Source organism: Pseudomonas sp. Marseille-Q8238 (genome assembly GCF_965111915.1).
This window is the reverse complement of the sequence record NZ_CBCOPI010000001.1, coordinates 1146126-1257906: the sequence shown is the minus strand read 5'-3', so window position 1 is coordinate 1257906 and position 111781 is coordinate 1146126. Positions and strand designations below refer to the sequence as shown.

General features: G+C 61.3%; 105 protein-coding genes, 3 tRNA genes, 3 rRNA genes, 1 pseudogene and 1 riboswitch (2 of these 113 only partly in view). Of the genes and pseudogenes, 41 read left to right on the top strand and 71 right to left on the bottom strand.

What is annotated here, in order from left to right; translation table 11 throughout:
* The 4 genes in view from ACWPW0_RS05665 to ispF are tightly spaced (at most 35 nt apart) and all read right to left on the bottom strand, a layout consistent with a single transcriptional unit that may run on beyond the window.
* On the bottom strand, positions 1 to 260 hold the beginning of the coding sequence (locus tag ACWPW0_RS05665; RefSeq protein WP_454256695.1) for a protein-L-isoaspartate(D-aspartate) O-methyltransferase. The gene continues 376 nt to the left of window position 1, outside the view; 260 of the gene's 636 nt are visible here — the first part of the coding sequence; the start codon lies at positions 258 to 260; its stop codon lies beyond the left edge, outside the window.
* A gap of 35 nt (positions 261 to 295) precedes the next feature.
* Positions 296 to 1045, bottom strand: coding sequence for a 5'/3'-nucleotidase SurE (gene surE / locus ACWPW0_RS05660; RefSeq protein ID WP_447589799.1), 750 nt, complete (start codon positions 1043 to 1045; stop codon positions 296 to 298).
* On the bottom strand, positions 1033 to 2091 hold the full coding sequence (truD, locus tag ACWPW0_RS05655) for a tRNA pseudouridine(13) synthase TruD (protein ID WP_454254692.1): 1059 nt from the start codon (positions 2089 to 2091) through the stop codon (positions 1033 to 1035). Before truD ends, surE begins: the two co-directional genes overlap by 13 nt.
* Complete coding sequence (ispF, locus tag ACWPW0_RS05650; RefSeq protein WP_447589795.1) at positions 2088 to 2561, bottom strand: 2-C-methyl-D-erythritol 2,4-cyclodiphosphate synthase; 474 nt, start codon at positions 2559 to 2561, stop codon at positions 2088 to 2090. Before ispF ends, truD begins: the two co-directional genes overlap by 4 nt.
* 130 nt (positions 2562 to 2691) lie before the next feature.
* Between ispF and ACWPW0_RS05645 the strand changes: the two genes are divergently transcribed.
* The 3 genes from ACWPW0_RS05645 to ACWPW0_RS05635 all read left to right on the top strand — a co-directional run bounded on the left by ACWPW0_RS05645 (position 2692) and on the right by ACWPW0_RS05635 (position 6737).
* Positions 2692 to 3222, top strand: a complete 531-nt coding sequence (locus tag ACWPW0_RS05645) for a sigma-70 family RNA polymerase sigma factor (RefSeq protein ID WP_454254691.1) — start codon at positions 2692 to 2694, stop codon at positions 3220 to 3222.
* Positions 3219 to 4178: a FecR domain-containing protein gene (locus tag ACWPW0_RS05640; RefSeq protein ID WP_454254690.1), complete on the top strand. Its 960-nt coding sequence runs from the start codon at positions 3219 to 3221 to the stop codon at positions 4176 to 4178. The genes ACWPW0_RS05645 and ACWPW0_RS05640 overlap by 4 nt, the downstream gene beginning before the upstream one ends.
* A 135-nt stretch (positions 4179 to 4313) precedes the next feature.
* Complete coding sequence (locus tag ACWPW0_RS05635) at positions 4314 to 6737, top strand: TonB-dependent siderophore receptor (protein ID WP_454254689.1); 2424 nt, start codon at positions 4314 to 4316, stop codon at positions 6735 to 6737.
* A 235-nt stretch (positions 6738 to 6972) separates the two neighbouring features.
* Here ACWPW0_RS05635 and fghA read toward each other — a convergent pair whose 3' ends face one another.
* Both fghA and ACWPW0_RS05625 read right to left on the bottom strand, forming a co-directional pair.
* Positions 6973 to 7818 carry an S-formylglutathione hydrolase gene (fghA, locus tag ACWPW0_RS05630; RefSeq protein ID WP_454254688.1) on the bottom strand — a complete coding sequence of 282 codons (846 nt, stop codon included), beginning with the start codon at positions 7816 to 7818 and terminating at the stop codon, positions 6973 to 6975.
* 112 nt (positions 7819 to 7930) lie between these two features.
* Entirely contained in the window at positions 7931 to 9043 is a 1113-nt protein-coding gene (locus ACWPW0_RS05625) for an S-(hydroxymethyl)glutathione dehydrogenase/class III alcohol dehydrogenase (RefSeq protein WP_454254687.1), read from the bottom strand.
* Between the two features lie 108 nt (positions 9044 to 9151).
* On the opposite strand from ACWPW0_RS05625, the gene ACWPW0_RS05620 reads away from it, so the two are divergent.
* Complete coding sequence (locus ACWPW0_RS05620) at positions 9152 to 10063, top strand: LysR substrate-binding domain-containing protein (RefSeq protein WP_454254686.1); 912 nt, start codon at positions 9152 to 9154, stop codon at positions 10061 to 10063.
* Between the two features lie 239 nt (positions 10064 to 10302).
* Here the strand turns inward: ACWPW0_RS05620 and ACWPW0_RS05615 are convergent, their stop codons facing one another.
* The 3 genes from ACWPW0_RS05615 to ACWPW0_RS05605 are packed head-to-tail and all read right to left on the bottom strand — an operon-like array spanning position 10303 to position 11406.
* Positions 10303 to 10920: an SOS response-associated peptidase gene (locus ACWPW0_RS05615; protein ID WP_454254685.1), complete on the bottom strand. Its 618-nt coding sequence runs from the start codon at positions 10918 to 10920 to the stop codon at positions 10303 to 10305.
* Positions 10921 to 10963: 43 nt separating this feature from the next.
* Positions 10964 to 11224, bottom strand: a complete 261-nt coding sequence (locus ACWPW0_RS05610; protein ID WP_447589780.1) for a putative signal transducing protein — start codon at positions 11222 to 11224, stop codon at positions 10964 to 10966.
* Positions 11224 to 11406, bottom strand: a complete 183-nt coding sequence (locus ACWPW0_RS05605; protein ID WP_447589779.1) for a CPXCG motif-containing cysteine-rich protein — start codon at positions 11404 to 11406, stop codon at positions 11224 to 11226. The genes ACWPW0_RS05610 and ACWPW0_RS05605 overlap by 1 nt, the downstream gene beginning before the upstream one ends.
* A gap of 97 nt (positions 11407 to 11503) precedes the next feature.
* On the opposite strand from ACWPW0_RS05605, the gene ACWPW0_RS05600 reads away from it, so the two are divergent.
* A complete protein-coding gene (locus tag ACWPW0_RS05600) occupies positions 11504 to 12670 on the top strand; it encodes a 1-acyl-sn-glycerol-3-phosphate acyltransferase (protein WP_454256694.1) in 1167 nt (388 codons plus the stop codon).
* 59 nt (positions 12671 to 12729) lie between these two features.
* On the opposite strand, the gene ACWPW0_RS05595 is transcribed toward ACWPW0_RS05600, so the two are convergent.
* The gene (locus tag ACWPW0_RS05595; RefSeq protein ID WP_447589777.1) at positions 12730 to 13020 is read right to left on the bottom strand and encodes a hypothetical protein; all 291 of its coding nucleotides are present in this window, start codon (positions 13018 to 13020) and stop codon (positions 12730 to 12732) included.
* Between the two features lie 213 nt (positions 13021 to 13233).
* Between ACWPW0_RS05595 and ACWPW0_RS05590 the strand changes: the two genes are divergently transcribed.
* Positions 13234 to 13440: a hypothetical protein gene (locus ACWPW0_RS05590; RefSeq protein WP_447589776.1), complete on the top strand. Its 207-nt coding sequence runs from the start codon at positions 13234 to 13236 to the stop codon at positions 13438 to 13440.
* Positions 13441 to 13493: 53 nt separating this feature from the next.
* On the opposite strand, the gene ACWPW0_RS05585 is transcribed toward ACWPW0_RS05590, so the two are convergent.
* The gene (locus tag ACWPW0_RS05585; RefSeq protein ID WP_447589774.1) at positions 13494 to 14078 is read right to left on the bottom strand and encodes a YajG family lipoprotein; all 585 of its coding nucleotides are present in this window, start codon (positions 14076 to 14078) and stop codon (positions 13494 to 13496) included.
* Positions 14079 to 14244: 166 nt separating this feature from the next.
* On the opposite strand from ACWPW0_RS05585, the gene ACWPW0_RS05580 reads away from it, so the two are divergent.
* Positions 14245 to 14478: a hypothetical protein gene (locus ACWPW0_RS05580; protein ID WP_454254684.1), complete on the top strand. Its 234-nt coding sequence runs from the start codon at positions 14245 to 14247 to the stop codon at positions 14476 to 14478.
* Positions 14479 to 14588: 110 nt separating this feature from the next.
* Here the strand turns inward: ACWPW0_RS05580 and mqo are convergent, their stop codons facing one another.
* From mqo to ACWPW0_RS05565, 3 genes are all read right to left on the bottom strand, one after another.
* Positions 14589 to 16079 (bottom strand): malate dehydrogenase (quinone), encoded by a 1491-nt coding sequence (gene mqo, locus ACWPW0_RS05575; protein WP_447589770.1) that lies wholly within the window; start codon positions 16077 to 16079, stop codon positions 14589 to 14591.
* A gap of 387 nt (positions 16080 to 16466) precedes the next feature.
* Positions 16467 to 16754, bottom strand: a complete 288-nt coding sequence (locus ACWPW0_RS05570; RefSeq protein ID WP_447589769.1) for a PA4642 family protein — start codon at positions 16752 to 16754, stop codon at positions 16467 to 16469.
* Between the two features lie 141 nt (positions 16755 to 16895).
* The gene (locus tag ACWPW0_RS05565; protein WP_447589767.1) at positions 16896 to 17453 is read right to left on the bottom strand and encodes a hypoxanthine-guanine phosphoribosyltransferase; all 558 of its coding nucleotides are present in this window, start codon (positions 17451 to 17453) and stop codon (positions 16896 to 16898) included.
* Positions 17454 to 17647: 194 nt separating this feature from the next.
* Between ACWPW0_RS05565 and upp the strand changes: the two genes are divergently transcribed.
* The 3 genes from upp (at position 17648) to ACWPW0_RS05550 (ending at position 21817) form a co-directional block, all read left to right on the top strand.
* Positions 17648 to 18286, top strand: coding sequence for a uracil phosphoribosyltransferase (upp, locus tag ACWPW0_RS05560; protein WP_447589765.1), 639 nt, complete (start codon positions 17648 to 17650; stop codon positions 18284 to 18286).
* 3 nt (positions 18287 to 18289) lie between these two features.
* Positions 18290 to 19555, top strand: a complete 1266-nt coding sequence (locus ACWPW0_RS05555) for a uracil-xanthine permease family protein (RefSeq protein ID WP_447589763.1) — start codon at positions 18290 to 18292, stop codon at positions 19553 to 19555.
* Between the two features lie 336 nt (positions 19556 to 19891).
* On the top strand, positions 19892 to 21817 hold the full coding sequence (locus ACWPW0_RS05550) for a RecQ family ATP-dependent DNA helicase (protein WP_454254683.1): 1926 nt from the start codon (positions 19892 to 19894) through the stop codon (positions 21815 to 21817).
* A 51-nt stretch (positions 21818 to 21868) separates the two neighbouring features.
* On the opposite strand, the gene ACWPW0_RS05545 is transcribed toward ACWPW0_RS05550, so the two are convergent.
* Positions 21869 to 22936 (bottom strand): SMP-30/gluconolactonase/LRE family protein, encoded by a 1068-nt coding sequence (locus ACWPW0_RS05545; protein ID WP_454254682.1) that lies wholly within the window; start codon positions 22934 to 22936, stop codon positions 21869 to 21871.
* Positions 22937 to 23190: 254 nt separating this feature from the next.
* Between ACWPW0_RS05545 and ACWPW0_RS05540 the strand changes: the two genes are divergently transcribed.
* Both ACWPW0_RS05540 and ACWPW0_RS05535 read left to right on the top strand, forming a co-directional pair.
* The gene (locus ACWPW0_RS05540) at positions 23191 to 24114 is read left to right on the top strand and encodes an aldo/keto reductase (protein WP_454254681.1); all 924 of its coding nucleotides are present in this window, start codon (positions 23191 to 23193) and stop codon (positions 24112 to 24114) included.
* Positions 24115 to 24175: 61 nt separating this feature from the next.
* Positions 24176 to 25501 (top strand): NTP/NDP exchange transporter, encoded by a 1326-nt coding sequence (locus tag ACWPW0_RS05535; RefSeq protein ID WP_454254680.1) that lies wholly within the window; start codon positions 24176 to 24178, stop codon positions 25499 to 25501.
* Positions 25502 to 25534: 33 nt separating this feature from the next.
* Here ACWPW0_RS05535 and ACWPW0_RS05530 read toward each other — a convergent pair whose 3' ends face one another.
* The 13 genes from ACWPW0_RS05530 to ACWPW0_RS05470 form a co-directional block, all read right to left on the bottom strand.
* Positions 25535 to 26254 carry a TadE/TadG family type IV pilus assembly protein gene (locus tag ACWPW0_RS05530; RefSeq protein ID WP_447589755.1) on the bottom strand — a complete coding sequence of 240 codons (720 nt, stop codon included), beginning with the start codon at positions 26252 to 26254 and terminating at the stop codon, positions 25535 to 25537.
* Position 26255: 1 nt separating this feature from the next.
* Entirely contained in the window at positions 26256 to 26654 is a 399-nt protein-coding gene (locus ACWPW0_RS05525) for a tetratricopeptide repeat protein (RefSeq protein WP_454254679.1), read from the bottom strand.
* A gap of 41 nt (positions 26655 to 26695) precedes the next feature.
* A complete protein-coding gene (locus ACWPW0_RS05520) occupies positions 26696 to 27046 on the bottom strand; it encodes a DUF192 domain-containing protein (RefSeq protein WP_447589752.1) in 351 nt (116 codons plus the stop codon).
* Positions 27043 to 27921: a type II secretion system F family protein gene (locus ACWPW0_RS05515; RefSeq protein WP_454254678.1), complete on the bottom strand. Its 879-nt coding sequence runs from the start codon at positions 27919 to 27921 to the stop codon at positions 27043 to 27045. Before ACWPW0_RS05515 ends, ACWPW0_RS05520 begins: the two co-directional genes overlap by 4 nt.
* Positions 27922 to 28779, bottom strand: a complete 858-nt coding sequence (locus ACWPW0_RS05510) for a type II secretion system F family protein (RefSeq protein WP_447589749.1) — start codon at positions 28777 to 28779, stop codon at positions 27922 to 27924.
* Complete coding sequence (locus tag ACWPW0_RS05505) at positions 28776 to 30431, bottom strand: ATPase, T2SS/T4P/T4SS family (protein WP_447589747.1); 1656 nt, start codon at positions 30429 to 30431, stop codon at positions 28776 to 28778. Before ACWPW0_RS05505 ends, ACWPW0_RS05510 begins: the two co-directional genes overlap by 4 nt.
* Positions 30432 to 30438: 7 nt before the next feature.
* Positions 30439 to 31929 carry a type II and III secretion system protein family protein gene (locus ACWPW0_RS05500; protein WP_454254677.1) on the bottom strand — a complete coding sequence of 497 codons (1491 nt, stop codon included), beginning with the start codon at positions 31927 to 31929 and terminating at the stop codon, positions 30439 to 30441.
* Positions 31930 to 32062: 133 nt separating this feature from the next.
* A complete protein-coding gene (gene cpaB / locus ACWPW0_RS05495; protein ID WP_454254676.1) occupies positions 32063 to 33961 on the bottom strand; it encodes a Flp pilus assembly protein CpaB in 1899 nt (632 codons plus the stop codon).
* A gap of 223 nt (positions 33962 to 34184) precedes the next feature.
* Entirely contained in the window at positions 34185 to 35213 is a 1029-nt protein-coding gene (locus tag ACWPW0_RS05490; RefSeq protein WP_454254675.1) for a hypothetical protein, read from the bottom strand.
* The gene (locus ACWPW0_RS05485) at positions 35213 to 35881 is read right to left on the bottom strand and encodes a hypothetical protein (protein ID WP_454254674.1); all 669 of its coding nucleotides are present in this window, start codon (positions 35879 to 35881) and stop codon (positions 35213 to 35215) included. Before ACWPW0_RS05485 ends, ACWPW0_RS05490 begins: the two co-directional genes overlap by 1 nt.
* Positions 35878 to 36783 carry a hypothetical protein gene (locus tag ACWPW0_RS05480; RefSeq protein WP_454254673.1) on the bottom strand — a complete coding sequence of 302 codons (906 nt, stop codon included), beginning with the start codon at positions 36781 to 36783 and terminating at the stop codon, positions 35878 to 35880. Before ACWPW0_RS05480 ends, ACWPW0_RS05485 begins: the two co-directional genes overlap by 4 nt.
* Before the next feature lie 2 nt (positions 36784 to 36785).
* Positions 36786 to 38804 carry a hypothetical protein gene (locus ACWPW0_RS05475; RefSeq protein WP_454254672.1) on the bottom strand — a complete coding sequence of 673 codons (2019 nt, stop codon included), beginning with the start codon at positions 38802 to 38804 and terminating at the stop codon, positions 36786 to 36788.
* A gap of 57 nt (positions 38805 to 38861) precedes the next feature.
* A complete protein-coding gene (locus tag ACWPW0_RS05470) occupies positions 38862 to 39119 on the bottom strand; it encodes a Flp family type IVb pilin (protein ID WP_447589733.1) in 258 nt (85 codons plus the stop codon).
* A gap of 873 nt (positions 39120 to 39992) precedes the next feature.
* Between ACWPW0_RS05470 and ACWPW0_RS05465 the strand changes: the two genes are divergently transcribed.
* From ACWPW0_RS05465 to ACWPW0_RS05455, 3 genes are read left to right on the top strand one after another with little or no spacing between them, the layout of a single operon-like run.
* The gene (locus tag ACWPW0_RS05465; RefSeq protein WP_447589731.1) at positions 39993 to 40430 is read left to right on the top strand and encodes a hypothetical protein; all 438 of its coding nucleotides are present in this window, start codon (positions 39993 to 39995) and stop codon (positions 40428 to 40430) included.
* A gap of 19 nt (positions 40431 to 40449) precedes the next feature.
* A complete protein-coding gene (locus ACWPW0_RS05460) occupies positions 40450 to 41487 on the top strand; it encodes a response regulator (protein WP_454254671.1) in 1038 nt (345 codons plus the stop codon).
* A 30-nt stretch (positions 41488 to 41517) separates the two neighbouring features.
* Complete coding sequence (locus tag ACWPW0_RS05455; protein ID WP_454254670.1) at positions 41518 to 42879, top strand: sensor histidine kinase; 1362 nt, start codon at positions 41518 to 41520, stop codon at positions 42877 to 42879.
* Positions 42880 to 42883: 4 nt separating this feature from the next.
* Here the strand turns inward: ACWPW0_RS05455 and ACWPW0_RS05450 are convergent, their stop codons facing one another.
* Genes ACWPW0_RS05450 through ACWPW0_RS05435 form a run of 4 tightly spaced genes read right to left on the bottom strand, consistent with a single transcriptional unit; the run spans position 42884 to position 46349 of the window.
* Entirely contained in the window at positions 42884 to 43504 is a 621-nt protein-coding gene (locus ACWPW0_RS05450) for an ABC-type transport auxiliary lipoprotein family protein (protein WP_454254669.1), read from the bottom strand.
* Positions 43501 to 44418 carry an MlaD family protein gene (locus ACWPW0_RS05445; RefSeq protein WP_454254668.1) on the bottom strand — a complete coding sequence of 306 codons (918 nt, stop codon included), beginning with the start codon at positions 44416 to 44418 and terminating at the stop codon, positions 43501 to 43503. Before ACWPW0_RS05445 ends, ACWPW0_RS05450 begins: the two co-directional genes overlap by 4 nt.
* Entirely contained in the window at positions 44419 to 45207 is a 789-nt protein-coding gene (locus ACWPW0_RS05440) for an ABC transporter ATP-binding protein (RefSeq protein WP_454254667.1), read from the bottom strand.
* Positions 45204 to 46349, bottom strand: a complete 1146-nt coding sequence (locus ACWPW0_RS05435; protein ID WP_447589719.1) for an MlaE family lipid ABC transporter permease subunit — start codon at positions 46347 to 46349, stop codon at positions 45204 to 45206. Before ACWPW0_RS05435 ends, ACWPW0_RS05440 begins: the two co-directional genes overlap by 4 nt.
* A 299-nt stretch (positions 46350 to 46648) precedes the next feature.
* On the opposite strand from ACWPW0_RS05435, the gene ACWPW0_RS05430 reads away from it, so the two are divergent.
* Positions 46649 to 47065, top strand: a complete 417-nt coding sequence (locus ACWPW0_RS05430) for an HPF/RaiA family ribosome-associated protein (RefSeq protein ID WP_447589717.1) — start codon at positions 46649 to 46651, stop codon at positions 47063 to 47065.
* A 178-nt stretch (positions 47066 to 47243) separates the two neighbouring features.
* On the opposite strand, the gene ACWPW0_RS05425 is transcribed toward ACWPW0_RS05430, so the two are convergent.
* A complete protein-coding gene (locus tag ACWPW0_RS05425) occupies positions 47244 to 48152 on the bottom strand; it encodes a LysR family transcriptional regulator (RefSeq protein WP_447589715.1) in 909 nt (302 codons plus the stop codon).
* A gap of 95 nt (positions 48153 to 48247) precedes the next feature.
* Here ACWPW0_RS05425 and ACWPW0_RS05420 point away from each other — a divergent pair, with 95 nt between their 5' ends.
* The 6 genes from ACWPW0_RS05420 to ACWPW0_RS05395 all read left to right on the top strand — a co-directional run bounded on the left by ACWPW0_RS05420 (position 48248) and on the right by ACWPW0_RS05395 (position 55443).
* The gene (locus ACWPW0_RS05420) at positions 48248 to 49516 is read left to right on the top strand and encodes a 3-hydroxyacyl-CoA dehydrogenase NAD-binding domain-containing protein (protein ID WP_454254666.1); all 1269 of its coding nucleotides are present in this window, start codon (positions 48248 to 48250) and stop codon (positions 49514 to 49516) included.
* Positions 49513 to 51288 carry an acyl-CoA dehydrogenase C-terminal domain-containing protein gene (locus tag ACWPW0_RS05415; protein ID WP_454254665.1) on the top strand — a complete coding sequence of 592 codons (1776 nt, stop codon included), beginning with the start codon at positions 49513 to 49515 and terminating at the stop codon, positions 51286 to 51288. The genes ACWPW0_RS05420 and ACWPW0_RS05415 overlap by 4 nt, the downstream gene beginning before the upstream one ends.
* A 107-nt stretch (positions 51289 to 51395) precedes the next feature.
* Positions 51396 to 52388, top strand: coding sequence for an alpha/beta hydrolase family esterase (locus ACWPW0_RS05410; protein WP_454254664.1), 993 nt, complete (start codon positions 51396 to 51398; stop codon positions 52386 to 52388).
* Between the two features lie 17 nt (positions 52389 to 52405).
* A complete protein-coding gene (locus tag ACWPW0_RS05405; RefSeq protein ID WP_454254663.1) occupies positions 52406 to 53569 on the top strand; it encodes an iron-containing alcohol dehydrogenase in 1164 nt (387 codons plus the stop codon).
* A 231-nt stretch (positions 53570 to 53800) separates the two neighbouring features.
* Complete coding sequence (locus ACWPW0_RS05400; RefSeq protein WP_447589705.1) at positions 53801 to 54235, top strand: acyl-CoA thioesterase; 435 nt, start codon at positions 53801 to 53803, stop codon at positions 54233 to 54235.
* Between the two features lie 23 nt (positions 54236 to 54258).
* The gene (locus ACWPW0_RS05395) at positions 54259 to 55443 is read left to right on the top strand and encodes an acetyl-CoA C-acyltransferase (RefSeq protein WP_454254662.1); all 1185 of its coding nucleotides are present in this window, start codon (positions 54259 to 54261) and stop codon (positions 55441 to 55443) included.
* A 100-nt stretch (positions 55444 to 55543) separates the two neighbouring features.
* Here ACWPW0_RS05395 and ACWPW0_RS05390 read toward each other — a convergent pair whose 3' ends face one another.
* From ACWPW0_RS05390 to ACWPW0_RS05380, 3 genes are read right to left on the bottom strand one after another with little or no spacing between them, the layout of a single operon-like run.
* Positions 55544 to 56401: a substrate-binding periplasmic protein gene (locus ACWPW0_RS05390; protein ID WP_454254661.1), complete on the bottom strand. Its 858-nt coding sequence runs from the start codon at positions 56399 to 56401 to the stop codon at positions 55544 to 55546.
* Positions 56398 to 57420 carry a ferrochelatase gene (locus ACWPW0_RS05385; protein ID WP_454254660.1) on the bottom strand — a complete coding sequence of 341 codons (1023 nt, stop codon included), beginning with the start codon at positions 57418 to 57420 and terminating at the stop codon, positions 56398 to 56400. The genes ACWPW0_RS05390 and ACWPW0_RS05385 overlap by 4 nt, the downstream gene beginning before the upstream one ends.
* On the bottom strand, positions 57417 to 58322 hold the full coding sequence (locus tag ACWPW0_RS05380) for a TIGR01777 family oxidoreductase (protein ID WP_454254659.1): 906 nt from the start codon (positions 58320 to 58322) through the stop codon (positions 57417 to 57419). The genes ACWPW0_RS05385 and ACWPW0_RS05380 overlap by 4 nt, the downstream gene beginning before the upstream one ends.
* Before the next feature lie 314 nt (positions 58323 to 58636).
* Here ACWPW0_RS05380 and ACWPW0_RS05375 point away from each other — a divergent pair, with 314 nt between their 5' ends.
* The 6 genes from ACWPW0_RS05375 to ACWPW0_RS05350 all read left to right on the top strand — a co-directional run bounded on the left by ACWPW0_RS05375 (position 58637) and on the right by ACWPW0_RS05350 (position 63776).
* A complete protein-coding gene (locus ACWPW0_RS05375) occupies positions 58637 to 59623 on the top strand; it encodes an NAD(P)/FAD-dependent oxidoreductase (protein WP_454254658.1) in 987 nt (328 codons plus the stop codon).
* Positions 59620 to 59844 carry a TIGR02450 family Trp-rich protein gene (locus ACWPW0_RS05370; protein ID WP_447589695.1) on the top strand — a complete coding sequence of 75 codons (225 nt, stop codon included), beginning with the start codon at positions 59620 to 59622 and terminating at the stop codon, positions 59842 to 59844. The genes ACWPW0_RS05375 and ACWPW0_RS05370 overlap by 4 nt, the downstream gene beginning before the upstream one ends.
* A gap of 45 nt (positions 59845 to 59889) precedes the next feature.
* Positions 59890 to 60882, top strand: a complete 993-nt coding sequence (gene rlmF / locus ACWPW0_RS05365) for a 23S rRNA (adenine(1618)-N(6))-methyltransferase RlmF (RefSeq protein WP_454254657.1) — start codon at positions 59890 to 59892, stop codon at positions 60880 to 60882.
* Between the two features lie 140 nt (positions 60883 to 61022).
* Entirely contained in the window at positions 61023 to 62357 is a 1335-nt protein-coding gene (locus ACWPW0_RS05360; protein WP_454254656.1) for a TAXI family TRAP transporter solute-binding subunit, read from the top strand.
* 79 nt (positions 62358 to 62436) lie between these two features.
* Complete coding sequence (gene yejK, locus ACWPW0_RS05355) at positions 62437 to 63444, top strand: nucleoid-associated protein YejK (RefSeq protein ID WP_447589689.1); 1008 nt, start codon at positions 62437 to 62439, stop codon at positions 63442 to 63444.
* A gap of 2 nt (positions 63445 to 63446) precedes the next feature.
* Positions 63447 to 63776 carry a glutaredoxin family protein gene (locus ACWPW0_RS05350; protein WP_454254655.1) on the top strand — a complete coding sequence of 110 codons (330 nt, stop codon included), beginning with the start codon at positions 63447 to 63449 and terminating at the stop codon, positions 63774 to 63776.
* Between the two features lie 69 nt (positions 63777 to 63845).
* Here ACWPW0_RS05350 and ACWPW0_RS05345 read toward each other — a convergent pair whose 3' ends face one another.
* The 3 genes from ACWPW0_RS05345 to ACWPW0_RS05335 all read right to left on the bottom strand — a co-directional run bounded on the left by ACWPW0_RS05345 (position 63846) and on the right by ACWPW0_RS05335 (position 65681).
* On the bottom strand, positions 63846 to 64781 hold the full coding sequence (locus ACWPW0_RS05345; RefSeq protein WP_454254654.1) for a glutathione S-transferase family protein: 936 nt from the start codon (positions 64779 to 64781) through the stop codon (positions 63846 to 63848).
* A 66-nt stretch (positions 64782 to 64847) separates the two neighbouring features.
* A complete protein-coding gene (locus ACWPW0_RS05340; protein ID WP_454254653.1) occupies positions 64848 to 65171 on the bottom strand; it encodes a GIY-YIG nuclease family protein in 324 nt (107 codons plus the stop codon).
* Positions 65172 to 65210: 39 nt separating this feature from the next.
* Positions 65211 to 65681 (bottom strand): nuclear transport factor 2 family protein, encoded by a 471-nt coding sequence (locus tag ACWPW0_RS05335; RefSeq protein WP_454254652.1) that lies wholly within the window; start codon positions 65679 to 65681, stop codon positions 65211 to 65213.
* Between the two features lie 116 nt (positions 65682 to 65797).
* Here ACWPW0_RS05335 and ACWPW0_RS05330 point away from each other — a divergent pair, with 116 nt between their 5' ends.
* Entirely contained in the window at positions 65798 to 66769 is a 972-nt protein-coding gene (locus tag ACWPW0_RS05330; protein ID WP_454254651.1) for a GlxA family transcriptional regulator, read from the top strand.
* A 132-nt stretch (positions 66770 to 66901) separates the two neighbouring features.
* On the opposite strand, the gene ACWPW0_RS05325 is transcribed toward ACWPW0_RS05330, so the two are convergent.
* From ACWPW0_RS05325 to ACWPW0_RS05310, 4 genes are all read right to left on the bottom strand, one after another.
* Complete coding sequence (locus ACWPW0_RS05325; protein WP_454254650.1) at positions 66902 to 67663, bottom strand: amino acid ABC transporter ATP-binding protein; 762 nt, start codon at positions 67661 to 67663, stop codon at positions 66902 to 66904.
* Positions 67664 to 67673: 10 nt separating this feature from the next.
* Positions 67674 to 68789, bottom strand: coding sequence for an amino acid ABC transporter permease (locus tag ACWPW0_RS05320; protein WP_447589678.1), 1116 nt, complete (start codon positions 68787 to 68789; stop codon positions 67674 to 67676).
* A 9-nt stretch (positions 68790 to 68798) separates the two neighbouring features.
* A complete protein-coding gene (locus ACWPW0_RS05315) occupies positions 68799 to 69983 on the bottom strand; it encodes an amino acid ABC transporter permease (RefSeq protein ID WP_454254649.1) in 1185 nt (394 codons plus the stop codon).
* Between the two features lie 99 nt (positions 69984 to 70082).
* The gene (locus ACWPW0_RS05310) at positions 70083 to 71111 is read right to left on the bottom strand and encodes an amino acid ABC transporter substrate-binding protein (protein WP_447589675.1); all 1029 of its coding nucleotides are present in this window, start codon (positions 71109 to 71111) and stop codon (positions 70083 to 70085) included.
* 417 nt (positions 71112 to 71528) lie between these two features.
* On the opposite strand from ACWPW0_RS05310, the gene ACWPW0_RS05305 reads away from it, so the two are divergent.
* The 4 genes from ACWPW0_RS05305 to rhlB all read left to right on the top strand — a co-directional run bounded on the left by ACWPW0_RS05305 (position 71529) and on the right by rhlB (position 76278).
* Entirely contained in the window at positions 71529 to 72188 is a 660-nt protein-coding gene (locus ACWPW0_RS05305) for an alpha/beta hydrolase (RefSeq protein WP_454254648.1), read from the top strand.
* 289 nt (positions 72189 to 72477) lie between these two features.
* Positions 72478 to 73416, top strand: a complete 939-nt coding sequence (locus ACWPW0_RS05300; protein ID WP_454254647.1) for a GGDEF domain-containing protein — start codon at positions 72478 to 72480, stop codon at positions 73414 to 73416.
* Between the two features lie 121 nt (positions 73417 to 73537).
* Complete coding sequence (locus tag ACWPW0_RS05295; protein ID WP_454254646.1) at positions 73538 to 74731, top strand: dipeptidase; 1194 nt, start codon at positions 73538 to 73540, stop codon at positions 74729 to 74731.
* Positions 74732 to 74823: 92 nt separating this feature from the next.
* Positions 74824 to 76278 carry an ATP-dependent RNA helicase RhlB gene (rhlB, locus tag ACWPW0_RS05290; protein ID WP_454254645.1) on the top strand — a complete coding sequence of 485 codons (1455 nt, stop codon included), beginning with the start codon at positions 74824 to 74826 and terminating at the stop codon, positions 76276 to 76278.
* A gap of 86 nt (positions 76279 to 76364) precedes the next feature.
* Here the strand turns inward: rhlB and ACWPW0_RS05285 are convergent, their stop codons facing one another.
* The 6 genes from ACWPW0_RS05285 to xerD all read right to left on the bottom strand — a co-directional run bounded on the left by ACWPW0_RS05285 (position 76365) and on the right by xerD (position 82138).
* On the bottom strand, positions 76365 to 76667 hold the full coding sequence (locus ACWPW0_RS05285; RefSeq protein WP_447589666.1) for a ribbon-helix-helix domain-containing protein: 303 nt from the start codon (positions 76665 to 76667) through the stop codon (positions 76365 to 76367).
* Between the two features lie 88 nt (positions 76668 to 76755).
* Positions 76756 to 77322, bottom strand: coding sequence for a DJ-1/PfpI family protein (locus ACWPW0_RS05280; RefSeq protein ID WP_454254644.1), 567 nt, complete (start codon positions 77320 to 77322; stop codon positions 76756 to 76758).
* Between the two features lie 212 nt (positions 77323 to 77534).
* On the bottom strand, positions 77535 to 78944 hold the full coding sequence (gene thrC / locus ACWPW0_RS05275; protein ID WP_447589662.1) for a threonine synthase: 1410 nt from the start codon (positions 78942 to 78944) through the stop codon (positions 77535 to 77537).
* Positions 78945 to 79002: 58 nt separating this feature from the next.
* On the bottom strand, positions 79003 to 80307 hold the full coding sequence (locus ACWPW0_RS05270) for a homoserine dehydrogenase (RefSeq protein WP_447589660.1): 1305 nt from the start codon (positions 80305 to 80307) through the stop codon (positions 79003 to 79005).
* Positions 80308 to 80419: 112 nt separating this feature from the next.
* The gene (locus ACWPW0_RS05265; protein ID WP_447589658.1) at positions 80420 to 81145 is read right to left on the bottom strand and encodes a DsbC family protein; all 726 of its coding nucleotides are present in this window, start codon (positions 81143 to 81145) and stop codon (positions 80420 to 80422) included.
* Positions 81146 to 81241: 96 nt separating this feature from the next.
* A complete protein-coding gene (gene xerD / locus ACWPW0_RS05260; protein WP_454254643.1) occupies positions 81242 to 82138 on the bottom strand; it encodes a site-specific tyrosine recombinase XerD in 897 nt (298 codons plus the stop codon).
* A gap of 76 nt (positions 82139 to 82214) precedes the next feature.
* Between xerD and ACWPW0_RS05255 the strand changes: the two genes are divergently transcribed.
* A complete protein-coding gene (locus ACWPW0_RS05255; RefSeq protein WP_454254642.1) occupies positions 82215 to 84035 on the top strand; it encodes a cation:proton antiporter in 1821 nt (606 codons plus the stop codon).
* On the opposite strand, the gene ACWPW0_RS05250 is transcribed toward ACWPW0_RS05255, so the two are convergent.
* The 6 genes from ACWPW0_RS05250 to ffh form a co-directional block, all read right to left on the bottom strand.
* Positions 84030 to 84443 carry an acyl-CoA thioesterase gene (locus tag ACWPW0_RS05250; protein WP_454254641.1) on the bottom strand — a complete coding sequence of 138 codons (414 nt, stop codon included), beginning with the start codon at positions 84441 to 84443 and terminating at the stop codon, positions 84030 to 84032. The two genes, ACWPW0_RS05255 and ACWPW0_RS05250, sit on opposite strands and share 6 nt — an antisense overlap.
* Before the next feature lie 124 nt (positions 84444 to 84567).
* Positions 84568 to 84918, bottom strand: a complete 351-nt coding sequence (rplS, locus tag ACWPW0_RS05245) for a 50S ribosomal protein L19 (protein WP_447589652.1) — start codon at positions 84916 to 84918, stop codon at positions 84568 to 84570.
* 42 nt (positions 84919 to 84960) lie between these two features.
* Positions 84961 to 85704 carry a tRNA (guanosine(37)-N1)-methyltransferase TrmD gene (gene trmD / locus ACWPW0_RS05240; RefSeq protein WP_447589650.1) on the bottom strand — a complete coding sequence of 248 codons (744 nt, stop codon included), beginning with the start codon at positions 85702 to 85704 and terminating at the stop codon, positions 84961 to 84963.
* 29 nt (positions 85705 to 85733) lie between these two features.
* Positions 85734 to 86267 carry a ribosome maturation factor RimM gene (gene rimM, locus ACWPW0_RS05235; protein ID WP_454254640.1) on the bottom strand — a complete coding sequence of 178 codons (534 nt, stop codon included), beginning with the start codon at positions 86265 to 86267 and terminating at the stop codon, positions 85734 to 85736.
* A 5-nt stretch (positions 86268 to 86272) separates the two neighbouring features.
* On the bottom strand, positions 86273 to 86524 hold the full coding sequence (gene rpsP, locus ACWPW0_RS05230; RefSeq protein ID WP_447589648.1) for a 30S ribosomal protein S16: 252 nt from the start codon (positions 86522 to 86524) through the stop codon (positions 86273 to 86275).
* Positions 86525 to 86726: 202 nt separating this feature from the next.
* Positions 86727 to 88103, bottom strand: a complete 1377-nt coding sequence (ffh, locus tag ACWPW0_RS05225; RefSeq protein ID WP_454254639.1) for a signal recognition particle protein — start codon at positions 88101 to 88103, stop codon at positions 86727 to 86729.
* Positions 88104 to 88245: 142 nt separating this feature from the next.
* Here ffh and ACWPW0_RS05220 point away from each other — a divergent pair, with 142 nt between their 5' ends.
* The 3 genes and pseudogenes from ACWPW0_RS05220 (at position 88246) to ACWPW0_RS05210 (ending at position 90405) form a co-directional block, all read left to right on the top strand.
* Positions 88246 to 89046: a cytochrome C assembly family protein gene (locus ACWPW0_RS05220; protein WP_447589645.1), complete on the top strand. Its 801-nt coding sequence runs from the start codon at positions 88246 to 88248 to the stop codon at positions 89044 to 89046.
* Between the two features lie 198 nt (positions 89047 to 89244).
* A pseudogene (locus ACWPW0_RS05215) lies at positions 89245 to 89955 on the top strand (transporter associated domain-containing protein); the annotation flags it as partial.
* A 180-nt stretch (positions 89956 to 90135) separates the two neighbouring features.
* Positions 90136 to 90405: a hypothetical protein gene (locus ACWPW0_RS05210; RefSeq protein WP_454254638.1), complete on the top strand. Its 270-nt coding sequence runs from the start codon at positions 90136 to 90138 to the stop codon at positions 90403 to 90405.
* A gap of 182 nt (positions 90406 to 90587) precedes the next feature.
* On the opposite strand, the gene ACWPW0_RS05205 is transcribed toward ACWPW0_RS05210, so the two are convergent.
* From ACWPW0_RS05205 to ACWPW0_RS05195, 3 genes are all read right to left on the bottom strand, one after another.
* Entirely contained in the window at positions 90588 to 91514 is a 927-nt protein-coding gene (locus ACWPW0_RS05205; RefSeq protein ID WP_447595550.1) for a hypothetical protein, read from the bottom strand.
* A 21-nt stretch (positions 91515 to 91535) separates the two neighbouring features.
* On the bottom strand, positions 91536 to 92102 hold the full coding sequence (gene mntP / locus ACWPW0_RS05200; protein ID WP_454254637.1) for a manganese efflux pump MntP: 567 nt from the start codon (positions 92100 to 92102) through the stop codon (positions 91536 to 91538).
* Positions 92103 to 92107: 5 nt separating this feature from the next.
* A riboswitch (yybP-ykoY riboswitch) is annotated at positions 92108 to 92276 on the bottom strand.
* Positions 92277 to 93580: 1304 nt separating this feature from the next.
* A tRNA-Leu gene (locus tag ACWPW0_RS05195) sits at positions 93581 to 93667 on the bottom strand.
* A gap of 164 nt (positions 93668 to 93831) precedes the next feature.
* Here ACWPW0_RS05195 and ACWPW0_RS05190 point away from each other — a divergent pair.
* Positions 93832 to 94038 (top strand): hypothetical protein, encoded by a 207-nt coding sequence (locus tag ACWPW0_RS05190; protein ID WP_454254636.1) that lies wholly within the window; start codon positions 93832 to 93834, stop codon positions 94036 to 94038.
* Positions 94039 to 94064: 26 nt separating this feature from the next.
* Here the strand turns inward: ACWPW0_RS05190 and can are convergent, their stop codons facing one another.
* The 6 genes from can to ACWPW0_RS05160 form a co-directional block, all read right to left on the bottom strand.
* Positions 94065 to 94709 (bottom strand): carbonate dehydratase, encoded by a 645-nt coding sequence (can, locus tag ACWPW0_RS05185; protein ID WP_447589637.1) that lies wholly within the window; start codon positions 94707 to 94709, stop codon positions 94065 to 94067.
* A gap of 63 nt (positions 94710 to 94772) precedes the next feature.
* Complete coding sequence (locus ACWPW0_RS05180; protein ID WP_454254635.1) at positions 94773 to 95267, bottom strand: hypothetical protein; 495 nt, start codon at positions 95265 to 95267, stop codon at positions 94773 to 94775.
* Between the two features lie 99 nt (positions 95268 to 95366).
* On the bottom strand, positions 95367 to 95819 hold the full coding sequence (gene rimI, locus ACWPW0_RS05175) for a ribosomal protein S18-alanine N-acetyltransferase (protein WP_454254634.1): 453 nt from the start codon (positions 95817 to 95819) through the stop codon (positions 95367 to 95369).
* Complete coding sequence (locus tag ACWPW0_RS05170; RefSeq protein WP_454254633.1) at positions 95816 to 96625, bottom strand: energy transducer TonB; 810 nt, start codon at positions 96623 to 96625, stop codon at positions 95816 to 95818. The genes rimI and ACWPW0_RS05170 overlap by 4 nt, the downstream gene beginning before the upstream one ends.
* Before the next feature lie 189 nt (positions 96626 to 96814).
* Entirely contained in the window at positions 96815 to 98059 is a 1245-nt protein-coding gene (locus ACWPW0_RS05165) for a saccharopine dehydrogenase family protein (protein ID WP_454254632.1), read from the bottom strand.
* A gap of 27 nt (positions 98060 to 98086) precedes the next feature.
* The gene (locus ACWPW0_RS05160) at positions 98087 to 99184 is read right to left on the bottom strand and encodes a carboxynorspermidine decarboxylase (RefSeq protein ID WP_454254631.1); all 1098 of its coding nucleotides are present in this window, start codon (positions 99182 to 99184) and stop codon (positions 98087 to 98089) included.
* A gap of 277 nt (positions 99185 to 99461) precedes the next feature.
* Here ACWPW0_RS05160 and mksB point away from each other — a divergent pair, with 277 nt between their 5' ends.
* Genes mksB through mksF form a run of 3 tightly spaced genes read left to right on the top strand, consistent with a single transcriptional unit; the run spans position 99462 to position 104241 of the window.
* Positions 99462 to 100712 carry an Mks condensin complex protein MksB gene (gene mksB / locus ACWPW0_RS05155; RefSeq protein ID WP_454254630.1) on the top strand — a complete coding sequence of 417 codons (1251 nt, stop codon included), beginning with the start codon at positions 99462 to 99464 and terminating at the stop codon, positions 100710 to 100712.
* The gene (mksE, locus tag ACWPW0_RS05150) at positions 100709 to 101413 is read left to right on the top strand and encodes an Mks condensin complex protein MksE (protein WP_454254629.1); all 705 of its coding nucleotides are present in this window, start codon (positions 100709 to 100711) and stop codon (positions 101411 to 101413) included. Before mksB ends, mksE begins: the two co-directional genes overlap by 4 nt.
* Positions 101410 to 104241, top strand: coding sequence for an Mks condensin complex protein MksF (mksF, locus tag ACWPW0_RS05145; protein WP_454254628.1), 2832 nt, complete (start codon positions 101410 to 101412; stop codon positions 104239 to 104241). The genes mksE and mksF overlap by 4 nt, the downstream gene beginning before the upstream one ends.
* Positions 104242 to 104284: 43 nt before the next feature.
* On the opposite strand, the gene ACWPW0_RS05140 is transcribed toward mksF, so the two are convergent.
* From ACWPW0_RS05140 to ACWPW0_RS05110, 7 genes are all read right to left on the bottom strand, one after another.
* On the bottom strand, positions 104285 to 104593 hold the full coding sequence (locus ACWPW0_RS05140) for a PepSY domain-containing protein (protein ID WP_447589619.1): 309 nt from the start codon (positions 104591 to 104593) through the stop codon (positions 104285 to 104287).
* Positions 104594 to 104668: 75 nt separating this feature from the next.
* Positions 104669 to 106969, bottom strand: coding sequence for an MlaD family protein (locus ACWPW0_RS05135; protein WP_454254627.1), 2301 nt, complete (start codon positions 106967 to 106969; stop codon positions 104669 to 104671).
* Between the two features lie 254 nt (positions 106970 to 107223).
* Positions 107224 to 107339: ribosomal RNA gene (gene rrf / locus ACWPW0_RS05130) — 5S ribosomal RNA — on the bottom strand.
* A gap of 142 nt (positions 107340 to 107481) precedes the next feature.
* A 23S ribosomal RNA gene (locus ACWPW0_RS05125) occupies positions 107482 to 110373 on the bottom strand.
* Between the two features lie 246 nt (positions 110374 to 110619).
* A tRNA-Ala gene (locus tag ACWPW0_RS05120) sits at positions 110620 to 110695 on the bottom strand.
* Between the two features lie 31 nt (positions 110696 to 110726).
* A tRNA-Ile gene (locus ACWPW0_RS05115) sits at positions 110727 to 110803 on the bottom strand.
* A 93-nt stretch (positions 110804 to 110896) separates the two neighbouring features.
* A 16S ribosomal RNA gene (locus tag ACWPW0_RS05110) occupies positions 110897 to 111781 on the bottom strand; it runs 652 nt beyond the window's last position.
* The 16S, 23S and 5S rRNA genes sit together here with 2 tRNA genes alongside, the layout of an rRNA operon.

The window sequence follows — 111781 nt, the reverse complement described above, 5'->3', positions numbered from 1 at the left end:
CCGGTGCCGATTTCCAATACCTTGTCCAACGGCCCCGCCGCCAACAACAGCTCGGTCATGCGCCCGACCATGTATGGCTGGGAAATGGTCTGGTTATGGCCGATGGGCAGGGCGGTATCTTCATAGGCACGATGCGCCAGTGCTTCATCGACGAACAGGTGACGCGGCGTACGCCGGATCACTTCGAGCACGTGCGGGTTGGACAAGCCTTCTTCGTACAGGCGCTCGATCAATCGCTCGCGGGTGCGTTGCGAGGTCATGCCGATACCGTGGCGCTGATGGTCCTGGCCACGCATCAGAGCAAGCCCTCCAACCAATCCTGCACACCGGCAAAGGCATCGTTGAAGGTGCGATCGAGCTGCAGCGGCGTGATCGACACATAGCCCTGCATGACGGCATGGAAATCGGTGCCCGGCCCACCATCCTCGGCATCGCCGGATACCGAGATCCAGTAGCCTTCCTTGCCGCGCGGGTTGACCGCCTTAACGGGCGCTGCGGCACGTGCGCGGTGCCCGAGTCGGGTCAATTGCACGCCACGAATACGCTCAAGCGGCAGATTGGGCACGTTGACGTTGAGCACCGTGCGCGGCGGCAGATCGAGATCGGCATGCGCCTCGATCAACTTGCGGGCGAAATAGGCCGCCGTCGGCAGGTTGTCCGGCAGTCGCGAAACCAGCGAAAAGGCAAATGCCGGACGCCCGATGAAACGTCCCTCCAGGGCCGCGGCCACGGTGCCGGAATACAGCACGTCATCGCCCAGATTGGCCCCCAGGTTGATGCCCGAGGCAACCATGTCCGGCACCTGTTCGAGCAAACCGTTGAGCCCAAGGTGGACGCAGTCGGTCGGCGTGCCATTGAGGCTGATATAGCCGTTGGGCAGGTACATCGGGTGCAACGGGCGATCGAGGGTCAGCGAGCTGCTCGCGCCACTGCGGTCCTCGGCGGGCGCGACGATCACGCACTCGGCATAATCGGCTAGCGCGCCATGCAGCGCGGCGATACCGGGCGCCAGCACCCCATCGTCGTTGGATATCAGAATTCGCATGGATTTTCCGTCGGTCCCGTCGGCAGCAGTTCAACCAGTTCGCGCACCACGACGGTGGCGAAGCATCCAGCCGGCAGGACGAATTGCAGTTGCAGAATGTCAGGCTCGGGATAATGCCACGTCAAACCGCCAATGGGGAGGCGCAGGATTCGCCGTTCGTGCGCCATGCCCGCTTCGGCCAGCCAGTTCGCGAGATCCGGCTCGCGCAACGCAACGGACTGTTCCAGTTGCCCCGTCTCGCCGGCGGCGGGCGATTCACCTGCCCCCCACAACGGGCCTGTCGGGTGCAGATCGAGAATGGCCAGGCGTGGATCACTGCACTCGGCATCGCCCGCCATGAAAAAACTGCGGCTGTCGGTAAAGGCCAACAGGTCACCCACTCGCGCCTGATTCCAGTTGCCCGCTGCCACACGCTCGGCCAGCAATTGATTGAACAGGTAGCTGCGTGCTGCAGACAACAGCCGCGAACGCACATTGCGTTGCTCTGGCAACTCATGCCGTGCAGCGAACTGACGTGCATCGACCACGTTACCGCCCTGATGGCCAAAGCGCTGCAGGCCGTAGTAGTTCGGCACGCCCTGCGTAACCAGTTGCTGCAAGCGCTGCTCCAGAGCGTTTTTGTCGCCCTCGAACTGAGTCAGGCGCAAGGTGAAACCATTGGCCGAATGCGCGCCGCGTTGCAATTTGCGCGAATGACGAGCGGTCTTGAGGATGCTCAGACTGTGCCCTTCGGCGCCACTCAGCTCGGGATCGGCCTTGCCCGGCAGGTGCAGGCTGAACCACTGGCGGGTCAGGGCCTGGCGATCTTTCAAGCCGGCATAGCTGATATTGCGTTGCGAGACACCAGCCGCACGCGCCAGACGCCGGGCGGCTTCCTCGGTATTCAAGCCGCGCTTTTCCACCCACAGCCAGAGGTGCTCCCCCTGCCCGGAAAGAGGAATATCCAGCACTTCATCGACCTGGAAATCTTCGGCCGTGGCTTTCAGCACCGCGCGCGCGACGATCTCGCCATGGGCGTGCGGACCCAGCAGTTGCAGTTCGTTCATGCCTTGGCCAACAGGGCTACGGCGTGTACCGCGATACCTTCCTCACGCCCGGTAAAGCCGAGCTTTTCGGTCGTGGTGGCCTTGACGTTGACCTGATCCAGTTCGACTTGCAGGTCAGCCGCAATCAACGTGCGCATGCTCTCGATGTGTGGAGCCATCTTGGGCGCCTGGGCGATGATGGTGGCGTCGACATTGCCGATCACCCAGCCCCTGGCCTCTACCAGGCCATACACGTGGCGCAGCAACACCCGGCTGTCGGCGCCCTTGAAGGTCGGATCGGTGTCGGGGAAATGCTTGCCGATATCCCCCAGCGCCAAGGCGCCGAGCAAGGCATCGCTCAAGGCATGCAGCAGCACGTCACCATCGGAATGAGCAACCAGACCATATTTATGGGCAATCCGAACGCCGCCCAGGGTGATGAAATCGCCTTCGCCGAAGCGGTGAACGTCGTAGCCGTGGCCAATGCGCATGAGCACGTGTCCTGGAAAAAGTCCGGATTCTAACCGAAAGCATTGCCCCGGTCCCGCTGGCGCAGACTTGCCTCCAGCCTTATCCAATCCGTAGAATGATAAATATTCCCATTTGAAACATAACCTCAGCATGTCTAGCCATCCGCCTGCCCTACACGACCAGGTCAGCAGGATCTATCAGGATCATCACCGCTGGCTGCTCGGCTGGCTGCGGCCGCGCGTCGATTGCCGGGATCTGGCGGCTGATCTGGTCCAGGATGTCTTCGTGCGAGTGCTGAGCGCGGACAATGCGGCCGGAAAGCTGGAAGTCGTGCGTGAGCCACGCGGCTACCTGGCGACCATCGCGCGCCGCCTGATGATCGATCACTTCCGTCGTGCTCGTCTGGAGCGGGCCTGGCTGCAGGCACTGGCCGAACAACCGGAAGCCGAGGACATCTCACCGGAAACCCGTGTCATCCTGCTGGAAACCCTCTGCGAACTGGACGCCATGCTTGCCGGCCTTGGCCCCAAGGTGCGCAAGGCGTTCCTGCTCTCGCAGCTCGAGGGCATCCCTTACAAGGCCATCGCCGAAACGCTCGATGTGTCGCTGATTACCGTCAACCGCTACATCGCCAAGGCCCTGCACCATTGCATGCTGCACAACCTGGAGGCCGGGCTGTGAGCGTCTCGCTCGACGCCCGCCAGCGTGCGGCGCTGGAGCAAGCGGCCCATTGGTATGTCTGCCTGAATGCCGGTACGACAGACCCGGCTGATCGGGACGCCTGGCAAGCCTGGCTCAATACCGAACCCCTCAATCACTGGGCCTGGCAGCAAGCCGAGCGTCTGCAGCAGCGCCTGCAACAGTTGCCCACGCACCTGACAGGCCGCACGCTCGATCTCGCCGACCAGGCGCGCAGCACCAATCGCCGCAGCGTTCTGAAGGGCATCACCCTGCTCATTGGCAGCGGTGCGGTCGGCTGGACGGGTTATCAGCAGGCACGCAGCGAGCATTGGCTGGCGGACTACCGCAGCACCGTGGGTCAGCGATTGCCACTGACCCTGGCCGATGGCAGCCAGGTGCAACTCAACACCAGCAGCGCCATCGACGTGCAGTACGACGCTCGGCAACGGCTGCTCGCATTGCGCCAAGGCGAGATCATGGTCAGCACAGCCACGGACCAAGCCGGTCGACCGTTTCTGGTACGCACGCCACACGGCACGATTCGCGCACTGGGCACGCGCTTCTCCGTGCACCTGAGCGCTGAACACACCCAGGTTGCCGTTTATGAACATCAGGTACAGGTCACGCCGCTACAGGGCGCACCCACCCTGCTCGGCGCCGGCCAGCAAGGCCAGCTCTCGGCAAAGGCGTGCACCCAGCAGACGCTGGACAGCAGCCAGGGCGCCTGGAGCCAGGGCCTGCTGATTGCCAACGAGCAGCGCCTGGGCGACTTCCTCGCAGAACTTGGCCGCTATCGTTCAGGTTGGCTGCGTTGCGACCCTGCCATCGCCGACCTGCGCATCAGTGGCACCTTCCGTCTCGACGATACCGATCAGGCACTGCGTGCCGTAACCAGCGCCCTGCCCGTACGCGTCGAGGAAAGAACGCGCTACTGGATCACCGTGCGCCCGGTCTAGGGCGCAGCCGCAACAAGCCTTTTTCAATAGATCGCCAATTATTTTTCGGCGCAAATGATATTTCTTCTCTTTCTCGTTCGACTTATGGAGAACGGCCCTGCGCCGCCCCTCTGCCAACTCCAAAGAGAACGCGATATGAAGTCCGCCCGCCGCACCTCGGCTTTCACCCCCTCACGACTCAGCACCGGCATTCGCCACGTACTGTTCTGCTCCACCCTGTTGTTACCCCTCGCCGCTCCACTCGCTGCTCACGCTGAATCGGACGTGCGTGAATACCATCTGCAGCAGGATGACCTCGGCAGGGTACTGACCCGCTTCGCCGCCGAATCCGGCGTGGTGCTGTCGTTCGATGCCGGCCTGACACAAGGCAAGGTCAGCCAGGGGCTGAACGGGCACTTCAGTGTCGAGGACGGTCTGCGCCATCTGCTGGTCGGCAGTGGCCTGCAGGTACTGCGCGAGAATGACGGCCGCTACACGCTGGTGGCAGCCCTGGACCAGACAGGCGCTCTCGAACTGGGAGCGACCAGCATCACCAGTAACCAGCTCGGTACCATCACCGAAGGTACGGGTTCCTACACACCAGGCACCATCGCCACGGCGACGCGCCTGGTGCTGACGCCACGCCAGACGCCGCAATCGATTAGCGTGATCACCCGCCAGCATATGGATGACTTCGCCCTGGACTCTATCGACCAGGTCATGCGCCATACCCCCGGCATCAGTGTGTCGACCTACGACAGTGAGCGGACCAACTACTATTCGCGCGGATTTTCCATCGACAACTTCCAGTACGATGGCATCCCCACGCTGCGTAACTCGGCCTACTCGGCAGGCCATACCCTCAGCGACATGGCCATCTACGACCGTGTTGAAATCCTCAAAGGTGCCCCGGGCCTGCTCTCAGGTGCCGGTGCCCCGGGCGGGGTGATCAACCTGATCCGCAAGAAACCGGGCCACGAGTTCAAGGGCCAGCTCGAGCTGGGAGCCGGCAGCTGGGACAAGTACCGCTCGCAGGTCGATGTCACCGGGCCGCTGACCGACAGTGGCAATGTGCGCGGCCGTGCCGTAGCGGCCTACCAGGACGAGCACTCGTTCATGGACCACTACGAGCGTAAAACCAGCGTCTACTACGGCATTCTCGAGTTCGACCTGAGCCCGCAAACGCTGCTCAGCGTCGGTGCCGACTACCAGAACAACGACCCCAAGGGTTCCGGCTGGTCCGGCAGCCGTCCGCTGTTCGACAAGAATGGCGAGCGCATCACACTGCCCCGCTCGTTCAACAACGGCGCCAAATGGAGCAGCTGGCAGCAATACAACTACAGCCTGTTCGCCACGCTGGAGCACAGCTTCGACAACGACTGGGTCGGCAAACTGCAGTACAACTACCAGCGCAACGGTTACGACGCGCCCCTGGGCTCGATGCAGAGCCCGCCCGACCCGGCTACCGGATTGGCCAGCCTGTACGCCAACAAGTACACCGGCGAAACCACCAGCAACTCCCTCGACGGCTATGTCAGCGGCCCCTTCAGCCTGCTGGGCCGCCAGCACGAGCTGGTGCTCGGTGCCTCGACGTCCCGCGCGCACTGGCTGGGCAAGGACTACTGGAACGTCACCTACTTCGACAACGACATCGACTTCTACAACTTCAACGGCAATGTGCCCATGCCCGACTGGGGCCCCCTGGGCCGACGTATCGACGAGGTTACCCGGCAGAGCGCGCTGTATCTGACCAGCCGCTTCAGCCTGAGCGAACCCCTGTCGCTGCTATTGGGTGCACGTTTGGCCGACTACCGCCTTAGCGGCAGCGACAAGAGCGTCGAGACCGGCCGCCTGGTGCCCTATGCCGGCCTGACCTACGACCTCAACGAGAACTACTCGCTGTACGCCAGCTACAGCGACATCTTCATGCCGCAAACCTATTACCGAGACACCCAGAACAAGCTGCTGGAACCGGACGAAGGGCAAAACTACGAGGCCGGCATCAAGGCCGAGTTCTTCCAGGGCCGACTTAACGCCAGCCTGGCTTACTTCGAGGTGCACCAGGACAATCGTCCCGAGTCCGACCTCAATGCCGTGGCATCGGTGAACCCGGACCCTTATCTGGGCATCAAGGCCAAGACCAAGGGCTATGAAGCGGAAATCTCCGGCGAACTGCTCCCAGGCTGGCAACTGCAAGCCGGCTACACCCACAAGATCGTCCGCGACGAACACGGCGCCAAGGTGTCCACCTGGGAACCCCAGGATCAGGTCAAGCTCTACACCAGCTACCGCCTGGGCGGTGTTCTGGACAAACTCACCCTGGGCGGCGGCGCCCGCTGGCAGAGCGAGAGCTGGCAGGTGATCAACAATCCAGGCAAAAAGACCAGGGAGAAATTCACCCAGGACGCCTACTGGCTGGTAGACGCGATGGCCCGCTATCAACTCACCGAACAACTGTCGGCAAGCGTCAATGTGAACAACCTGCTGGACAAGAAGTACTACACCAACATTGGCTTCTACCGCTCCGCCTACTCCGGCGATCCACGTAATGTCATGTTCAGCACCCGCTGGGACTTCTGAGCCAAACCGAATAGAAAGCCCCGCTAATGCGGGGCTTTTCGTTCACGGTCTTCTGAGTGATCGCCTCCCGCACTGAAACGTGAGCCCATAATCCGCTCAGTTTTCACGATGGATGACGCTTTTTCCACCCACCATTTATGGCGGATCGATGAGGCGCGACCCACCCTACAGGCGCACAGCACAATAAAAAATGCCCCGCACAAGCGGGGCATTTTTCTGGTCTGCACCATCACGTTCAGTTGTTGAGTGCCTGGGCATGGTGGCGCAGGTGGTCCTCGATAAAACTGGCGATGAAGTAGTAGCTATGGTCGTAGCCCGGCTGCAGACGCAAGGTCAGTGGATGCCCGGCAGCCTTGGCGGCAGCTTCCAGCACCTGTGGCTTGAGCTGGCCCTCGAGGAAGTCGTCACGATCCCCTTGATCCACCAGGATCGGCAGCTTTTCCGTGGCCTCGGCGATCAGCAAGCTGGCATCCCACTCGCGCCAGCGCGAGCGGTCGTCACCTAGGTAGTTGGCCAACGCCTTCTCGCCCCATGGGCAGCTGAGCGGGTTGGCGATCGGCGCGAAGGCCGACACGGATTGATAGCGTCCCGGATTTTTCAGGGCACAGATCAGCGCGCCATGGCCACCCATGGAGTGGCCGGAAATACCGCGCCTGGTCGAAACCGGGAAATTGGCCTCGACCAGCGCCGGCAGCTCCTGCACCACGTAGTCGTACATCCGATAATGCCGTGCCCAGGGCTCCTGGGTGGCGTTGACATAGAAGCCGGCACCCAGACCGAAGTCATAGGCGCCATTGGCGTCGTCTGGTACGCCTTCACCGCGCGGGCTGGTATCCGGTGCGACGATGATCAGGCCGAGCTCAGCCGCCATGCGCTGGGCACCAGCTTTCTGCATAAAATTCTCGTCGGTGCAGGTCAGGCCGCTGAGCCAGTACAACACTGGCAACTTGGCGCCCTGCTCAGCCTGCGGCGGCAGATACACGGCGAACACCATGTCGCAGTTGAGAGCCGTCGAGCGATGCCGGTAGCGCTTGTGCCAGCCGCCAACGCTCTTGTTGCTGGATACGATTTCGAGGGTCACGTGAAACTCCTATCGCGTAGGGTGGAAGGCCGCCCCGTGGAAAACCGCGAGGCGTTTTCCACCAGACAAGGCGGACAAGCGACCGGGAGGGCCGCCTTGTCCACCCTACGGATCAGTAGTGGATGACAGTGCGGATGCTCTTGCCTTCGTGCATCAGGTCGAAGGCTTCGTTGATCCGCTCCAGGCCCATGGTGTGGGTGATGAAGGTATCCAGCGGGATCTCGCCCTTCTGCGATTTCTCCACGTAACTCGGCAGCTCGGTACGGCCTTTGACGCCGCCAAACGCCGAGCCACGCCAGACGCGACCAGTCACCAGTTGGAACGGGCGGGTGCTGATTTCCTGGCCCGCGCCAGCGACGCCGATGATCACGCTCTCGCCCCAGCCCTTGTGCGCGCATTCCAGCGCCGCGCGCATCAGCTGCACGTTGCCGACGCACTCGAAGCTGTAGTCGACGCCGCCGTCGGTGAGTTCGATGATCACGTCCTGGATCGGCTTGTCATGGTCCTTCGGATTGACGAAGTCGGTCGCGCCCAACTCGCGAGCCACGTCGAACTTGGCCGGGTTGATGTCGATGGCGATGATGCGCGACGCCTTGGCCATCTTCGCCCCGATGATCGCCGCCAGGCCGATGCCGCCGAGACCGAAGATGGCTACCGTGGCACCCTCCTCGACCTTGGCCGTGTTGAGCACCGCACCGATGCCGGTGGTGACGCCGCAGCCGAGCAGGCAGACCTTCTCCAGCGGCGCCTCCTTGGGGATCACCGCCAGCGACACTTCCGGCAGCACGGTGTATTCGGAGAAGGTCGAGCAGCCCATGTAGTGGTAGATCGGCTCGCCGTTGTAGCTGAAGCGGCTGGTGCCGTCGGGCATCAGGCCCTTGCCCTGGGTGGCACGCACCGAGCTGCACAGGTTGGTCTTGCCGGACTTGCAGAATTTGCACTCGCGGCACTCGGCGGTATACAGCGGGATCACGTGGTCGCCAACCTGTACCGAGGTCACACCCTCGCCCACGGCCTCGACGATGCCGCCGCCCTCGTGACCGAGGATCGCCGGGAACACACCCTCGGAATCGGCGCCGGACAGGGTGTAGGCATCGGTGTGGCAAACGCCGGTGGCGACGATGCGTACCAGCACCTCACCGGCTTTCGGCGGGGCCACATCCACTTCGACGATCTTCAGCGGTTCGTTGGGGGCAAAAGCCACGGCTGCACGGGACTTGATCATGAGGTTCTCCAGTGGATGGGATATGGCGCGCAGTGTAGATCACCGCGTTTTGGTGAATAATCCCTGGAAAGGCAAAACATTATTGCCAACTGGGGATAATCAACCGCTATGAACCGATGGGAAGGCCTGGACGAATTCGTCGCCGTCGCCGAATGCGGCCAGTTCACCGCCGCCGCTACTCACCTGGGCCTGTCGTCCTCGCAGGTCAGCCGTCAGGTCGCCAAGCTGGAAGAGCACCTGCAGACCCGGCTGTTCTACCGCAGCACCCGCAAGGTCGTGCTGACCGAAGCCGGGCAGACATTCCTGCAGCATTGCCTGCGCCTGCAGGATGCCCGCGAAGAAGCGCTGCGCGCCGTCGGCGACCTGGCTGACGAGCCCAAGGGCCTGCTGCGCATGACCTGCGCCGTGGCCTATGGCGAGCGCTTCATCGTGCCGCTGGTCAACGACTTCATGCAGCGTCATCCGCAACTGCGTGTGGAGATCGAGTTGAGCAACCAGACCCTCGACCTGCTGCATGGCGGCATGGACCTGGCGATCCGCCTCGGCCGCCTGCAGGACTCGCGTCTGGTAGCTACGCGCCTGGCGCCGCGGGTCATGCACCTGTGTGCGGCACCGCTGTACCTGGAACGCTACGGCAGGCCACACAGCCTGTCGGAACTGGCACGGCACAACTGCCTGGTCGGCAGCAGCGATCACTGGAGCTTCCAGCAGAACGACCGGGAAATCTCCCTGCGGGTGCAGGGCAACTGGCGCTGCAACAGCGGCGAGGCAGTGCTCGACGCGGCGCTGCGGGGCTTTGGCCTGTGCCAGTTACCCGACTACTACGTGCAGACGCACCTGCACAGTGGCGCACTGATCGACCTGCTGCCCCAGCATCGCCCACCCCATACCGCGGTCTGGGCGCTCTACCCGCAACAACGCCACCTCTCGCCCAAGGTGAGGCAGTTGGTCGACCTGCTCAAGGAGGGGTTGGCGCAGCGGCCGGAGTATCAACCTGGGGCTGTTGCCGTTTCGCTTTAGCTCATTGAATCGGATGCCTCCACAGGCACAAACGGACACCGCAATTGGTGGGCTGGAGCCCACCCTACGCGACGGCATAACTCTGTAAGGTGGGCTTCAGCCCACCAACTGGCGCGTCATGAAACGCAAAGGTCGAACGTCCGCAACTGCCTCAATCCGGCCATCCATGTCGAAACAGCAACACCCCCTGGCGCAGGGTTCCTATCATGGCAACGGCTTTACCGCTGGGCGCTTGGAATTCATGCCGGAGTCAAGCACTCCGGGGCATCCAGTGTGGGATCGTTGACCAGATTGGCCAGTACTCGCTCACGCAGTGGCGGGGTTGGGGTCAACAGCAACGTCTGCAAGTGCGCCATGGGCGTATCGTCGGCCAGCCAGGCACGCTGCTGCTCGGCATCGAGCATCACGGGCCGGCGTAGATGAGCCGCCGCCTGGGTGATCATCGCCACACTCAGGTAAACATGGTCGCCAGCCGGATAGGCCTCCCACAAACCAGCGAAGTGCAACAGGCTCTCTTCGCCGGTTAGCCAGAATGGTCGCTTGCGCTGGGTACCGCGCCACTCATAGAAACCGTTGGCGGGCAGCAGGCAGCGTCGCTGACGAAAGGCCTCGCGGAACATCGGCTGTTCGCTGAGGGTTTCCGCGCGGGCGTGCGACGGTGATTTCGACAGGTCATTGAGCCAGGCCGGCGTCAGCCCCCAGCGGCCACTGGCCGCCTGGAGCTCGCCTTCCACCTGTCGCAGAAACAGCACCTGGGCGCCAGGCGCCAGGTTCCAGTGCGGCGCCTGTCCGACCGGAAAACCAGGCAACGCCGACAAGCTGGGCGACCAGCGAAACAGGGCAAAGCGGCCACTCATAGCACACAGACTCGTCAGGAAAGGCAAAAAGACACTGTGCGTATCAGCACAGCAAGGTGCCAGGATGCTCCTCGGGCTCATCTCCCGGCACCGGCGCGGCGGCATTGTACGCGGCGATCAGTTGCCGTGCGCGCTCGGCGTCCTCGTTCTCCACCAGCAGACCGAGCAAACCAAAGGCCGGCAAATCGCCGAGGGCACCGAGCAGATGACTGCCGGTCAGGTGGGCATCGACACCTTCACTGGCAAGCATGGCCAGCAGCAGTTCGCCTTCGATCAGGTCCTGTGGCTCATAGATACGCTGCATCAATCGTCCTCCCGACGTACATCCACCGACCATTCCACGCCATCGGTGCGCAAGTCGAACAGGATCGGCCTACAGCACACCGGGCAATCCTCGACATACGCCTGATCCCCCGCCGACAGGTCGAGCAATGTATCGACCTGTTCACCGCAGTACGGACATTGATACGCCTGTGTCTCCAGCATCGCGACCTCCATTGTGACTTGCGGGTACAATCTCCGGTCTATTGCAGGCCCTATGCGGGCTACCTCCTTTCACCGCGCGCTGCAGAACCACGAGAACATGATGGGCGAATTCGATTCCATCCGACCTTACAACAATCAAGAAGTCCCCACCGTCATCGCTCGCCTGCTGAACGACCCGACGTTTCTCGGCACGCTCACGCGTTTCCGTTTCCCGCGCCTGGCGGGGCCATTCGGCTGGTTGCTCAAACCTCTTATAGCCCATCGGCTACGTCAGCAGGTCGCGGGCATCGAAACAGTCGAAGCCCTGCAGGACAAGATCGAGTTCTATGTCGACCGCACCATCGAGCGTGCAACCGATGGCGTGACCTATTCCGGCCTGGAGCAGCTCATCCCGGGAACCGCCTATCTGTTCATCGCCAACCACCGCGATATCGTCATGGACCCGGCCTTCGTCAACTACGCCGTGTACCACGCCGGTCTGCCGACACCGCGCATCGCGATTGGCGACAACCTGCTACAGCGCCCCTTCGTCAGCGACCTGATGCGCCTGAACAAGAGCTTCATCGTGCATCGCAACCTGGCCGGTCGCCGCGAGAAGCTGGCCGCCTTCCAGTTGCTGTCGGCCTACATCAATCACTCCATCCGCGTGGACGGGCAGTCCATCTGGATCGCCCAGGCCGAAGGGCGTGCCAAGGACGGTGACGACCGCACCGACTCGGCGATCCTCAAGATGTTCCACATGAGCCGCAAGGACGAACCCTTCGCCGAGGTATTGCGCTCGCTCAAGCCAATCCCGGTGTCGATCAGTTACGAATACGATCCCTGCGACCAGGCCAAGGCACGGGAACTGACCATACGCGCCACCACGGGCAGCTACGAGAAGGCGCCTGGCGAAGACGATGCCAGCATCGCGCTCGGCATCACTGGCTACAAAGGTCGCGTGCATATCCACTTCGGCGCGCCGCAGCTCGACGGCTTCGAAGACAGCAAGCAACTGGCGACCCTGCTCGACCAGCAAATCCTCACCGGCTACCGGCTGTTCCCCGTGCACTATCTGGCCTATGCCCAGTGGAGCGAGCGCTGCGTCGAACTGGATGTACCGGCAATCGATCAGTTGTTCCCGGCAGCGGAGCTGACCAAGGCACGTGGCGAATGGCAACGCCGGCTGGACGCCTGCCCCGCCGAGCAGCGCCCCTGGCTGATCCAGCAGTACGCCATGCCGGTACGCAATCAATACCGGATCAAGGCTGGCATACCGCTCTAAGCAACCGATTGGTCAGATAACCGGAGCGTGCGCGACACCGCACGCCTCCGGCACCAGCGTCAGAATCGGGTACTGAACCAGGACAGCAGCACGGCGGCACTCAACGTGGCCGCCGCGAACCGGTAGAAGAATCGGTTGAGGCGCTGGGTGCGCTCATCCTGCAGGCTCGCGGGCTCGTCCATATCCGCCATTACAGGCTGCCCGGCCAGGGTCGCGACAGCACGTTGCTCACGCACTCGGGTCGCAATCAGCAGCCAACTTCCGGCTGCGGCGAAAAACAGTGCCAACGCATTGATAACCTGCGCGGGGTGAAGCTGAAACAAGGACCAGAACGCCTGCAGCGACATCATCAACCTCTGCATGGAAGCCGACCGCAGGCGAAGCCGCAGACGGCAGGGAAACGTTTAGACAGTGCAATTCACCAGGAGCGGGCGAACGCGCGGGCGGAGTCTACCGGAGCGTTTCAGGCGCCGCTGCCGATTCCGACGAATGCCGGTTCGCCGTCATCTGGCTGTAAGAAGGGCCTGCCAGACTGCCGCCTTTTCCAGGTACGGACCCCAGTCATGTTGCACGCCCAGGTTCAGGATCACCTCTATCGAATCGCCCACAACGATGAGCAGCAAGCGCTGGTCGGCGCCTTTGCCATCAATGTCCAGGATACTCACTGGCTGGTCTATTGCGCCCTCGGTGGTCACGACCACCCGGAACTGCCCGAGAACGACCCCGACACGGGGATCAGTCTGCCGCAGTTCTACCAGCAAGCCGCCTGAGCGCGCACAAACAAAAAAGCCCGGCTCAGGCCGGGCTTTTTATTGCGTCACGCTTACTGCGAGAGGATCTGCCCTACGGTCGGATCCTTGAAGGCGCGAGTCAGGGCATCGCTGAGTACGTCAGTGACCAGTTTAGTGTTGGTCTCCTGATTCGGCGCCATGCCAAAACGCTGGTTCAGCGAGGCACCGTAACGGCCGGTGTAGCGACGGCTGCTGTTCTGCACATCTACACGGAAGCTGGCACTGATGTCAGCTTCGGTCACATACATCCCCTCCTTCGGCGACTGATATTTCAGCTCGGCGAGAGTCAGGGTCAGTTGCGGTGCGTTGTAGGCATTCGGGCTCGGAGTGAAGCCCAGCAGTCGCACGGCGGCCTCGGCTTCGGCCTGCAGGCGCGGCAGGATGTCCTGGCCTTGAACGATGATCGAGCTAGTTTCCGGATACAGACCGCCACGGGTGCCCAGGTTAGGCGACTGACGCCCATCGGCTACGCGTACGACCACTGGCTGCCCCTGGCCAACCGCGACCAGTGAAGACGTGAGTTTGGGTTGCGGCTTGAGTTGTTGCGGGCTGTGGGCACAGCCGACCAACGTCAGGCCGAGCAGGGCGATCAGGCCGAGCAGAGCACGGTTCATCATGCTTGATCTCTCCAAAAGGTGGGGTCAGGAAATGGCCGGCAGTATAACCAGCGTCATCCGCACCTGACAGCTGGTTTTTCTGACCGTCAGCCCCCTCGCAGGTTCCTGTCACGCCCTTGTCACCCAAGCCTGCGATAAGGGTTTGGCCGATCCCGAGGACACTCCGATGATGCGTTTGTGGAACCTGCTCACCCTGCGCCCGAAAATGCGTTGCTTCGCCCTGCTCGACAGCAACGGACACTGTCGCGCCCTGCGTGAATGCCGGGAGGTACCCCTCCATGCCGGTTGGGTCGAAGTCTGTGAAATACGCCCACACTGGCTGGGCCAGACGCTGCCATATGGCATGCTGGTTCAGCCCGGCAACCTCGAGCCAGCTCGCCGCCCGCTGCTGGCAGCATAAAGCCCCGGGAAATCTATTACGTCGCACGACAACCGTCCGAAGGGTGGCAGCCGTAAATGGCAGGCCATAAAAAACCGCCCCGAAGGGCGGTTTTCTGTACCACATTCACATCACGCGTCCAGCTGCAGCCTTGCGGTGCTCTGCGTGCTGACTTCGCGATACAGCGCGGCATCTTCTTCCAGAGCATGCTCACGCGCCGGGAAGATTTCCTTCAGTTTGCTGGTCCACTGCTCGCTACGCGCCTGCTCGGCGAAGCAGCGCTCGATCAGGTTGAGCATGATCGACACGGTGACCGACGCCCCCGGCGAAGCGCCGAGCAGGGCGGCAATAGTGCCGTCCTCGGCAGCCACCAGTTCGGTACCGAACTGCAGCACACCGCCCTTCTTGGCGTCCTTCTTGATGATCTGCACACGCTGACCGGCCACTTCCAGGCGCCAGTCTTCGGCTTTCACCTCGGGGTAGAACTTGCGCAGGGCATCCAGACGCTGATCCTGGGACTGCATCACTTCCTTGATCAGGTAGCGAGTCAGGTCCATGTTGTCGCGCGCCACGGCCAGCATCGGGCCGATGTTGCTCGGACGCACCGACAACGGCAGGTCGAGGAACGAACCGTGCTTGAGGAACTTGGTGGTGAAACCGGCGTACGGGCCAAACAGCAGTGACGTCTTGCCATCGACCACACGGGTGTCGAGGTGCGGGACCGACATCGGCGGCGCACCCACTTCGGCCTGGCTGTAAACCTTGGCCTGGTGGCGCTTGACCACCTCGGGGTTGTCGCAGCGCAGCCACTGGCCACTGACCGGGAAACCGCCAAACCCCTTGCCTTCCTCGATACCGGACATCTGCAGCAGCGGCAGTGCACCACCACCTGCGCCGAGGAACACGAAGCGAGCCGAGACATTGCGCAGCGCGCCGCTCTGGGTGTTCTTGACCTGTACACTCCAGCCCGCCTCGGTGCGCGTCAGGCCGGTAACCTTCTGGTTGTAGCTGACGTTGATGCCGCCCTGGCTGGCCAGGTACTGCAGCAACTGATTGGTCAGTGCCCCGAAGTTGACATCGGTACCGTTCAGCGCACGGGTCGCCGCGATGCGCTCATTGGCATCACGTCCCTGCATCATCAGCGGCATCCACTCGGCCATGGTGGCCTGGTCTTCGGTGTACGCCATGTCGGCGAAAGCATGATGCTGGGTCAACGCGGCATGGCGGGTCTTGAGGAACGCGACATCTTTCTCGCCACGCACGAAGCTCAGGTGCGGCACCGAGTTGATGAAGCTCTTCGGCGAACCGAAGGCGCTCTTGCCGCACAGGTAGGACCAGAACTGCTTGGAGACTTCGAACTGGGTATTGATGGTGACGGCTTTCTTGATATCGACCGTGCCATCCGCCGCTTGCGGCGTGTAGTTCAGTTCGCACAAACCGGCATGGCCGGTACCCGCGTTGTTCCACGGGTTGGAGCTTTCGATGGCCCCGGATTCGCGCAGCTCGGCGATTTCCAGTGTGAGGCCGGGATCGAGCTCCTTGAGCAATACCGCCAGGGTGGCACTCATGATGCCGGCCCCGACCAGCAGCACGTCCACCGTTTCGTGATTGTTTTGCGTCATTAACGCTTCTCCAAGATCTGCAGTACCAAATCGATGACAACGACCTTTTGAGCCGCGCATCAACCACTAATCACTGACAGCCAGGCAAATGCCCGGAATATCGGAGGGGCGACCATCAGGGGCCAGAAACCCGGCCTGACCCGATTCTCGCAACCTCAACCAGTACGCGCGCGACCGGTGGGCGGCACGCATCCCCAAATCTCTGAAATCCCGTCGCGGCGCAGTTTGGCCAACTCCTGGCATGAACCTGCAGCTCGTCTGCGTAGCACCCGGACACAGGGCATTCAGCAGACCGGTTTTTCCGGCGCGCACGATACCATTAATGACGCATTTTCAGACGCAAAAAATGCGCGACTGGCATCTGCCCGCCGTAATTCTTTAGTCGAATCAGCCGCGGGCAGCCTTGATCGCCTCGATATAGGGCTCGGCCAGGCGCTGATCCTGAATCAGGGCAACGAAATCACGCCCTTCGGCGTCCGTGGCATTCAGGTCATAACCAGCCTCTTTGAAGAAGCCGAGAAACTGCTCGAAGTCGTCGATGCGCAGGCCACGATAGGCCTTGACCAGCTTGTGCAGGGACGGTGATGTGGCATCGGCCGGCTCGACCGCCAGGAACAGCTTGATCGCGTCCTCGCTGATTTCCTCGCCAATCACCTGTTTCTTGTCTTTACGCATGACGCACTCCAGCTAGCACGGGGGCGCGCAGTTTACCCCTGCCCCGGCCCGCCGCTCAACGCGGCCGTGCACCGGAAATGCGCATGAATAGCTCTCCTAAGAACCTGCTCCGGATCTCGCGAGCAGATCCAGGACAGCGTCTCAGAGGCCTTTCACCGCGTAGATGCCCGCGGCGTTGCGCCAGTAGCCCTTGTAGTCCATGCCGTAGCCGAAGATGTAGCGGTCTTCGCAGGGCAGGCCGACGTAATCGGCCTTGAGGTCGGGGCGAGCCTTGCGGTCATGGGTTTTGTCGATCAGCACTGCGGTGTGCACGGCGCTGGCACCGGCGTGCTTGCAGAACTCCATGATCGCCGCCAGCGTATGCCCCTCGTCGAGGATGTCGTCGATGATCAGCACTTCGCGGTCGATGAAGGAAATTTCCGGCTTGGCCTTCCAGAACAGCTCGCCGCCGGTGGTTTCGCTGCGGTAGCGCGTGGCATGCAGGTAGGACAGTTCCAGCGGGAATGTCAGCTTCGGCAGCAACTTGCCAGCGAAGATCAGCCCGCCATTCATCACGCAGAACACCACCGGATTACGCTCGGCCAACTCGCCGTTGATGGCCTCGGCCACCTGATCGATGGCCGCCTCGACCTGCTCGTTGCTGTACAGGCAGTCCGCCTCGGTCATGACAGTGCGGATATGGTCGAGATCGACGGACATGGCAGTACTCCGGAAACGGCTGGCAGTTAACTGATTAAAAAATAGCCGGCAAAGGTACTCAGACAGAGGAAACAGGGCAAGCCTGCAGCCCGTCTTTCTGACTACCTGCTCAGTTTAAATTGACGGATGCCTTCATCCTGGCATGGCCAGTGCTTTACTCTAGCGACAATTTTTTATCCGCCCGGAGCTCCTGCATGCCCATCCGAGAAATTCGTCACCCGCTGATCCGCCACAAGATCGGCCTGATGCGCCGTGCCGACATCAGCACCAAGAACTTCCGTGAGCTGGCCCAGGAGGTTGGCGCCCTGCTGACGTACGAGGCGACCAACGACCTGCCCCTGGAAAACTACGAGATCCAGGGCTGGGCCGGACCGGTGCAGGTGGAGAAGATCGCCGGCAAGAAAATTACCGTGGTACCGATTCTGCGCGCCGGCATCGGCATGCTCGACGGCGTGCTCAGCCTGATTCCCGGCGCCAAGGTCAGCGCCGTGGGCGTGGCGCGCAACGAGGAAACCCTGCAGGCCCACACCTACCTGGAAAAACTCGCCCCGGAAATCAACGAACGCCTGGCGCTGATCATCGACCCGATGCTCGCCACCGGCAATTCCATGGTCGCCACCATCGACCTGCTGAAAAAAGCCGGCTGCAAGGAAATCCGCGCCATGGTCCTGGTCGCCGCGCCGGAAGGGATCAAGGTGGTGAACGATGCGCACCCCGACGTGACCCTCTTCACCGCGTCCATCGACGAGCGCCTCAACGAACACGGCTACATCATTCCCGGGCTGGGCGATGCCGGCGACAAGATCTTCGGCACCAAGCAGAAGGATGCCTGATCCATGCAGGACGAATTCAATGACCCCCTCTGGCGCCAGGTGATATCCGGCGCGCAGATGCTGTTCGTCGCCTTCGGTGCACTGGTGCTGATGCCGCTGATCACCGGCATGGACCCCAACGTCGCACTGTTCACCGCCGGCGTCGGTACCCTGTTATTCCAGATTGCCACCGGCCGCCAGGTGCCGGTGTTCCTCGCCTCGAGCTTCGCCTTCATCGCCCCGATCATCGCCGCCAAGGGCGAGTTCGGCCTGCCGGCGGTACTCGGTGGCGTCGTCGCGGCGGGCTTCGTCTACACCTTCCTCGGCCTGGCAGTGAAGCTCAAAGGTCCGGGCTTCATCGACCGCATCCTGCCACCGGTGGTGATCGGCCCGGTGATCATCGCCATCGGCCTGGCCCTGTCGCCCGTGGCAGTGAACATGGCCATGGGCAAGAGCGGCGATGCCAGCACACAACTGGTGCCCTACGAGACGGCGATGTTCATTTCCATGCCGGCACTGGTCACCACCCTGCTGGTAGCCGTGCTCGGTCGCGGCCTGTTCCGCCTGGTGCCGATCCTTGCCGGCATCGCCGTGGGGTGCACCCTGGCCGCCTTCTTTGGCGTGATCGACACCAGCGGCATTGCCGCCGCGCCCTGGCTGGCGCTGCCCAACTTCGTCGCCCCGGAGTTCCACCTGGGCGCCATTCTCTACATGGTGCCCGTAGCCCTGGCGCCCGCTATCGAGCACATCGGTGGCGTCATCGCCGTCGGCACCGTCACCGGCAAGAACTTCGTGCGCAAACCCGGCCTGCACCGCACCCTGCTGGGCGACGGCCTGGCCACATCGGCCGCCGGCATGCTCGGTGGTCCGCCGAACACCACCTACGCCGAAGTGACCGGCGCCGTGATGCTGACCAAGAGCTTCAACCCCAAGGTGATGACCTGGGCGGCGGTGTTCGCCATTCTCCTGGCCTTCATCGGCAAGTTCGGCGCAGGCCTGCAGGCGATCCCGGTGCCGGTAATGGGCGGCATTCTCTGCCTGCTGTTCGGCTCCATCGCCGTGGTTGGCCTCAACACCCTGATCCGCCACCAGGTCGACCTGGCCGAGGCGCGCAACCTGATCATCGTCTCGGTCACCCTGGTCTTCGGCATCGGCGGCATGGTTATCGGCGGGCAGAGCTTCGCCCTCTCGGGTATATCCCTGTGCGCGATCAGTGCCCTGGTGCTCAACCTGCTGCTGCCCGGCGGCAGCGCCTGGCACAAGCACCCGCCGCTCGATCCGGAGATTTGAGCAAAAAGCTCGCGCACTGAAGACAGAGCCCCGCTGATGCGGGGCTTTTTATGGGCCATAGACTCTTGAACGCAAGGTGGATCACGCGCTATCGATTCACCAAGCGGGCTAGGTGACGCGACCCTGAACCTGACCGGGTCAACTTGATCGGCTGTGCTGTAGAGGTGGGGGAAAGGCTTCACGCACTTAAATGCCTATCGCCTCACTCTCATCAATGTGGCACCGCAATGGCAGATGAAAAAGCCATCCACCCCACGCCCGCCACCACACCACCCTGGCCTCTCCCGGCAGCACGCGCTATGGTCATCGACCTTTCGCATCACCTGGCCTGATCTCATGCTCGATACCCTCGCCCGCGTCTTCGGTTTCTCCCAGCTGCGCCCCGGCCAGGAGCGCGTGGTCAACGCCGTGCTCGGCGGGCGTTCGGCGGCGGCGATCTTCCCCACGGGCTCGGGCAAGTCGTTGTGCTACCAGTTGCCGGCCCTGCACCTGCCGCACCTGACGCTGGTGGTCTCGCCGCTGCTGGCGCTGATGCAGGACCAACTGGCCTTCCTCCATGCCCACGGCATCAGCGCCGCCAGCATCGACTCGGCGCAGAGCCGCGAGCAGGCGGCCGAGACCATGGCCAAGGCCAAATCCGGCGAGCTGAAGATCCTGATGATTTCGGTCGAACGCCTGAAGAACGAACGCTTTCGCAACTTCATCAGCCAGGTGCCGATCTCCCTGCTGGTGGTCGACGAGGCGCACTGCATCTCCGAGTGGGGGCACAACTTCCGCCCGGACTACCTCAAGCTGCCCGACTACCAGCGCCAGTTCGGCATTCCCCAGGTGCTGCTGCTCACCGCCACGGCGACGCCGCCGGTGATCGCCGACATGCAGAAGAAGTTCGCCATCGCAGCAGACGACGTGGTCACCACAGGGTTCTACCGCGCCAACCTCAACCTGCTGGTCGAGCCGGTGGCCGGGCGCGACAAACAACGCCGCCTGGTCGAGTGGCTGGGTGCCAAGGCCGGCCAGCCGAGCATCGTCTACGTCACCCAGCAGAAGACCGCCGAGCAGGTGGCCGAACAGCTCAGCCAGCGCAGCATCGCCGCCAGCGCCTACCACGCCGGCATGCCATTTGAGGCGCGCGAGGCGATCCAGCGCCAGTTCATGGATGGGCGGATCAACTGCATCGTCGCCACCATCGCCTTCGGCATGGGCATCGACAAGAGTGACATCCGCAACGTGGTGCACTTCGACCTGCCCAAGTCCATCGAGAACTACAGCCAGGAAATCGGCCGCGCCGGGCGTGACGGTCAGCCGTCCGACTGCCTGGTGCTGGCCAACCGCGACAGCCTCAATGTGCTGGAGAACTTCGTCTACGGCGACACCCCGGAGCTGGGCGGCATCCGTCGCGTACTCGACGAATTGCTGGCCAGTGCGCCAGACGGTCAGTGGGAACTGATGCTCAATCAGTTGTCCGAGCAGAGCAATATCCGCCAGTTGCCGCTTAAAACTCTGCTGGTACAACTGGAGCTGCGCGGCATCATCGCGCCGCGTTATGCCTATTTCGCCGAATACCGCTTCAAGTATCAGGTTGAACCCGAGGCGCTGCTGGGCAAATTCGAGGGCGAACGGCGACAATTCGTCGAGGCCATCGTCGCCACCTCGGCACGCGCACGGACCTGGTGCACGGTGGATTTCGACGCCCTGTACAACCAGCACCAGGCCGAGCGCAGCCGGGTGGTCAAGGCCCTGGATTTCTTCCAGGAGCGCGGCTGGATCGAGCTGGAAAGCAAGCAGATGACCGAGGTCTACGCGCTGCTTGACCCGAACTTCGATCCACAACTGCTAAGCGAAGAATTGCACGGCTACTTCAAACAGCAGGAAGCCAGCGAAATCCGTCGCATCCACGCCATGCTCGACCTGTTCGCCACCGACCAGTGCCTAAGCCAACGCCTGGCCGCCTACTTCGGCGACGCCAATGCACCGCAACGCTGCGGCCATTGCTCGGTGTGCCACGGCCAGGTTGCCCATCTGCCGTCGCCACCAGCGCTGCGCCCCCTGGCCGAACAGGATCTGCACGCGCTGTGCGCCACCTTCTCTCAGCGCCATGAGCAATACAGTGGCGAAGCACCGAGCAGCGAGTGCCTGACGCGCTTTCTCTGCGGCATCAGCGTGCCGCTGTTCACCAAGCTCAAGGCGCGGCAGATTGCCGGATTCGCCGCGCTCGAGGACTACCCCTACGCTGAGGTGCGCGACTGGGCTACGCAGGCCTGACACTGCATGGGCCGGTGATGGCACGCCTATCCAGTGAAGGCCTGCCGTCACTCACTTTAACGGCACCCGGTAAGCACGGTCCGAATCGATCTCGCCGACGCCACCGGGCGAACCCAGCAGCAACTGATCACCACGCTGCACCACGCTGCTGAAACTCGGCAGGTCGCTGCCTGGCGAAGCCTGCAAGGTTTCCAGTACGCGACCGTCGCCATCGAAGCGAAAGACATAGGGGTAGACCACCGGCTTGGTCAGCAACGCACGCGGCAGGCGTGCAGCGACCTTGCGCAGTTGTGGCCAGGGCGCCAACGCGTCGAGTACAGCCTTGCGCGGCGAGAAGAACGAACACCAGTAGCTGCCGTCCGGGGCAATGGACAGGTCACCGGGAAAGCCCGGCAGGTTGTCCAGCAGCACCTCGCGCTGGCCGGCGCGTTCACCACTCAGCCACAGGCGGGTGATCCGATAGGCGCCGGTTTCGGCGACCAGCAGGTAGGACTCATCCGGCGCCAGCACCACGCCGTTGGCGAATTCGAGGCCGTCGAGCAGCAACTCGATGCGGCCATCGGGGTGGCGTACGAAGACCCGGCCATCAGCGCTGTGCTCCAGCAACGCCAGCTTGTTGTCTGCCAGGCTCCAGCGGCTCGATGCATCGCTGAAGAACAGCCGTCCGTCACGGGCGATGAACACATCGTTGAGAAAGTTGAAGCGCTGTGTGGCCGTGCTCTGCACCACGACCCCCACCTCGCCCTGTGGCGACACGCGCCAGACCAGCGCCTTTTCCTCGTCGGCAGCGTAAAGGCTGCCGTCGACGGAGAAGTTCATCCCGACCGGGCGCCCCTCGATCTTGACGAAGGTCTCTGCCGCCTCTCCGGCTCGCCAGCGCACGATGCGGCCATCGCCGACACCGCTGTAGCGGCGGCCCTCAAGGTCTACCACCACGGTATCCGGGCCAGGCAAGCCGGATTGTTCCAGCACTGCACGATCCAGTCGCCCATTCGGCGCCCAGACGCCTTCAGCGGCCGGCACCGGTTGTGGTTGCCAGGCCACCGGTTGCAAAGCAGTCGGCCAGAACCACAGGTAGCCGAAGCCTGCGAGTACGATCAGCAACAGCAGCTTGCGCATGGCGATGTCTCTTGTCGTTGTTGTACCAGCAGCCTAATCCAGGCACGCGAACGGCGAACGTGCGCGACGCGCCAAAGCACTGACTTTGCCGCGCGCACCGCATCGACGAAGGCACTCACCTACTCGTTTTCCCGCCACGTCAGACCGGCTCCAAACACAGCCGGTTTGGTTACCGGATATTGCCCTGCCCTCCCCAAGACGGGCTGGACGGTCTATCACTGTCCAGTGCTCATCAACGTGGGAGAACGCTCGCCATGCACACGCGCCGCCGGTTCATTCAACACTCCACTGCCGCCGCCACCCTGGCCGCACTCGCGCCACTGCTGCCTACGCTGTCCTGGGCTGCGGACGGTAGCGGCCTGCTACGCCGCAAGATTCCGTCTACCGGCGAAGAACTCCCGGTAATCGGCCTGGGCACCTCACGCACGTTCGATGTCAGCCTGGACCCGAACGACCTAGCACCGTTACTGGAGGTCGTACGCACCCTGGCCAATGGCGGCGCCACGCTGGTCGACACCGCGCCCAGCTATGGCAATGCCGAACGGGTAACCGGCGCGCTCGCCGCCCAGGACAACCTGCGCGCCCGCCTGTTTCTCGCCAGCAAGGTCTCGTCCACGGGGCGCGAGGCTGGCCTGCGGCAAATCGAAGCCAGCTTCAAGGACCTGAAGACCGACAAGATCGACCTGATCCAGGTGCACAACCTGCAGGACACCAGCACCCAGCTGGCACTGCTGCGCGAACTCAAGGAACAGGGGCGCATCCGCTACATCGGCATCACCCACTACATCGATTCGGCCCATGACGATCTGCTACGTGCGCTGGAAAAGGACAAGGTCGACTTCGTCCAGCTCAACTATTCGGTGGGTGCACGCAATGCCGAGAAACGCCTGCTGCCGTTCTGCGCCGACCACGGCATCGCCACCCTGATCAATCGTCCGTTTCAGCGTGGCGAACTGTTCGCCAAGGTCAAGGACAAGCCGCTCCCCGGCTGGGCACAGGAGCTGGGCGCCACGTCCTGGGCACAAGTGATGCTCAAGTTCATCCTCGCCCATCCGGCGGTAACCGCGGTGATTCCTGCCACCTCGAAACCACGCTACATGACCGACAACCTGCTGGCCGGCCATGGGCAACTGCCCGATGCCCGGCAGCGCGAACGGATCATCGAGGTTTTCGCCTGAACCACGCGCGGGCACGTCGCTCTCCAGTGCCTGCGCGCTCTGCCCCGGATAAAACCGCCCCATGACACCACCGTTTTCGCCCCTCCATATCCTCACCCAGCGCCTGAGTCGAGCGATCGATGCCCGGCCTGGCGAATTGCTGCCTGCCCTTGGCGGCTTCGCCCTGTTCTTCTGCCTGTTCGCCGGGTACTTCATGTTGCGGCCGATCCGCGAGGCGATGGGCATCGCCGGTGGCGTCAACAACCTGCAGTGGCTGTTCACCGCAACGTTCGTGGTCATGCTGATCGCCGTGCCCCTGTTCGCCTGGCTCAATTCACGGGTACCGCGCATTCATTACATCGATTGGATATACGGTTTTTTCTGCCTCAACCTACTGGTCTTCGCTAGCGCGTTCGCCCTGCTCGACGACAACGTCTGGCTGGCACGGGTGTTCTATGTGTGGATCTCGGTCTACAACCTGTTCGTCGTCTCGGTCGCCTGGAGCCTGATGGCCGATGTATTCGACGCCCCGCAAGCCAGGCGCCTGTTCGCCTTTATCGCCGCAGGGGCCAGTGTCGGCGGCCTGAGCGGACCGGCCTTGAGTGCGCTCTTGATGGGGGCACTGGGCGAGGCCGGCCTGATGGTGCTGGCCGCCTTGCTGCTCGCCGCCGCCCTGTTGCTCAAGCATTACCTGATGGCCTGGCGCGAACGTGGCGGTGCTGGAAGGCCGGGCGCCCGGCAAACGGAAACACCACGCCGACCTGTTCCGGGCAACCCCTTCAGTGGCCTCACCCGAGTACTCGGGTCGCCCTACCTGCTCGGGGTTTCTGCATTCGTCGTGCTGCTGGCGACAGTCAGCACCTTTCTCTACTTCGAGCAGGCCCACCTGGTCGCCGAGCTGTTTCCCGAGCGCAGCGAGCAGGTGCGTGTGTTCAGTGCCATCGACTTCTGCGTACAGGCCGGTGCCCTGATCGCCCAGCTGTTCATCACCGGTCGGGTAGCCCAGCGGCTGGGCATACGGGTATTGCTGGCGGGCGTGCCGCTGCTGGTCTGCCTGGGGTTTATCGGGCTGGCGCTGGCGCCGACCTTCGCCATGCTCGCAGCGCTGATGATCGTGCGTCGCATCGGTGAGTACGCCTTCGTCCGCCCAGGACGAGAAATGCTTTTCGCCCCGCTCGATGCCGAGACGAAATACAAGGCCAAGAACTTCATCGACACCGTGGTCTATCGAGCCGGAGACGCCGTCAGCGGCTGGGCGAAAAGCCTGCTCGATCTGCTCGGCCAAGGCACGCTGCTGGTGGCCCTCGTGGGCGCGGCCTGTGCGGCGCTGTGGGGTTTGCTGGGCTGGTACCTGGGCGGCCGCGCTGATCGTAGTGCAGTGGACTCAGCAGGTGAGACGCCGCGCTAGATCAACTGTACTGCGAGCCCTCAGATCACGCGATCAGGGGCAGACCATCCGTCCGCCATTGGAGCACTGCTCCTTGTCGTCCACTGCCGCACTCTGCATCCGCACCGTGGCTTCGGCAGTCAGCACATAGCCACGACGACTGCGACATACATCGTCGTAGTTGGCGCTGGTGGTGCGCGACACATCACGGAAACTGGCTGGAGCCTTGTCAGTGTTGCCGCGATCAACAAACTTCGAGCTCGAGCTGAGCAGGTAATCGACCATCGGCACAATCAATTTCATGCAGTACTGCACACGGACTTTCAGCAGGTTGGCGTCCTGGATCGATACAGGGCTCTGCTGCATGGGCCGGAACATGAGATTGTCGTTGGGGATTGCCTGGCCGCTTTCGCCATCTCCGAGCGGGTCATCATGGGGCTCCGCCCATGCACTGAAAGCGGCGTTGTCCGGACTGACGCGGGTAATCAGCACGTAGTTGTCGATCTCTTCGGCCGTCTTTTCCAGCCGCGTGTCCTCATCCTGGTACTGGGAAAACATCGGATACATGCCGCGTAGCAGGCCACGGCGCATGTCAGCGTACTGGGCGTTGTTCATCGCACCGATGCGCGCGGCCTGGAAGGTGGCGTAGTTCAGGCCATTCTTCGCCGAGTAGATGAGAGCGGCCTGCACCGCACCGAAGATCAGCAGGATCAGTACCGGGATGATGATAAGAAACTCGACCATCGCCTGTGCACGCTGAGCACGCCGTTTCATCTCAAGGCTCCCGTCCGGCATCGCGGCTCGGCTGCTCCATGACATCGAGCAAGCGCTCGCCAAGCCCCAGGGCCCGATCGGCTTGAGGCTGCTGGGGATTCAGGGTCTTCTGCATCTCGGCCGCCGTGAACAGCGCCTCGCGCAGCTGCACCTGCAGCAGGTTATGCCAGGCCCGGGCGTGCTGAGGGTCACGCAAGAGCGCCTCGCGATAACTGCCGATAGCGCCCTGCACATCGCCCTGCCGGGCCAGGCTGTTGCCAAGTTGATAGCGCACGCCCGCATCGCTGGGCATAACCTTGGCCAAGCGACGGTACTGCTCGCTGGCCTGCTCGAAGCGGCCACTGGCGTAGTCCTGGTTGGCCGAATTCTGCAGGGCCACCAGATTGGATGTCGGAACCATGCCGGCGCAACCAGATAGCAGAAGGCTTGCGAGGGCGAGACTCAGGGTACGCATCTAAGACTGTCTCCAGGTTCTATATGCAGGCGCCGACATTCACCGGCAGCCAGTTCGACCACGCTGCGGGCACGCCAGCAGATGCTGAAGCGCCAGGGGCGCAGGTCGTTCCGTATTTGCAGGATGCGCTGCTCTGCATCCAGATAGAGCACGTCGATGGCAAAGCGCATGAAGCAGCAATGCACCGAATTACACGGGCTGATCCACAGGCCCTGGGCGGCAGGCAACCCGCGTCGCCCAAGCAGGCCACGCAGGCGCGTCCAGGGTGTTACCGCACGTTCCAGGTGCAGACGTGTGGGAACGCGCCCGTCAGCCCGATGGATTACCTGGGCATTCATGACTGGCCCATGAACTTGACCACGATGGGGAACAGCAGGATCACGAAGGTCAGCGGGAAGATGAACATGATAAGCGGGATGATCAGCTTCACCGGAGCCTGCATCGCGGTTTTCTCGGCTCGCTGGAAACGCTCTTCGAGGCGCTGTTGGGCCTGGATCTGCAAGGTGTTGCGCAAGCTGCTACCCATCTTCTCGGCCTGGATCACCGAGCGCACGAAGGTGGTCAGGTCCTTGAGGTTGACCCGCTCCTCCATGCGTTGTAGCGCCTCCGAGCGAGGCAGGCCGGAGCGGATATCACGCAGCACGATGCGGAACTCATTTTTCATCGCGCCATCGGGCCCCTTATCCACCGCCTGTTGCAGGGCACCGAGGAAGTTCAGGCCAGCGTCCACGCACATGGTCAGGTATTCGAGGAAGACCGGCAGGTTGCGGATGATGTCACGGTCGCGGCGCTTGTGCGTGTCGCTGATCCACATCATCGGCAACAGCGCGCCCATCGCCAGCATCACCAGCAACACCGACCAGATGATCCCGGACTTACCGGTTGCCATCGGCACCGCGGCGACCAGTGGAAAGAGCAGAGCCAGGGTGATGCAGAGAGCGAGAAAATCCTCGGCAGTGAGCACGTAGAGCGCACCGGTCTTCTGCAGTTTCTGGTCGAGGCGGTCCATGAAACGCGGCGGTACGTTGCTGCAGAAGAAGTGGCTGATCAGGCGTACCAGTGGCCAGATCGGCCTTACCCAGCCAGGCACCGGGTCCATGTAGGCACGGTTCTCTTCTGGCAGCAGCGATAGCAACCAGATGAAGATCAGCAAGGTGCAGGTGACGGCCATGCCAAGGCCGGCGCTGCTGAGAAGTGCGAGCAGTTCGGTCATTTAGGCGTCGATCCGGGTAATTCGTTTGATGGACATGAAGCCGAGGACTTCCATCACCACCATCACCGTCAGCACCATCAGGCCGTTGCGGGTGGTGTAGAGCTGGCTCATGGCTTCCGGCTCGATGGCACTGAGGATGCCGGCGAGAAACACCGGCAGCAGTGCCATGAAGGTGCCCTGGGCGCGGCCCTGGGCGGTCAGGCTGTCGATCTTGCCCTCCATTACTCGCTTGCGTCGCAGCATGGCAGCCATAGTATTGATGGTTTCCACCAGGTTGCCACCGACTTCACGGCTGATACGGATCGCCGAACTGGCCATGATGAACGACGGCATGGGGATGCGCTTCTCCAGTTTGAGCAGCGCATCTTCGAGCGTCACACCGAGGCGGATGTTCTTGATCAGCAGACCGAACTCCTGGGACAGCGGCGCGGGCGACTGCTGCACCACGTTCTCCAGCGCCATGGTCAGACTCGCCCCGGACTGCAGGCTGCTGGAGAGCATCATGAAGGCATCAGGAAGCTGCTCCTCAAACTTCTTCAGGCGCGCCTTGCTCATCTGCTTGAAGATCAGGCGTGGCACGAACAACGCCACCAGCGTCCCCGCGACTGTCACCACCAGTATCTGAAATAGCGCATGCAGGAACAGCGGCACCAGCACCAGCAACATCAGGTTGAGGATGAACAACTGCCGACCGTTGGCGAAGATGAACATGTCGGCCATCTCAAGCTCGGCATTGCGCGTGAACTGCTGGCGATAGAACGAGAAAAAGTCCGTCACCCGATCAGCGAGCAGCACGGCTGCGATCCCCACCGCTGCACCGAGCGCCGCCAGGCAGGCCAGCAGCAGCAGGTCACTCATAACGTCGCCCCCGCGCGGAAGATATCCAGGTTGACCGGGATACCGCGCTTGGCCAGCGCCTCGTAGAACTCGGGAACCTGGCCGGTGGCCTGGAAATGGCCCTTGACCCGGCCGTTCTCGTCAAAGCCGGTCTGCTGGAAGCGGAAGATCTCATTGAGCTGGATGGTGCTCTGCTCCATCCCGGTGATCTCGCTGATGCTGGTGATGCGCCGGGAACCATCGCCGAAACGGGTCTGCTGAACGATCAATTGCACCGCCGAGGCGATCTGCTCGCGAATAGCCTGCACCGGCAGGTCCATGCCGGCCATCAATACCATTACTTCGAGACGGCGCAGCATGTCGCGCGGGCTGTTGGCGTGACCGGTGGTCAACGATCCGTCGTGGCCGGTGTTCATCGCCTGCAGCATGTCCAGTGCCTCGCCGCCGCGGCACTCACCGACCACGATGCGGTCCGGACGCATACGCAGACAGTTGCGCACCAGATCGCGGATGGATACCTGACCCTTACCTTCCATGTTCGCCGGGCGTGCCTCCAGGGAAACCACGTGCGGCTGCACCAGTTTCAGCTCTGCGGCGTCCTCCACCGTGACCACCCGTTCCTCCACCGGAATGAAGTTGGACAAGATGTTGAGCAAGGTCGTCTTGCCCGAGCCGGTGCCGCCAGAAACCACCACGTTGAGCCGCTGCTCGACCGACGTACGCAGGAACTCGACCATCTGTGCGTTGATGGTGCCAAAGCGCATCAGATCATCGGTAGTCAGCTTCTTTTCGGAGAACTTACGAATGGTCAGACAGGGCCCGCGCAGCGCCAGTGGTGGAATGATGGCGTTGACCCGGGAACCGTCCTTCAGGCGCGCATCGACCATCGGCGAGCTTTCGTCGATACGCCGACCCAGCGGTGAGATGATCCGCTCAATGGTCGACAGCACCGCAGCGTTGGAGCTGAAGTTGATCGGCGTTTTCTCCAGCCGACCGGCACGTTCGACATAGATATCGTCGTGGGCGTTGACCATGATTTCACTGACCGAGCTGTCAGCCAGCAGGTCTTCCAGTGGGCCGAGACCAATCGCCTCATCAAGCACGATCTTGCGCAGGGTATCGGTATTCAACGCTGGCAGACGCCCACCGACTTGCTGGAGGATCTCGTCGATCAGCCCGGAGAGCGTGGTACGAACCTGCTCGTGGTCCATGCTGTCGAGATTCATCCGACGCAGGTCGAGGGCGCGGAACAGCTCGCCCTGAATGAACTGCGCCCACTCCATGTAGGCATGATGCAGGTCTGGCGCTACGTCCTCGGCCACGATGCTCTCACCCACAGTGAGCGGAGTGAGACTTTCCGGCTCGTCACTCTGCTGCGGATGCAGCGCACGCACCCGGACCAGGTAGCCGCCAATAGCGATGGCGTCCTCGGGAACCAGCGGACCGTGGCGCGCGACTACGCGCTCATTGACGCGTACCTCATAGCCCCGGCTGACGTCTTCGACGAACAGGCCCGCCATGGAATGTTCAATGCGCGCGTGAACCGGCGCGACCTTCCAGCCGCGCAGGCGGATCAACCCGCTGCGCGCGCGCCCCAGTTCGCAATAGGCGCTGGTGCAGGTCAGTTTTTCCAGCGGTTTGCCGTCGCGGTAAGTGACTTCGATCTCGAACATGGTGGCCTCAGTCGATCAGCTCAATGGCGCCGACATCCCGCCGGTAACGTTCGATCATCTTGTCCTGGCGCTTGAGCTCCTGGGCATTCACCGAGTCCGGCGCGTCGGTCAGCAGACGCGGCGTGATGAAGATCACCAGTTCGGTGCGGCTGCCTTTGAAACTCTTGTTGCGAAACAGCGCCCCAACGACTGGCAGATCCTTCAGCCAGACCAGGCCTTCGTTGGATATCTGGCTGTCCTCGGTTACCAGGCCGGAGAGCACCAGGGTTTCACCGATACGCAATTGCACGTCGTTTTCGGTGCGACGAGTCTTGAAAGCCGGGTATTCGCCCACCTGGTTGGCCTTGTCGAGTTGGCTGATCTCGGCCTGCACCTTGGTGGCGACCTGATCGCTGCCATATAGCTTGGGCTCGATGTTGAGCAAGATGCCGAAGTCCTTGTACTCCACCGAGGGGCCACTGATGCTGCTGGTCACCACGGGCACTTCGCCACCAACGGTCAGTTGCGCCTTGCCGCCACTGCGAGCGGACAGCCGTGGCGATGCCAGGGTCAACGCAGAGCCGTTCTTCTCCAGCAGGTTGATGCGCGATGTCAGCTCGCTGGCAATGCCCCAATAAGCATGGGAGCCAGCGCTACCGACCACCTGATTGAGGCCATCAAAGGTACCGCTTTGGCTGGGGAATTGACCGCGATACAGATTGTTGGTGGCCCCATCGGCGTTGAACGCCAGGGTCGGGCCGTTGATCGATGTGCTCCAGTTGACGCCGAGTTCCTCGACATCGTCCTTGGCAAACTCGGTGATGCGTACATCGAAATAGACCATCGGGGCGTCGTATTCGGACGTCAACTGAGCCAGCACCAACACATCGGGGTAGCTCTTCTTGACCAGTTCGATACGGTTCAGGTCGACCTGGTCCAGGCTGCCATCGATGACGATCTGCCGCCCCACTGCCCGGATAGTGATGCCAGGGATATGCCCGAGCATGGTCTGCACCTCGCTCAGGACCTCAAGCGCATCGGACTTGGCGGCGGCACCTGTCTGCTCCTCGGCAAGCACGATGATGTTGTCACCGTAGGGTTTGACGGCATCCTTGATCTGTACCAGTTGCTCAGCGCTAACCCGGCCATCGACCACGACCTGGCGGCCGACCGTACGCAAGCGCACACCCGGGATGCCAGATAGCATCGCGCGCAACTCCGGCAACTGGCGGTAGCCGTTGCCCTTGGCAACCACCACACTCACCTGCTCGCGGTGACCATCCTCGAACCAGAAATGCACGGTGGTTTCGCCGTCTTGTTGAGCGGTGATCACGACCTCTTCGTTCTTCAGCAAAGTGGCGCTGATCAAATCGATATTACCTACCGCGACCCGCTCGACACCGGGTGCCTTGATCACCCGCACGTCGCCGTCGTAGAGAACCAGCGAGGTTGGAAGTGTATTGGCCTGAACCGAGAGGCTCAGGCACAGGATTGCCAGCATTCCTACTAGAGATCGCATTGTGTTGTGCCCTGGTGTGGTCTTGCCTGTTCTCATCTTTTTCCCCATACCCCTTCACATGCGACTTAACGCAGCTCACCGCGCGAACGCAGCCTTGCCGTTCGCGTCGATGCAGCCGTGAAGAGAGTGAGCGTCATTCAAGTCGCAGTGTTTGTATCGAAATGACGCCCTGTTTCCCGGTACCACCGGGAATGAACTGAACCGTACGGGTGACATCCCGACGGGCAGTGGTCGGAGTAGCATCACGCGGCGTCTCCACACCAAGGCTGACGCCACGGGCAAGCACGTTGCCGTTGGCATCCACAACCTTGCCGTCCACGACCTTGCCGATGACCTTGCCATCGGCGCCGTACACCGTGTCCCCACGCACGTTGCCGAGAACCTTGCCGGATGCATCGCGCACCACTTGCTGGGCATCCTTTTGCAGGACGATTTCCGCCCCCGGGATCAGGTTGCCGGCCAGGTCGTAGACCTTGCCATCACGGATGTAGCCGATCTTGCGGCCCTGGCTGTCGATCACGTCATTGCCGACCACAGTGCCAAGAATCTTGCCGTTGGCGTCGCGAACCACCAGCACGACATCGGCCATCGGCTTGCCGTCGGCACCCAGTACGGCCTGCTCGACCTTGCCGATGACCTTGCCGTCACTGCCGACCACCACACCATCCTTGACCGTTCCGAGCACCTTGCCATCGGCATCTATCAACTTGCCGTCGACAACCCTGCCGAGGACCTTGCCGCTGGCGTCGCGGACAATTTCCCCCGGCTCGCCAAGCACGTTGCCATTGGCATCGACCAGCTTGCCGTCGACCAGCTTGGCACCGGTATCACCGCTTGCTCCTTGTACCTGCGAGGTGCTCATGTCGATCACGCGGCCGCTGGCATCGAGCGCGACATTCTGCTCCACGCGCCCCAGTTCCTTGCCATCCAGGCCGACCGCCTTGCCGTCCGTATAGGCACCGATGACATTGCCCTTGGCGTCGACCACCTTGCCATCGACCACTCGCCCGATCACATTACCGTCGGCATCGCGCACCACGGTGGCGCGGTCACGCATACGCAGCAACGGATCATCGGCGGCCAGCCCACGTACGATGCGCCCCATGACCTTGCCGTCGAGACCGATGGCCTGGCCATCGACGATACGACCGATGATGCGGCCACTCAGGTCTACCACGTTGTCACCAACGATGCGTCCGAGCACCTTGCCATCGGCATCGAGTACCACGTCGACGGTTTCCGCCGGCAGCGGATCGAGCAGGCTGGAGACAGTGACCTGACCGAGTTCGGCAGAGCTGCTGTCCTTGGGGTGACGCAATACGGCGACCAGCTCGCCGGCCTTCTCGGCCAACTCCACGCGCGCCACCTGCGCCGGCGTAAGCATCAGCGACAGGGTCGAGAAGTTCATGTTGAAGCCATCAGGCGTGCTGCGGTCGTAATGGTTCTCATACTTGCGACCCTTGGCGTCCTGGCGACCGGCAGCGAGCACCTCGACATCCTGCAACACGTTGATGACCACTTCGTTGGAGTAGTTGGTCTGTTCCTGCAGGCCGATGTCGGTGGCGGCGAAGGAACCGAGCAGATCAATACGGTCACCGGGGCGCAGCATGCCGTCAAAGGAGTTGATCTTGCTGATTTTCACCGTCTTGACCCGCTTGCCAAGCTCGACGTTTTCCGAGAAGCGCGACACACCATCCTGCTCCACCGCATCCCAGGTGATCGGCCGGCCCTTCTGCAGGGCATGCACGGTCATGCGGTTTTCCAACTCCGGCCAGTCATCGGCCGTCACAGCGTTGGACGGCAGGTAATCACGCGGCACATCCATTACCGCGACATTCTCTGGCGTAAGCGACTGGGACTTGTCGATCTCGACCTTGGGCACGATCACCGACACCATCACCTGACTGGCCGGTTGATAAGCCGACCGGTACTGGGACTCCTTGGCCTTCAGGTACAGCCAGCCGAGCAGTGCTGCGAGCACCCCGCAGGCGATGGCGATAATCAGCAGTTTTTTTCCCGAAACGGATGACATGTTGCTCCCCATTACTCCCACGACCCGGCGAAGGCCGTGGTCAATTGCTGTTCTATTGCGCCTGGTTCTCGGTCGTGCATGCCGCCAGGTACCGTCGGCTCACTCCGTGCCATGGCATGCCCTGCACGGCGGCGTCTCGTTCTGCCCTCCTTTATGAGAGGAGAGGGTCAGTCATGCGGTGTTACCGGCGCAGCAATGGAAAAACTGCGCCAGTGAATGCTCTCTATTTCTGCAGCGTCCATTTCCCCGTAGCCGGATCGTGGGTCACGGTGGTATTGCCGTTGCAATCGCTGGCAGTGGCGCCGTTGACGAAACCGCCAGCGCCCTTGATGCCTGCGATGCTGAGGCGTTGAGAAGGATCGTTGAACTTGTTTTCCCACATGCCACCTGGAATAACCCCATTGCCAACAAAGTCACTCCAGCCCAGAGGCATCACCAGGCAGGGGGAGTAGCCCTCCCACTTGCTGGTCGGTGCCTGGGTGAACACGACGTTGACCAGCTCTTCCTTCTCGGGGCTGATCTCGTTCTTGAAGGTGGGCAAAAGCTCCAAAGTCGACTTGACCGAATAGAGCTTGCCGCCCAGCTCGTAACCAGCCGTCTGCGGTACACCCTTGCTGTCGAGGTCCACCACCCTGCGCATGGGTTTGGCGTTCATCCCGGTTGGTTGTGGGTCGAGCAATTTCCGATCGGAGGCGGAGTAGTACTTGTTCTTGTACAGGTAGGCGAAACCGTAGACCTTGCCACCTAGTGTCAGCGCCATCATCGGCAATTCTTTGCCGTTCTCATCGATCCATACGCGGTTGCTGGACGCACCGCCGTAGACGATGTTGCCGTTCTCGTCGACGAATACGCAGTCCCCCGTTTCGGTACGCTGACACCAGGCCAGGATGTTGCCGGCAGCGTCCACCAACGTGTCGCCATTCATCTGGCCCAGCGGCTTGCCGTTCTTGTCATAGACAAATTCGATGGAGGGCAGCTGCGCGTCCACACTTGGCAACGGTGTATCGTCCGGCGGCGGCGTGTCGCCATCATCGAAATCCTCGCCCTCACCTTCATTAGCGTTGAAACGCACCTTGTAGTTGTCGTAGTGCTGAACCTTGTTCATCTCACTGGATTGGGTGCGATAGCCACGCTGGATATTGTCGAAAATACCCGTGACATCGGAGGTGGCCGCCAACAAGGCAGCGCCCGTAACGCCGAGCACGACCATGTACTCGGTCATGGACTGTCCCAGTTGGCGGACACGGTTCATCAGCGATCCATCCTGTTGACCAATATCTGGGTTTTGTCCTGCGCGCGCAGCAGGCCGATGGTCATGATTTCCCGCCCCTTGGCGTAGCCCAGCACGATGGCATTGGCCTGATTGCTGCGGGTCTCCAGCGTCCAGCCCTGGTTCTGCAGCTCGGACTCGTACCAGGCCCGGGTGGCATTCATATCGTCATCACCCAGCAGCAGCACCATGCGTCCTTCGCGGATCTCGTCGTCGCTGCGCATGTCGCTGATCACCTGAGCTCCCGGCGGCACCGGCATACCAGCACCCAGTGCCTGTTTACCCGCATCACTGGTCGGTGGATTGGTCAGCAACATGCGCCCGAAGCTGTAGCGATCGTTCTGTGCCTTCACCTGCACCATCATCATGCAGTGCTTGTTGATGTGCAGAATCTGATCCCAGCCGTTGAACTCGGTGAAGTCCACTGCCTCCTCCCACTTGCCGGCATAGAACGACTTGACCTGCTCCAGCGTGGCGGCTACACGAAAACTGCGCCCTGCCAGAGGGTTGTGGTTCCACTGCACATTGCCGCCAATCGAACTGACCAACATGCCATCCATGCGCGGAAAGTCGTCATAGTCACAATCGGCCTGGGCACCCAGGCAGACCAGCAGCAATGTGGCGGGTAGAAGTCGGGAAAGTCTGTTCATTTGAAGTAGCAGAAACCGGTGGTGACGTTGCAATTGACTTCCTTGTCAGGCATCGGCTTGGTGTTGACAGGAGCGAAGTTCACGTCCTTGAAAGACGGCTCGAAGATGCCGATCACACTGCGCACTACTCCCCAGAGCGGGTTCTCTTGAATCAACGTACCCAATACGAAGTCATCGGTCTTCTCGCGGAAATGCTCTTCACTCTGAGCCACCCAACCATCGGCCAGCACCGCCGAGTTCGCCCTGATATTGAGCTGATTGGCGAAGGCATCACCCAGCAGTGGTTTACCGCCGAACTGGCCATTGGTCAGCGGCACCGGGATATCGACGGCGGTCTTGTAGAAGTTGTGAGTGGGATGGGCGATCTGCAGGAAGTCATCGTCCCCCTGGCCAAAACTGATGACCTTGAGCGCCTTGTTCACCGTGCCCATGACATCGTTGTAGACACCAAGAACGTCGTAGGCTAAAGACGGTGTTTTCTCATTCTTCAGGCTGGAATTGGCTGCGGTGCTACCAGCAGCGGTCATTGACTGGCCACTGTGTGTCCAACGCCACAGCTTGTTGCTGGCGGTCGGCTGGTCGATATCGGTGGCGGAAAAACTGCGTGTTGTCGCCTCGAAAGGCATCAAGCGCTGTTCGGCGCTATTGAGAATGTCAGCGTCGGAGCGGATCGCCAGGTAGCCATCCTTCGTATCGATCTGGCTTGGCAAGGTGTCACTGGCGCCAAAGCTGTTGTACCAGACCGTACGCTCCCAAGCAGTGTAGCGAGCCAGCTCCTGAGCCTTGTAAGACATGTCGGACAACTTGGCCACCACCGGTACCAGCACGAATAGCAGCAGCAGGCAGCCAGCAGTCATTACCACGAACTCAGCCATCGCCTGGCCACGGCAATCACGCTCCATGATCATTCCAGTGCCCCAGTGATACCTTCAGTGGCCTTGTCCAGCACCATGTCGGTAATCTTTTCCAGTGCAGGCTTGGCAACCGGTTTGATCAGTGTCGGCAACTTATCCAGCAAGCGGTCGCGGCCAGGTTTGATGACGTAGTCAGTGGCCAGACCCAGCATGAAGCCCGCCACGTTCGATGGGCTGACGTTGAGGATCTGAGTCAGGTCGATCTTGCCGGAAGCAATGAACTGCACCACCTGGCTCGGCTCGCGCAAACGCGCATCCCAGAATGGGCTGTACTGGTTTGGCGACTCCGTGCGCCCCTTGGGCGGAGCAAAATAGGTTTCCGCCGAGGAGATGGTCATCATCCGCTCGCCACCATTCCACAGGAAATCCATCGGGTTATCGTCCACACCTTCCGTCTGCAGCGCGAAACGACCCTTGCGGTTCAGTATGTTGGAGCTATCGGCAACCGGACGCAGATTCAGGCCGTTCGGGTTATCACTGGTGCGGATGGCCGTCAGCGGTTTGGAAACAGCAACCGTGAACTCCTTGCTGCGTCCGGTTTCTGCATGATCCTTACCCAGGACAAAGAATGACGGGGAGCCGCTATAACCCGTGTTGACGTCTTCGGCCGTGTTCATGCCGAACATCATCATCGGGAAATTACCCCAGCCATAGGTCACTCCATGCACCTGGCGCATAGCGTCGCCATAGGGGCGAGGTTTGCTCCTGAGCAAGCCCTGCGCTGGCGTGCCCCATTGAGGGCCGAACCAGAACTGGTCCTCGGGACTGGTGACAAGCTGGTTGGTCGCCCCTCCCAATGGCAAGCCAATGCCGAAGTTGATGCCATCGTCAAAGATGGTGACGCAACCAACCATCGGCAGGCATAGCTGAATTGCCAGGTCGACGTCGAGATTGAAACCCATCGAACTGAAGTCAAGCGATGCCCAACCGAACACCGGCATGGTCTTGCCGGCAGCCGATGTGCTCATCGGGTTATAGACATAAGCGGTGCCGCCGTTATTGAACACCCCAACCTGCAACCCGACCTTGAACTTGATGGTGATGAAACCCAGCGGCAGGGTAATTTCCGGAGTACTCAAGCCAACAGCAGCATCGAAATTGCGGTCCGACAGCCAGGCGTTACGCTGGTCGTTGATGGTGGCGGCGAAATAACGCGTTGCCTCGCTGCCAGCTTTGTCATCCTTGCTCTTGGACGCCTTCTTGCTGTGCATTTCCGGGGCCAGGTTGACCAACATCGAGCCGGGCGTATGCGCCCCGATGAAGTCGGCCAACATATCTTCCTCATCGGGCTCTGGCGCATTGCTGCCTCCACTGGAGCCTCCCGTCCCTCCGGATCCAGCTCCCCCGCCGCCACTATTCGCGCTTCTGAGCTGAGTCAGCAATGCATCGATGGGCAGGTAGTCGGCGAAATACGTGAGGATGAAATTCTGCACCAGCAACAGGCTGGAAAGGGGCGCCACTTCCAGCTTTTCACCGGTCTTGTTTTCCAGCTGGTGCTGTTTGACGATCTGCCCAGGTATTCGTGCCTGCGCCTCGAAGGTGGCGATGGCAAAGGTCTTCTGAAAGAAGCCCATGATCATGTTGAAGCTCGACACTACATCCGGGTAGATCTTCATCACCGGTGTAGCAGCGGCACGCACCCCGTAACCCAATATCTGGTAGGGCAAGGTGACGGTGTTAAGCACATCGGCAATCGATGGCTTAGGCGGGATCAGCAGGATCGGTACCTGGTAGGCCGGAAAGCTGTTGACCCAGCGGGGAATATTGGAATAACGCTTGGACCAGGACATCAGTGCCACAACCTGCCCGATCGACAGCTCGTTGGCGACGATGGCGCGGTTGGTATAGGCGATCAGATTCTGATGGCGGGCGAACAATTTGGCCTGGGAATAGGCAGCGGCATCGGCAGCGTTTTCCAACTGCACACGATCACGAGTCAGAACGCCCTGATTGAACATCAAGATCAGGGCGATCAACGCGATACCCATGAAGAACAGCCCAAAAACCATGGACTGTCCCCGCTGTCGCGTGCGATTCACCGCCAACGCCTCCCTGCCAAGCCGCGCTTACTTACGCTCGTCCTGTTGGAAGTCGCTCAGGTTGGACTTTCTCCCGGCGGCGGTTTGCGCCTCGCCACCTGTTGCTTCAGCTGTCTTCTTGGCCTCACCACCACCCAGTTCGGCCGCCATATCACCGACTTGCTCGCGTACCGTACTGCCGAACAGGTTGTAGACGACGATCGCGGAAATGGCGATCAAGGCCACGATGATGATGTATTCGGTCATGCCCTGACCCAGCTGACGTGCACGCGATTTAAGCGACATGAAACTCCCCTCGGACCCTGCGAGTCCTTTCTTGGCTACGGAAAAAATGGCGAGGCCAGGTACATGTCCGGATAAGCTATCGGACACCCCAAACCAGAGTCGGCGAGTACCTTTCCGACATGGAAAAGTTCCAACCGCCCATCACTTTTTCGACAGTAGCCCAGAGTCCTGCCTTCACGCCCCGTTCGTTTAGATAGGGAAGCTATTTTTGACCTTCCGGACAGTTTTATGAGGGCTGCCTTGTCATGCCAAATCCAATGCAGGCCTTGGGGGCGCACTGGCGCATCGGATCCGAGTCCTTGGCACTGAAAGACTCGCTCTACAGGCTGCGAAAGCCCTACTCATCAAGGAGCGTTCTCTTGATCACCGCCGCGACCAACAGATGAACGGTGATTCCCATTTTTGATATTTACAAATCAAAAACCGGCAAGACATCACCAATTTCAGGTATACAATCCCCCGCCAACAAAAAAGCTGGGCTTAAATACCACCCAGATTTTGGCCGGGAAGCCCCTATCACCGCACTGGGTTCGCCGCAATTTGTGCACGATCGTACCAGTGGGTAAGGGCCTGGCTCGCACCACCAGCTCAGCGCAACGAACGCGATCTGGATCAAGAACATAAAAATTCAGGGCCGCAGGCAGCACCCACCCTGATCGAACAAATAAGAACAACTAAAACTGCCCTACATGCAGCAATTGGAAGTCGAGCGCTTGGCCACGCAGCGTCACGGCAAAGACTCTGAAGTTCGGGGGAATACAGATGACCATCATATCCATGTGGCTGCGTGCACGAACCCTTTCAGCACCTAGCACATCACGTCAAGCCCACAGCCTTTTGGCCAGCGCGCTCAGCCTGCTTCTCCTCTGTCCCATGCTGCACGTCAACGCCGCAAGTGCCGAAACACTACTGACCATTAAAACAGCGCAACAGACCCTGGATATCAGCCGCGAGCAGATAGAGGCACTGCCGCAACGCCATGTGCACACCTCCACCGCCTGGACCGATGGCGTCAAAGACTTCGAAGGGCCATTGATGCGTGATGTGATGGCCTTGCTGGATACACCTGTTGCCGCAAATGCATCGCTCAAGCTGATCGCCCTGAACGAATACGAGGTAGAAGTCAGCATGAAGGACTACCTCCAGTGGGACGCCATCCTCGCCCATCGCATGGATGGCACTGCACTGACCCGGACCGACCATGGTCCCTTGTGGGTCGTCTATCCAAGAGACGAGGTTCCGGCCTTGCAAGAGTCACGCGTGGACTATCGCTGGGCGTGGATGCTGCGCAACATCATCGTCACGCCCTAGATGCCTGCAGGAGCCCGTAATGTCCGCCTGCATTCTATGCATCGAAGATGAAATCACGCTGCTGAACGACGTTCGCGATGAACTGACCACTGCCGGTTACCGGGTGCTCACCGCCACCTCGGCAAACGAAGCGCTGGTCCATTTGCAGACCACGCGACCTGATCTGATTCTGTGTGACGTGATGCTCGGTGGTGACAGCACGCGCGATGGCTATTTCATTCACCAGCATATCCGTGAATCGCGCCCTGACCTGGCCGATACGCCCTTTCTGTTTCTCACTGCACTGGGGCACCGTAGCGCCATCATCGAAGCCAAGCGCGAAGGCATCGACGATTACCTAGTCAAGCCGGTGGATTACGACATGCTGCTAGCCACCATCAAAGCACGCCTGGGCCAGGTAGCACGCCTGCGCGACCATGCCCAGCGCCAACAACCCAATCTGCTTCAACGCTTGCAAGGTATCTTCGAGCAATTGCCCGGCGCGGTGCTGCTCTGTAACCCAGCGGGACAGTTGCTATACGCCACGCCCAAGGCTCTGCGCCTCTCGAAGGAAGAAGGGGTCTGGCAGCGCAATGCACAGGGACATGTCATCTGGCCCGCACTCAGCGCTGCCACCACCCTCAAGATGCAGCAATGCCTCAATGCACTGGTCGCCCCCGGAGAGCGCCAGGTGCTGGTCCTTGAGCGCACCGATGCAGGTTCTCCCGTCGTCGCTACTCTGCTCTGCCTGGAGTCCCCTCTCGATGGTGAAAACCCGGAAAGGCTGCTGGCGATATTCGTGTCATCCACACAAAGCCGGCCACTGCCCGGCCCTGAAATCCTGCGTCAGCTGTTTGCTCTAACGCCGTCGGAAGCCGCTGTAGCACTGCTGCTCGCTCAAGGCCTGCGTTCGGAGGAAGTGGCCAGCGAACTGGGCGTGTCTTCGACCACCATCGCTTTTCACCTGCGCAATCTCTTCTCCAAGACCGGCGTCACCCGCCAGTCTGACCTGGTTGCACTCATACTGAGTACTGGCTGGGCCATGCCTGATGCCACATCCGTCATGGCGAAGAAGTAGATGCCCAGGAGGAACCTCAGAACGGACCGCGTGAGTCTGCTCGCACTGGTCGCGGTCCTGTTTTTCGTACTGATGCTGGGTTACGCCCTGTACAAGCTCTTCGATCTGCAATCGGAAGTCAGTGCCGATGTAGGCGAGAACATGGTCTGGGCACTCAGCCAGGCCGTTTACCAGAGCGGCCGGCTGTACCAGGCCACATCCATCAACCCCGAAACGCCTCAGTCCCGCGCCGACAAAGAGCTGCACCATGACCTGCTCAAGTCTCGCCTCATGATGCTCGAGGAGGGACCCCAACGCCGCTACATGCAGAAGAGCGGTGTCTGGGAGATCATTCAGCAAGTCAGCAAAAGCCTGGACGACCCTGCAGCCGACTATGCAGCCTTGCTGCACACTCTGCGTCAAGCCGGCAACACGGTCATGATCACCGAGCGCGAAGAGGCCGGTGCGCAACGCGATGCTCACCGTAGGCTGATCCTGCAAGTCATGGCGGCAGTCATGGGCATTCTGCTCGCCGGTGCCTTGCTGTGCTGGCAACTGGTAAACAGCCTCAAGCGTGCCAAGGAGGCCAACGAAAAAGTGGTTCGCCAGCACATGCAGACCCGCACGCTATTGGAGGAACTGCAGCAGGAACGCTCTACCCGTCTGCGCTATCGCGACTTCGTTTCGCTCATGTCTCACCAGTTGCGTACCCCGCTGGCGGTCATCGACTCCACCGCACAGCGCCTGAAACGCCAGCTCAGCGAACCGCCCCAGGAACAGAACATTCTCGAGCGTTCACAGCGGATTCGCGCATCGGTCAATCACCTCAACCACCTCATAGGCCGGGTACTTGAAGGCCTGCGCCTGGATGAGGGGGTCAACAGCAGCGAGAACATGCCGACTCTGGAGCATCACCGTTGCGACTGGCTGACCGTGCTGGCAGGCGCCCAGGAACGCTTTGGGGACTTACTGAGCGAACGCACCATCCGCATGAGTTCATCCCAGGGTACGCGGCCCATCTGGGTCGAGTGCGACCGCATCTGGTGCGTGGAAATTCTCTGCAACCTGCTCTCCAATGCACACAAGTACAGCCCGCTCGAAAAACCCATCGAGATTGACCTGCGGATTGAGGAGGGTCACCTGCTCTGTAGCGTGCGCGACTTCGGCCCTGGCATTCCCGAGGAAGATCTGGAGCTGATCTTCGAACGCTTCTATCGCAGTGAAAACACCCAGCACGTGGCAGGTATCGGCCTCGGCCTGTCCATCGCCCAGACCTTGGCACAGTGGCATGACGGTGCTCTGAATGCACATAACGCAGTTGAGGGAGGCGCGATCTTCACCCTGACCCTGCCACTGAAAGCACGCCAGCAGACGCCACCACCGCAGCCCACTGCCGAGCAGCTCGGTTACTGAGCCTTCAGGGGCGCGGCAGACGCTCGCTCTGGCGCAACGACCACTGCACGACCTGCTCGCTTAGCTGATCAGCCGCCTGGCCAAAGGCCCGTACCACCGCAGGCACCGACGCATCTGCCGAGGCTTGGCGCACGTCGAAGCGTTGGCTGACAAGGATACGTTGCGTACCGCCGTTCACCAGTTTGGCATCGAGGACGAGATGCACCTGGGGTTGGCCATCGCGGTACTCGCTCTGGAATGCTCGCAGGTCCGTGACCAGTTCCAGGTCTGACTGCAGGCGGCTGGTATCACTGCTGACCGCGGCCATACGGCCATCCTGCAGGAACGCCTCGATCAGGCGATCACGCAGCAATACCGGCGCCCGGTCGCTCCAACGCACGCCCTTGTAGGCACTGATGCGATCCCCTTCCGGCAGTACGGCAATCCGCGTGCTATCCAGTAGCTGGCTGGCCAGCGGTTTACTTACCCGCAAGCTCCACGGCACACCCGCCTGGCTGGTGTTGGCCACCGCTACCTTTGTAGGCAGCTGATAGATATCCAACGCTTCGCTCTTGGGCAGGATCGAGCAGGCACTGAGCAACGCGCACGACATCACCAAGAGTGAAGGCAAAAGATGGCGGGTCATGGTTGGAACTCCTTGATGGTATCGCTGCGCAACAGGTAACCGGTCGGGTCTTCTTCCAGACGGCGCGAGAATGAGCGCAGGCTGTCCAGTGTGTCGCGCAGCTCGCTGATGGCCGGGCCCAGCTCGCTGACGCCCCGCAGGCCGCCGTCGAGCGCGCTGCGGTTATCGTCGAGCAGGCGCTCGATGTTGCGACTGCTGCGCTCCAGCGAACCGAGCATGCGTTCCGCACTGTCCAGGCTTTGCCGGCCCGGGCCACTGAGCAACTGGTTGGCATTGTTCATCAGCCCTGCCGCTTCGCGACTGGCGCTGCTGATCTGGGCCAGCGCCTCGGCCAGTTGATCGCGTTGGCCGGCCACGCTGGCGGTGGTCTGTTCGAGGTTTTCCAGGGTGCGCGAGACCCGTGCAGCGTTCTCCCGGGAGAACATCTGGTTGGCCCGATTGAGCAGGCGGGTGACGCTGACAATCAGGTCCTCGCCATTGGCCATCAGCCGTGACAGGGGTGATGGATCGGCGATGATCTGCGCGGGGTGGTCGCCACTGCCTTTGAGCACGGGGCTTTCCGGCGTGCCGCCATGCAGCTGGATCACCGACGTGCCCGTGATGCCGGTGATCGTCAGCCGCGCCCGGGTGTCCTGCTTGATCGGTGTATTGCCAGCGACCCGGATGCGCGCATGCACCTTGCGCGGATCACTGGGGTCCAGACCGATGCTGACCACATCACCAATCTTGATCCCGCTGTACTGCACGCCACTGCCCTGCGACAGGCCACTGACCGCCTCGTTGAAGATCACATCGTATTCGCTGAATTCATTGTCCGCGCTGGACTTGACCAGCCACAGGGCGAACAACAGTGCGGCACTGACCGTGAGCACGGTAAACAGGCCGATGATGACGTGATGGGCACGCGGTTCCATTCAGGCACTCCCTGGCGCGCCAGTGGCGGCCTGCTCGGCTGCGCGTCCGCGCGGGCCGTGAAAATAGTCATGAATCCAGGGATCGTCGGTGGCCGCAACCACGGACAGACGATCCGCTACCAGTACGCGCTTGTGCGCCAACACTGCGACCCGGTCGCAGATGGTGTAGAGCGTGTCGAGGTCATGGGTGACCAGAAACACGCTGAGCCCCAGCGCATCACGCAGGGTCAGAATCAATTGATCGAAAGCCGCCGCCCCTACCGGGTCAAGGCCCGCCGTCGGCTCATCGAGAAACAGGATATCCGGCTCCAATGCCAATGCCCGGCCCAACGCGGCACGTTTGATCATGCCACCCGACAACTCCGTGGGGTATTTGTCACCGGCATTGGCCGGCAAGCCGACCAGTGCCAGCTTGACCTGGGCCAGCCGCTCGGCAGCAGGGCGCTTGAGACCAGCATGCTCGATCAGCGGCAAGGCGATGTTCTCGGTCACGGTCAGCGATGAAAACAGGGCGCCGCGCTGGTACAGCACACCAAAGCGCCGCTCCAGCTGCGAACGACGCTCGGGCGGCAGGCTGAGCAGCTCCTCACCGAACACCCGCACCCGCCCTGAGGTTGGCTGACGCAGCCCGACGATGCTGCGCAGCAACACCGACTTGCCGGTCCCGGAGCCACCGACCACACCCAGCACTTCCCCTTTGTACAAATCCAGATCCAGCCCCTGGTGCACGGTTTGTGCGCCGAAGCGGTTGCACAGATCACGGACCTCGATGATCGATTCGCGGCTCACCAGCCCATCTCCATCAGGAACAACGCGGCCAGGGCGTCCAGCAGGATCACCACGAAGATCGACTGCACCACGCTGGAGGTGGTTCGCTCACCCACCGATTGCGCACTGCCGGTGACCTTGAAGCCTTCGAGGCAACCGATCACCGCAATCAGGAACGCGAAGATCGGTGCCTTGCCGATGCCCACCAGAAAGTGCTTCACCTCGACACTGTCCTGCAGGATCGACAGATACATGAGCGGCGAAATATCCAGGGTCAGGGCACAGACCACAGCACCGCCCAGCATGCCGCTGAGCATCGCGATGAAGGTCAGAATCGGCAGCGCGATCAGCAGCGCGAAGACCCGCGGCAGCACCAGCAGCTCCATCGGGCTGAGACCCAGGGTGCGAATCGCATCGATCTCTTCGTTGGCCTTCATCGAGCCGATCTGCGCGGTAAAGGCACTGGCCGTACGCCCGGCCATGAGAATGGCGGTAAGCAGTACACCGAATTCGCGCAGGAAGGAAAACGCCACCAGATTGACCGTGTAGATGCTCGCGCCGAAGTCAGCGAGGATGGTCGCGCCGAGAAACGCCACGACCGCACCGACGAGGAACGTCAGCAAGGCGACGATGGGCACCGCGTTGAGCCCGCTCTGCTCCAACTGCGCCACCAGGGCGGTGATGCGCCAGCGACGTGGGCGAAGAACGATCGCAAACATCGCACTGAGCGTCAGGCCGATGAAACCGAGCAAGGCCACCGTCTGCTGCCAGAGCCCGTCGACTGCTTCACCGATATGCCCGAGCAACTCGCGCCAGGCAGGTGAGTGACGAGCAGGAGGCAACGCAGTCGATTCGCTGAGCGCCGCCCCCACCGTCCGCAGCAAGGCACGGCGCTCGGTCGGCAGGCTTGAATCCGCACCGGTTACACGCGTCAGGCGCTGCTCGCCAAGCAAACGGACCAGCAGCGCGGCACCCGAGGTATCCAATGCGCCCAACTGTTGCAGATCGACCTCCGTCCCGGCGGGCAGGCTGTTGCTCAATGCATCGACCTGCTCTTCCAACCGAGCGTAATGAGCCAGCGTCCAGTCGCCGCCTACCTGCAAGCGCGCAGGTGCATCCGACCGGTCAGGCTGAAGCGATGTGATGAAGGGTGCTGTTGTCATGCCCGACAGCTTACTTGCCGATGCCCATCGATAACAACGCCGTAGACCAGTGCGACAAAAGTACACAAGCAGTTCTGCCGCGGCTGCCGTACAGTGCAATGGCAGGCCTGTGCGGTGCCATCCATCGATGCCCCCGGCAGACTGCTGGCGTGCGTGCCGCGTGCACGCACTCTCCATCACCTCACACCGGCCTGTGCAAGGCCCTGCAATACCCCGTCACGTGCTGAGCAGAAAGCCGAGGAACCTGGACAACAGACCAGGCCTCGAAGGTTACAAGCCCGTCAGAAACGAGGAATACCATGCAGGTTCAAGTGAACAGTAACCACATCGAAGGCAGTGCCCGACTTCAGGAATGGGTAGGTTCGGCGGTCGCGGGTCGACTGGACCGATTCGAGGATTACCTCACCCGCCTGGAGATTCATGTCAGCGACGAGAACGGCGCCAAGTCCGGGGCCGAAGACAAACGCTGCCAGATCGAAGCCCGGCCCAAGGGCCACCAGTCGCTCTCCGTTACGCACAAGGCAGAATCACTGGAGCAGGCCGTGGAAGGCGCTGCGGAAAAAATGCGCCATGCCCTGGAACACCTGGTCGGCCGGCTCGAGGCCAAATCGCCTGGCCAGCTCAAAGCCCCACTTGATGATGACCTGAAAGAAGACACCGACGCGCTGCTGCAGGAAGACTTCCTGGCCAACCAGCAGGCACTCGGTAAAGACTGACCCTTCCTGCCTGTGAGCTGCCACGCCCAGCGTGGCAGCCAATCATCCTGTTCTCCACGATGCGCACGCACCCTAGGTGTTGCAACAGCTCAGCAGAACGCCCTTGCAAGGGCGCCATGCGCACCAGAAAGCACGCCGATTCGCCTGACACCTATCCTTCGCAAGCCACGCTCCGATGTTAAGCAGACACCCCACGCCCCAGCGCGATGATCTGCTCGATCAGCCACTGCAACGCCTTTTCACGCTGGCGCAACTCCAGGCTGACCACATCCAGATGGAACGGCCCCAACTCGAATGGCAACTCGTGCACCTGCAGCGGCAGCAGCGCGGAGTAATAGCGCGCCAGGCGCGTCGGCAGCACCACGACCAGGTCACTGCTGGCAACGATATGGGCGGCCTGCAGGTAGTTCGGCGTGGTGTAGACGATCTCCCGCGCCAGACCACGCTCGCCCAACCACTGCTCGACCATGCCGCGCGTCTGCCCGCCATGCACCCACAGATGCCGCTGGGCCAGGAAACTGTCGAGATCCAGCGTGCCGCGCAGCCCCGGGTGGTCTCGATGGGCGACCAGTTGCAAGGTTTCGCTGAGCCAGCGCTGCGTGATGAAGCGCTCCGGCACATGCTCGAAACGCCCCAGTACCAGGTCCAGTTCACCTTTGGCCAGCGCCTCGCCTGGCAAGGTCGGCGACAGGTGCTGGATGTCGATCTGCACACCGGGCGCCAGGGCAGACAACTGCCGTAACAGCGGTGGCATCAGGATCAGCTCGACATAGTCGGTGATGGCGATACGGAAACGCTGCCGGCTGCGCGCCGGGTCGAACGGCGCATCGCCACTCAGGCTCTGCTCGATGCGCTGCAATGCATCGCGAATCGGCGCCTCCAGTGCCAAAGCCCGCGGCGTTGGCTGCATCACCCGGCCAACACGCACCAGCAAGGGATCGTCGAGCAGGCCACGCAGGCGATTGAGCGCATTGCTCACAGCCGGCTGACTCAGCGACAGGCGTTCCGCCGCACGGGACACGTTGCGCTCGCGCAGCAAGGCGTCTAGGACGCGCAACAGGTTGAGATCGAAGGTCGATATATTCACAAGCCAAATTCAACTTATCACAAGACAAAATTTCTAAAATAGTAGCGGCTTACCTAAGGTGCGTCTCTTTCTGTTCCACGCCGTGAGGAAAACCGATGAGCAACAGCTTCAGCATTCAGCAGGTCGCCGTGATCGGCGCCGGCACCATGGGCCGCGGAATCGTCATGAGCCTGGCCAACGCCGGCATCCCGGTACTGTGGCTGGACAATAATCCGCAGATGCTCGAGCAGGCCCTGGCTGCCATCGCCGACACCTGGGCTCACAGCGTGCGCCAGGGACGCATCGACGAAGGCCAGGCCGGTGCACGCCGCGCCTTGGTCAGCCCGGCAGCCGACTACCCGGCACTGGCCGATGTCGACCTGGTGATTGAAGCGGTTTATGAAAACCTCGAACTCAAGCAGCAGATCTTCCGCACCCTCGACGGTTTGCTGAAGCCCTCGGCCATCCTTGCCAGCAACACCTCGGCCCTGGATATCGACGCCATCGCCGCCGTCACCCAGCGCCCGCAACAGGTACTCGGCCTGCACTTCTTCAGCCCGGCGCACATCATGAAGCTGCTGGAAATCGTCCGCGGCGCCAAGACCGCCCCGGCGGTGCTCGACACAGCCCTGGCCCTTGGCGAGCGTATCGGCAAGGTCAGCGTGGTCGCCGGCAACTGCGACGGTTTCATCGGCAATCGCATGCTCAACACCTATGTGAAGGAAGCCCGCAGCATGCTGCTCGAAGGCGCCTACCCGCATCAGGTCGATGCCGCACTGCAGGGCTTCGGCTTCGCCATGGGTCCGTTCCGCATGTACGACGTGGTCGGTATCGACCTGGAATGGCGCGCTCGCGAACTGGCCGGCAAGGGCCAGGATCAGGACGTGGTGCAGGTCGACAACCGCCTCTGTACCCTTGGCCGCTTCGGCCAGAAGTCGCGCATGGGCTACTACCGCTACGCCGAAGGCAGCCGCCAGGCCGAGCACGACCCGGAGGTCGACGCCCTCGTACAGGACGTGTCCGAATCCCTCGGCTACACACGCCGCGAGATTGGCAGCGAGGAAATCCTCGAGCGTTGCCTGCTGGCCCTGGTCAACGAAGGGGCGAAGATTCTCGAAGAGAACATCGCCGCCAACAGCCATGACATCGACCTGGTCTACCTCAACGGTTACGGTTTCCCGGCCGACAAGGGCGGGCCGATGAACTGGGCTGACGCCCAGGGCGCCGCCGCGCTGTATCAACGCCTGAAAGATCTGCAGGCGCGCTTCGGTGAGCACTGGCAACCCGCACGACTGATCGAAACGCTCGCCACCAATGGCAAGCGCTTTGCCGACATGCGGGTAGCCGACGTGCGGGTAACCGACGTCAAGGAGGGTTCCGTATGAGCTACCAGGCCCCCCTGCGTGATATGCACTTCGTGCTACACGAACTGTTCGACGTCAGCGCCCACTGCGAGCTGCTGGGCAATGGCCTCGATCGCGAACTGATCGACGGCGTGCTGGAAGAGGCCGCCGCCTTTACCGCCCATGAAGTCGCCCCGCTCAACCGCAACAGCGACGAGGAAGGCTGCCAACTCGTTGACGGCAACGTGACCACGCCCAAAGGTTTCCGCGCCGCCTACAAACAGTTCGTGGAAAACGGCTGGGCCAGCATGACCGGCCCGGTCGAGTTCGGCGGCCAGGGTTTCCCGCAACTGGTGGCGTGTAATTTCCACGAAATGCTGATGTCCGCCAGTCTGTCGTTCCGTGTCTATTCCGGCCTTACCGAAGGCGCGGTACTGGCCCTGCACAAGCACGGCAGCGCCGAACTGCAAAGCGCCTACCTGGGCAAGATGGTCAGCGGCGAATGGACCGGCACCATGTGCCTCACCGAACCGCAGGCCGGTACCGATCTTGCCCTGTTGCGCACCAAAGCCGAACCCCAGGCCGACGGCAGCTACCGCATCAGCGGCAGCAAGATTTTCATCAGCGGCGGCGAACAGGACCTGTCCGACAACATCATTCACCTGGTGCTCGCCCGCCTGCCGGATGCACCGGCCGGGGTCAAAGGCATCAGCCTGTTCCTCGTGCCGAAAGTCCTTCCCGATGCCGCGCGCAACGCACTGAGCTGCGGCGCCATCGAGCACAAGATGGGCATCAAGGGCGCATCCACCTGCGTGATGAATTTCGACGGCGCTACCGGCTGGCTGATCGGCGACGCCAATCAGGGCCTGGCATGTATGTTCACCATGATGAACGATGCACGCTTCCAGGTCGGTCTGCAGGGCCTGGGTATCGCCGAGGCCGCCTTCCAGGGCGCCCTGCGCTATGCCCGTGAGCGCCTGCAGTCGCGCAGCCTGACCGGTGCCCAGCAACCGGAGAAAGCCGCCGACCCGATCATCGTCCACCCGGACGTGCGGCGCATGCTGCTGACCCAGAAGACCCTGGTCGAAGGCAGCCGCATGCTCGCTGCCTACACCGCGCGCCAGCTCGATCTGGAGCACGGCCATCCGGATACGGCGACACGCAAGGCCGCAGGCAAGCGCGCCGCGTTGCTGATCCCGATCGTCAAAGCCTTCTTCACCGACATGGGCCAGGAAGTCTCCAGCCATGCCGTGCAGGTCTACGGCGGCCACGGTTTTATCCGCGAGTGGGGCATGGAGCAACTGATGCGCGACAGCCGCATCACCCAGCTCTACGAGGGCACCAACGGTATCCAGGCGCTCGACCTGATCCGCCGCAAGCTGCTTGGCGACGGTGGCGGCGAGCTGACTGCGCTGATCGGCGAATTCAGTGAGCTGGCCAACAGCCTGGCGCAGCGCCCGGCGCTGGCGGAAATGGCCAGTGTGGTTGGCACGCGCCTGGTCGAATGGCGCGTGCTGGCTGGGGAGGTGATCGCCATGAGCCAGCGTGATGCCCAGGAAATCGGCGCCTGCTCGGTAGACTTCCTACAGTATTCGGCCTACGCCCTGCTCGCCGGCCTGTGGCTGCACGCCGCTGCCCGCGCCCAGGATGCGCTGGATGCCGGCACGGGCGAGCAGGCGTTCTACCAGGCCAAGCTGCACAGCGCGGCGTTCTACCTGCGCCGCGTACTGCCACGCGCCAGCAGCCACCGCGAAGCCCTGCTGGGCGGCGCCGAGTGCCTGATGGCCATGCCGGAGGAGAGTTTCGCCTTCTAAAGGCCCAGACCGTAGGGTACGCCGTGCCTGCCATGTGCACTGGCACAGTCGCTGCACACGGCGCACCCTACACTTGACGCTCGACCATCCATGACGGTGAAGCACACATGAAAACGACAAGAAAGGTGCTGATTCCACTCCTGCTGCTGGCTGCCCTGGTGGCCGGTCTGTACGGCTACTTTCTCTATGCCCCCAAGCCTGCCCTGCCGGTCCTGAGCGCCGCCCTGCAGCACGAACGTATCGAGTTCGGTGGCCTGCAACGGGACTACGCCTCTTATATCCCGGCCAAGCTGCCGGCCAACGCGCCACTGGTATTCGTCCTGCACGGTTCTCTGCAGACCATCGACGATATCCGCACCTTCAGTGCCTACGAGTTCGAGCGCCTGGCCGACCAGCACGGGTTCATCGTCGTCTACCCACAAGGCTTCGAGAAGAACTGGAACGACTGCCGCCGCACAGCCGACTACCCGGCGCGCACGCAGAACATCGACGACAAGGGCCTGATCGCCGCGCTGATCCAGCGCTTCGCCAGCCAGCACGGCGCCGATCCGCAACGTGCCTTCCTGGCCGGCTACTCCAACGGCGGCCAGCTTGGCCTGCGCATCGCCCTGGAGAACCCGACCTTGCTGGCCGGCGTCGCCGCCTTTGCCGCCAACCTGCCAAGTGACGACAACCTGGATTGCCAGGCGTCTGGCCAGCCTGTACCGGTGCTGTTGATGAACGGCACGCGCGACCCGATCAACCCGTACAACGGTGGCGTGGTCACCCTACTTGGTGTCGGTAACCGGGGCACGGTGCGTTCGGCCTATGAGTCTGCCCTGTACTTCGCCAACCTCGCCGGCTATCCGAGAGATGCCGTGCACAGCAGCGTCGTCTGGTCCGAACCGACACGCCGCGACCAGCGCGTCAGCCTTGATCAATGGCAAGCCAGCGGCCAGCCCGAAGTCGCCTTGTATTCGGTGATCGGCGGTGGCCACCTGCTACCCCAGGCTGGCTTTCGCGCGCCGCGCCTACTTGGCCCGACCCTCTCCGGCTTCGATGGCCCCCAGGCCATCTGGGACTTCTTCGCTCGCCAGCGTCCCGCGCCGGCCTCACGCTGACCCTTGGAGGTAGAGCCATGCAACCTTTCAGTTTCGCCACCACCGCGCAGATTCTCTGCGAATCCGGCAGCGCCGTACGCCTGGCCGAGCTGTGCCGTGAACGTGGCGCCCACCGCGTCTTGATCGTCACCGACCCCGGCATCACCCGCTTCGGCCTGCTGGATGCGGTACTGCCTGGGTTTGCCGCCGCGAATGTAGCCGTCGAGGTCTTCGACCGGGTGGTCGCCGACCCACCGGAAGCCATCGTGCTCAATGCCGTCGAACGCGCCATCGCACTCGAGGCGGAACTGGTGATCGGCTTCGGCGGAGGCAGCTCGATGGACGTGGCCAAGCTGGTCGCCCTGCTCGCCCATCCAGGCTGCAAGCAGTCGCTCAAGGCTATCTACGGAGTTGGTAACGCCAAAGGCCAGCGTCTGCCGCTGATCCAGGTGCCGACCACCGCCGGGACCGGCTCGGAGGTGACGCAGATCGCCATCATCACCACCGGTGAAACCACCAAGATGGGCGTGGTCTCGCCGCTGCTGCTGCCGGACCTGGCCGTGCTCGACGCCGACCTGACCCTAGGCCTGCCGCCTGCGGTGACCGCCGCCACCGGTATCGACGCCATGGTCCACGCCATCGAGGCCTATACCAGCCGGATCAAGAAAAACCCGCTGTCCGACCTGCTCGCCCGCGAAGCGTTGCGCCTGCTCGCCGCCAATCTCGACGAGGCCGTGCACAACGGCCAGAACCGCGAGGCGCGCCAGGCCATGCTGCTCGGCGCCCTGCTCGCCGGCCAGGCCTTTGCCAACGCGCCCGTGGGTGCCGTGCATGCCCTGGCCTACCCATTGGGTGGGCACTTCCACATTCCCCATGGGCTTTCCAATGCCCTGGTGCTTCCCCATGTCTTGCGCTTCAACGCGCCAGCCGCCACGGCGCTGTACGCCGAACTGGCACCCTTGCTGCTGGGCGAACGCCTGCGCCCGGGCACTGCCGAGCAGCTTTGCGCGCAATTCATCACCGAGCTTGCCGCGCTCAATACACGCTGTGGCCTGCCCGCACGTCTGCGCGATGCTCAGGTCCCGGAAAGCCTGCTCGAACAACTGGCCTGCGACGCCATGCTCCAGCAACGCCTGCTGGTGAATAACCCACGCGAGGTGAGTGAGGCAGACGCCCTGGCCATCTACCGCGCGGCGTATTGAGCAGCCGGCACCGGCAGGTGTGGCTCGGGCGCGTAGCCGTCGCTTTTTACCGACACCGCCCGGTGAGTCGATGGCGCGATCCTCCGGGGGGCGATCCTCCGGGTGGCGGTCCACGGGGTGGCCATCCACCCTGCATGCCGACAAATCCATAAGGGCCAATACAGCCCACGAATCAAACTAGCCCCTGCACACCCCAACCGTTAGGGTGATGCGCGAGCCCAAGGAACGACCATGAGCCAACCCGATTACCTGCGCAGCGACTACGTCCACTTCCAGCCGATCACCACGCGCTGGCACGACAACGACGTCTATGGCCACGTCAACAACGTGGTCTATTACAGCTTCTTCGACAGCGCGGTGAACACCTACCTGATCGAGGCTGGCGGCCTGGATATCCACGATGGCGAGGTGGTCGGCTTCGTGGTCAGTTCCAGCTGCGACTACTTCGCCTCCATCGCCTTCCCGGACCTCATCGAGGTGGGCCTGCGTGTCGGCAAATTGGGCAACAGTTCGGTGCAGTACGAGCTGGCCATCTTCAAGGTCGGCGAGGAGCAAGCCTGCGCCGCCGGACGTTTCGTCCACGTTTTCGTCGACCGGCAGAGCAACCGCCCGGTCGCCATTCCAGAAGCACTGCGTGCGGCCTTGGCCCGCCTGGTGCGTGACTGACAACAAGCAAGAGGAGCACTGCCATGCAAGACGCCGTCATCGTTTCCACCGCTCGCACGCCCATCGCCAAAGCCTTCCGCGGCGCCTTCAACGACCTCAAGTCACCGTCCATGGCCGCCGTTGCCATTCGTGCCGCTGTCGAGCGCTCCGGTATCGAGGCGAGTGAAATCGACGACCTGGTGATGGGCACCGCCATGCAGGGCGGCACCGCCTCCACCAACCTGGCGCGCCTGTCGGCGATCGCCGCGGGCCTGCCACTGTCCGTCAGCGGCCAGACCATCGACCGCCAGTGCGCCTCCGGCCTGATGGCCATTTCCATCGCCGCCAAGCAGATCATGGTCGACGGCATGCAAGTCACCGTCGGCGCTGGCCAGGAACAAATCAGCCTGGTGCAGAACACCCACATGAAGTGGACCGTCGCCGACTACGATCCGGCCGTGGTGAAGATGGCCGAGCATGCCTACATGCCGATGCTGCAGACTGCCGAGCTGGTCGCCAAACGCTACAACATCAGCCGTGAAGCGCAGGATGCCTACTCCCTGCAGTCGCAGCAGCGCACCGCCGCTGCCCAGGCCGCGGGTCTGTTCGCCAACGAAATCGTTCCGGTCGCCGCGCGCAAGAAACTGGTCGACAAGGAAACCGGTGCGGTCAGTTTCGAAGAGGTCACCCTCAGCCTGGACGAAGGCAACCGTCCGCAAACCGTGCTGGAAGACCTGACCAAGCTCAAGCCTGTCATCGAAGGCGGCTGCATCACCGCCGGTAACGCCAGCCAGCTGTCCGATGGCGCCAGCGCCTGCGTACTGATGAGCGGCGCCCTGGCCGCCCAGCGTGGCGTGCAGCCGTTGGGCCTGTACCGTGGCATCGCCGTGGCAGGCCTGGCACCGGAAGAAATGGGCATCGGCCCGGTCTTCGCCGTGCCGAAACTACTCAAGCAACATGGTCTGTCCGTCGACGACATCGGGCTGTGGGAGCTCAACGAAGCCTTCGCCTGCCAGGTGCTGTACAGCGCGCAGACCCTGGGCATCGACCCGGCCAAGCTGAACGTCAACGGTGGCGCCATCTCCATTGGCCACCCGTACGGCATGAGCGGCGCGCGCATGGTCGGTCACGCCCTGCTGGAAGGTAAGCGTCGCGGCGTGAAGTACGTGGTCGTGACCATGTGCGTCGGTGGCGGCATGGGTGCCGCAGGCCTGTTCGAAGTCCTGTAAGCCACAACCCTGCGGCCGGCGTCATGCGCCGCCGCGGGAAGCCCTGAAAGAAACGCTCCATGCCTTGCCGACCAGCAGGCTGGGGCGTCTCGTCAGCGACTCAGTGCGCGACCCAGAAACGCCTGCCGGCATCAGGCAAGCCAGCTGGCAGGTCACTCTCGAGAATCAGCACACGCCGCTCGTGCAGCCGGCTCCGGTAGATCTGCTCACCGAAATGACGGAGAACCAGTGCCTGGAAACTGCCATCGTCCTGCACCAGACGCAGCCCTCGCTCGAAACGCTCGCGCAGCGCCTGCCCATTCTGCCGATTGAAGGTGAAGTACACCGGCAACGGGTAGACCAGCGCCAGGCTGGGCTCGACCATCAAGTCCGGGTGCCTGGCCGCCTCGCTGTCCAATTCCGACCAGGCTTCGTGCAAGGCGCGGTGGTAATAATCGAAACGCCGACTCTCCAGCATCGCCAGCAGGTTCTCCGAGCGCGAGGCTCCCACCACCGGTAAACGGTTGGCCGCGAACTGCGAGAAATCACTCCACTGGGTAACGAACCCGGCGCGCATCTGCCGCAAGTCGTCCAGGGTACGCACCTGGGCAAAACGCGGCGCATCTTCCCGACGAATCAGCAGCAGGCGATACCCGAGCATGCCGGCATGGATGTCCTGACGCAGCATGTCGAAGTCGTCCAGGCGCTGCTGGTTCGGCGGCACGTAGGCCAGGTCGACCTCTCCGGTGCGCAGTTGCATCAGGCAGCGCTCCTGTGGCGGGTCCTCATCGCTCGCGGGGGCTATCGTCAACTCACCGTCGGATGCTGCCGTGCGCGCCAGGATCAGGTTCGCCAGCTCGATACGGTAGGCATAGCGACCCGGGTCATGCTGGCACACACGCAACTCGCCGGCCTGCAGGTCGAGCACCAGGCAGGCCGCAAGCAGCGTCCACCAGGGCCTGCGGCGAGGCGTGTTCAACGCGCCTGCGTGACCTGTTCGCACAGCGTAGTGAGCGCGCTCACCCACTGCGGGTGATCATTCACACAGGGCACCAGCACGAGCGTTTCGCCGCCGGCTTCCTGGAACTGCTCCTGGCCGCGCATGCCGATTTCCTCCAGCGTCTCGATGCAATCGGCAACGAACGCCGGGCACATCACCAGCAGTTTCTTCACCCCTTGCTTGCCCAGCTCATCGAGGCGCGCCTCGGTATAAGGCTCGATCCACTTGTTGCGGCCCAGGCGCGACTGGAACGACACCGACCATTGCCCAGGCTGCAGGCCGGCGCGCTCGGCGAAGGCTTCGGCGGTACGCAGGCACTGGCTGCGATAGCACAGCGCCAACGTCGCGTCGCTGACCTGCCGACTGTCGCTGGCCAGCAGGTCATGTGCAGGGTCCTTCACCAGCTTGCGAATATGGCTTTCCGGCAGACCGTGAAAGCTCAACAGCAGATGATCGAAGCCCTGCTGCAGATGCGGCTGGGCACTGGCGACCAGAGCATCCAGGTATTCCGGCTCGGCGAAGAACGGCGGCAGGATCGCCAGTTCCAACGGCAGTTTGCGCTCGCGCAAGACGCGGCGGGTTTCCTCGATCACCGTGGTGGTGGTGCTGTCAGCGAACTGCGGATACAAGGGCGCCAGGGTCACACGTTTGACGCCCTGATCAACCAGGCGCAGCAACGCCTTTTCGATGGACAGTTCGCCATAACGCATCGCCAGGTCGACGGGGCCGTGCGTCCACTGTGCCTTCATCGCCTGCTGCAGGCGGCGGCTGAGCACCACCAATGGCGAGCCCTCCTCCCACCAGATCGAGGCATAGGCGTGTGCCGACTGCTCAGGTCGCTTGATCAGGATCAGCGACACCAACAGCCGCCGGATCGGCCACGGCAGGTCGATGACGTAGGGGTCCATGAGGAACTGGTTGAGGTAACGCCGTACATCGGCCACCGACGTAGAGTCCGGGGAACCGAGGTTGACCAACAGCAGGGCATGGTCTGTCATGCAGCATCCTTGAAAAGATCGGCCAGGGCCGAGTCGATATCGGTAAAACGGAACGTGAAGCCCGCGGCCAGCGCGCGCGCAGGCAACGCCTTCTGCCCGCCGAGCAGCAGCCCGGACAACTCCCCCAGGCCAACACGCAGCACGGGGGCGGGCAACGGTAGCAGCGCCGGACGATGCAACGCACGCCCCAGGGCCTGGGCAAAGGCCTTGTTACGCACCGGCTGCGGCGCGCAGGCATTATAGGGACCCTGTGTGTCTTCCTGCTGCAAGAGAAAGTCGATCAAGGCGATTTCATCCTGCAGATGAATCCATGGCATCCACTGCCGGCCGCTGCCAATCGGTCCACCCAGCCCCAGCCGAAATGGCAGCAACAGGCGTTTGAGAAACCCGCCATGGCTGGCCAGCACCAAACCGGTACGCAGCAGCACCACGCGAACCCCGAACGCTTCGGCACGTCGCGCAGTCTCTTCCCAGGCACCACAGAGCTGGGCGGCGAAATCCTCGATCACCGGTGCATGATCCTCATGCAGCTCGCGTTCGCCACCGTCGCCGTACCAGCCTACCGCCGAACCCGAGATCAGTAGATGCGGCTTTTGCGCGCGCCCCTGCAGCCAGTCCAGCAACTGCTCGGTCAGGCCGATACGACTGGCCCAGAGCAAGGCTTTGCGTTTATGGGTCCAGGGGCGCTCGGCAATCGGCGCTCCAGCCAGGTTGACCACCGCATCCAGGGGCTCATCACCGTAGTCAGCGAACTCACCGATGCCACGAACCTCGGCACCACACAGTTCCGCAACCCGCTCAGGCGTGCGGCTGTACACCGTGAGGCGGTGCCCCTGCTGCAGCCAATATCGACACAATGGTCGGCCGATCAACCCCGTACCGCCGGTCAGCAAGATATGCATGATTGTCTCCTTGCATGGCGCCAAGTACCCGTCTCACCCTAGCAGCCTGCCAGACTTGATGTCGCCCAGAGCACGTGCAGCTAGCCGCGGGAGCGCGCCATGCGCGCGAATCGCCGGCATGCACCAAGCCCGGACACCCCCGGGACCCTCGCTCGAATAAACAGCATTCGCTTCAACCCGACCTTCCCCCGCGACGAACGATCAAGCTCCGACAGGCTGCTAGTCTGAATCATGCCTTGGCAGCAGGGTCTGTTGTGTAGTCTCAGCGATACAACCTGCTGCAACGGCAATCGCTCCAACCTACGAGGTCCATCATGAGTGCACCCATTGCCATCATCGGCACCGGCCTGGCAGGGCTCTCCGCCGCGCAGGCATTGCATGCTGCCGGTCAGGAGGTCCAGCTCTTCGACAAGAGCCGTGGCAGCGGTGGACGCATGGCCAGCAAACGCAGCGAAGCCGGGTCCCTGGATCTCGGCGCACAGTATTTCACGGCCCGTGACCGCCGCTTCGTCGAGGTGGTGCAACAGTGGCAGGCTCGTGGCTGGGTCGCCGAATGGGCCCCTCATCTGTATAGCAGCAGAGACGGTCGCCTGAGTCCCTCACCGGACGAGCAGGTGCGCTGGGTCGGTACCCCACGCATGAGCGCCATCACCCGCGCCCTGCTCGGCGCCCTGCCTGTGCACTTTGCCTGCCGCATTACCGAAGTCTTTCGCGGTGAGCAGCACTGGACCCTGCAAGATGCAGACGGCCAGAATCATGGCCCGTTCAGCAGCGTGATCATCGCCACACCGGCCCCGCAGGCCAGTGGTTTGCTGAGCGCCGCGCCCAAACTGGCCAGCGCGGCTGCCAGTGTGATCATGGAACCGACGTGGGCCGTGGCCCTGAGTTTCGCCATGGCCCTCGACAGCCCGGTCGAAGGCTGCTTCGTACAGGACAACCCCCTCGCCTGGCTCGCACGCAGCCGCAGCAAGCCGGAGCGAGATACCCTTATCGACACCTGGATTCTGCACGCCAGCAGCACATGGAGCCGCCAGCACCTGGACCTCTCCAAGGAAGCCGTTATTGAACAGCTGCATGGCGCGTTTGCCGAAATGATCGGCTGTGCAGTGCCCGCGCCCTGTTTCAGCCTGGCGCACCGCTGGCTCTATGCGCGCCCGACCAGTGCTCATGAATGGGGCGTTCTGGCCGATGCCGACCTGGGCCTGTATGCCTGCGGCGACTGGTGCCTGTCCGGGCGGGTCGAAGGTGCCTGGCTAAGCGGCCAGGAAGCGGCCAGGCGCCTGCTGGAACATCGCCAATGAATACCGGATTGCGACTTAATCCAAGCAAACTGCTGCTCTCGAAATGGACGGCCCGTCACCCGCAAAACCGAGAGAAACACTTCCTGGTCAGCAAACTGCTTCACGCCGAGGACGGTACGCTGTCAGGCATCGAACTACAGGCCGTGCTCACGGGGCGCAGTCAGATCCTGGACTGGAAAATGCTACGAGACGGCGAACGCTGGCAGATGGGCTGGCACTAGCCATCTTGTGGGACAATACGTCTCCTGCCCCTTGAACCCTCCGTTATGCGCAAGCAACCCGAACGCCCAGCCCCTCGCTCGTCCGTGCCCGAAAACAAACCCTTGCTGCACCCGCGCAACCGCCATCAGGGCCGCTATGATTTCCCCGCACTGATCAAGGCCAGCCCGGAACTGGCCGCGTTCGTCATCCTCAATCCATACGGCAAGGAAAGTATCGACTTCGCCAATCCGCAGGCGGTACGGGCCTTCAACCGTGCGTTGCTGCAACAGTTCTACGGGGTCCAGGGCTGGAACATTCCAGAGAATTACCTGTGCCCACCGATACCGGGGAGAGCCGACTACCTGCACTATCTGGCTGACATGCTCGGCTCCAGTCATGACGGCGCCATTCCGCGCGGCGCTGCCATTCGCGGGCTGGATATCGGCACTGGCGCCAGTTGCATCTATCCACTCATCGGCCATCACGACTACGGCTGGAGCTTCGTCGGCGCCGATATCGATCCCGCCTCACTGGCCTCAGCCACCGCCATCCTTCAGGCCAATCCACCGTTGGGCAATGCCATTGCCTTGCGCCAACAACTCGATCCGCAACAGATATTCCAGGGATTGATCCAGGCCGACGAGCAGTTCGATTTCACACTCTGTAATCCGCCCTTCCATGGCTCGCTCGACGAAGCGCACCGAGGCAGTCAGCGCAAATGGAAGAACCTCGGCAAGCTCGACCCGAAACGCCAGTTGCCAGTACTCAACTTCGGCGGACAGGCGGGAGAACTGTATTGCGAAGGGGGTGAAGCCGGTTTCATCGCGCGCATGGCGCAGCAGAGCGCTTCGTTCGCCCAACAGGTCTTCTGGTTCAGTACCCTGGTTTCCAAGGCCGGCAACCTGCCGCCCCTGCAAGATCGTCTGAAAAGCCTGGGGGCCAGCGACATCCGCGTGGTGCACATGGCCCAAGGCCAGAAACAGAGCCGCTTTGTCGCCTGGACATTCCTCGACAAGAACCAGCGACGCGCCTGGCGCAAACAACGCTGGCAGGCGTGACCACGAGCGCATAAAAATGCGCCCGGCAGTGCGCGCAGCGGCCACTGCCCATGGATTTATCCCATCATGGGGGAACGGCACACGCCTCCAATAATCCAATCGGGCTATTCTTCGCGTCAGGCAATGATAAGGAACAGTCCATGCGCCGCATTCTCCGCGACCTGAAAATCATGCTCATGACCAACCTGTGGATCGTGCCAGTGGTGGCCGCCCTGGTGGGTGCACTTTTCTATTTCGTCGCCCCACCACCGCCGATGCATGCCCGCATGGCCACAGGGGCACCCAGTGGTGGTTATCACGCCTTCGCCGAGCGCCTGCGCGATGAGCTGGAGAAACAGGGCTTTACCCTTGAGCTGGTACAGAGCCGTGGCTCCCAGGACAACCTGACCAAACTGGAAAGCAATGAGGTGCAACTCGCCCTCGTGCAAAGCGGCCAGGAATTGAATGTCAGTGATGAGGAGCGCGAAAAGCTCGCAGGCCTGGGAGTGATGTACCGCGAGCCGCTGTGGTTGTTTACCAGTCGCAAGGTGAAATTCGAGCACCTGTCCGACTTGATGTCCTTGCGCCTGGGCGTCGGGACGGAAAACAGCGGCACCCTGGCCGTAACGTCAGCCCTGTTCGAAGCCAATCGCATCGACTCCACGCAGTACCCTGCATCCTGGCAGAAGGTTGGTGGGTCACGTGCCGCCAACGCATTGATCGCAGGCGAGCTCGATGCGGCGTTCTTCGTCGGCCCGGCAGAAAATGCGCTGATCCAGCGCCTGGCCGCCAGTCCAGACGTGCGCCTGGTGAGCCTTCGCCGCACCTCCGCCTACCTCGCGCGCCTGCCCTACCTGAGCGAACTGCAGGTAGGCGAAGGCATGCTCGACATGGCGCAAAACACCCCCGAATCCGACATCGTCACCCTCGGCCCGGTGGCCACGCTGGTCAGCGGCGAAAGCTTCCACCCTTCGCTCACCCCGCTGATTCTCGAGGCGGCGCGCACCGTGCTGAAGAATGGCAGCCTGCTGGACCCGGCCGGCCAGTATCCGGCACGCCCACCGTTGTCGCTGAAAACACTGTCCGAAGCCGATTACTACTACGACAAGGGCTTGCCGATCCTGCAACGCTACCTGCCCTTCCGCATCGCCTCGCTGGCCGACCGCTACATCATCCTGGCCATCCCGCTGCTTGTGCTGCTGTTCCCCCTGTTCAAGGCCATCGGCCCGATTTACCAGTGGCGAATTCGCGCACGCATCTACCGCTGGTACAAGCACCTGCGCGAGATCGACCAGCGTCTGTACAAAGGCACGCTACCCAACGACCTGAGCGCAGAAATCAGTCGCCTGGAACAACTGGAGGATGAGCTGGCACGTGTCGAAGTACCACTCTCCTATTCGAACGAGTTGTACGAGTTGCACATGCACCTGCGCTACATGATCGAACGCCTGCAGTCCTATCAGCAGCGTGAGCTGAAATCCCAGGAGGCCTCCTGACAGGAGGTCGCTCGACTCGCTAGGTTTTCCAATCGCCTGATACCATACCCACTTTCCGCCTCTGCATTACGAGACTGCCATGCCGATCCGCCACTGCATCGTCCACCTGATCGACAAGAAGCCCGACGGCACACCAGCCGTACTGCACGCCCGTGACAGTGAGCTGGGCACATCCCAGGCCATGGAAAACCTGCTGGCCGATCTCAATGAGAGCTACAACGCCAAGCAGGGCAAGGCCTGGGGACTGTTCCACGAGGAGTCGGGGGCCTATCCGTTCAGTGGCTGGCTCAAGGAATACCTCGACGGTGGGCGCGACTTCACTGCTTTCAGCCGCCAGGCCGTCGAGCAACTGCAGAAGCTGATGGAAGAGTCCAACCTGTCCACCGGCGGCCATGTGCTGTTCGCCCACTACCAGCAGGGCATGACCGACTACCTGGCCATCGCCCTGCTGCACCATAGCGAAGGCGTGGCAGTCACCGAAGCACTGGACGTGGCGCCAGCCAAGCACCTCGACCTAGGCCAGCTGCACCTGGCCGCGCGCATCAACATTTCCGAGTGGCAGAACAACCAGCAGTCCAAGCAGTACATCTCGTTCATCCGTGGCAAGAACGGCAAGAAGGTCTCGGACTACTTCCGCGACTTCATCGGCTGCCAGGAAGGCGTCGATGCGCCAAGCGAAACCCGCACCCTGCTCAAGGCCTTCAGCGACTTCGTCGAGAGCGAGGATCTGCCGGAAGAACAGGCCCGCGCCAAGACCGATACGCTGGTCGACTACGCCAGCAGCCAGGCCAAGATCGGCGAACCGATGACCCTGGAAGATCTCTCCGGGCTGATAGACGAGGACCGCCCACGCGCCTTCTACGAACACATCCGCAACAAGGACTATGGCCTGGCCCCGGAATTCCCGGCGGATAAGCGCACGCTGAACCAGTTCCGCCGTTTCACCGGCCGTGCCGAAGGGTTGTCGATCAGTTTCGAGTCACACCTGCTGGGCTCGGCCATCGAGTACGACGAAGCCCGAGACATGCTGATCATTCGCCAGTTGCCCACGCAGCTGAAAGACCAGCTCAAGCGCCGCAAGGACTGAGCATGAAAAAGATTCTGGTGCTTCTGGTAGCGCTGGTGGTCTGGCAGCAATGGGACCGTATCGAACCATTGCTGAGCACCAGTGACACGCCGGTAGTATCCACACGCCCCGGCGAAGTGGTGCTCTATGCCACGTCCTGGTGCGGGTACTGCGCCAAGACCAGAACGTTTCTCGAGCAGCAGAACATTCCTTACCGCGAACTCGACATCGAGAAGTCGGCCAGTGCACGCCAGGCCTATGACGCCCACGGCGGACGCGGCGTCCCGCTGATCGACGTAAAGGGCCAGCTCATCAGTGGCTACAACCCCCAGGCCATTCTCGCTGCTTACTGAAACGTGATCACCAGTAATAGAAATGCCCGGCGAGCCGGGCATTTTTAGTGGGCAAGAGAATGAAATGACTCACGCCGCCTCGATACGGAACCCCAGCCGCGGGAAGTGCACATGCACGATGCCGGCGCGCTCATCCTCGCGGCGCAGGATCAGCTCCTCACGTCCGGCAAACAGCAACTCACCGGCAACCGGGTCGACCCCATAATCAGTGGCGGCAATTACCACCTGCTGCCCCGCGCTGAAACCATTGGGCTCTTCGAGATCATCCACTGGCAGTGCCGCGGGCGTGGCTTCGCGAGCAATGTCGATGGCCTCGACAGCACTCAATGGGCTCGCCGAGCCATGTCCAAAAGCCAATACTCGCGCAAACCAGGTGCTCACCGCTGGATAGGCATCAACCAGTTGCGCTGTAGCCGGCGAGGCTTTGAGGAACCACAGACCATGAGCCAGGGCAAAATCGGCAATGGAAGGCTCGCCAAACAGGAAATCACCCGATTCGCGCGCCAGTTGCTGTTCGACCCGCCCCATGATGCTCGGCCAGTTATGCCGAGCGATCTCTGCCGGCAGGCGCCCAGCGGTCCCCCCACTGAACAGACCCGCCCGATCCGCGACGAACGCCTTCATCGCTTCCGGAGGGAACTTGGCAAAACGCACCGCTATCGCCTCAGGTTGAAACGCCAGGCTGACCGCATGCTGGAACACCACCGAGTCGACCCACAGGGCGAAGCTGGCACTGATGAACTCCTGGCCTTCGGGGAATAGCGCAGGAACTGCCTTCTCGGCCTCCAGGCGTCGGGCGATCAAGGCCGTGTCGCAGTAGATATCAGCACCGATCTGCAAGACCGGTGTCTTGCGATAACCGCCGGTCAGGGCCACCAGGTCAGGCTTGGGCATCACCGGCGGAATCACCACCGAACGCCACGACAATTGCTTGAAGCCCAGCAGCAACCGTGTTTTTTCGGCGAATGGCGAAGCGGGATAGTGGTGCAGAATAAGCTCGTGCATGACGGGCTCCGTGTCATTGGCAGTGGACCAGCAGCTTACCTGTCACACCCTCCGCAGCCTACCCGCTTAGCCTGATAGCGCATCATCAGCCGATTGCATGGGCTGGTCACTGACCAGGCGCTCCTTGGCCACTTTCGTCAGTGCCTTGACCGCCCGCTCGCGGCGCAATGCATCGCCCTTGCTCGCGCATGCCTCGACGTAAACCAGCGCCTGGGCCGGGCTGGAGTGGAAAAAACGTGCGCCCTTGCCGCGCTGATGCTGAGCGAAACGCCGCTGCGGATCATCACTGATACCGCAATAAAGCGCCCCATTGGCCGCACGCACCAGATAGACAAACCAGGCTTTCTCCGGCGTCGGCTCGATGCCCTCTGCGCCCTTGCACTCACTCATCACTACCCTCGCCTTCAATGCGCGGGCAGCTTACGTCACTCAGCGACCCGCCTGCCAGGCATGCAGCCCCGCCATTGCCTGTTTGCGAATGGCGCCTTGCACCAGCGGCGTCCAGCCCAGCAACAGTCCTTTGTTCCCCAGAGCCTGACGCGACCAGCGCCACAGGTCGAAGTGGTCACGGTGCTCCACGATCTTGCCGTCGGCAAAGCGGAAGCGCGCCTGGATACGGTTGACCACAGTACGACCGGTCTTGCTGAACAGGTAGGTGGCGACCCAACAGGCACTGCCCTGCTGGTCATCGGCCTGGACGCCATCGAAGGTCAGGGAGAAATTCTGTGCACGCGCCGCCAGCATGCGCCACATATCAGCCGCGTCGCTGCCACGCAGGTCCGTGAATACCGGGTCACTGAACTGCACATCCGCGCTGTAGCAGGCCGCCATCGTTTGCGCATCCAGTTCCTGGAAGGCCTGGTAGAAGCGCGTGATCAATTCGGCGTTGGGATGGGCCATGGGTGCTGCTCCAGTGAGTGAACTGCATGCAGTATCGCTGGCATTTCGCCACAGAGCGATTGTCTCGAACGCCATCTTTGTGTCAATAATCGCCAACCTGTCAACCGGGCCGCCTCATGATCCGCATTGCCTTGTATGTGTGCCCACAAACCGTTTGCTCCAGCCTGACCATGGCAGACGATGCCTTTCGCCTGGCCAATCTGCTGGCCGGCGAGGAGTGTTTTCGCATACAGCGCGTCAGCAGCGACGGAAAGGCCGTGGAGCTTGGCTTCGTCGAGGTGCGCGTGGATGGCGACCTGCGTCTGGCAGAAGAGGCCGACCTGCTGCTGATTCCCGCCACCGGCAGTGCGCAACACCGGACCCTCGAAGGCAACCGCACCCTGCTGCAATGGCTGGCAAAACGCCCAGCCGAGCAACAACTGGCCAGCCTCTGCAGCAGTGCCTTTCTCCTGGCCGCGGCCGGCCTACTCGACGGCAGACGTGCAACCACCCATTGGGCTCTTGCGAATCAGTTCCGTCAGCATTTCCCTCGTGTGCAACTGCAGATCGATCAACTGTTCACCGAGGACCGCAATCGCTTCTGCTCGGGCGGCGCCCAGGCCGGGCTCGACCTGTGCCTGCATCTGATCGCCTGGCATGCCGGCGACTGGCTGGCCCAACGGGTTGCCAACACCCTGGTGGTCGACCGCGAACGGGGACAACAATCGCGCTTCGCCCCACTCCTGCCGGACATGGTAATGGACGACGCACTGGTCGCACCGCTGCTGCGCTGGTTGCAACACCATCATGGCGAAGCCATCGACCTGCAACGCCTGGCCGGCCAGGCCAACTGCTCGACACGCACCCTGCTGCGCCGCTTCAAGGCGGCAACCGGACTGACACCCAACGACTACCTGCAACGCCTGCGCATCAGTGCGGCACAGAGTGCATTGCGCAACCCTGCTCGCTCCCTGGAACAGGTGGCGGCGCAGGTGGGTTACGCCGATCGCGCCACTTTCGCCAAGCTGTTCAAGCAGGTATGCGGGGAAACACCGGGAGCATTTCGCAAGCGCCTGAACAATCGCCCATCCAGAACAGATCCTGCTTAGTGGCAGCCAGCGATACGCCGCGCTCTCCCTGTGATGGACGGTTTGGTCGCTCCAACGATCTACGCGGGGACACCTCTACAAAGGCTCTGCCCCTGATGCACGCGGAGCGCCCCCGACTCAGGTCCCGCACGCTCAATGCAGGATCTGGCTGAGAAACAGCTTGGTGCGCTCGTTCTGCGGGTTGGTGAAGAAGGTGTCAGGGTCGTTCTGCTCGACGATCTCCCCCTTGTCCATGAAGATCACCCGGTCCGCCACGGTACGGGCAAAGCCCATCTCGTGGGTCACGCAGAGCATGGTCATGCCGTCGTGGGCGAGGCCGATCATGGTGTCGAGCACTTCCTTGACCATTTCCGGGTCCAGGGCCGAGGTCGGCTCATCGAACAGCATGATCTTCGGCCGCATGCACAGGGCCCGGGCAATCGCCACCCGCTGCTGCTGACCACCGGACAGCTGACCGGGAAACTTGTTGGCCTGTTCCGGAATGCGCACCCGCTGCAGGTATTGCATGGCGACCTCCTCGGCCTCCTTCTTCGGCATCTTGCGCACCCACATCGGTGCCAGCGTGCAGTTCTGCAGCACGGTCAGGTGCGGAAACAGATTGAAGTGCTGGAACACCATGCCGACCTCACTGCGAATGGCCTCGATCTGTTTGAGGTCGCTGGTCAGCTCGGTACCGTCGACGATGATGCGCCCCTGCTGGTGCTCCTCCAGCCGGTTGATACAGCGGATGGTGGTCGACTTGCCAGAGCCCGAAGGCCCACACAGCACAATGCGCTCGCCCTGGCGCACATTCAGATTGATGTCCTTGAGCACATGGAACTGTCCGTACCACTTGTTCACGCCCTGCAACTGGATGATCGGCTCGGCGCTGGGTTGTTTGTTGGCTTCACTCATCTCGACACTCCTAACGCGTGTGGCCGGTATTCAATTTGCGCTCCAGGCGCATGGAATAGCGGGACATGCTGAAACAGAAAATCCAGTAGACCAGGGCCGCGAAGACATAGCCCTCGGTCGACATCCCCAGCCACATCGGGTCGCTGGTGGCGCGCTTGATGCTGTTGAGCAGGTCGAACAGGCCGATGATGATCACCAGGCTGGTGTCCTTGAATAGCGCGATGAAGGTGTTGACGATCCCCGGGATCACCAGCTTCAGCGCCTGCGGCAGGATCACCAGGCCCATGGTCCGCCAGTAACCAAGCCCCATGGCCGCCGCCGCTTCGTACTGCCCCTTGGGAATCGCCTGCATGCCGCCACGTACCACCTCGGCGATGTAGGCCGCCTCGAAGAAGACCACCATCACCATCGCCCGCATCAGCTTGTCGAGGCTGATGCCTTCCGGGAGGAACAACGGCAGCATCACCGACGACATGAACAGCACGGTGATCAACGGCACCCCACGCCAGAACTCGATGAAGGTGACGCAGATGACCTTGATCGCCGGCAGTTCCGAGCGTCGCCCCAGCGCCAGCAGGATGCCCAGCGGCAATGCCCCTGCGATGCCCACCGCGGCAATCACGATAGTCAGCATCAACCCGCCCCACTGCGACGTGGCCACGGTTTCCAGACCGAAGAAGCCGCCGTGCAGCAGCCAGTAGGCCACGACCGGATAGATCACCAGATAGGCCAGCCCATACTTGGCCTTGTACTGGAATCGATCGAGAAAGAGCGGGATGGCCGCGACGACGGCCAATATCCCGGCCAGGTCGACCCGCCAGCGCAACTCTGTCGGATAGAAGCCATACATGAACTGGCCAAAGCGGTCGCCGATGAAAATCCAGCAAGCGCCCTTCGCGGCCCCCTCGCCCTGTGGCACGCAATCCGCCCGGGTACCACTCCCCCAGTACGCATGGATGAATGCCCACTCGATCAAGGGTGGTATCGCCAACCAGAGCACGTACAGACCCAGCAACGTCAGCAGGGTGTTGAACCATCCCGAGAACAGATTGGCCCGCACCCAGGCCAGTGGTCCCACGCTGATCGAAGGCGGCGGCAGGTCGGGCTTGAACGTATGTGTCGTCATGTCAGCCTCCTAGCGCTCGACCAACGCGATGCGTTTGTTGTACCCATTCATCAACAGCGAAATGCTGATGCTGATGGCCAGGTAAACGCTCATGGTGATGGCCATGACCTCGATGGCCTGCCCCGTCTGGTTGAGCACGGTGCCGGCGAACAGCGAGACCATGTCCGGGTAGCCGATGGCCGCAGCCAGGGAAGAGTTCTTCGTCAGATTGAGATACTGGCTGGTCAGCGGCGGAACGATCACGCGCATGGCCTGCGGGATGATCACCAATCGCAGGATGCGTCCGGGGCGCAGCCCCAGCGAGCGCGCTGCTTCCGTCTGGCCATGACTGACCGCCTGGATGCCGGAGCGCACTGTCTCGGCGATAAACGCTGCCGTGTAGATGCTCAGTGCCAACACAATGGACGTCAGCTCAGGCGCCATGACCCAGCCGCCCCGGAAGTTGAAGCCCTGCAGCACCGGCACGTCCCAGTGCACCGGCACGCCAGCGACCAGCATGGTCAGGCCCGGCACTCCAAGCAGCAAGGCAAGCACACACAGCCAGACGGGAAAACCCTGCCCCGTAGCCAGACGCCGCTTGTGTGCCCATCGCCAGAGAACGATGGCAACAATCACACTGACCAGCAATGCGATCAGAAAGGGCACCAGCCCCTCGGCGGCCAGCGGCGCCGGCATCTGCACGCCACGCTTGTTGAAGAAAAAGATATCGCCCAGGCTCAGGCTTTCGCGGGGACCGGGCAGCGGCCCGATCACGGCGAAATACCAGAAGAAGATCTGCAGCAATGGCGGGATATTGCGGAACGTCTCGATATAAATGGTCGCCAGCTTGCGAATCAGCCAATTGGGCGAGAGCCGTGCGACACCGACGGTGAAACCGATCAGCGTGGCGAAGATGATGCCAACCACCGTCACCAGCAGCGTGTTGAGCAACCCGATCAGGAATACCCGGCCATACGAATTGCTTTCGTTGTAATCGATCAGGTGTTGGGAAATACCGAAACCGGCGCTCTGCTCGAGAAAGCCGAAGCCGGAAAGGATGCCGCGCTGCTGCAGGTTGTGCTGGGTGTTGTGAAACAGGTACCAGCCGATCGCCACAACGGCGACGACGGCAATGATCTGGAAGAGCCAGGCGCGGATCTGCGGATCGGTCCAGATGGACGGGCGCGGGCGCGAAAGAGTGGCTTTGTTCGACATGATGGCCCTCATGGAGCAACGCGCCCATCACCGCAGCGCGAGGCTCATGGAATCAGGAACACGCCATCGCCCCGCTAGAGGGCGATGGCACAGGGCAGGTCAGCGCACCGGCGGTGCGTACTGCAGACCACCCTTGTTCCACAGGGCATTGAGGCCACGCTCGATTTTCAGCTCGCTGCCGGCGCCCACGTTACGGTCGAAGATCTCGCCATAGTTGCCCACTTGCTTGACGATCTTCACGGCCCAGTCCTTCGGCAGCTTCAGATCCTTGCCGAAATCACCCTCGGCACCCAACAGACGGGCGATATCCGGGTTCTTGGTCGACTTGGCCATTTCCTCGACATTCGCAGAGGTAACCCCGAGTTCTTCGGCATTCAACTGGGCAAACAGCGTCCAGCGCACGATATCGAACCACTCCTCATCACCCTGACGCACTGCCGGGCCAAGAGGCTCCTTGGAGATCACTTCCGGCAACACCACGTACTCGTCCGGCGCCGCCAGCTTGATGCGCTGGGCGTACAACTGCGACTGGTCGGAAGTGAGCACGTCACAACGACCCGACTCCAGCGACTTGGCGCTTTCATCCGAGGTGTCATAGGTGATCGGGGTGTATTTCAGGCCATTGGCGCGGAAGTAGTCCGCCAGGTTCAGCTCGGTAGTGGTGCCCGCCTGGATACAGACCGTGGCGCCATCGAGTTCCTTGGCGCTGGAAACACCGACCTTCTTGTTAACCAGGAAGCCCTGACCGTCGTAGTACGTCACGCCGGTAAAATTCAGGCCCATGGCCGCATCACGCGAGCTGGTCCAGGTGGTATTGCGCGACAGCATGTCGACTTCACCAGACTGCAGGGCGGTGAAGCGCTCCTTAGCGGTCAGCGGGCTGAATTTGACTTTGGACGCATCGCCAAATACGGCGGCGGCGACGGCACGGCAAACATCCACATCGATCCCCAGGTAATTACCCTTGGCATCGGTATAGGAAAAACCCGGCAAGCCATCACTGATCCCGCACTGCACGAAGCCCTTCTTCTTTACCGCATCCAGGGTGGCACCGGCGTGAGCAAAACCGCTCGCTCCCAGTAGCGTTGCCGTGGTCAATATCGCTAGGGTGGATTTCACCATCTTCATCAAAACCTCCAGATATTCTTGTTGGATCGGAGTCTCGGTCCCGCCGCCGTAACCCTTGTGAGGCACGTTCGATACCGCCACCATTGCGGATCGACCGGAGAGAGAACCAGAAGTGAGTCTAGTTGCCGATCTACCAGCCGGCGAAAAACTCACTCCGCGCTCGCAGGTCATACGAGCTGGAGACGAAATGGATGCCCGCCTTTTACCGTTTCAGAACCTGTTCACGATCTGGCGCGTAGAGGTTCTTTGCGGCACCCACCGGGCCAAGGCGCTGTAGCAAGCGCCGTACCACCTCAGGCGAAAGATACGAATTCGAGAGGGTCAAGAGGCAAACGTTCGGCCTTGCGACATCTTGTTAATGATCCACCTACAGGGCGCGCCCCATGATGATGCGCCCGCACTGCCATGGAGCCGCACATGCCCGAAGCACTGCTTCTCGATCCCACAGACAAGGCCGATGCCTGCGTCATCTGGTTACACGGCCTGGGCGCCGACCGTTATGACTTCCAACCTGTGGCCACAGCCCTGCAGAAACACCTGAGTACGACACGTTTCATCCTGCCGCAGGCGCCAACGCAACCTGTGACCATCAATGGTGGTTGGGCAATGCCCAGTTGGTACGACATTCTCGCCATGAGCCCGGCACGCGCGATCAATCGCGAGCAACTGGAAGCCTCTGCGCAAACCGTGATTGACCTGATCGAAGCGCAACGTGACAGCGGCATCGATCCGGCGCGCATCTTCCTCGCTGGTTTTTCCCAAGGCGGCGCCGTGGTCTATCACACGGCTTTCCTGCGTTGGCATGGGCCTCTGGGCGGAGTGATGGCGCTGTCCACCTACTCACCGACCTTCAACGAAGGGCTGACGCTCAACGACTACCAGCAGCGCCTCCCCGTACTGTGCCTGCACGGTAGCCATGACGACGTCGTGCTGCCGAGCATGGGGCGCGCAGCCTACGACCTGCTGCACGACAAAGGCGTAGACGCGACCTGGCAGGAGTTCCCGATGGCCCATGAAGTCGTGCTGGAAGAGATAGAAACCATCCATGCCTGGCTGGCCCAGAAGCTCAGCCGCTGAGAACAACCCTCCTGCTCGCAATGGGTTCAGGGGCGTGATAAAGGCAGCAGGCTGCCGATAAGGGACGCCCGCGCCGGCGCCCCCCCTGACAACCGCCACTGGTCGAGCAAGTCAAACAACAATAGACCCTGCAACATCCCAGCAATATTGACCGCTGGTCGGCCTGGCATGCCTGGGCCATTGCCTCCCGATAAATGGCGGCATACCGTCGATGCAAGTATCCACACAACAGGGAGGGGTTTGTGATGCCAGCATTCATCAAACATAAGCTCGGCGCTTCACCCTTGCGATGAAAAACGCCAATTGGAAACAGGATCTGCAGCAAATCAGCCGCGTGCGGCTCTTCCACAACGTCGCTGCCAGCAGTCTTGAGCAGTTGCTCAGAGAGTTCCGCGCCTGCGACCTGGAGGCCGGTGAAGTCCTGCTCTCCCCTTTCAACCGCAATCAGTTCCTCTACCTTCTGCTCGAAGGTGAACTGAAGGTCTACCTCGGCTCGCTCGACAATCAACCGGTCAGCACCCTGCAAACGGGTGAGTGTGCCGGTGAAATCAGCTTTATCGACAATGACCACCCGTGCGCCTATGTCGTTGCCACACAACCCTCCAAGGTCTTGCGCCTGCACCGCGAATCGCTGGTCAGCCTGTTCAATCAATCCCCCCAACTGATGCAGAACCTGCTGGAGCTGCTCTGCGAGCGGGTTCGACAGGGCAACCGGATCATTCTGGACAGTGAACAGAACGCCAATGTCGATACGCTCACCGGCTGTTTCAATCGACGCTGGCTGGACTATGTCTATGAGCGCGAAAGCACGCGCTGTGCCTTCAATGAGCAGCCCCTGTGCCTGCTGATGCTCGATGTCGACCACTTCAAGGCCTACAACGATCAGCACGGCCATCTGGCAGGCGACTACGCCCTGTGCCTCGTGGCCCACACCCTGCGCCAACAGCTACGCCCCAAAGACAGCCTGGTACGTTATGGCGGCGAGGAATTCGTCATCCTGCTCCCGGAGATCGCCGCGGACGAGGCTCGCAGCATTGGTGAGCGCCTGCGCCAGAGCCTGGAGCAGATCGGCTCGTTCTACTCTCCAGTCGGCATCCTGCCGGGCGTCACGGTGTCCATCGGGCTGTCCCAGATGCAGCCCAGGGACGTTCTTGAAAAACTCATCGCCCGGGCAGACAGCGCGCTCTACCAGGCCAAACTCCAGGGTCGTAACCGTCTCTGCGGCTGAAAGCTCCCTTCAGGAACAGATTCCGCCTTCTGATCAACCTCCCCCCAGCGCAGTTGTGATGACGCCTCAACAGGCCCTACAGTCGGCACATAACAAAACAACAACGCCCGGATGGCACCTCATGCGCAAGCTCCTGCTCACCCTTCTGATCCTCGTGCTGATCGGCGCCGGGATCTTCTTCAGCCTGCCCAGCCTGCTCGACCGCAAGATGAACAGCGTCGCCCACCCCGCGCCCTACCACGCCAGCGACAGCGCAGAGAAACTGCATGACAGCCTGTTCGTCGCCGACCTGCACAACGATGCCCTGCTCTGGCAACGCGACCTGCTCGACCGGGCCACCTATGGCCACTCCGACCTGCCACGCCTGCTCGACGGCCATGTAGGCCTGGAAGTCTTTTCCACCGTCACCAAGACGCCACGCAACCTGAACTATGAGAGCAACGCCGCCGACACCGACAACATCACCCTGCTGATCATGGCGCAGCGCTGGCCGCGCGCCACCTGGACCAGCCTGCTGGAGCGAGCCCTGTACCAGAGCCAGAAGCTGCAACAGGCCGTGGCTGACAGTGAGGGGCGTATGGTGTTGATTCGCACCCGTGGCGACCTGCAGGCGTTCATGGAAACCTGGCGGCGCGACCCCAAACACTTGGCCGCCCTGCTCGCCACCGAAGGGCTGCAACCGCTGGAAGGCCAACTGGACAATGTCGATCGCCTGTACGACGCCGGCTTCCGCATCGCCGGCCTGACGCATTTCTTCGATAACGAAGTCGGTGGCTCGGCACATGGCCTGAACAAAGGCGGTCTGACTCCGTTTGGCCACGAGGTCATCACCCGTCTTGAGCAAAAAGGCATGCTGGTGGACCTGGCCCATGCTTCCAAAGCCCTGATCGATGACGTACTCAAGGTCAGCAGCCGCCCGCTGCTGGTCTCGCACACTGGGGTCGCCGGCACCTGCCCCGGTCCACGCAACCTCAGCGATGCCCATATCCAGGGCATTGCCGCCACCGGCGGGTTGATTGGCATCGGCTACTGGAAAACCGCCGTGTGTGAAACCTCGGTAGGGGCTATCGTTCGAGCCATTCGCTACACGGCCGACAAGGTCGGGGTCGAACACGTGGCGCTGGGCTCGGACTTCAACGGCACGGTCCACACGCCGTTCGACACCACCGGCCTGGCCCAAATCACCGAAGGACTGCAGCGCGCCGGTTTCAGCAATACGGACATTGCCGCCATCATGGGCGGTAATGTCCAACGCCTGCTGATGCGCACACTGCCCGAGTCATTAGGGTCTGCTGCCGTTTCGGCAAGGCGCTGACAAACCAGCGATAGGCCCTCGCCCCCGCGGCACTTCGCCACGGGGGCATCTTGCTTTACACTGGCGGCCGTTCATTCCTTAACCAATACGAGATGGCCGTGCTCAAAGCACTCAAGAAAATCTTCAGCAAGGGCGATGCCGAGCAGCCCGCGCGCGGCACCCCCTCCAGTCCTGCAGTAGCAACCCCGGCACCCAATAGCGAGAAGCGTGGGCATTCACCTCGCCCCTCCTCTGCCGCCACCCCTGTCAGCACTGCGCGGGACAACGCCACAGATCCGAAGAAACCGCGTAGCGACAAGCCACGTCGCGAGCGCGTAGCCAAGCCGGTCGACATCTGGAAACTGGAAGACTTCGTGGTCGAGCCTGCCGAAGGCAAGACCCGCTTCCATGATTTCCGACTCGCCCCCGAGCTGATGCATGCGATCCACGACCTGGGCTTCCCGTATTGCACGCCCATCCAGGCGCAGGTCCTCGGTCACACCCTGAAGGGCAAGGACGCTATCGGCCGCGCCCAGACCGGTACCGGCAAGACCGCCGCCTTCCTGGTCTCGACCATCACCCAGTTGCTGCAAACCACACCGCCGAAAGAGCGCTACATGGGCGAACCGCGGGCGCTGATCATCGCGCCGACCCGTGAGCTGGTCGTGCAGATCGCCAAGGACGCTGCCGCGCTGACCAAATACACCGGTCTCAACGTGATGACCTTCGTCGGCGGCATGGACTTCGACAAGCAGCTCAAGCAGCTGGAATCACGCTTCTGCGACATCCTCGTGGCCACTCCGGGCCGCCTGCTGGATTTCAACCAGCGCGGCGAAGTGCACCTGGACATGGTCGAAGTCATGGTCCTCGATGAGGCCGACCGCATGCTCGACATGGGCTTCATTCCGCAGGTCCGTCAGATCATCCGCCAGACCCCGATGAAGGGCGACCGCCAGACCCTGCTGTTCTCCGCCACCTTCACCGAAGACGTGATGAACCTGGCCCGGCAATGGACAGTCGACCCGGCTATCGTCGAGATCGAGCCGGAGAACGTCGCCAGCGACACCGTCGAGCAGCACGTCTACGCCGTATCCAGCAAGGACAAGTACCGCCTGCTCTACAACCTGGTCACACAGAATGACTGGGAGCGGGTCATGGTCTTCGCCAACCGCCGCGACGAGGTACGCCGTATCGAGGAAAAACTGATCAAGGACGGCGTCAGCGCCGCGCAGATGTCCGGCGACGTGCCCCAGCACAAGCGGATCAAGACCCTGGAAGGCTTCCGCGAAGGCAAGATCCGCGTGATGGTCGCCACCGACGTCGCCGGTCGCGGCATCCACGTCGATGGCATCAGCCACGTGGTCAACTTCACCCTGCCCGAAGTGCCGGACGACTATGTGCACCGCATTGGCCGTACTGGCCGCGCCGGCGCCAGCGGTGTCTCGATCAGCTTTGCCAGTGAAGACGACGCCTACGCCCTGCCGCCCATCGAAGCACTGCTCGGCCGCAAGATCACGTGCGAAATGCCGCCCGAGGAATTGCTCAAACCGGTGCCGCGCAAGAACTGATCCGCCGCCAACGAAAAAGCCCGCTCACCGCGGGCTTTTTCATGTCCGTAAAACGGGACGGTGTGCATCGCAGCCTCTCCCATCACCTACAGCTGCTTTACCAGGCTCAACACCTCGGCACTGCGCTGCGGCCGCTGGGCCAGGTAACGGGTGCAACTGACGCGCAGGAACGAGGCGAAGTTGACCACTTCCCCGCGGTAATCCATGACCTCGTCATACAGCTTGGCGATCAGTTGATTGGTAGTCATGCCGTCGACCTCGGCGATCTCGTGCAGGATGTCCCAGAACTGGTTCTCCAGGCGCAAGGTGGTTACCACACCGCGAATGCGCAGGGATCGCGAGCGTGACTCGTAGAGGATCGGATCAGCCTTTACATACAACTCACACATCGTGCGTCACTCCCCAGTCGGCGATGTTCCAAGGCTCGCCAGGCCTTGGCCTGGTGTGCAGGTCAGCGCCTGCACACGCTTCTGCAGTTTATCCCAGCACGCGGAGGAGCGCCGCCAGCCAGGCCGGATGTGCCGGCCAGGCTGGAGCGGTGACCAGGTTGCCGTCGACATGCGCGGCATCCACCGGCAGCTCGATATATTCACCGCCTGCCAGGCGCACTTCCGGGGCACAGGCCGGGTAGGCGCTGCACTGGCGGCCCTTGAGCACACCGGCAGCGGCAAGCAATTGCGGGCCATGGCAGACCGCCGCAATCGGCTTGCCGGCAGCGTCGAAGGCCTGCACCAGCGCCACCACGTCGTCATTCAGGCGCAGGTATTCGGGCGAGCGTCCACCGGGCACCACCAGTGCGTCATAGTCTTCGGCACGGACCTGATCGAAAGCGAAGTTGAGCACAAAGTTGTGCCCCGGCTTCTCGCTGTAGGTCTGATCGCCCTCGAAGTCGTGAATGGCGGTGCGCACGCTGTCGCCAGCCTGCTTGCCAGGGCACACCGCATGCACGGTGTGGCCGACCATCTGCAGCGCCTGGAACGGCACCATGATTTCGTAATCTTCGACGTAATCGCCGGCCAGCAGGAGGATCTTCTTGGCAGTCATGAGGTGTCTCCGGGTGGGTGAAGGTGATCGCAGTCTGGAGCAGGACTGCAGCCGTCGGGTAACAACTGGCTACTACAGTTTGATCTGACGCGTTTATGAGTGTGCAGAGTGTGCGCGGCGTGCCCTACGGGCTTGCACCAAGGCTCGAGCTCTAGCGAAAAGCAGCCATAAAAAAGCCCCGCATCAGCGGGGCTCTTTCCTGCAGCATCAGCTTAGAGCGGCTTGCCGCGATTGCCATGCTGGCTGACGAACTGCTGAACGGTCTTCAGATCGTTGGCCAGTACCGTGCAACGCTCTTCGCGCTGGAACAGGTCGGTCAGGTGTGCCGGAAGCTCGATGGCCTTGGCCACACCGGCCTTCTCCACCGCCTCGGGGAACTTGACCGGATGCGCGGTGCCCAGGGTGACCATGGGGATGGCCAGGCTGCGACGGCACTCACGGGCGGCACGCACACCGATGGCGGTGTGCGGATCGAGCAGCTCGCCGCTCTCCTTGTACACCTCGGCGATGGTCTCGCAGGTCTCCTCGTCGCTCACGGCCAGCGAGTCGAACAGCTTGCGCGCCTCGGTCCAGCGGTCGTCCTCGACGCTGAAGCCACCACCTTGCTTGAAGGTTTCCATCAGCCCGGCAATGGCCGCACCGTTGCGACCGTGCAGGTCGAACAGCAGGCGTTCGAAGTTCGACGAGACCATGATGTCCATGGACGGCGACAGGGTCGGGTGCAGGTCACCCTTGACGTACTGATTGCCGCTCATGAAGCGGTGCAGGATGTCGTTGCGGTTGGTGGCGACGATCAGTTGGCTGATCGGCAAGCCCATGTTGCGCGCCAGGTAGCCGGCGAAGATGTCGCCGAAGTTGCCGGTCGGCACCGAGAACGCCACCGAACGCGCCGGCCCGCCCAGCTGCAGGGCTGCGTGGAAGTAGTAGACGATCTGGGCCATGATCCGCGCCCAGTTGATCGAGTTGACCGCGACCAGACGGGTGCCTTTGAGGAAGCCCTGGTCGGCGAAGCTGGCCTTGACCATCTCCTGGCAGTCGTCGAAGTTGCCTTCGATGGCGATGTTGTGGATGTTGTCACCGAAGATGGTGGTCATCTGCCGGCGCTGCACCTCGGACACACGGTTGTGCGGGTGCATGATGAAGATGTCGACGTTATCGCACGCCTTGCAGCCTTCGATGGCCGCCGAGCCGGTGTCACCCGAGGTCGCGCCCATGATCACCACGCGCTCGTTGCGCTTGGCCAGCACGTAGTCGAGCAGGCGACCGAGCAATTGCAGGGCGAAGTCCTTGAAGGCAAGGGTCGGGCCGTGGAACAGCTCCAGCACCCACTCGTTGCCGTTCAACTGGCGCAGCGGCGCCACCGCGTTGTGGGCGAACACGCCATAGGTCTCTTCGAGAATCTTCTTGAAGTCGGCATCCGGAATGCTGCCGGTGACGAACGGGCGCATTACACGGAAGGCCAGCTCGTGGTACGGCAGGCCTGCCCAGGAGGCGATTTCCTCCTGAGTGAAGCGTGGCAGGTTTTCCGGTACGTAAAGCCCGCCGTCACTGGCCAGGCCAGCGAGCAGGACATCTTCGAAATTCAGGGCCGGCGCTTGGCCGCGGGTGCTGATGTAACGCATGGTTCAAACCTTCGGTCTGTGTCTCGCGCGGGCAAAAGCATGCCGCGCGAGACGTCGATTAATTGAGCTGTTCGACGCGCAGGCGGACGACGCTGCCGGCTACATCATCAAGGGCTTCCAGGGCGGCGATGGCTTCGTCGATCTGCGCTTCGCGCACGCGGTGGGTGACCAGAATCATCGGCACCAGACCGTCGTGTTCTTCGACTTCCTTCTGCATGATCGATTCGATATTGATGCCACGCTCCGACAGGATGCTCGCCACCTGGGCCAGCACACCCGGATGATCCTTGGCCTGGATGCGCAGGTAGTAGGCACTCTCGCACTCGGCAATCGGCAGGATCGGGTGGTCGCTCAAAGCGTCTGGCTGGAAGGCCAGGTGCGGCACACGATTTTCCGGGTCGGTGGTCAGCGCACGGACGACATCGACCAGGTCGGCGACCACGGACGAAGCGGTCGGCTCCATGCCGGCGCCTGCGCCGTAGAACAGGGTCGAGCCCGCAGCATCGCCGTTGACCATGACCGCATTCATCACGCCGTTTACATTGGCGATCAGGCGGTCGGCCGGGATCAGCGTCGGGTGTACGCGCAACTCGATGCCAGCCTCGGTACGGCGTGCCACGCCCAGGTGCTTGATGCGGTAGCCCAGGGCTTCGGCGTAGTTGACGTCGGCGCTGGTCAGCGTGCTGATGCCTTCGGTGTAGGCCTTGTCGAACTGCAGCGGAATACCAAAGGCGATGGAGGCCAGGATGGTCAGCTTGTGCGCGGCGTCGATACCTTCGACATCGAAAGTCGGATCGGCTTCGGCATAGCCCAGCGCCTGAGCTTCCTTGAGGACGTCGGCAAAGGCACGGCCCTTCTCGCGCATCTCGGTGAGGATGAAGTTACCAGTGCCGTTGATGATGCCCGCCAGCCAGTTGATGCGGTTGGCCGCCAGGCCCTCACGGATCGCCTTGATCACCGGAATGCCGCCGGCTACCGCGGCTTCGAACGCAACGATCACGCCCTTCTCGCGCGCCTTGGCGAAAATCTCGTTGCCGTGCACGGCAATCAGCGCCTTGTTGGCGGTGACCACATGCTTGCCGTTCTCGATGGCCTTGAGCACCAGCTCATGGGCCAGGGTGTAGCCACCGATGAGTTCGATGACCACATCGATCTCCGGGTTGCTGGCTACGTCGAAAATATCAGCGGTAATGGGGGTCGTACCGGTATCGCATTTCGGATTGGGGCGACGCGCGGCAATCTGCGCGACTTCGATTCCACGCCCGGCACGGCGGGCAATCTCCTCGGCGTTGCGCTTGAGTACGTTGAAGGTGCCGCCACCGACGGTCCCCAGGCCACAGATGCCTACTTTTACCGGCTTCACGCTGAACTCCCCATCTTCACTGCAAAAACGGCCGGGATAGCCCCGGCCGCGGAAAAGAGCCGCACTGTACGAAGCGGCTGTTTATTGGTCAATCTGGCGGTGAGCCAGGCGCTCAGTTGGCGCTCAGGGCGACTTTGGCCAGTTGCGGTGCCGGCTGGTAGCCCGGAATCATCTGACCATTGGCCAGGACGATAGCCGGCGTCCCCTGCACACCAATCATCTGCCCCAGCTCGAACTGCTTGGCGACCGGGTTGGCACAGGTGGCTGGCGGCAGCTCTTCGCGGGATTTGGCCTTGGTCATCGCCGCCTGGCGATCCTTGGCACACCACACGCTGACCAGACCGTTGTAGCCATGGGAGCCTACGCCCTGGCGCGGGAAGGCCACATAACGCACCTCGATACCCAGGCGATTCAGCTCAGGCACTTCGCTGTGCAGCTTCTGGCAATAGCCGCAGTCGGTGTCGGTGAACACGGTGATATGGGTTTTCGGCTGCTTCGGTGCGAATACCACCATCTCGCTGACCGGAATATCGGCGACGACCTTGGCGATACCGACGCTCTCGGCCTTCTCGGTCAGGTTGACCGCATTGCCATCCTTGAACTGGTACAGGTTGCCTTGCAGCAGGTACTGGCCATCGGCGCTGGCATACAACAGGCGACCACCTTTGAGGTGAACCTGGAACAGGCCGCTCATTGGGCTTTCCGCGATGGCCTCGATGGGCAGGTCAGGCTGCAATTTGCCGAGGGTGGAGCGAATGGCCTGATCGGGATCGGCAGCCTGTGCAACAGCAGCGGCGAGGCCGAGAACCGCACCAGCGAGAAGGCGGGAAACACGCATGGAATTCTCCTGTCAACGAGCCGCCAAGCCTACCACAGAAGGCCCGCAGAGCCGACCGCAGACGCCGGATGGATGCCACAGGCAGACAAAAGACACTCAACCGCGCGGATGATGCTGCGCATGTAGCTCCTGCAAGCGGGCTCGGGCGATATGGGTGTAGATCTGCGTGGTGGACAGATCGCTGTGGCCAAGCAGCATCTGCACCACGCGCAAGTCCGCGCCATGGTTGAGCAGATGCGTGGCGAAGGCATGGCGCAGGGTGTGTGGCGACAGCGCCTTGCTGATCCCCGCCACCCGCGCCTGGTGCTTGATCCGATGCCAGAAGGTCTGCCGGGTCATCTGCTCACCACGCAAGCTGGGGAACAACACATCGCTGGGTTTGCCATCGAGCAGGAATGGCCGCGCTTCGCGTACATAGCGCTCGATCCAGGCAATCGCCTCCTCGCCCATCGGCACCAGGCGCTCCTTGCTGCCCTTGCCGAATACCCGCAGCACACCCTGGCGCAGGTTGACCTGCTCCAGAGTCAGGGAAATCAGCTCGGTGACCCGCAAACCGCAGGCATACAGCACCTCCAGCATGGCGCGATCGCGCAGCCCGATGGGGTCATCCAGTTCGGGCGCTTGCAGCAAGGCCTCGACGTCCGCCTCGGACAGCGACTTGGGCAGCGGTCGGCCAATCTGCGGCAAGTCGACCTGCAAGGTCGGGTCCTCGCTGATCAGCCCTTCGCGCAGCAGGTAGCGATAGAAACCACGCACGCCGGATAGAAAGCGCGCCGTCGAGCGCGCCTGATAGCCCTCGGCCAGGCGCCAGGCCAGGTGGTCCAGGATGATCTCGCGCCCGACGCTCGGCAACTCCAGGCCGCGCGCCTGCAGCCAGGCGTGAAAATGGCCAAGATCGCTACGGTAGGCATCACGGGTATGCGCCGACAGCCCTTTCTCCAGCCATAAGGCATCGAGAAAGCGATCGAGTAGCGGATGATCCAGAATCGGCATGGGCACGCACTTCACCGGTAAAAGGCCGTCTAGTCTTCCATAGCACCCACCGCACTGTCAGCGACAAGGAGTCCTGATGAACGAAACGCATATTCTCATTGGCCTGGGCGCGATTGGCGCCGCGTCGCTGGCGTGTCAGTGGCTGGCCTGGCGCCTGCGCTTGCCGGCCATCCTGTTTCTGCTGCTGTGCGGCATCCTCGCCGGCCCTATCCTGGGCTGGCTCGATCCGCAGGCCTTGTTCGGCTCCCTGCTGTTTCCGCTGGTATCCCTCGCGGTGGCACTGATCCTGTTCGAAGGCAGCCTGACGCTGCATCTGTCCGAGTGGAAGGAAATCGGCAGCGTGGTGCAGCGCATGGTCACCATAGGCGCCCTGTCGACCTGGGCAGTAATTGCCATCGCCTGCCACTACCTGCTGGACTTCGCCTGGGACCTGTCCCTGCTGTTCGGCACGCTGACCCTGGTCACCGGGCCGACGGTCATCGCCCCCATGCTGCGGGTGGTCCGCCCACGCGCGTCCATCGCCAACATCCTGCGTTGGGAAGGTATCGTCATCGACCCCATCGGCGCCCTGCTTGCCGTGGTGGTCTTCAGTTTCATCGTCAGCCGCAGCGCAGGAGAAGCCTGGAGCAGCAGCTTGGGCACCTTTGCGGCCGTCATTGCCAGCGGCAGCCTGCTGGGTATCGCCGGCGGCTGGCTGTTCGGCCTGACGCTGCGCCGCCACTGGTTGCCGGAATACCTGCAGAACCTCGGCGCCCTGGCCGCGGTGCTGGGTATTTTCATCGGCGCCAACCTGCTGATGCATGAATCCGGCCTGCTGGCTGTGACCGTCATGGGCATGTGGCTGGCCAACATGCGCGGCGTGGATGTGAAGCCCATCCTGCACTTCAAGGAAAACCTCAGCGTCCTGCTGATTTCCGGCCTGTTTATTCTTCTCGCCGCTCGCCTGGACCTGAATGCCCTGCTGGCGTTGGGCCCGATCACCCTGATACTGCTTGCCATCATCCAGTTGGTTACGCGCCCACTGAACGTCGCCCTGAGCACAGCCGGCTCAAGCCTGAGCTGGCGCGAGCGCGCCCTGCTGGCCTGGATTGCCCCGCGTGGCATTGTCGCCGCCGCGGTATCCGCTATCTTCGCCTTTCGCCTGCAAGAGCAGGGCTATGCGCAGGCTCACCTGCTGGTCCCCCTGACATTTCTGGTGATCATCGGCACCGTCGTGCTGCAAAGCGCCACCGCACGCCCACTGGCCAAGTTGCTCAACGTCGCCGAACCCGCCGCACGCGGTTTCCTCATCATCGGCGCCAATCCAGTAGCCCGCGCAATCGGCAAGGCCCTGCAGCAACATGGCTGGCGCGTCCTGTTGACCGATTCGAGCTGGGAAAACATCAGCGCGGCACGCATGGAAAGCCTGCCGACCTATTTCGGCAACCCGGCATCGCAACACGCTGATGCCAACCTCGACCTGACCGGCATCGGCCAATTGCTCGCCCTGTCCCCTTCCAGTCAGCTGAACGACCTTGCCTGCACCCGCTTCCGACCCGACTTTGGCAAGGCCAACCTCTACACCCTGAGCAATGCCCATGAGCAACGCCTGAGCGAAAAGCATCGACTGAACAGCGAATTACGTGGCCAGCCATTTGGCCACCCGGCACACACCTACGGGCAACTTGCCAGCCTGCTCGCCCATGGCGCGGAAATACGCACCACCACCTTGAGCAGCACCTTTGGCTGGGCCGACTATCAAGCCCTGCATGGCAGCCGGGCAACCCTGTTGCTAGCGTTCGACCCGCGAGGCTGGGTGCATGTCGCGAGCGAACACCTGGCTTTCAGCCCTTCTGTGGACTGGACGCTGGTCGCGCTGATCAAACCGACAGAGGACGACATCCGCCGACCGCTATAGGGGAAACTCGGGCAATACCGGAACCGGCTTCTTGTCCTCACCCACCGCGACGAAGCTGAACACGCCGCTGATGGCCTTCTCTCGGCCATCGCTGTACATGCTCTCGACATAAACACTGACCTCGACCTTGAGGCTGGTGTTGCCAACCTTGATCACCCGGGCGATCAACTCGACGATCGAGCCGGCGGCAATGGCGTGCTTGAAGTCGATACGGTCAGAGGACACCGTCACCAGCGGCAAGCGACAGAAACGCGTGGCGGCGATGAACGACACCTCATCCATCCAGGCCAGTGCCGTACCACCGAACAGCGTGTTGTGGTGGTTGGTGGTCGGTGGAAACACCGCCTTGGCCACGCGGGTCTCGGATAGCTCGGTACGGCGCTGAATCTCTTGTTCTCTGGGGCTCATGTCATGTCCATTCTGTGCAATACGAGGTGGCGATAGCGGGCACTGCCACCTTACAGAAAGAAAAATACAGGCATGAAAAAAGCAGCCCGTGGGCTGCTTTTTTTCCTGCAGGAAAACCGTCCGATCAGGACAGTTTTTCCTTGATGCGTGCTGCCTTGCCGGACAGGTCGCGGAGGTAGTACAGCTTGGCCTTGCGCACGTCACCACGACGTTTGACGCTCAGGCTGTCAACCAGCGGGCTGTAGGTCTGGAAGGTACGCTCTACACCAACACCGTTGGAGATCTTGCGTACGGTGAAAGCGCTGTTCAGGCCGCGGTTACGCTTGGCGATGACAACACCTTCGAAGGCCTGCAGACGCTGACGCTCGCCTTCCTTCACTTTTACTTGCACGATTACGGTGTCGCCTGGGGCGAAAGCCGGAATCTCTTTGCTCATTTGTTCAGCTTCGATCTGCTGAATAATCTTGTTGGTCATCGCAGTGCTCCTAAGACAAGCCCATGGCTTGCCATCGATACGTTAACTATCGTCCCGCTGGCGGATGTATTCCTCCAGCAGCTTTTTTTCTTCTCCAGAAAGCGAGCGGCTATCCAGAAGATCAGCGCGACGTTCCCAGGTCCGACCAAGGGACTGCTGCAAACGCCAGCGCCGGATGTGTTCGTGGTTGCCGCTAAGCAATACGTCAGGAACACATTTACCCGCATACACCTCCGGTCGGGTGTAGTGCGGACAGTCGAGCAGGCCGTCGCTGAACGAGTCCTCCTCGGCCGAATCTGCATGGCCCAATGCTCCGGGCAACAAACGAGTCACTGCATCGATCAGGACCATCGCCGGCAGCTCGCCACCGGAGAGAACGTAGTCACCGATCGACCACTCTTCATCGACATGTTCCTCGATGAAGCGCTCGTCGATACCTTCGTAGCGACCCGCGATAAGGATCAACGCCTCTTCGCTAGCCAACTCACGCACAGCCGGCTGATTAAGCTGGCGGCCTTGTGGCGACAGGTAAATCACCTTCGCCTTCTCTCCAGCAGACGCCTTGGCCGCAGCCAGAGCACCTTCCAGAGGCTTGATCTTCATCACCATCCCGGGACCACCGCCAAAAGGCCGGTCATCCACTGTCTGGTGACGGTCGTCAGTGAAGTCACGCAGGTAGTGGCAGTTCAACTGCAACAGCCCCTGCTTCACTGCACGACTGGTAATGCCGTACTGACTGATGGCGGCAAACATCTCCGGAAAGATGCTGATGACTTCAACGCGCATGGCACTCGCTCGCACAAGAGCCTGACAGCTCAGAAATCGGCGTCCCAGTCGACCTGCATTTCGCCGGCATCCAGATCGACCTTGAGTACGCACTGAGCCGTGTAGGGCAACAGGCGCTCGCGATCGTCCAGGCTACCCGCGCAGGGCTTGACTACCATGACATCGTTGGAGCCGGTCTCTAGCAGATGATCGATCGTACCGAGCAACTGCCCGAGATGATCAATAACCTTGAGACCCACCAGCTGGTACCAGTAGTACTCGTCTTCAGCCAGATCTGGCAGCGACTCACGGGGGATGCAAATGTCAAAACCCGCGAAGGTACGTGCCACTTCGCGGTCATCGAGCCCCTTGAGCTTTGCCACCAGAACCTTGCCTTGCAAGCGCCCGCTGACCAGCTCAACCTGCTTGACTTCGCCGTCGCGCTGAAGCGTCCAACGTTTGTAGTCCAGCAGATTGTCAATCGGATCGGTGAAGGAAAAAATCTTCACCTCGCCACGAATGCCGTGCACCGAAGTGATCTTGCCGATGACGATAAGGTCAGCGGCGGCCGGCGTCGTGGTCATAGTACTCAGGCAGCGGCCTTGGCAGCGTCCTTGAGCAGCTGAGCAACACGCTCAGACGGCTGGGCGCCTTGGCTCAGCCAATAGGTGACGCGCTCCTGGTTTACAGAGAGCTTCACTTCAGCACCGCTAGCGACCGGGTTGAAGAAACCAACGCGCTCAACAAAACGACCATCGCGCGCATTGCGGCTGTTGGTCACGGTCAGGTGGTAGAAGGGGCGCTTCTTGGAGCCGCCACGGGCAAGACGGATGGTTACCATGTGAACATCGTTCCTGTAGTCGGTGCTTGCAAAACTAAAAGGCACACTTTGAGGGCCTAGGCCCGAAAGGCCGCATATTCTAAGGATTATGCGGCCGTTTGCAAATCTCTTTTTGGGTATCGATCAATCCATGAGCGCGGCAGGCCGAATCAGACTGGCCGTCGCGCTGCGCAAACCCACCACCCCGGGGTCTGCAGCCGCATCACAGCTTGGGCATGCCGCCGCCCGGCATCATGCCGCCGAGGCCGCGCATCATCTTGGCCATGCCACCCTTGGCGGTGAATTTCTTCATCATCTTCTGCATCTGCTTGTGCTGCTTGATCAGGCGACCGACGTCCTGCACCTGCGTGCCGGAGCCCAGCGCAATGCGGCGCTTGCGTGAGCCGCTGATGATTTCCGGGTCACGGCGCTCGGCCGGCGTCATCGAGCAGATGATGGCGTCCATCTGCTTGAACTGTTTCTCGGCAGCGCCCTGGGCATTGCCCATCTGCGACAGGTTGACCCCACCAATGGAAGGCAGCTTGTCCATCAAGCCACCCAGGCCACCCATGTTCTTCATCTGCTGCAGCTGGTCACGGAAGTCTTCGAGATCGAAGCCCTTGCCCTTCTTCAGCTTCTTGGTGAGCTTCTCGGCCTTTTCGCGATCAATGGTCTGCTCGGCCTGTTCGATCAGGCTGAGCACGTCGCCCATGCCGAGAATACGCGACGCGATACGATCCGGGTGGAAGGGTTCGAGCGCGTCACTCTTCTCGCCCATACCGAGGAACTTGATCGGTTTGCCGGTGATCTGTCGCACCGACAAGGCCGCACCACCGCGCGCATCACCGTCGACCTTGGTCAACACCACACCGGTCAGCGGCAAGGCATCGCCGAACGCCTTGGCGGTATTGGCCGCATCCTGACCGGTCATCGCGTCGACCACGAACAGCGTTTCGGCCGGCTTGATCGCCGCATGCACAGCCTGGATCTCGGCCATCATCTCGGCATCGATGGCCAGACGGCCCGCCGTATCGACGATGACCACATCGATGAACTGCAGCCGCGCCTCGGCAATCGCCGCCTGGGCAATCGCCACCGGCTTCTGACTGATATCGGAGGGGAAGAACACCACCCCGACTTCACCCGCCAGGGTTTCCAGCTGCTTGATCGCGGCCGGACGATACACGTCGGCCGATACCAGCATCACGGTCTTCTTCTTGCGCTCCTTGAGGAAGCGCGCGAGCTTGCCAGCCGTGGTGGTCTTACCCGCACCTTGCAAGCCAGCCATCAGCACCACCGCCGGCGGCGTGACGCTCAGGCTGAGGTCTTCGTTGGCCGCGCCCATCAGCTCTTCCAGCTCGGCACGGACGATCTTCACGAAGGCCTGGCCTGGCGTCAGGCTCTTCGACACCTCGGTGCCAACAGCACGATCCTTGACCTTGTTGACGAATTCCTTGACCACCGGCAGCGCGACGTCGGCCTCAAGCAGGGCCATGCGCACTTCACGCAAGGTGTCCTTGATGTTGTCCTCGGTCAGCTTGGCCTTGCCAGTAACATGGCGCAGCGTCTGTGACAGGCGGTCGGTAAGGTTCTCGAACATGCGCGTTCCTTTCAGGCGGGGGCTTGCAGCAAGCAGCGAAGTATAACCAAGAGTCCCGGTCGCCGACACCGCCAGCGGTCTTTCGTGAAACGCGTCTTATATGCCACACTCACGCCCTTTCGGGCCCGCCTTACAAGGACTTATGCACCCTCTGCTGCCCAGCCTGGTCGCCGCTGCTCTCTACGCCGGCGCCACTACCTACCAAGGCCTGCGTCTGGCCAGACACGAAACGCCGAACAGGCCTCTGCTCGCCGTGCTCGTGCTGATCGCGCTGTTCTTCCATGGCGCCAGCCTGTTCATGCAACTGCATGCCACACCCGGCCTGACGATCGACTTCTTCAATGCGGCCAGCCTGATCGCTTACGCGGTCATCGTGCTGACCCTGCTCGCCTGCCTGCGCATCCCGGTGGAGAACCTGCTGCTGGTGCTGCTGCCACTGGGCTGTCTCACCGTGCTGCTGGCGCAGTTCCTGCCATCGGGCACGCTCAACCCGATTGACGAAGAGCCCGGCATCCTTGCGCATATCCTGCTGTCGATCCTCGCCTACGGTCTGCTGACCATGGCGGTGTTCCAGGCCATGCTGGTGCTGCTGCAGGATCACCAGCTCAAGCACAAGCATCCCTCGGGACTGATCCGGAACTTCCCCCCCCTGCAAACCATGGAAAGCCTGCTGTTCGGTTTTCTCTGGGCTGGCTGGTCCCTGCTGACACTGTCGCTGATTTCCGGGTGGCTGTTCGTCGATAACCTGTTCGCCCAGCACCTGGCGCACAAGACCATCCTGTCCTGCTTCGCCTGGGTGGTGTTCGCCGTGCTGCTCTGGGGTCGCCACCAGCTCGGCTGGCGCGGGCATAAGGCAATCCGCTGGACCCTGGCCGGCTTCTGCCTGCTGATGCTGGCCTATTTCGGCAGCAAGCTGGTTCGCGAATTCATCCTGCACATCTAGGGCCTGCGCGTGAACCTCGACTCCTACACCCTGTGGGTCATCGCCGCAGTTGCGGCGGTTATTGCCAGCGGGCTGCTCGGCAGCCGAAAGCTGACGGCGAACAAACGCCAGCGCACAGCGCCAAGCCACGAAGGCGCGAAACTGCATGAGCGGCATGCCGACATGCAAAACGCCTCTCCCGCCGAAATACGCCAGCGGCGCCAGCAAACCCTGCTGCAGCTCCTCGAACTGGAAAAGATCACGGTCGACGACATCATGATCCCGCGCAGCGAAGTCACTGGCATCGACCTGGATGACCAGCTGCCGCAGATCATCGAACAGCTGCGCACCACGACCAACACACGCCTGCCGGTATTTCGCGGCGAACTCAACCAGGTGGAAGGCATCGTCCACATGCGGCGCCTGGCCAGCCTGCTGACCCAGGGCAAGCTGACGCACGAAAGCTTGCTGGAGTGCTGCCAGCCGCCCTACTTCGTTCCGGAAGGCACGCCACTGGCGACCCAGCTGATCAACTTCCAGAAGGAAAAACGCCGACTCGGCCTGGTGGTCGACGAATACGGTGACGTGCAGGGCATCGTCACCTTCGAGGACCTGCTCGACGAGATCGTCGGCGACTTCAGCGATCAGGAAAACGCCGAGAACCCGGAAATCCACCCACAAGCCGATGGCACACAGATCATCGATGGGGCGGCGAACATCCGCGAAATCAACAAAGCTCTCGGCTGGCGCCTGCCCAGCGATGGCCCGAAAACCCTCAACGGCCTGATCACCGAAGCCCTGGAAACCATTCCGGACAGCCCGGTTTGCCTGCGTATCGGTCCTTATCGCCTGGAGATTCTCGAGTCCAGCGAGAGCCGGGTGATCAGCGTTCGCCTATGGCAAGCGCAGTTCCGGCGCAGGGCACAGTAGACCGGCCTGAGTCAGATCTCCTCGCCAACAGCCTTGATGCCAAACCTGTGCCCTGCGGGTTCCAGGCCCAGCCTTCGACATATCCTGCCCTGGCTTGACGGACGGCCAGTAGCCCGACAAATAAGCGGCTATCGTCAGAACGTGCAGCCGTAATCGGCCGCTTTCGACAGGAGATACACCATGCTCAACACCCGCCTACTGACCGCATCGACCCTTCTTGCGGCGGCCCTGATGATGCAGTGCGGAATCGCCCTCGCAGAGAGCCCAACGGAAAAAGAGATTCGCCACGAAGGTCGAGAGGCTCTCCATGATGCCGACCACGTTGGCAAGGAGCTCGACAAGGGCGCCAACCATGCAGACGCCGAGCGTCACGATGCGGACAAACATGTGGACAAGGAAGAGAAAAAGGCCTTGAGGCATGACGACAAGGAGTTGAAGAAACTCGAGTAGCACTCGACCGAGCCCACACAGAGGCGCACCGGTTATTTATTTTGTTCACGTAATTTTCACACCCGAGGGTGCAATCTGAACCCAATGATTCCCCAAATCAGTGATGTGCTCCCCTCGCCCCGCCTCGTGCGGGGCATTTTGTTTGTGCGTATCTCACACCGCAATCACGGCGGGCAGCCGCCTCACTCAGCCGCTACCCCATCGATGACATGACCTTGCAAATACGCCTGCGGCTCTGCCTCATCGGCAAATGCCAGCGCCAGTTCCAGCACCCGGTTACGACCACCCTCTGCCACCAGGTACGTCTTGCTTGAGGTCGCGATGATCGATTGCGGGGCTTTCAGGAATGAAAGAATAGTGTGCTGGCGGCCCTGCGGATCGATCAGCAATAGCCGGGCGCGATGGGTCGAGTCCTCGCTGATCCACAGCCCACGCTGGTCACACATCAGGAAAGTGGGCTGATTCAGATTGGCGATCACTATCGGATCGCGCCGATCTTCGGTCAGTTGGCGCACCACCCCAGCCTCCTTTTCCGAATAGAGCAAACGCCCATCCGTGCAGCGCGTGATGGACTCCGTCTCTATGAGGCCATCGCGAACCACCGTCAGCGCCTTATCGCTCCAGTTGTAGCGCAGCAGCCGACCATCCTCCTTGCGGTCTTCAATGGCATAGAGATCCTCTCCGTCATTCCAGAGCCCTTGTACGGAAGTGCCGCGGAACAGATCCGTGATTTCTCCATCCTTGAGAAAGCTGACCGCCGCCTCGCCCTCCTCCTGGCTGAACACCCAGCCACCATGGGCGGAGATCATTCCATCCGGCTTGGACAATCCGCCCACCGCCTCCTCGCGTGTTCCGTCCGGCTTGATGCGCACGATACTTCCACGCCCACCCCGTAACTCCTGGCTGACCATGAGCGTGCCGTCTTGCTGGGCACTCAATGAAGCCGCCTTCGGAACATTGTGGTAAGCAACGCGATAGCTCCAGCCATCAGCCGCCTGAACCGGATAGAAGCTCTGCCAGGCAAAGAACCCCAGCGCCGCCATCAGCAGCAGGCCAAATGTGCCCAGCGCCAGCTTGACGGTTTGGATCAAAGAACTGCTCTTGATCATCTTGATTGCCTTTTTCATCGATCACATTGCCGACAGGTGCTCGTAAAGAATGGCCGCGCCAACCACCATCAAAACCACACCCCCGACCATTTCCGCACGCTTGCCCACCACGGCCCCCAGCACACGCCCCAGCATCACCCCGATAGTCACCATCACCGTGGTAGCCAAGCCAATGGCTGCAGCCGCAACCAGGATATTCACATCCACGAAAGCCAGGCCCACTCCGACTGCCAGCGCATCGATGCTGGTGGCAAACGCAGTAACCGCCAGAATGAAGAACGAATGCTGATTGGGTTTTTCTACCTCTGCATCATCGTGCTTCATGCCGTTGTAGATCATGTGCAACCCGAGCCCCAGCAGCAGGACGAAAGCGATCCAGTGGTCCCAGCTTTCGACAAACCGGGCCGCCACCTGCCCAATGCCCCACCCGATAATGGGAGTGATCGTTTCGATCACACCAAAAATGAGGCCCGTGCGTAGCGCCTCGGCAAAACGGGGCTTATGGAGACTGGCACCCTTACCAAGCGCCGCCGCAAAAGCATCCGTCGACATGGCGAAGGCAAGGAAAATCAGGGAAATAGGATTCACGGGTTACGTCCAGTCGGGCAATGAGTCAACGACACAACCACACGCCCGACTTGAGGCATGGATGTATCGTTGGTCTCGCCAACCCGAAGGTGTTCGCACCACGGCTTGTCGCCGAGAATGTTGACGCGAACGCTCTACGACCAAGGGTCAAGAGCAGGCTACTCCCCAACAGGGACGGCCACTATATCGCCAGGCATGTGAAAAAAGCATTAAGACGACAAAGCGTGTGAAGCCTTTTAGCCCCACCTAAACCTGACTGTCCTGAGCAGAACCCACTACCGCGCACGGAGCACCAAGGGGAGCAATAGCATTTCTGTTCACGTAATTTTCACGCCAGGGGGAGCAGTCTGACCCCATCGAATGCTCCTTCGATGCTCTCCATTCGCCCCGCCTAGTGCGGGGCTTTTTATTTATGCTCTGGCAGACATAAGTGCTTAGCGTTTAGGCCCGCCCTCGACAGGCTCGCCCCAGGGCTGGCGCGTGTAGAAACCTCAACTAACGGTACCTATACGATGAAGTACTCGCTGCATTCGCCAGGCATACCAAAAAATGCCTACGCCCCTCTGGCCTGCTGTGCCGGCTAAGTGGAGAGAGGTTCGCAGGCGCTACAGATAAGTAGCATGCATGGATAGCCTGTCCAAAAGCTGGGGGCTTCTTATAGCCTCCGCTATCTCAATCCCCACTCAGAAGCCTGAAAATTAAAAAGCCCCAGTAGATATCTCTGGTAATGCCAAGGCGTTCAATTCTTGCACTGCGTTGTAGGTGGCTCCCTCAGCGCTAACCTTTTGGGCAGGACATATTTTGTCCCTGGAATAGAAACCAGCTCAAACACTGCGAACGCACATCTAATCGCTTCTTGGCCATCCGCATCCGGGGTTACAAGCACGCCCGCAAGGACCTCGTAGTCTTTTCCTGCCTCGAAATTAACTAGCCGAGCACCCGCTGGGCAGCTTGTATAAGTGCTCCCATAACTTCCAATCACCGCGCCTGCAGTTGAGACTTGAAACGGCCAATCGGTCCTGACTCGGTACTCACCAACCACTTCGGTATAAAGCCCTTCAGCCATTCTTATGGCTGCAACGTACTGTGTAAGCCTAGGAGCTATTCGTTTAGGCATGCCAAGGTCCGCAGAAACCAGCGGGTACTGAGGGTAGTTAATGCTTGGCCTCCCATCACGCGTGTAGCGCCCGGCAATAGCCATTGCATGACGCTTAGCAGGAGCGCAATTGGTAGCAAGGGCATCGCCATAAACACTAGAGTTCGTGATTACACGAACTCGCGCAGTATTTTCTGATTCGGCTGGCTCTTCGTATGGAGCGGTAGTAACTCCAGAGCAACCGGCAAGCGATGCAGCAGAGAGCAATACGGCGAAGAGTGCTCGCATAATCATGTCCATATGAATTCGAAGAATTGCGGAAAACTTGCAGGATTACGGAAACTGGAATGGAGTATCCACGTCCAGATTTCCGCATGAATACTGGTGCCCGGAGCCGGACTCGAACCGGCATGCCATTGCTGGCGAGAGATTTTAAGTCTCCTGCGTCTACCGATTTCGCCATCCGGGCAGAATGCGGGCCGCGAATTATGCAGAAGCAACCCGCTGCTGTACAGCACACCGACCGAACCCATGCCCCGCCTGTGAATGCTCATGCCGCCCAGCAGTGACGCAGGCAATTCCACCCGCCGTACGCTACGCTGCACGCCCTGTAGTTACCCACCCGAGAACCTCATGAGAGACGACTTCTCCAACCTGCGTGCCGAACGTGATGAGCCGGTGTCTTACCGCGCCACGTCTGCCCCCTCAAACCCACGCCAAGGCAACCTTACGCTCCAGATCGCTATGGGCATCTGGCTGGGTGGTGTGGCACTGGGTATTACCGGCTGGGTGGTGAACATGCTCCTGGTCAAATTCGGCATGCAGATCGTATTACCCTGACCACGCGCATCCCCCGAAGGACGTCGTCAGTTCGGCTCTGCCGGACGTAGTCGATACTGGCTCGGCAGTTGCTCAAGACTGCTGACCGTGACATTGAGGTTCTTCCAGCGACCGTCCTTGATGCCATAGATACAGCCATGGACCGACAGCGCCTGCCCACGGTGCCAGGCGTTCTGCACGATGGTGGTGTGGCTTACGTTGGCCACCTGCTGGATGACATTGAGCTCACACAAGCGGTCGACCCGCTGCTCTTCCGTGGTGAAATGGGCAAGATGTTCTCGCTGTTCGTAATAGAGATCGCGAATGGTCCGCAGCCAGCCATCGATCAAACCCAGTTGCGCATCCTGCATGGCAGCCCGCACACCGCCACAGCCGTAGTGGCCGGTGACCAGGATGTGTTTGACCTTGAGCACGTCGACGGCGTACTGCACCACCGATAGACAGTTGAGGTCGGTATGCAGCACGACATTGGCCACGTTGCGGTGCACGAACAGATCGCCGGGCAGCAGCCCCACAATGTCGTTGGCCGGTACGCGCGCATCGGAACAGCCGATCCACAGGTATTCCGGGGTCTGTTGCCGGGCAAGTTTGGCGAAGAACTGCGGGTCTTCTTCCTTGATCGCCTCAGCCCAGCGGGCATTGTTTTCGAACAGGTGCTGCAGATCGCTCATGGTTAACCCTCCTGGTCCGCACCGCACAGGCAGTACGGCCCAGGCTGCGATGAAAACAGTAGCTTACGCGCCAGCCGGTGTTCCGTCTGTGGCCGCGTCATCCACCACACTGCTGAATTGGAAACGATTGTCTCCCAGATAGGTCACCTGCAGGCGCTGCCCGGACGGCAACTCGCCTTGCCACTCAATCGAATAGGAATGGAGCAGATAAGCCTCAGGCGTCAGTTGCTGCTTATTGCCATTCAGAAGCCTCGCCCCGGCAACCAGCAGGAAGCCCAGTGAGGCAACCGGGCCTGGATTGAGCAAAATCATCTGGAAAAGGTCCGGCCCTCTGAACGCATTGACCATCACGCTCTTGGGGCCAAAGATCAGCGTCAGAATGCCGACGAGCAATACGCCGTAGCCGATAAATGTCAGCAAAGTCGAGAACGCGGAATCTTCATTGGCGACCCGATGCTCTTCGTAAGCGCTGGCGAAGCCAGGTACGTCGAGGTCTTGCGGTAGCGCCCCGAAATCAACCTGCAGATTGTGGTCGGGATGCTGATTTGCCTGTTCCATGGCAACTACTCCTGAATAAATGGAGCACTATTTTACCCACCAACGCTCCATCGCTTCATGTCAGCCTGAGCCTGAGATCGCTGTTTTGTCGAACAGCTCTCAGTCAAACAACGTACACGCCATCACCAGTGCGTCTTCACGGCCGCCGGGCGCCGGGTAATAGTCACGGCGCTTGCCGATCTCATTGAAACCATAGCGCTCGTAGAGGCGATAGGCCGGCTGGTTGCTGGCACGCACTTCGAGGAAGCACTCACCGGCGTTCAGTTGCGTGGCACGCCGCATCAGATGCTCGAGCAACTGCAGGCCCAGGCCCTTGCCCTGGCTTTGCGGGTGCACGGTGATGTTGAGCAGGTGCGCTTCGTCGATGATCACCTGGATCACGCCATGCCCCACCTGTGTCTCGCCCTCGAACATCACCCAGCAGTCATAAGAGGTCAGCGCATCCTTGAAGATGCCAGGTGACCACGGGTGACTGAACGCGGCATTTTCGATCTGCAACACGCGCTCCAGATCAGCGGCCACCATTGGGCGGAAGGAAATGGCGCCACTCATGCCTGTGGCTTCCAACGCTGCATGACACGGCGCATGGCGTGCCACAACTCAGCCTTGCGCTCGGGCTCATCCATCAACAGCTCCAGCCCCGGCAGCGCCCAGGCCGCACCAAGCTCTTCAATGTTCAGCTCGCGGTTGTAGGCCTGCTCATCCGCCTCGCCGGCGAAACGAATGGCCGGCAGGCCGATCAGCCACAGGCAGGTACAGGGCTGGCTTTCCAACTGGCCGGCCAGCACACCCTGCACATAATCGCGTGCTGCATCCGGGCCCTGATCGAGATTGCCGCGTGACAACAGCGGCCAGCGGATCGGCGAGCCATCGCCCACCTGCTGCGGACTGTCCGGCAGACCCGCGGCGCGCAGCAGATCCTTGAGCAGGAGATAAGCGGGATCGCGGCTCTGGAAGGATTCCCCCGTCGGCAGCTCGACCAGCACCGCACAGGAGCCGGCACGCAACAGTTGCAGGGCGAAACGCGGCGGTGCGACGACTTTGGCCGGCGCTGGCTCGGGCTCGTCCTGTTCCACTGGCGTAGCTGTCGGTTCCGGGCGGGCGATGGTTTTCAGGGCAGCCGCGGCTGGGCGCGGTATCTCGGCGGGAGCCTTGGGAGCGACGGGGGTCGTATCGGGAGTCGTGGGTGCGACGGCTGCCACCGGCTCAGGCGGCCTAGCCGGCTTGGCTTCCGGCTCGGCCAGTGGCTGCAGCAACTCCGCTCGCGAAGGCGCCGCAAAGGGCAGCACAACGCGCGGCAACCAGCTCACGACTTGCATGGCATTCAGATAGGCTCGGCGGCGCTGCTCAGTGTTCAAACGTCGGGTACTCGGTGCATCGTTGCGAGGCCGATGATTGTCGCGTGAATCGGCGTGTGCGGGTAGCCCTGTCCTTCTCCAGGCTCGACGTCCACCTACCAGCGAGCAGCTGAGCACTTAGCGGCACGTGATCCGGTGTCATACCAATGTTCAGAAAGTGCGCCCGAACGGGCGCACCTGCGTGCTCGATCAGGCGAGCGCATCCCACGGACGATCACCGTGCTCATCCTTGATGCGGGTGGGCAAGCCCATCACATCGAGGAGTTTGAGGAACGGCTCGGGTGGCAGCTCCTCGACGTTGACCATGCGCGACACGTCCCACTCGCCACGGGCGACCAGCAGCGCCGCAGCGACCGGCGGCACACCGGCGGTGTAGGAAATGCCCTGACTGTCGGTCTCGGCGAAGGCGTCTTCGTGGTCAGCCACGTTGTAGATGAAGACTTCGCGCGGCTTGCCATCCTTGCTGCCCTTGACCAGGTCACCGATGCAAGTCTTGCCGGTATAGCCCGGCGCCAATGAAGATGGATCGGGCAACACGGCCTTGACCACTTTCAGCGGCACGACTTCGAGGCCCTCGGCAGTTTTCACCGGCTGTTCGGAGAGCAGGCCGAGCTTGTTCAGCACGGTGAACACGTTGATGTAGTGCTCACCGAAGCTCATCCAGAAACGCACATTGGGCACATTGAGGTTTTTCGAGATCGAGTGCACTTCGTCATGGCCGGTCAGGTACAGGTTCTGCGAACCCACCACCGGCAGGTCGTCGGTGCGCTTGACCTCGAACATGCTGTTGGTCGTCCACTGGCTGTTCTGCCAGCTGTAGACCGTGCCAGTGAACTCACGGAAATTGATTTCCGGGTCGAAATTGGTGGCGAAATACTTGCCGTGGCTACCGGCATTGACGTCGAGGATGTCGATCGACTCGATCGTATCGAAATGCTGTTGCTGCGCCAGGGCGGCATAGGCGTTCACCACACCCGGGTCGAAACCGACGCCGAGAATGGCGGTGATGTTCTTCTGCTGGCATTCCTCGAGGTGTTTCCACTCGTAGTTGCCATACCAGGGCGGGGTTTCGCAGATTTTGCCCGGTTCTTCATGGATGGCAGTGTCCAGGTAGGCCACGCCGGTATCGATGCAGGCACGCAGCACCGACATGTTCAGAAAGGCGGAACCGACATTGATCACGATCTGTGATTCAGTCTCGCGGATCAGCGCCTTGGTCGCTTCAATATCCAATGCGTTCAGCGCGAATGCCTTGATCTCAGCGGGCTGCTTCAAGCTGCCCCTGGCATTGACGCTGTCGATGATGGCCTGGCATTTGGAGATGTTCCGGGACGCGATGGCAATACGACCGAGCTCGTCGTTGTGCTGCGCGCACTTGTGGGCCACCACCTTGGCGACACCTCCTGCACCAATGATAAGAACGTTCTTCTTCAATTGTTTCACCCCCTTGCTACTGCAGCCTCATGAAAGGCTGGACAGATAGTCCTCAAAGCCGAACTCGCGCACCACCTCGACACTGCCGTCGAGCTGCTTGACCACGATGGCCGGCATTTTCAGACCGTTGAACCAGTTTTTCTTGACCATGGTGTAACCCGCCGTATCGATGAACGACAGGCGATCGCCGACGGCCAGCGGACGATCGAATTGGTACTCGCCGAAGATGTCCCCGGCCAGGCAGGACTTACCGCAGACCATGTAGGTATGCTCGCCCGTGCTGGGCGCCATCTTGGCATTGAGGCGGTAGATCAGCAGATCGAGCATGTGCGCTTCGATGGAGCTGTCGACCACCGCCAGGTTCTTGCCGTTGTACAGGGTGTCGAGCACGGTCACTTCCAGCGAGGCGCAGCGGGTGATCGCCGCCTCGCCCGGTTCCAGATAGACCTGCACACCGTACTTCTCGGCGAAGCCTTTCAAGCGCGCGCAGAACGCCTCCAGCGGATAGTCGTCACCGGTGAAATGTATGCCGCCACCGAGGCTGACCCAGCTCACCTTGTGCAACAGATGGCCGAAGCGCTCTTCGATGTGCGTGAGCATCTTGTCGAACAGGCCGAAGTCGCCGTTATCGCAGTTGTTGTGGAACATGAAACCGGAAATCTGCTCGATCACAGCATCGATCTTTTCCGGGTCCCACTCGCCCAGGCGGCTGAACGGCCGCGCCGGATCGGCCAGCAGGTAATCGGAGCTGCTCACCTGCGGGTTGACGCGCAGGCCGCGAATCTTGCCTTCGCTGGCTGCGGCGAAGCGCTGCAACTGCCCGATGGAGTTGAAGATGATCTTGTCGCAGTTCTCCAGCATCTCGTCGATTTCATCATCGGCCCAGGCCACGCTGTAGGCATGGGTCTCACCGGCGAACTTCTGCCGACCCAGCTTGAGCTCGAACAGGGAGGACGAAGTGGTGCCATCCATGTACTGCTGCATCAGGTCGAACACCGACCAGGTGGCGAAGCACTTCAGGGCGAGCAGGGCCTTGGCCCCGGACTGCTGGCGTACATAGGCAATCTTTTCCATGTTGCCCAGCAGTTTCTGTTTGTCGATGAGGTAATACGGCGTATTGATCATTGCGCAGTCCGTAATAAAAGGTCGGCCAACAGGAGCCCGCCAGCCTCCTGAAAAAAGCGGAGGCGAATTGTGCCGATATCAGGCACAGATCGAAAGGCCGCGAAACATATCCTGTCCATTCTGCCATGTTTCAGATCGCCATTCGGCCGACCGCCTGTTCGTCACCGAGGATGACCAGCCGGTATGACCGACGCGTGACAATGCGCCACGGTGCTTAAAGCCTGGCCTTACTTTCCCGTACAATCGACGTTTTTCCGCAAGCGAGCGACCGTCCCCGATGATCGACCCCAAGCGCGTATTGCGCGCCCTTGCCGAGCACTGGACGTTGCTCGAGCCGCTGTGCGAACGCTTTGATACCGGCACCCTGAGCCTGATCGAGCTGCGCAACCAGCTCGGCAGCCAGTTGCCCCAGGGCACGCCCACCGACATCACCACCCTGCTCGACCAGTGGATCCGCCTGGACATCCTGGTACCGGTGGCCAAAAGCCCCAACCGTTTCGAGCTGAATGCGCAGATCCACGACTTCCTCGCCTACCTGCGCCGCGAGCACCGCCTTGGCCTGTGCCTGGAGATCGAGGCCTACCTGCGCCACCTGGAACGCCTCGCCGGCTATATTCAGGATGCCTTCGAGATCCGCGACGCCAATGACCTGGCCCGCCAGTTACGCCTGCTCGACATGCGTGTGCGCGATGTCCTGAAGAAGCTGGCCAATGACGAACAGGCCCTGGTCGGCGTGGCCGAGCGCGCCAAGACCAGTGATCGGCAGATTCCGCTGCGCCAGCGTTACGCCGAAGTGCTGGCGACCTGGGACGAGTACGTCGAACCGATGATCCAACTGGTCGCCGCCGACGGCGCCTTCGAACAGGGTGTGCGCCGCGTCGAGCAGGTGCTGCTCAAGCTCCTCGGCGAACAGCAGCGCCTCGGTCAACTGGTCGACGACGACCTGCTGTTGCGCACCCACGCGCGCATCCTGGAGATGCAGACCACGGCCCAGTTGACCCTGCGCAAGGCCCGCGAGTTGCTGCTGCCATTGCGCGAGGAAGCGCGCCGGCACAATGCCGTGACCCGCGGTGCCGCGCTAGCCCTGGCGGCGATTCGCAAGAAAGGCCTGGACGCCGTGCCGCAGGCCTCGCTGCCCCTGCACACCCGCCCGCAGAGCACTTTTCTCGGCACCGCCTCGCAGGTCGAAGCGTACGTTTATGCCCTGGCCCGCTTCGAGCCCAAGCCGACGCAGTTCCCCAAGGCCAGCGGCACGCGCAAGGGCGAACCACAACGCGCACCACGCACCGCGCGCGAGATGATCGAGCGCTGCGAGCAGGCCCTGCCCTTGCCCGACCTCATGGTCTGGCTGCTGGAGCAGGAGCCCAATGGCGCCACCGACGAATTGCTCTACTGGTTCTCGCGCCTGTCCCGCGATGGCCGCTTCCAGCGCGAGCGCCTCGAGCGCCGCGACTACCTCACCCGTGAGCATCAGGTCAGCCTGAGCTCCTACGCCCTGATCAAGCCGGCCGGGACCACGACTGCATGAATATCGACCTGAAAGAACTGACCCAACTGGCGCCGATCTTCCGCGAGCTGTTCAAGGGCTACCACATCAGCCGCCGCGACCCGGAGCTGTACGCCCAACTGTCCAACCTGCAGGACCAGTACCGCGCACTGTTCAAGTCGCTCGGCTACGAGCTGACCTGCGACACTCGTGGTTTCTACTACTTCGTGCCCGAGCAGATGGGCGCCCAGGTGAACAAGACCGCCCAGCGCCTGGCGCTGTTCACCTTCATTTTGGTCGAGCATCTGGCTGATCAGGGCCGCGACCCGCTGGCCGTGCTCGACGGCGGCAGCCTTGGTCGCGACGAGCTGCCGCCGCTACTGGACAAGTACAAGGACCTGTTCCTCCAGGCCGAAGTCACCACCCAGGAAGAACTGGAAGAGAAGGTCATGCGCCGCCTGGTCCAGCTCGGCTTCGCCAGCGAGGACAACGGTGTGTACCGCTTCCTCGCGCCGATGCACCGCTTCCTCGACGTGTGCCTGTCGGTGCAGCAGGACCGCGACCTGGCCGCCAGCCTGCACAGTGCCTTGCCGCTGCCAGCGCCGGAGCTGGTCGCCGATGAAGTCGAAGACGATATCGTGATCATCGAGCCTGCCGAAGAAACCGCCCTCGAAGAAAGCGAGGACGACGCCCTGGCTCGCGCCATGGCCGAAGAACGTGACGCCCAGGAGATCGACGCATGAGCCAGGAACGCTACGGTATCCGCCGCTTCGCCCTGCTGAACACCGCCGGCTACAGCCTCGGCCTGTTCCCGCTGGAAAACCCGCTGTCGGTGTACGGCGCCAACAACCTGGGGAAATCGGCGTCGATCAACGCCCTGCAGTTCCCGATCCTGGCGCGCATGTCCGACATGAGCTTCGGCAAGTACAGCCTGGAGGCCTCGCGCAAGTTCTACTTCGCGTCCGATACCAGCTACATCCTTGTCGAAGTCGCCCTGCCCCATGGCCCGCACGTGATCGGCGTGGCCGGTCGCGGCCCGGGCGGCGGCTTCGGCCACCAGTTCTTCGCCTATCAGGGCGAGCTGGACCTGGAGCACTACCAGAAGAACGGGACCTGCCTGCGGCAGCGCGAGCTGTTCAACAGCCTCGAGCACGAGGGCATCAAGGCCTGGGAACTCAAGCCTGAAGAACTGCGCCGCCTGCTGGTCGGCGGGCACACCTCGATTCCGCTGGACCTCACCCTGATCCCACTGCGCTCGACCAGCGAGCAAAGCCTGAAGACCTTCCGCGCGCTGTTCATCAACCTGCTGCACATGCGCGAGATCACCGCAGCCAAGCTCAAGCAGTTGTTCCTCGATGCTTTCGAACACAGCCTGCGCTCCGGCAGCGTCGACTACATCGCCGCCACCGAAGAGGCGTTCCGCGACGTGCGGCGCATGGAACAGGACTACCAGGCACTGGTCACCGCCGGCCCACTGATCGAGGCGCTGTCCGCCGGCGTAGCCCAGCGTGAAGTGCTGCGCGGCAAGCTGCATCGCCTGTCGCCACTGCTGGATAACCTGCTCGGCGTCTGGCAGGACTACTCCGGTGCGCGCCGCGACGAACTGCTCCTGCAGCACGAGCACTTCCGCGCCGAGCAGGACGGCCTGCAACACGAGCAGCGCGGTGGCACCCAGGAACTGATGCGCCTGGAGCGCGAGATCAGCGAGATCCAGCGCTGGATGGGCGAACTGGCGGCATTGAAGAACCGCTTTGCCCTGGTCGACGACGTCAAGGTACTGGAAGCGCAACTGCTCGCTGCCAAGGACGCCCACGACGAACTGGCCGGCGCCCTGGCACAGTCGCGGCAGTTCTCCGCCGAGGACCTCGACGAGCGCCTGCGTGACCTGGAGAAACGCCTGAAGTCGGTCAAGCAGCAGCTCGACCACGCCGACAACAACAGCTACTCACGCCTGCGCGAAGAGTTCAGCCAAGCCGACGTCGACCGCCTGATGCGCCTGTTCAACAGCCAACTGTTCAGCCTGCCGCTCGGCGAGAAAGGCATCCAGGCCGAGGGCGACGACTGGGTCAAGGCCGTGGAAGCGGTGCTGGATCGCTTCAAGGGCGATCACTTCGAAGTGCCCGGCCTGTCCATCGACCTCTCGCACATCGAGCCGCCGGCCCTGCAGGCCCTGGCCGACCGCGCCGCCCTGCGCGACCAGCGCGACCGCCTGGAGCGCGAGCTCAAGCAACTCAAGACCCAGCAGGCCGTTGCCGCCGACCGTGCGGCGAGCAAGGCTCAGGCCGAGCAGTTGTACAAGGACGTGCTCGACGCGCAGAAAGCGCTGGAAGACTTCCGCCGCTGCCAGACCCTGTCCGTCGAAGACGCCGGCAAGCTGGAACAACTGGCCCAGCTGGAAGCCGCCCAGGACGAACTCAAGCGCGCCGCCGACGCCTTCACCGAGCGCGTGCAGCAACTGTCCGCCAAGCTGCAGCTGGTGGGCCGCCAACTGGCTGACCTCGAAGCCAAGCAACGTACCCTGGAAGATGCCCTGCACCGACGCCAGCTGCTGCCGGCCGACCTGCCATTTGGCACGCCGTTCATGGACCCGGTCGACGACTCGCTGGATAACCTGCAGCCGCTGCTCAACGACTATCAGGACAGCTGGCAGGCGCTGCAGCGCATCGACGGGCAGATCGAGGCGTTGTACGCTCAGGTGCGCCTGAAAGGCGTGGCCAAGTTCGACAGCGAGGACGATGTCGAGCGTCGCCTTCACCTGCTGGTCAACGCCTACGCGCACCGCCAGGACGAAGCCCTGACCCTGGCCAAGGCACGCCGCGCGGCGGTCACCGATATCGCCCGCACCCTGCGCAATATCCGCAGCGACTACGACAACCTGGAACACCAACTGGCGTTGTTCAACCGTGAGATCAACAAGCGTCAGGTCTCCAACCTAGAGAGCTTCCGCATCGTCCTCGCGCCAAACAAGGACGCGCTCAAGCACATCGACCAGATCATCCACAGCGCGGGCCAGTACGAGGAAGGCGAGACCCTGTCGGTGTTCGACCTGCAGCAGAGCGGCGATCAGGACGCCAAGAACGAGGAAGCCAAGGAGTACCTGGCTCGCCTGGTCGCGGCCAACCACAACCAACTGGGCCTCAAGGACCTGTTCGAACTGGCCTTCGAGATCACCAAGGTCGGTGGCGCGCCGGTGATGCACACCGACATCGATGGCGCAGCAAGCAACGGCACGACCATGACCATCAAGGCGCTGACCAACATGTACCTGCTGCTGCACCTGATGGACCGCGAGCAGGCCGGCAAGGTGCGCCTGCCCTACTACCTCGACGAGGCGGCAGACATCGACGAACGCAACCAGCAGGCGTTGATCGAAACCAGCCTGCAACTGGGCTTCGTGCCGATCCTCGCCTCGGTGAAACCACAGGTCTCGGCCCACGTGGCCATCGACCTTGAGGGTGGCAGCGGGCCGAACGGCATCTATATCGACGAGGCAGACTGGAAGTACATCAAGCGCCGCGAAAGCGCCGCGGTGGGCACATCGGAAAGCGCCTCGGCCACTGAGCCGGCGTAAACGACAAGGGCCGCAATAGCGGCCCTTTCGTTATGCAGCTGGATCAATCGTCCTGCTGGTCTTTCAGCACCTGGCCAGTACTGGCATCCAGGTCCAGATCCCATTTCACGCCATGGGCATCGCGCAGCTCTACCTGATAGATGTACCGGCCATGCTCCTCTTCCAGCTCGGTATCACCGATCTTCGCGCCCGGATGCTTGGCCAATGCCGCAGCATTCAGTTTTTCGAAGCTCTGGATAGTACCGGCATCACGCAGCTTGAGCGCTTCGTCCGGCCCCAGGTCACGGGCTTGAGCCATACCAGCGGTTACAGTGAGAGCAGCAGCGGTAATCAGGGCAGTCAACGTCTTCATGGTGTGTATCTCCGTTGGGTTTCGACAGTTGCCAAGATACAGACCACGACTTAATTCAAACTGAACAGGTTATTTTCACTTCTCCAAGACGATTTTCGGCGCCCACTTCAGCCACTCTTCGTTGAGTTCGTCATGCAGGGCGAAGGTCTGTCCAGGCTGCGCAGGTCCACCCATCTGCGGGTTGTCCGGCGTCGCAAAGGCAATACCGCCTTCGAGCAGCGCTTCCAGCGATTCGGTCCGCACCTTCAGGCCTTTGAACAGGCCAGCATCGACGCCGATACCACTGGCGTTCCAGAAGCGGCTACTGCTACGCACCAGGGGCGCATAGCGCGGTTCGATGAGAACATGAATCAACACACGATCCGAGGTCGGGCCTAATTCGAAATCAGTGACCCTGCCCACCGGCACCTCACGGTAGCTGACCAGCACACCCGGCTTGATCGATCCCCGCCGCGCCGTACTCAGTACCAGTTTCAGACCGGTTTCACTGGCCTGTACTGAAGGCGCCTGCTTGCGTACCTCGAAATAGGCTTGTGCCTTGCCCGGTTTATCAGCGGGTAACACTTCCAGGTATTGGCCGCTGACCAGGGTTTCCAGGTTGGCCGTACGAATCAGCCCCAGTTCAGGTTTGACCACCCAGAACTGGCTGCCGACACTGGCGATACGTGCCTGAGCCTTGGTAATTCGTGCATGCAACAGAACGGCTTGCAGGTCGTCGGTCAGCTCGACTGTCTCGATCTTGCCCACATCCAGCCCTTTGTAACGGATAGCCGTCCCCGGACTCAGGCCATCGCCTGTCGGTACCTTGATCTGGATAGCCGTCCCCTCCTGCAAGGCGCTTTCGCGATCTTCGTGCAGGGTGAACCGCTGAATCTTGCGGTTGACCGGCGCTTTCATATCCGGGGTTTCAAACACCACACCGCCAGCCAGTAGGCTCTGCAAGGAATCGCTTTTCACCTCGATACCCGAAAGACCGCCAGTAATGCGAATGCCGCTGGCATTCCAGAAACGCGTCGAGCTGTTCACCAGGTTGGCGTACTCAGGCTCGATATGTGCGCCAAGCACCACGCGCTTACGATCGCGAGAGAACTGGTAGCTCTGGATACTGCCGACCTTGACCTGTCGATAGAGAATCGGACTGCCCACATCGATCGAACCAAGCACGTCGCTGAACAACACCAGGTGCAAACCGGGGGCAGCCAAGTCCAGAGGCGGTGCCTTGGCGCGTGCCACAAAATCACGCCTGGGCTTGGCATTCTTGTCCCCCGGGCGGATGGCAATGTAATTACCTTTGACCAACGCCTCCAGGCCCGAGATGCCTGCCAGGGAAATGGATGGCCTGACCACCCAGAAATCGGTCCCCTCAACCAGATAGTCCTCGGTACGCGGGTCCAGCGTCAGCTCGGCCGTAGCACCAGTCAGGTCTTCTTCGATCTTGAAGGTCTTCAGCGTACCGACCTGCACGCCTTTGTACATCACTGGGGTGCGACCGGCCTCAAGACCATCGAAATCAGTGAGCTTGATCGTCGCCTTGATGCCCGCCTGCGCTGCGTCGTAATCCTCATAGAGGCGGAACGGTAGTGTCGGGTCCGTTGCAGGACTGTCTTTGCGATGCTCTGGGGTGGCGAAGGCAATCCCCCCCGCCACGATGCTGGTCAATGACTCCGTACGCACCTTGACGCCAGATAGCCCTGCATCAATCGAGACGCCGCTGGCATTCCAGAAACGCGTGTGTTTCCTCACCAGGGAAGCGAACTCCGGCTGGATATAGACCTTGAGCTCAACCGTGGTCTGATCCTCAGCCAGGTTATAGCTCTTCACCTTCCCCACCTGAATCTGCTTGTAGAACACAGGACTATCCCGGTTCAGCGAGCCCAGACGCTCGGCCTTGAGGGTCAGATGCAGGCCAGGCACGCTATCGGATAGCGGTGGCGCCTCAGTAAGCGCCACGAAGCTGCGCTCTGATTCACCATCACCAGGGCTTACGGCAATGTAATTACCGGATACCAGCGTTTCCAGACCCGTAATCCCAGCCAGCGAAACGCTCGGCTTGACCACCCAGAATCGAGTATTGCTGCGTAACTGAGGCTCGACGCTTTTATCCATCTCAATGGTCGCGCGCACGCCACGCTGGCTGCCCTTGTCATCCAGTTCCATGCCGACCACCTTGCCGATCTGCATGCCTTTATAGATGACCTCGGTCTTGTTGACCTGGATTCCCTCGCCACTGGCAAAGAACACCTGAATCTCGATACCGGCCTGCTCATATGCGCGCCACGCCAGCCAGCCACCAATCAACAAGGCGATCAGTGGCAGTATCCAGATAGCGGACCAGTTAGTGGTTCGACGCGTTTTAGCTGTTTGCAGCTCGGTCATGATCGAGATCTGACTCCATTACCAGGGCACGCAGCAGAAGCGGTGCAGTGGAAAACAGGCACCTAGGCCTTGAAGGATATGACTTACAGACAAGCCATCAAAGGAAGCAGGGAGTAGACCAACAAGGCCTCGCTCCTGCAAGGGTTGAGAGAGGCTTATCCCTCTTCAGTGCTTCCAGCTTGCTCACCAATTTTTCCGTCGCGCAAAGCCAAACCCCCAACCCGATTACTCGGATTGGGGGTTTGGGGATAGGAGCTTGACGATGACCTACTCTCACATGGGGAAACCCCACACTACCATCGGCGATGCGTCGTTTCACTACTGAGTTCGGGATGGGATCAGGTGGTTCCAACGCTCTATGGTCGTCAAGCAATTCGGTTGCTGTATCGGTGTTTAGTCGCTACAGCGAATTGGGTATGTGATGTGGTGGTATTGCGTGTTCAGGCAAATTTTCGGTTTGTTTGTCGACTTCAACCATCGAGCACACAAACAGCAAATTGTTTGGGTGTTATATGGTCAAGCCTCACGGGCAATTAGTATTGGTTAGCTCAACGCCTCACAGCGCTTACACACCCAACCTATCAACGTCGTAGTCTTCGACGGCCCTTTAGGGAGCTCAAGGCTCCAGTGAGATCTCATCTTGAGGCAAGTTTCCCGCTTAGATGCTTTCAGCGGTTATCTTTTCCGAACATAGCTACCCGGCAATGCCACTGGCGTGACAACCGGAACACCAGAGGTTCGTCCACTCCGGTCCTCTCGTACTAGGAGCAGCCCCTCTCAAATCTCAAACGTCCACGGCAGATAGGGACCGAACTGTCTCACGACGTTCTAAACCCAGCTCGCGTACCACTTTAAATGGCGAACAGCCATACCCTTGGGACCGGCTTCAGCCCCAGGATGTGATGAGCCGACATCGAGGTGCCAAACACCGCCGTCGATATGAACTCTTGGGCGGTATCAGCCTGTTATCCCCGGAGTACCTTTTATCCGTTGAGCGATGGCCCTTCCATACAGAACCACCGGATCACTAAGACCTACTTTCGTACCTGCTCGACGTGTCTGTCTCGCAGTCAAGCGCGCTTTTGCCTTTATACTCTACGACCGATTTCCGACCGGTCTGAGCGCACCTTCGTACTCCTCCGTTACTCTTTAGGAGGAGACCGCCCCAGTCAAACTACCCACCATACACTGTCCTCGATCCGGATAACGGACCAGAGTTAGAACCTCAAAGTTGCCAGGGTGGTATTTCAAGGTTGGCTCCACGCAAACTGGCGTTCACGCTTCAAAGCCTCCCACCTATCCTACACAAGCAAATTCAAAGTCCAGTGCAAAGCTATAGTAAAGGTTCACGGGGTCTTTCCGTCTAGCCGCGGATACACTGCATCTTCACAGCGATTTCAATTTCACTGAGTCTCGGGTGGAGACAGCGCCGCCATCGTTACGCCATTCGTGCAGGTCGGAACTTACCCGACAAGGAATTTCGCTACCTTAGGACCGTTATAGTTACGGCCGCCGTTTACCGGGGCTTCGATCAAGAGCTTCGCTTGCGCTAACCCCATCAATTAACCTTCCGGCACCGGGCAGGCGTCACACCCTATACGTCCACTTTCGTGTTTGCAGAGTGCTGTGTTTTTAATAAACAGTCGCAGCGGCCTGGTATCTTCGACCGGCATGAGCTTACGGAGCAAGTCCTTCACCCTCACCGGCGCACCTTCTCCCGAAGTTACGGTGCCATTTTGCCTAGTTCCTTCACCCGAGTTCTCTCAAGCGCCTTGGTATTCTCTACCCAACCACCTGTGTCGGTTTGGGGTACGGTTCCTAGTTACCTGAAGCTTAGAGGCTTTTCCTGGAAGCATGGCATCAACCACTTCACGCTCTAAAAGAGCGCTCGTCATCAGCTCTCGGCATTAAGACCCCGGATTTACCTAAGATCTCTGCCTACCACCTTAAACACGGACAACCAACGCCGTGCTGGCCTAGCCTTCTCCGTCCCCCCATCGCAGTAACTAGAAGTACAGGAATATTAACCTGTTTCCCATCGACTACGCATTTCTGCCTCGCCTTAGGGACCGACTAACCCTGCGTCGATTAACGTTGCGCAGGAAACCTTGGTCTTTCGGCGTGCGAGTTTTTCACTCGCATTGTCGTTACTCATGTCAGCATTCGCACTTCTGATACCTCCAGCCAGCTTCTCAACTGACCTTCACAGGCTTACAGAACGCTCCTCTACCGCATCACTTACGTGATACCCGTAGCTTCGGTGTATGGTTTGAGCCCCGTTACATCTTCCGCGCAGGCCGACTCGACTAGTGAGCTATTACGCTTTCTTTAAAGGGTGGCTGCTTCTAAGCCAACCTCCTAGCTGTCTAAGCCTTCCCACATCGTTTCCCACTTAACCATAACTTTGGGACCTTAGCTGACGGTCTGGGTTGTTTCCCTTTTCACGACGGACGTTAGCACCCGCCGTGTGTCTCCCATGCTCGGCACTTGTAGGTATTCGGAGTTTGCATCGGTTTGGTAAGTCGGGATGACCCCCTAGCCGAAACAGTGCTCTACCCCCTACAGTGATACATGAGGCGCTACCTAAATAGCTTTCGAGGAGAACCAGCTATCTCCGAGCTTGATTAGCCTTTCACTCCGATCCACAGGTCATCCGCTAACTTTTCAACGGTAGTCGGTTCGGTCCTCCAGTTAGTGTTACCCAACCTTCAACCTGCCCATGGATAGATCGCCCGGTTTCGGGTCTATACCCAGCGACTAAACGCCCTATTAAGACTCGCTTTCGCTACGCCTCCCCTATTCGGTTAAGCTTGCCACTGAATATAAGTCGCTGACCCATTATACAAAAGGTACGCAGTCACCCAACAAAGTAGGCTCCCACTGCTTGTACGCATACGGTTTCAGGATCTATTTCACTCCCCTCTCCGGGGTTCTTTTCGCCTTTCCCTCACGGTACTAGTTCACTATCGGTCAGTCAGTAGTATTTAGCCTTGGAGGATGGTCCCCCCATATTCAGACAAAGTTTCTCGTGCTCCGTCCTACTCGATTTCATTGATAAGAGATTTTCGCGTACAGGGCTATCACCCACTATGGCCGCACTTTCCAGAGCGTTCCGCTAATCTCAAATCAACTTAAGGGCTAGTCCCCGTTCGCTCGCCACTACTAAGGGAATCTCGGTTGATTTCTTTTCCTCAGGGTACTTAGATGTTTCAGTTCCCCTGGTTCGCCTCTTGCACCTATGTATTCAGTACAAGATAACCATCTTATGATGGCTGGGTTCCCCCATTCAGAGATCTCCGGATCAAAGTCTGTTTGCCGACTCCCCGAAGCTTTTCGCAGGCTACCACGTCTTTCATCGCCTCTGACTGCCAAGGCATCCACCGTATGCGCTTCTTCACTTGACCATATAACCCCAAGCAATCTGGTTACTGTCTCAAACGTGAAGACGACATTCGCCGAAAATTTGCAATATAGAGAACACGCAAATTTTACCTTGACTTGAATAACTACCAGTGAAAGTAATTATCCAGTCTACTTCTATCACATACCCAAATTTTTAAAGAACAGTTCTGGCGCAAAGACCAGAACTCAACACCCCAACCCCTACGGGCAGATGCTCAGTTCTGAGCTTTCAACGATTATCGAGTTAATGGTGGAGCCAAGGAGGATCGAACTCCTGACCTCCTGCGTGCAAAGCAGGCGCTCTCCCAGCTGAGCTATGGCCCCATTTACGGACTTGGCCACATCCCTTGACAATTGGTGGGTCTGGGCAGATTCGAACTGCCGACCTCACCCTTATCAGGGGTGCGCTCTAACCAACTGAGCTACAGACCCAATCGTCTAACTCTCGGGTGTAAACCCAATCGCTTTTCGCAAGTGAATCAAGCAATTCGTGTGGGAGCTTATGATAAAGCTGATGTCGTCGATTAAGGAGGTGATCCAGCCGCAGGTTCCCCTACGGCTACCTTGTTACGACTTCACCCCAGTCATGAATCACTCCGTGGTAACCGTCCCCCTTGCGGTTAGACTAGCTACTTCTGGAGCAACCCACTCCCATGGTGTGACGGGCGGTGTGTACAAGGCCCGGGAACGTATTCACCGTGACATTCTGATTCACGATTACTAGCGATTCCGACTTCACGCAGTCGAGTTGCAGACTGCGATCCGGACTACGATCGGTTTTATGGGATTAGCTCCACCTCGCGGCTTGGCAACCCTTTGTACCGACCATTGTAGCACGTGTGTAGCCCTGGCCGTAAGGGCCATGATGACTTGACGTCATCCCCACCTTCCTCCGGTTTGTCACCGGCAGTCTCCTTAGAGTGCCCACCATAACGTGCTGGTAACTAAGGACAAGGGTTGCGCTCGTTACGGGACTTAACCCAACATCTCACGACACGAGCTGACGACAGCCATGCAGCACCTGTGTCTGAGTTCCCGAAGGCACCAATCTATCTCTAGAAAGTTCTCAGCATGTCAAGGCCAGGTAAGGTTCTTCGCGTTGCTTCGAATTAAACCACATGCTCCACCGCTTGTGCGGGCCCCCGTCAATTCATTTGAGTTTTAACCTTGCGGCCGTACTCCCCAGGCGGTCGACTTAATGCGTTAGCTGCGCCACTAAGATCTCAAGGATCCCAACGGCTAGTCGACATCGTTTACGGCGTGGACTACCAGGGTATCTAATCCTGTTTGCTCCCCACGCTTTCGCACCTCAGTGTCAGTATCAGTCCAGGTAGTCGCCTTCGCCACTGGTGTTCCTTCCTATATCTACGCATTTCACCGCTACACAGGAAATTCCACTACCCTCTACCG

What these genes read in the sequence shown, in the direction of transcription:
- surE (WP_447589799.1), bottom strand. Translation starts at nt 1,045, where the DNA reads ATGCGAATTCTGATATCCAACGACGATGGGGTGCTGGCGCCCGGTATC.
- truD (WP_454254692.1), bottom strand. Translation starts at nt 2,091, where the DNA reads ATGAACGAACTGCAACTGCTGGGTCCGCACGCCCATGGCGAGATCGTC.
- ispF (WP_447589795.1), bottom strand. Translation starts at nt 2,561, where the DNA reads ATGCGCATTGGCCACGGCTACGACGTTCACCGCTTCGGCGAAGGCGAT.
- ACWPW0_RS05645 (WP_454254691.1), top strand. Translation starts at nt 2,692, where the DNA reads ATGTCTAGCCATCCGCCTGCCCTACACGACCAGGTCAGCAGGATCTAT.
- ACWPW0_RS05635 (WP_454254689.1), top strand. Translation starts at nt 4,314, where the DNA reads ATGAAGTCCGCCCGCCGCACCTCGGCTTTCACCCCCTCACGACTCAGC.
- ACWPW0_RS05625 (WP_454254687.1), bottom strand. Translation starts at nt 9,043, where the DNA reads ATGATCAAGTCCCGTGCAGCCGTGGCTTTTGCCCCCAACGAACCGCTG.
- ACWPW0_RS05620 (WP_454254686.1), top strand. Translation starts at nt 9,152, where the DNA reads ATGAACCGATGGGAAGGCCTGGACGAATTCGTCGCCGTCGCCGAATGC.
- ACWPW0_RS05615 (WP_454254685.1), bottom strand. Translation starts at nt 10,920, where the DNA reads ATGAGTGGCCGCTTTGCCCTGTTTCGCTGGTCGCCCAGCTTGTCGGCG.
- ACWPW0_RS05610 (WP_447589780.1), bottom strand. Translation starts at nt 11,224, where the DNA reads ATGCAGCGTATCTATGAGCCACAGGACCTGATCGAAGGCGAACTGCTG.
- ACWPW0_RS05605 (WP_447589779.1), bottom strand. Translation starts at nt 11,406, where the DNA reads ATGCTGGAGACACAGGCGTATCAATGTCCGTACTGCGGTGAACAGGTC.
- ACWPW0_RS05600 (WP_454256694.1), top strand. Translation starts at nt 11,504, where the DNA reads ATGATGGGCGAATTCGATTCCATCCGACCTTACAACAATCAAGAAGTC.
- ACWPW0_RS05595 (WP_447589777.1), bottom strand. Translation starts at nt 13,020, where the DNA reads ATGATGTCGCTGCAGGCGTTCTGGTCCTTGTTTCAGCTTCACCCCGCG.
- ACWPW0_RS05590 (WP_447589776.1), top strand. Translation starts at nt 13,234, where the DNA reads ATGTTGCACGCCCAGGTTCAGGATCACCTCTATCGAATCGCCCACAAC.
- ACWPW0_RS05585 (WP_447589774.1), bottom strand. Translation starts at nt 14,078, where the DNA reads ATGATGAACCGTGCTCTGCTCGGCCTGATCGCCCTGCTCGGCCTGACG.
- ACWPW0_RS05580 (WP_454254684.1), top strand. Translation starts at nt 14,245, where the DNA reads ATGATGCGTTTGTGGAACCTGCTCACCCTGCGCCCGAAAATGCGTTGC.
- mqo (WP_447589770.1), bottom strand. Translation starts at nt 16,079, where the DNA reads ATGACGCAAAACAATCACGAAACGGTGGACGTGCTGCTGGTCGGGGCC.
- ACWPW0_RS05570 (WP_447589769.1), bottom strand. Translation starts at nt 16,754, where the DNA reads ATGCGTAAAGACAAGAAACAGGTGATTGGCGAGGAAATCAGCGAGGAC.
- ACWPW0_RS05565 (WP_447589767.1), bottom strand. Translation starts at nt 17,453, where the DNA reads ATGTCCGTCGATCTCGACCATATCCGCACTGTCATGACCGAGGCGGAC.
- upp (WP_447589765.1), top strand. Translation starts at nt 17,648, where the DNA reads ATGCCCATCCGAGAAATTCGTCACCCGCTGATCCGCCACAAGATCGGC.
- ACWPW0_RS05555 (WP_447589763.1), top strand. Translation starts at nt 18,290, where the DNA reads ATGCAGGACGAATTCAATGACCCCCTCTGGCGCCAGGTGATATCCGGC.
- ACWPW0_RS05550 (WP_454254683.1), top strand. Translation starts at nt 19,892, where the DNA reads ATGCTCGATACCCTCGCCCGCGTCTTCGGTTTCTCCCAGCTGCGCCCC.
- ACWPW0_RS05545 (WP_454254682.1), bottom strand. Translation starts at nt 22,936, where the DNA reads ATGCGCAAGCTGCTGTTGCTGATCGTACTCGCAGGCTTCGGCTACCTG.
- ACWPW0_RS05540 (WP_454254681.1), top strand. Translation starts at nt 23,191, where the DNA reads ATGCACACGCGCCGCCGGTTCATTCAACACTCCACTGCCGCCGCCACC.
- ACWPW0_RS05535 (WP_454254680.1), top strand. Translation starts at nt 24,176, where the DNA reads ATGACACCACCGTTTTCGCCCCTCCATATCCTCACCCAGCGCCTGAGT.
- ACWPW0_RS05530 (WP_447589755.1), bottom strand. Translation starts at nt 26,254, where the DNA reads ATGAAACGGCGTGCTCAGCGTGCACAGGCGATGGTCGAGTTTCTTATC.
- ACWPW0_RS05525 (WP_454254679.1), bottom strand. Translation starts at nt 26,654, where the DNA reads ATGGTTCCGACATCCAATCTGGTGGCCCTGCAGAATTCGGCCAACCAG.
- ACWPW0_RS05520 (WP_447589752.1), bottom strand. Translation starts at nt 27,046, where the DNA reads ATGAATGCCCAGGTAATCCATCGGGCTGACGGGCGCGTTCCCACACGT.
- ACWPW0_RS05515 (WP_454254678.1), bottom strand. Translation starts at nt 27,921, where the DNA reads ATGACCGAACTGCTCGCACTTCTCAGCAGCGCCGGCCTTGGCATGGCC.
- ACWPW0_RS05510 (WP_447589749.1), bottom strand. Translation starts at nt 28,779, where the DNA reads ATGAGTGACCTGCTGCTGCTGGCCTGCCTGGCGGCGCTCGGTGCAGCG.
- ACWPW0_RS05505 (WP_447589747.1), bottom strand. Translation starts at nt 30,431, where the DNA reads ATGTTCGAGATCGAAGTCACTTACCGCGACGGCAAACCGCTGGAAAAA.
- ACWPW0_RS05500 (WP_454254677.1), bottom strand. Translation starts at nt 31,929, where the DNA reads ATGCGATCTCTAGTAGGAATGCTGGCAATCCTGTGCCTGAGCCTCTCG.
- cpaB (WP_454254676.1), bottom strand. Translation starts at nt 33,961, where the DNA reads ATGTCATCCGTTTCGGGAAAAAAACTGCTGATTATCGCCATCGCCTGC.
- ACWPW0_RS05490 (WP_454254675.1), bottom strand. Translation starts at nt 35,213, where the DNA reads ATGAACCGTGTCCGCCAACTGGGACAGTCCATGACCGAGTACATGGTC.
- ACWPW0_RS05485 (WP_454254674.1), bottom strand. Translation starts at nt 35,881, where the DNA reads ATGAACAGACTTTCCCGACTTCTACCCGCCACATTGCTGCTGGTCTGC.
- ACWPW0_RS05480 (WP_454254673.1), bottom strand. Translation starts at nt 36,783, where the DNA reads ATGGAGCGTGATTGCCGTGGCCAGGCGATGGCTGAGTTCGTGGTAATG.
- ACWPW0_RS05475 (WP_454254672.1), bottom strand. Translation starts at nt 38,804, where the DNA reads ATGGTTTTTGGGCTGTTCTTCATGGGTATCGCGTTGATCGCCCTGATC.
- ACWPW0_RS05470 (WP_447589733.1), bottom strand. Translation starts at nt 39,119, where the DNA reads ATGTCGCTTAAATCGCGTGCACGTCAGCTGGGTCAGGGCATGACCGAA.
- ACWPW0_RS05465 (WP_447589731.1), top strand. Translation starts at nt 39,993, where the DNA reads ATGCTGCACGTCAACGCCGCAAGTGCCGAAACACTACTGACCATTAAA.
- ACWPW0_RS05460 (WP_454254671.1), top strand. Translation starts at nt 40,450, where the DNA reads ATGTCCGCCTGCATTCTATGCATCGAAGATGAAATCACGCTGCTGAAC.
- ACWPW0_RS05450 (WP_454254669.1), bottom strand. Translation starts at nt 43,504, where the DNA reads ATGACCCGCCATCTTTTGCCTTCACTCTTGGTGATGTCGTGCGCGTTG.
- ACWPW0_RS05445 (WP_454254668.1), bottom strand. Translation starts at nt 44,418, where the DNA reads ATGGAACCGCGTGCCCATCACGTCATCATCGGCCTGTTTACCGTGCTC.
- ACWPW0_RS05435 (WP_447589719.1), bottom strand. Translation starts at nt 46,349, where the DNA reads ATGACAACAGCACCCTTCATCACATCGCTTCAGCCTGACCGGTCGGAT.
- ACWPW0_RS05430 (WP_447589717.1), top strand. Translation starts at nt 46,649, where the DNA reads ATGCAGGTTCAAGTGAACAGTAACCACATCGAAGGCAGTGCCCGACTT.
- ACWPW0_RS05420 (WP_454254666.1), top strand. Translation starts at nt 48,248, where the DNA reads ATGAGCAACAGCTTCAGCATTCAGCAGGTCGCCGTGATCGGCGCCGGC.
- ACWPW0_RS05415 (WP_454254665.1), top strand. Translation starts at nt 49,513, where the DNA reads ATGAGCTACCAGGCCCCCCTGCGTGATATGCACTTCGTGCTACACGAA.
- ACWPW0_RS05410 (WP_454254664.1), top strand. Translation starts at nt 51,396, where the DNA reads ATGAAAACGACAAGAAAGGTGCTGATTCCACTCCTGCTGCTGGCTGCC.
- ACWPW0_RS05405 (WP_454254663.1), top strand. Translation starts at nt 52,406, where the DNA reads ATGCAACCTTTCAGTTTCGCCACCACCGCGCAGATTCTCTGCGAATCC.
- ACWPW0_RS05400 (WP_447589705.1), top strand. Translation starts at nt 53,801, where the DNA reads ATGAGCCAACCCGATTACCTGCGCAGCGACTACGTCCACTTCCAGCCG.
- ACWPW0_RS05395 (WP_454254662.1), top strand. Translation starts at nt 54,259, where the DNA reads ATGCAAGACGCCGTCATCGTTTCCACCGCTCGCACGCCCATCGCCAAA.
- ACWPW0_RS05385 (WP_454254660.1), bottom strand. Translation starts at nt 57,420, where the DNA reads ATGACAGACCATGCCCTGCTGTTGGTCAACCTCGGTTCCCCGGACTCT.
- ACWPW0_RS05380 (WP_454254659.1), bottom strand. Translation starts at nt 58,322, where the DNA reads ATGCATATCTTGCTGACCGGCGGTACGGGGTTGATCGGCCGACCATTG.
- ACWPW0_RS05375 (WP_454254658.1), top strand. Translation starts at nt 58,637, where the DNA reads ATGAGTGCACCCATTGCCATCATCGGCACCGGCCTGGCAGGGCTCTCC.
- ACWPW0_RS05370 (WP_447589695.1), top strand. Translation starts at nt 59,620, where the DNA reads ATGAATACCGGATTGCGACTTAATCCAAGCAAACTGCTGCTCTCGAAA.
- rlmF (WP_454254657.1), top strand. Translation starts at nt 59,890, where the DNA reads ATGCGCAAGCAACCCGAACGCCCAGCCCCTCGCTCGTCCGTGCCCGAA.
- ACWPW0_RS05360 (WP_454254656.1), top strand. Translation starts at nt 61,023, where the DNA reads ATGCGCCGCATTCTCCGCGACCTGAAAATCATGCTCATGACCAACCTG.
- yejK (WP_447589689.1), top strand. Translation starts at nt 62,437, where the DNA reads ATGCCGATCCGCCACTGCATCGTCCACCTGATCGACAAGAAGCCCGAC.
- ACWPW0_RS05350 (WP_454254655.1), top strand. Translation starts at nt 63,447, where the DNA reads ATGAAAAAGATTCTGGTGCTTCTGGTAGCGCTGGTGGTCTGGCAGCAA.
- ACWPW0_RS05345 (WP_454254654.1), bottom strand. Translation starts at nt 64,781, where the DNA reads ATGCACGAGCTTATTCTGCACCACTATCCCGCTTCGCCATTCGCCGAA.
- ACWPW0_RS05340 (WP_454254653.1), bottom strand. Translation starts at nt 65,171, where the DNA reads ATGAGTGAGTGCAAGGGCGCAGAGGGCATCGAGCCGACGCCGGAGAAA.
- ACWPW0_RS05335 (WP_454254652.1), bottom strand. Translation starts at nt 65,681, where the DNA reads ATGGCCCATCCCAACGCCGAATTGATCACGCGCTTCTACCAGGCCTTC.
- ACWPW0_RS05330 (WP_454254651.1), top strand. Translation starts at nt 65,798, where the DNA reads ATGATCCGCATTGCCTTGTATGTGTGCCCACAAACCGTTTGCTCCAGC.
- ACWPW0_RS05325 (WP_454254650.1), bottom strand. Translation starts at nt 67,663, where the DNA reads ATGAGTGAAGCCAACAAACAACCCAGCGCCGAGCCGATCATCCAGTTG.
- ACWPW0_RS05320 (WP_447589678.1), bottom strand. Translation starts at nt 68,789, where the DNA reads ATGACGACACATACGTTCAAGCCCGACCTGCCGCCGCCTTCGATCAGC.
- ACWPW0_RS05315 (WP_454254649.1), bottom strand. Translation starts at nt 69,983, where the DNA reads ATGTCGAACAAAGCCACTCTTTCGCGCCCGCGCCCGTCCATCTGGACC.
- ACWPW0_RS05310 (WP_447589675.1), bottom strand. Translation starts at nt 71,111, where the DNA reads ATGAAGATGGTGAAATCCACCCTAGCGATATTGACCACGGCAACGCTA.
- ACWPW0_RS05305 (WP_454254648.1), top strand. Translation starts at nt 71,529, where the DNA reads ATGCCCGAAGCACTGCTTCTCGATCCCACAGACAAGGCCGATGCCTGC.
- ACWPW0_RS05300 (WP_454254647.1), top strand. Translation starts at nt 72,478, where the DNA reads ATGAAAAACGCCAATTGGAAACAGGATCTGCAGCAAATCAGCCGCGTG.
- ACWPW0_RS05295 (WP_454254646.1), top strand. Translation starts at nt 73,538, where the DNA reads ATGCGCAAGCTCCTGCTCACCCTTCTGATCCTCGTGCTGATCGGCGCC.
- rhlB (WP_454254645.1), top strand. Translation starts at nt 74,824, where the DNA reads ATGGCCGTGCTCAAAGCACTCAAGAAAATCTTCAGCAAGGGCGATGCC.
- ACWPW0_RS05285 (WP_447589666.1), bottom strand. Translation starts at nt 76,667, where the DNA reads ATGTGTGAGTTGTATGTAAAGGCTGATCCGATCCTCTACGAGTCACGC.
- ACWPW0_RS05280 (WP_454254644.1), bottom strand. Translation starts at nt 77,322, where the DNA reads ATGACTGCCAAGAAGATCCTCCTGCTGGCCGGCGATTACGTCGAAGAT.
- thrC (WP_447589662.1), bottom strand. Translation starts at nt 78,944, where the DNA reads ATGCGTTACATCAGCACCCGCGGCCAAGCGCCGGCCCTGAATTTCGAA.
- ACWPW0_RS05265 (WP_447589658.1), bottom strand. Translation starts at nt 81,145, where the DNA reads ATGCGTGTTTCCCGCCTTCTCGCTGGTGCGGTTCTCGGCCTCGCCGCT.
- xerD (WP_454254643.1), bottom strand. Translation starts at nt 82,138, where the DNA reads ATGCCGATTCTGGATCATCCGCTACTCGATCGCTTTCTCGATGCCTTA.
- ACWPW0_RS05255 (WP_454254642.1), top strand. Translation starts at nt 82,215, where the DNA reads ATGAACGAAACGCATATTCTCATTGGCCTGGGCGCGATTGGCGCCGCG.
- ACWPW0_RS05250 (WP_454254641.1), bottom strand. Translation starts at nt 84,443, where the DNA reads ATGAGCCCCAGAGAACAAGAGATTCAGCGCCGTACCGAGCTATCCGAG.
- rplS (WP_447589652.1), bottom strand. Translation starts at nt 84,918, where the DNA reads ATGACCAACAAGATTATTCAGCAGATCGAAGCTGAACAAATGAGCAAA.
- trmD (WP_447589650.1), bottom strand. Translation starts at nt 85,704, where the DNA reads ATGCGCGTTGAAGTCATCAGCATCTTTCCGGAGATGTTTGCCGCCATC.
- rimM (WP_454254640.1), bottom strand. Translation starts at nt 86,267, where the DNA reads ATGACCACGACGCCGGCCGCCGCTGACCTTATCGTCATCGGCAAGATC.
- rpsP (WP_447589648.1), bottom strand. Translation starts at nt 86,524, where the DNA reads ATGGTAACCATCCGTCTTGCCCGTGGCGGCTCCAAGAAGCGCCCCTTC.
- ffh (WP_454254639.1), bottom strand. Translation starts at nt 88,103, where the DNA reads ATGTTCGAGAACCTTACCGACCGCCTGTCACAGACGCTGCGCCATGTT.
- ACWPW0_RS05220 (WP_447589645.1), top strand. Translation starts at nt 88,246, where the DNA reads ATGCACCCTCTGCTGCCCAGCCTGGTCGCCGCTGCTCTCTACGCCGGC.
- ACWPW0_RS05210 (WP_454254638.1), top strand. Translation starts at nt 90,136, where the DNA reads ATGCTCAACACCCGCCTACTGACCGCATCGACCCTTCTTGCGGCGGCC.
- ACWPW0_RS05205 (WP_447595550.1), bottom strand. Translation starts at nt 91,514, where the DNA reads ATGATCAAGAGCAGTTCTTTGATCCAAACCGTCAAGCTGGCGCTGGGC.
- ACWPW0_RS05190 (WP_454254636.1), top strand. Translation starts at nt 93,832, where the DNA reads ATGAGAGACGACTTCTCCAACCTGCGTGCCGAACGTGATGAGCCGGTG.
- can (WP_447589637.1), bottom strand. Translation starts at nt 94,709, where the DNA reads ATGAGCGATCTGCAGCACCTGTTCGAAAACAATGCCCGCTGGGCTGAG.
- ACWPW0_RS05180 (WP_454254635.1), bottom strand. Translation starts at nt 95,267, where the DNA reads ATGGAACAGGCAAATCAGCATCCCGACCACAATCTGCAGGTTGATTTC.
- rimI (WP_454254634.1), bottom strand. Translation starts at nt 95,819, where the DNA reads ATGAGTGGCGCCATTTCCTTCCGCCCAATGGTGGCCGCTGATCTGGAG.
- ACWPW0_RS05160 (WP_454254631.1), bottom strand. Translation starts at nt 99,184, where the DNA reads ATGATCAATACGCCGTATTACCTCATCGACAAACAGAAACTGCTGGGC.
- mksB (WP_454254630.1), top strand. Translation starts at nt 99,462, where the DNA reads ATGATCGACCCCAAGCGCGTATTGCGCGCCCTTGCCGAGCACTGGACG.
- mksE (WP_454254629.1), top strand. Translation starts at nt 100,709, where the DNA reads ATGAATATCGACCTGAAAGAACTGACCCAACTGGCGCCGATCTTCCGC.
- mksF (WP_454254628.1), top strand. Translation starts at nt 101,410, where the DNA reads ATGAGCCAGGAACGCTACGGTATCCGCCGCTTCGCCCTGCTGAACACC.
- ACWPW0_RS05140 (WP_447589619.1), bottom strand. Translation starts at nt 104,593, where the DNA reads ATGAAGACGTTGACTGCCCTGATTACCGCTGCTGCTCTCACTGTAACC.
- ACWPW0_RS05135 (WP_454254627.1), bottom strand. Translation starts at nt 106,969, where the DNA reads ATGACCGAGCTGCAAACAGCTAAAACGCGTCGAACCACTAACTGGTCC.